This window comes from Telluribacter humicola (genome assembly GCF_017355935.1).
Taxonomy (GTDB): Bacteria; Bacteroidota; Bacteroidia; order Cytophagales; family Spirosomataceae; genus Telluribacter; species Telluribacter humicola.
Genome location: NZ_JAFIQT010000001.1, coordinates 230,686 through 342,751 on the forward strand (window position 1 = coordinate 230,686; position 112,066 = coordinate 342,751).

The 112,066-nt window shown below is 50.8% G+C and carries 121 protein-coding genes and 2 tRNA genes (1 of these 123 cut by a window edge); 24 read left to right on the plus strand and 99 right to left on the minus strand.

All coding sequences use genetic code 11. From position 1 onward, the window contains the following. A protein-coding gene (locus tag JUB14_RS01000; protein ID WP_207503683.1) for a DUF6265 family protein crosses the window boundary here: on the minus strand, window positions 1–380 show its 5' portion. The gene continues 169 nt to the left of window position 1, outside the view; 380 of the gene's 549 nt are visible here — the first part of the coding sequence; its start codon is at window positions 378–380; its stop codon lies beyond the left edge, outside the window. Between the two features lie 284 nt (window positions 381–664). Here JUB14_RS01000 and JUB14_RS01005 point away from each other — a divergent pair, with 284 nt between their 5' ends. The 3 genes from JUB14_RS01005 to JUB14_RS01015 all read left to right on the plus strand — a co-directional run bounded on the left by JUB14_RS01005 (window position 665) and on the right by JUB14_RS01015 (window position 3,917). Beyond that, a complete protein-coding gene (locus JUB14_RS01005; RefSeq protein WP_207503684.1) occupies window positions 665–1,912 on the plus strand; it encodes a Tm-1-like ATP-binding domain-containing protein in 1,248 nt (415 codons plus the stop codon). 41 nt (window positions 1,913–1,953) lie between these two features. Then, window positions 1,954–2,826 (plus strand): phosphoenolpyruvate hydrolase family protein, encoded by an 873-nt coding sequence (locus JUB14_RS01010; protein ID WP_207503685.1) that lies wholly within the window; start codon window positions 1,954–1,956, stop codon window positions 2,824–2,826. 212 nt (window positions 2,827–3,038) lie between these two features. Further along, the gene (locus JUB14_RS01015) at window positions 3,039–3,917 is read left to right on the plus strand and encodes an HNH endonuclease (RefSeq protein WP_207503686.1); all 879 of its coding nucleotides are present in this window, start codon (window positions 3,039–3,041) and stop codon (window positions 3,915–3,917) included. A 77-nt stretch (window positions 3,918–3,994) separates the two neighbouring features. Here the strand turns inward: JUB14_RS01015 and JUB14_RS01020 are convergent. Continuing rightward, window positions 3,995–4,067 (minus strand) — tRNA-Met (locus JUB14_RS01020). Between the two features lie 186 nt (window positions 4,068–4,253). Between JUB14_RS01020 and era the strand changes: the two genes are divergently transcribed. The 3 genes from era to JUB14_RS01035 all read left to right on the plus strand — a co-directional run bounded on the left by era (window position 4,254) and on the right by JUB14_RS01035 (window position 7,565). Next, the gene (gene era, locus JUB14_RS01025) at window positions 4,254–5,180 is read left to right on the plus strand and encodes a GTPase Era (RefSeq protein WP_207503687.1); all 927 of its coding nucleotides are present in this window, start codon (window positions 4,254–4,256) and stop codon (window positions 5,178–5,180) included. A 129-nt stretch (window positions 5,181–5,309) separates the two neighbouring features. After that, window positions 5,310–6,620: a ribosome biogenesis GTPase Der gene (gene der / locus JUB14_RS01030; RefSeq protein ID WP_207503688.1), complete on the plus strand. Its 1,311-nt coding sequence runs from the start codon at window positions 5,310–5,312 to the stop codon at window positions 6,618–6,620. Between the two features lie 12 nt (window positions 6,621–6,632). After that, complete coding sequence (locus JUB14_RS01035) at window positions 6,633–7,565, plus strand: DMT family transporter (protein WP_207503690.1); 933 nt, start codon at window positions 6,633–6,635, stop codon at window positions 7,563–7,565. Window positions 7,566–7,579: 14 nt separating this feature from the next. Here JUB14_RS01035 and JUB14_RS01040 read toward each other — a convergent pair whose 3' ends face one another. The 3 genes from JUB14_RS01040 to JUB14_RS01050 form a co-directional block, all read right to left on the minus strand. Then, window positions 7,580–8,029 (minus strand): (deoxy)nucleoside triphosphate pyrophosphohydrolase, encoded by a 450-nt coding sequence (locus tag JUB14_RS01040; protein WP_229367466.1) that lies wholly within the window; start codon window positions 8,027–8,029, stop codon window positions 7,580–7,582. Between the two features lie 190 nt (window positions 8,030–8,219). Continuing rightward, window positions 8,220–9,245: a Holliday junction branch migration DNA helicase RuvB gene (ruvB, locus tag JUB14_RS01045; protein ID WP_207503692.1), complete on the minus strand. Its 1,026-nt coding sequence runs from the start codon at window positions 9,243–9,245 to the stop codon at window positions 8,220–8,222. A gap of 95 nt (window positions 9,246–9,340) precedes the next feature. Next, the gene (locus JUB14_RS01050; RefSeq protein WP_207503694.1) at window positions 9,341–12,865 is read right to left on the minus strand and encodes a PKD domain-containing protein; all 3,525 of its coding nucleotides are present in this window, start codon (window positions 12,863–12,865) and stop codon (window positions 9,341–9,343) included. A gap of 307 nt (window positions 12,866–13,172) precedes the next feature. Here JUB14_RS01050 and JUB14_RS01055 point away from each other — a divergent pair, with 307 nt between their 5' ends. Together JUB14_RS01055 and JUB14_RS01060 are read left to right on the plus strand one after the other, a co-directional pair. After that, window positions 13,173–14,207, plus strand: coding sequence for a PorP/SprF family type IX secretion system membrane protein (locus JUB14_RS01055; protein WP_207503696.1), 1,035 nt, complete (start codon window positions 13,173–13,175; stop codon window positions 14,205–14,207). Window positions 14,208–14,328: 121 nt separating this feature from the next. After that, window positions 14,329–15,114 carry an NIPSNAP family protein gene (locus tag JUB14_RS01060; RefSeq protein WP_207503698.1) on the plus strand — a complete coding sequence of 262 codons (786 nt, stop codon included), beginning with the start codon at window positions 14,329–14,331 and terminating at the stop codon, window positions 15,112–15,114. A gap of 80 nt (window positions 15,115–15,194) precedes the next feature. Here the strand turns inward: JUB14_RS01060 and JUB14_RS01065 are convergent, their stop codons facing one another. From JUB14_RS01065 to JUB14_RS01125, 13 genes are all read right to left on the minus strand, one after another. Further along, window positions 15,195–16,499: a Gfo/Idh/MocA family oxidoreductase gene (locus JUB14_RS01065; protein ID WP_207503700.1), complete on the minus strand. Its 1,305-nt coding sequence runs from the start codon at window positions 16,497–16,499 to the stop codon at window positions 15,195–15,197. A 154-nt stretch (window positions 16,500–16,653) separates the two neighbouring features. After that, on the minus strand, window positions 16,654–17,469 hold the full coding sequence (locus tag JUB14_RS01070; protein ID WP_207503702.1) for an ion transporter: 816 nt from the start codon (window positions 17,467–17,469) through the stop codon (window positions 16,654–16,656). Window positions 17,470–17,588: 119 nt separating this feature from the next. After that, window positions 17,589–19,517, minus strand: coding sequence for a 1-deoxy-D-xylulose-5-phosphate synthase (dxs, locus tag JUB14_RS01075; RefSeq protein WP_207503704.1), 1,929 nt, complete (start codon window positions 19,515–19,517; stop codon window positions 17,589–17,591). A gap of 98 nt (window positions 19,518–19,615) precedes the next feature. Further along, window positions 19,616–20,530, minus strand: a complete 915-nt coding sequence (locus JUB14_RS01080; RefSeq protein WP_207503706.1) for a rhomboid family intramembrane serine protease — start codon at window positions 20,528–20,530, stop codon at window positions 19,616–19,618. Window positions 20,531–20,533: 3 nt separating this feature from the next. Next, on the minus strand, window positions 20,534–21,319 hold the full coding sequence (locus JUB14_RS01085; RefSeq protein WP_207503708.1) for a rhomboid family intramembrane serine protease: 786 nt from the start codon (window positions 21,317–21,319) through the stop codon (window positions 20,534–20,536). Window positions 21,320–21,381: 62 nt separating this feature from the next. Continuing rightward, complete coding sequence (gene mutL / locus JUB14_RS01090) at window positions 21,382–23,274, minus strand: DNA mismatch repair endonuclease MutL (RefSeq protein ID WP_207503710.1); 1,893 nt, start codon at window positions 23,272–23,274, stop codon at window positions 21,382–21,384. A gap of 493 nt (window positions 23,275–23,767) precedes the next feature. Further along, window positions 23,768–24,064, minus strand: coding sequence for a DUF6787 family protein (locus JUB14_RS01095; RefSeq protein WP_207503712.1), 297 nt, complete (start codon window positions 24,062–24,064; stop codon window positions 23,768–23,770). A 7-nt stretch (window positions 24,065–24,071) separates the two neighbouring features. Continuing rightward, a complete protein-coding gene (locus tag JUB14_RS01100; protein WP_207503714.1) occupies window positions 24,072–24,803 on the minus strand; it encodes an RluA family pseudouridine synthase in 732 nt (243 codons plus the stop codon). A 1-nt stretch (window position 24,804) separates the two neighbouring features. Beyond that, window positions 24,805–25,623, minus strand: coding sequence for a 3-methyl-2-oxobutanoate hydroxymethyltransferase (panB, locus tag JUB14_RS01105; protein ID WP_207503716.1), 819 nt, complete (start codon window positions 25,621–25,623; stop codon window positions 24,805–24,807). Between the two features lie 76 nt (window positions 25,624–25,699). After that, window positions 25,700–27,052, minus strand: a complete 1,353-nt coding sequence (locus JUB14_RS01110) for a murein hydrolase activator EnvC family protein (protein ID WP_207503718.1) — start codon at window positions 27,050–27,052, stop codon at window positions 25,700–25,702. Window positions 27,053–27,151: 99 nt separating this feature from the next. Then, on the minus strand, window positions 27,152–28,012 hold the full coding sequence (gene lolB1 / locus JUB14_RS01115) for a lipoprotein insertase outer membrane protein LolB1 (protein ID WP_207503720.1): 861 nt from the start codon (window positions 28,010–28,012) through the stop codon (window positions 27,152–27,154). Then, window positions 28,002–29,747 carry a tetratricopeptide repeat protein gene (locus JUB14_RS01120; protein WP_207503722.1) on the minus strand — a complete coding sequence of 582 codons (1,746 nt, stop codon included), beginning with the start codon at window positions 29,745–29,747 and terminating at the stop codon, window positions 28,002–28,004. Before JUB14_RS01120 ends, lolB1 begins: the two co-directional genes overlap by 11 nt. Window positions 29,748–30,050: 303 nt before the next feature. Continuing rightward, the gene (locus JUB14_RS01125; protein WP_207503724.1) at window positions 30,051–30,692 is read right to left on the minus strand and encodes an AlbA family DNA-binding domain-containing protein; all 642 of its coding nucleotides are present in this window, start codon (window positions 30,690–30,692) and stop codon (window positions 30,051–30,053) included. 191 nt (window positions 30,693–30,883) lie between these two features. On the opposite strand from JUB14_RS01125, the gene JUB14_RS01130 reads away from it, so the two are divergent. After that, entirely contained in the window at window positions 30,884–31,366 is a 483-nt protein-coding gene (locus JUB14_RS01130; protein ID WP_207503726.1) for a sterol desaturase family protein, read from the plus strand. Window positions 31,367–31,418: 52 nt separating this feature from the next. On the opposite strand, the gene JUB14_RS01135 is transcribed toward JUB14_RS01130, so the two are convergent. After that, window positions 31,419–31,640 carry a DUF2795 domain-containing protein gene (locus JUB14_RS01135; RefSeq protein ID WP_132122348.1) on the minus strand — a complete coding sequence of 74 codons (222 nt, stop codon included), beginning with the start codon at window positions 31,638–31,640 and terminating at the stop codon, window positions 31,419–31,421. Window positions 31,641–31,966: 326 nt separating this feature from the next. Here JUB14_RS01135 and JUB14_RS01140 point away from each other — a divergent pair, with 326 nt between their 5' ends. The 4 genes from JUB14_RS01140 to JUB14_RS01155 all read left to right on the plus strand — a co-directional run bounded on the left by JUB14_RS01140 (window position 31,967) and on the right by JUB14_RS01155 (window position 36,317). Then, window positions 31,967–32,710 (plus strand): copper homeostasis protein CutC, encoded by a 744-nt coding sequence (locus JUB14_RS01140; protein WP_207503728.1) that lies wholly within the window; start codon window positions 31,967–31,969, stop codon window positions 32,708–32,710. Between the two features lie 36 nt (window positions 32,711–32,746). Next, window positions 32,747–35,191 carry a penicillin acylase family protein gene (locus tag JUB14_RS01145; RefSeq protein WP_207503730.1) on the plus strand — a complete coding sequence of 815 codons (2,445 nt, stop codon included), beginning with the start codon at window positions 32,747–32,749 and terminating at the stop codon, window positions 35,189–35,191. A gap of 12 nt (window positions 35,192–35,203) precedes the next feature. Continuing rightward, on the plus strand, window positions 35,204–35,563 hold the full coding sequence (locus JUB14_RS01150; RefSeq protein ID WP_207503732.1) for a hypothetical protein: 360 nt from the start codon (window positions 35,204–35,206) through the stop codon (window positions 35,561–35,563). Window positions 35,564–35,687: 124 nt separating this feature from the next. Then, a complete protein-coding gene (locus JUB14_RS01155; protein ID WP_207503734.1) occupies window positions 35,688–36,317 on the plus strand; it encodes an OmpH/Skp family outer membrane protein in 630 nt (209 codons plus the stop codon). A 133-nt stretch (window positions 36,318–36,450) separates the two neighbouring features. Here the strand turns inward: JUB14_RS01155 and JUB14_RS01160 are convergent, their stop codons facing one another. From JUB14_RS01160 to JUB14_RS01175, 4 genes are all read right to left on the minus strand, one after another. Next, window positions 36,451–37,203, minus strand: coding sequence for a succinate dehydrogenase/fumarate reductase iron-sulfur subunit (locus JUB14_RS01160; protein ID WP_207505902.1), 753 nt, complete (start codon window positions 37,201–37,203; stop codon window positions 36,451–36,453). 7 nt (window positions 37,204–37,210) lie between these two features. Further along, window positions 37,211–38,614, minus strand: a complete 1,404-nt coding sequence (locus JUB14_RS01165; protein WP_207503736.1) for a DUF8728 domain-containing protein — start codon at window positions 38,612–38,614, stop codon at window positions 37,211–37,213. Window positions 38,615–38,949: 335 nt separating this feature from the next. Next, window positions 38,950–40,938, minus strand: a complete 1,989-nt coding sequence (locus JUB14_RS01170) for a fumarate reductase/succinate dehydrogenase flavoprotein subunit (protein WP_207503738.1) — start codon at window positions 40,936–40,938, stop codon at window positions 38,950–38,952. A 39-nt stretch (window positions 40,939–40,977) separates the two neighbouring features. After that, the gene (locus JUB14_RS01175) at window positions 40,978–41,769 is read right to left on the minus strand and encodes a succinate dehydrogenase cytochrome b subunit (RefSeq protein ID WP_207503740.1); all 792 of its coding nucleotides are present in this window, start codon (window positions 41,767–41,769) and stop codon (window positions 40,978–40,980) included. 311 nt (window positions 41,770–42,080) lie between these two features. Here JUB14_RS01175 and JUB14_RS01180 point away from each other — a divergent pair, with 311 nt between their 5' ends. The 5 genes from JUB14_RS01180 (at window position 42,081) to JUB14_RS01200 (ending at window position 47,879) form a co-directional block, all read left to right on the plus strand. Further along, window positions 42,081–44,972: a T9SS type B sorting domain-containing protein gene (locus tag JUB14_RS01180; protein ID WP_207503742.1), complete on the plus strand. Its 2,892-nt coding sequence runs from the start codon at window positions 42,081–42,083 to the stop codon at window positions 44,970–44,972. Beyond that, the gene (locus JUB14_RS01185) at window positions 44,972–45,361 is read left to right on the plus strand and encodes a thiol-disulfide oxidoreductase DCC family protein (protein WP_207503744.1); all 390 of its coding nucleotides are present in this window, start codon (window positions 44,972–44,974) and stop codon (window positions 45,359–45,361) included. Before JUB14_RS01180 ends, JUB14_RS01185 begins: the two co-directional genes overlap by 1 nt. Window positions 45,362–45,464: 103 nt before the next feature. Continuing rightward, a complete protein-coding gene (gene fabD / locus JUB14_RS01190) occupies window positions 45,465–46,343 on the plus strand; it encodes an ACP S-malonyltransferase (protein WP_207503746.1) in 879 nt (292 codons plus the stop codon). Window positions 46,344–46,410: 67 nt separating this feature from the next. After that, window positions 46,411–46,481: transfer RNA gene (locus JUB14_RS01195), tRNA-Gln, on the plus strand. 126 nt (window positions 46,482–46,607) lie between these two features. Next, window positions 46,608–47,879, plus strand: a complete 1,272-nt coding sequence (locus tag JUB14_RS01200) for a tyrosine-type recombinase/integrase (protein ID WP_207503748.1) — start codon at window positions 46,608–46,610, stop codon at window positions 47,877–47,879. A gap of 71 nt (window positions 47,880–47,950) precedes the next feature. Here the strand turns inward: JUB14_RS01200 and JUB14_RS01205 are convergent, their stop codons facing one another. From JUB14_RS01205 to JUB14_RS01220, 5 genes are all read right to left on the minus strand, one after another. Next, a complete protein-coding gene (locus JUB14_RS01205) occupies window positions 47,951–48,268 on the minus strand; it encodes a hypothetical protein (protein WP_207503750.1) in 318 nt (105 codons plus the stop codon). 444 nt (window positions 48,269–48,712) lie between these two features. Beyond that, window positions 48,713–48,835, minus strand: coding sequence for a hypothetical protein (locus JUB14_RS27850; protein ID WP_262897585.1), 123 nt, complete (start codon window positions 48,833–48,835; stop codon window positions 48,713–48,715). Window positions 48,836–48,945: 110 nt separating this feature from the next. Then, the gene (locus tag JUB14_RS01210; protein WP_207503752.1) at window positions 48,946–49,239 is read right to left on the minus strand and encodes a hypothetical protein; all 294 of its coding nucleotides are present in this window, start codon (window positions 49,237–49,239) and stop codon (window positions 48,946–48,948) included. An 85-nt stretch (window positions 49,240–49,324) separates the two neighbouring features. Then, window positions 49,325–49,930 carry a KilA-N domain-containing protein gene (locus tag JUB14_RS01215; RefSeq protein WP_207503754.1) on the minus strand — a complete coding sequence of 202 codons (606 nt, stop codon included), beginning with the start codon at window positions 49,928–49,930 and terminating at the stop codon, window positions 49,325–49,327. A 34-nt stretch (window positions 49,931–49,964) separates the two neighbouring features. Then, the gene (locus JUB14_RS01220; protein ID WP_207503756.1) at window positions 49,965–50,369 is read right to left on the minus strand and encodes a hypothetical protein; all 405 of its coding nucleotides are present in this window, start codon (window positions 50,367–50,369) and stop codon (window positions 49,965–49,967) included. A 120-nt stretch (window positions 50,370–50,489) separates the two neighbouring features. On the opposite strand from JUB14_RS01220, the gene JUB14_RS01225 reads away from it, so the two are divergent. Beyond that, window positions 50,490–50,645, plus strand: a complete 156-nt coding sequence (locus JUB14_RS01225) for a hypothetical protein (RefSeq protein WP_207503758.1) — start codon at window positions 50,490–50,492, stop codon at window positions 50,643–50,645. Window positions 50,646–50,722: 77 nt separating this feature from the next. Here the strand turns inward: JUB14_RS01225 and JUB14_RS01230 are convergent, their stop codons facing one another. From JUB14_RS01230 to JUB14_RS01330, 21 genes are all read right to left on the minus strand, one after another. After that, complete coding sequence (locus JUB14_RS01230) at window positions 50,723–51,127, minus strand: heavy metal-binding domain-containing protein (protein WP_207503760.1); 405 nt, start codon at window positions 51,125–51,127, stop codon at window positions 50,723–50,725. A gap of 354 nt (window positions 51,128–51,481) precedes the next feature. After that, the gene (locus JUB14_RS01235) at window positions 51,482–54,718 is read right to left on the minus strand and encodes a phage tail tape measure protein (protein WP_207503762.1); all 3,237 of its coding nucleotides are present in this window, start codon (window positions 54,716–54,718) and stop codon (window positions 51,482–51,484) included. Window positions 54,719–54,722: 4 nt separating this feature from the next. After that, complete coding sequence (locus JUB14_RS01240; RefSeq protein ID WP_207503763.1) at window positions 54,723–55,229, minus strand: hypothetical protein; 507 nt, start codon at window positions 55,227–55,229, stop codon at window positions 54,723–54,725. A 3-nt stretch (window positions 55,230–55,232) separates the two neighbouring features. After that, window positions 55,233–57,269: a hypothetical protein gene (locus JUB14_RS01245; protein ID WP_207503765.1), complete on the minus strand. Its 2,037-nt coding sequence runs from the start codon at window positions 57,267–57,269 to the stop codon at window positions 55,233–55,235. 49 nt (window positions 57,270–57,318) lie between these two features. Continuing rightward, the gene (locus tag JUB14_RS01250) at window positions 57,319–57,930 is read right to left on the minus strand and encodes a hypothetical protein (protein ID WP_207503767.1); all 612 of its coding nucleotides are present in this window, start codon (window positions 57,928–57,930) and stop codon (window positions 57,319–57,321) included. 122 nt (window positions 57,931–58,052) lie between these two features. Beyond that, on the minus strand, window positions 58,053–61,001 hold the full coding sequence (locus JUB14_RS01255; RefSeq protein ID WP_207503770.1) for an SGNH/GDSL hydrolase family protein: 2,949 nt from the start codon (window positions 60,999–61,001) through the stop codon (window positions 58,053–58,055). After that, complete coding sequence (locus tag JUB14_RS01260) at window positions 60,998–61,330, minus strand: hypothetical protein (protein WP_207503772.1); 333 nt, start codon at window positions 61,328–61,330, stop codon at window positions 60,998–61,000. The genes JUB14_RS01255 and JUB14_RS01260 overlap by 4 nt, the downstream gene beginning before the upstream one ends. 1 nt (window position 61,331) lies before the next feature. Beyond that, on the minus strand, window positions 61,332–61,829 hold the full coding sequence (locus tag JUB14_RS01265) for a M15 family metallopeptidase domain-containing protein (RefSeq protein ID WP_207503774.1): 498 nt from the start codon (window positions 61,827–61,829) through the stop codon (window positions 61,332–61,334). Continuing rightward, on the minus strand, window positions 61,810–62,079 hold the full coding sequence (locus JUB14_RS01270) for a hypothetical protein (protein ID WP_207503776.1): 270 nt from the start codon (window positions 62,077–62,079) through the stop codon (window positions 61,810–61,812). The genes JUB14_RS01265 and JUB14_RS01270 overlap by 20 nt, the downstream gene beginning before the upstream one ends. Beyond that, entirely contained in the window at window positions 62,051–62,377 is a 327-nt protein-coding gene (locus JUB14_RS01275) for a hypothetical protein (protein ID WP_207503778.1), read from the minus strand. Before JUB14_RS01275 ends, JUB14_RS01270 begins: the two co-directional genes overlap by 29 nt. Before the next feature lie 62 nt (window positions 62,378–62,439). Continuing rightward, window positions 62,440–62,934 (minus strand): hypothetical protein, encoded by a 495-nt coding sequence (locus tag JUB14_RS01280; protein ID WP_207503780.1) that lies wholly within the window; start codon window positions 62,932–62,934, stop codon window positions 62,440–62,442. Next, window positions 62,934–66,830, minus strand: a complete 3,897-nt coding sequence (locus tag JUB14_RS01285; protein WP_207503782.1) for a hypothetical protein — start codon at window positions 66,828–66,830, stop codon at window positions 62,934–62,936. Before JUB14_RS01285 ends, JUB14_RS01280 begins: the two co-directional genes overlap by 1 nt. 2 nt (window positions 66,831–66,832) lie before the next feature. Beyond that, complete coding sequence (locus tag JUB14_RS01290; RefSeq protein ID WP_207503784.1) at window positions 66,833–71,635, minus strand: hypothetical protein; 4,803 nt, start codon at window positions 71,633–71,635, stop codon at window positions 66,833–66,835. Between the two features lie 46 nt (window positions 71,636–71,681). Continuing rightward, window positions 71,682–72,224 (minus strand): hypothetical protein, encoded by a 543-nt coding sequence (locus JUB14_RS01295; RefSeq protein ID WP_207503786.1) that lies wholly within the window; start codon window positions 72,222–72,224, stop codon window positions 71,682–71,684. A 14-nt stretch (window positions 72,225–72,238) separates the two neighbouring features. Continuing rightward, the gene (locus JUB14_RS01300) at window positions 72,239–72,571 is read right to left on the minus strand and encodes a LytTR family DNA-binding domain-containing protein (protein ID WP_207503787.1); all 333 of its coding nucleotides are present in this window, start codon (window positions 72,569–72,571) and stop codon (window positions 72,239–72,241) included. Window positions 72,572–72,693: 122 nt separating this feature from the next. Next, the gene (locus JUB14_RS01305) at window positions 72,694–73,053 is read right to left on the minus strand and encodes a hypothetical protein (RefSeq protein ID WP_207503789.1); all 360 of its coding nucleotides are present in this window, start codon (window positions 73,051–73,053) and stop codon (window positions 72,694–72,696) included. A 181-nt stretch (window positions 73,054–73,234) separates the two neighbouring features. Further along, complete coding sequence (locus tag JUB14_RS01310) at window positions 73,235–73,504, minus strand: hypothetical protein (protein WP_207503791.1); 270 nt, start codon at window positions 73,502–73,504, stop codon at window positions 73,235–73,237. Window positions 73,505–73,544: 40 nt separating this feature from the next. Beyond that, window positions 73,545–74,390 carry a hypothetical protein gene (locus tag JUB14_RS01315; protein WP_207503793.1) on the minus strand — a complete coding sequence of 282 codons (846 nt, stop codon included), beginning with the start codon at window positions 74,388–74,390 and terminating at the stop codon, window positions 73,545–73,547. Window position 74,391: 1 nt separating this feature from the next. After that, entirely contained in the window at window positions 74,392–75,342 is a 951-nt protein-coding gene (locus JUB14_RS01320; RefSeq protein WP_207503794.1) for a DUF6712 family protein, read from the minus strand. Further along, window positions 75,342–76,727 carry a hypothetical protein gene (locus tag JUB14_RS01325; RefSeq protein ID WP_207503796.1) on the minus strand — a complete coding sequence of 462 codons (1,386 nt, stop codon included), beginning with the start codon at window positions 76,725–76,727 and terminating at the stop codon, window positions 75,342–75,344. The genes JUB14_RS01320 and JUB14_RS01325 overlap by 1 nt, the downstream gene beginning before the upstream one ends. Next, entirely contained in the window at window positions 76,724–76,996 is a 273-nt protein-coding gene (locus JUB14_RS01330) for a hypothetical protein (RefSeq protein WP_207503798.1), read from the minus strand. Before JUB14_RS01330 ends, JUB14_RS01325 begins: the two co-directional genes overlap by 4 nt. A gap of 127 nt (window positions 76,997–77,123) precedes the next feature. Between JUB14_RS01330 and JUB14_RS01335 the strand changes: the two genes are divergently transcribed. Further along, on the plus strand, window positions 77,124–77,348 hold the full coding sequence (locus JUB14_RS01335) for a hypothetical protein (protein WP_207503800.1): 225 nt from the start codon (window positions 77,124–77,126) through the stop codon (window positions 77,346–77,348). 112 nt (window positions 77,349–77,460) lie between these two features. On the opposite strand, the gene JUB14_RS01340 is transcribed toward JUB14_RS01335, so the two are convergent. The 15 genes from JUB14_RS01340 to JUB14_RS01410 form a co-directional block, all read right to left on the minus strand. Next, on the minus strand, window positions 77,461–77,949 hold the full coding sequence (locus JUB14_RS01340) for a hypothetical protein (RefSeq protein WP_207503802.1): 489 nt from the start codon (window positions 77,947–77,949) through the stop codon (window positions 77,461–77,463). 352 nt (window positions 77,950–78,301) lie between these two features. After that, window positions 78,302–78,781: a hypothetical protein gene (locus JUB14_RS01345; RefSeq protein WP_207503803.1), complete on the minus strand. Its 480-nt coding sequence runs from the start codon at window positions 78,779–78,781 to the stop codon at window positions 78,302–78,304. An 83-nt stretch (window positions 78,782–78,864) separates the two neighbouring features. Continuing rightward, the gene (locus JUB14_RS01350; protein WP_207503804.1) at window positions 78,865–79,782 is read right to left on the minus strand and encodes an ArdC family protein; all 918 of its coding nucleotides are present in this window, start codon (window positions 79,780–79,782) and stop codon (window positions 78,865–78,867) included. Between the two features lie 327 nt (window positions 79,783–80,109). Beyond that, complete coding sequence (locus tag JUB14_RS01355) at window positions 80,110–81,831, minus strand: hypothetical protein (RefSeq protein WP_207503805.1); 1,722 nt, start codon at window positions 81,829–81,831, stop codon at window positions 80,110–80,112. Continuing rightward, window positions 81,824–82,393: a hypothetical protein gene (locus JUB14_RS01360; protein WP_207503806.1), complete on the minus strand. Its 570-nt coding sequence runs from the start codon at window positions 82,391–82,393 to the stop codon at window positions 81,824–81,826. The genes JUB14_RS01355 and JUB14_RS01360 overlap by 8 nt, the downstream gene beginning before the upstream one ends. Beyond that, entirely contained in the window at window positions 82,377–82,685 is a 309-nt protein-coding gene (locus tag JUB14_RS01365) for a hypothetical protein (RefSeq protein WP_207503807.1), read from the minus strand. Before JUB14_RS01365 ends, JUB14_RS01360 begins: the two co-directional genes overlap by 17 nt. Beyond that, on the minus strand, window positions 82,682–83,272 hold the full coding sequence (locus JUB14_RS01370) for a phospholipase D-like domain-containing protein (RefSeq protein ID WP_207503808.1): 591 nt from the start codon (window positions 83,270–83,272) through the stop codon (window positions 82,682–82,684). The genes JUB14_RS01365 and JUB14_RS01370 overlap by 4 nt, the downstream gene beginning before the upstream one ends. Next, window positions 83,259–83,846, minus strand: a complete 588-nt coding sequence (locus JUB14_RS01375; RefSeq protein WP_207503809.1) for a hypothetical protein — start codon at window positions 83,844–83,846, stop codon at window positions 83,259–83,261. Before JUB14_RS01375 ends, JUB14_RS01370 begins: the two co-directional genes overlap by 14 nt. A gap of 4 nt (window positions 83,847–83,850) precedes the next feature. Then, the gene (locus tag JUB14_RS01380; protein ID WP_207503811.1) at window positions 83,851–84,090 is read right to left on the minus strand and encodes a hypothetical protein; all 240 of its coding nucleotides are present in this window, start codon (window positions 84,088–84,090) and stop codon (window positions 83,851–83,853) included. Between the two features lie 142 nt (window positions 84,091–84,232). Then, entirely contained in the window at window positions 84,233–84,424 is a 192-nt protein-coding gene (locus JUB14_RS01385) for a hypothetical protein (RefSeq protein WP_207503812.1), read from the minus strand. A gap of 69 nt (window positions 84,425–84,493) precedes the next feature. Then, entirely contained in the window at window positions 84,494–85,033 is a 540-nt protein-coding gene (locus JUB14_RS01390; RefSeq protein WP_207503814.1) for a hypothetical protein, read from the minus strand. Window positions 85,034–85,078: 45 nt separating this feature from the next. Next, entirely contained in the window at window positions 85,079–85,609 is a 531-nt protein-coding gene (locus JUB14_RS01395; protein WP_207503816.1) for a hypothetical protein, read from the minus strand. An 85-nt stretch (window positions 85,610–85,694) separates the two neighbouring features. Beyond that, window positions 85,695–86,783, minus strand: a complete 1,089-nt coding sequence (locus JUB14_RS01400) for a hypothetical protein (RefSeq protein WP_207503818.1) — start codon at window positions 86,781–86,783, stop codon at window positions 85,695–85,697. 105 nt (window positions 86,784–86,888) lie between these two features. Further along, entirely contained in the window at window positions 86,889–88,196 is a 1,308-nt protein-coding gene (locus JUB14_RS01405) for a S49 family peptidase (protein WP_207503820.1), read from the minus strand. 188 nt (window positions 88,197–88,384) lie between these two features. Beyond that, window positions 88,385–88,735: a hypothetical protein gene (locus JUB14_RS01410; RefSeq protein WP_207503822.1), complete on the minus strand. Its 351-nt coding sequence runs from the start codon at window positions 88,733–88,735 to the stop codon at window positions 88,385–88,387. A 379-nt stretch (window positions 88,736–89,114) separates the two neighbouring features. Between JUB14_RS01410 and JUB14_RS01415 the strand changes: the two genes are divergently transcribed. Beyond that, the gene (locus tag JUB14_RS01415; RefSeq protein ID WP_207503824.1) at window positions 89,115–89,822 is read left to right on the plus strand and encodes a hypothetical protein; all 708 of its coding nucleotides are present in this window, start codon (window positions 89,115–89,117) and stop codon (window positions 89,820–89,822) included. A gap of 38 nt (window positions 89,823–89,860) precedes the next feature. Here JUB14_RS01415 and JUB14_RS01420 read toward each other — a convergent pair whose 3' ends face one another. Together JUB14_RS01420 and JUB14_RS01425 are read right to left on the minus strand one after the other, a co-directional pair. Beyond that, a complete protein-coding gene (locus JUB14_RS01420) occupies window positions 89,861–90,337 on the minus strand; it encodes a hypothetical protein (protein WP_207503827.1) in 477 nt (158 codons plus the stop codon). Between the two features lie 697 nt (window positions 90,338–91,034). Next, complete coding sequence (locus tag JUB14_RS01425; RefSeq protein ID WP_207503829.1) at window positions 91,035–91,316, minus strand: hypothetical protein; 282 nt, start codon at window positions 91,314–91,316, stop codon at window positions 91,035–91,037. 185 nt (window positions 91,317–91,501) lie between these two features. Here JUB14_RS01425 and JUB14_RS01430 point away from each other — a divergent pair, with 185 nt between their 5' ends. Continuing rightward, window positions 91,502–91,813, plus strand: coding sequence for a hypothetical protein (locus JUB14_RS01430; RefSeq protein ID WP_207503831.1), 312 nt, complete (start codon window positions 91,502–91,504; stop codon window positions 91,811–91,813). Between the two features lie 2 nt (window positions 91,814–91,815). Beyond that, window positions 91,816–92,376, plus strand: coding sequence for a recombinase family protein (locus JUB14_RS01435; protein WP_207503833.1), 561 nt, complete (start codon window positions 91,816–91,818; stop codon window positions 92,374–92,376). 369 nt (window positions 92,377–92,745) lie between these two features. On the opposite strand, the gene JUB14_RS01440 is transcribed toward JUB14_RS01435, so the two are convergent. Further along, complete coding sequence (locus JUB14_RS01440) at window positions 92,746–93,117, minus strand: hypothetical protein (RefSeq protein ID WP_207503835.1); 372 nt, start codon at window positions 93,115–93,117, stop codon at window positions 92,746–92,748. Between the two features lie 528 nt (window positions 93,118–93,645). Between JUB14_RS01440 and JUB14_RS01445 the strand changes: the two genes are divergently transcribed. After that, the gene (locus JUB14_RS01445; protein ID WP_207503837.1) at window positions 93,646–94,230 is read left to right on the plus strand and encodes a DUF4468 domain-containing protein; all 585 of its coding nucleotides are present in this window, start codon (window positions 93,646–93,648) and stop codon (window positions 94,228–94,230) included. Window positions 94,231–94,293: 63 nt separating this feature from the next. Here the strand turns inward: JUB14_RS01445 and JUB14_RS01450 are convergent, their stop codons facing one another. The 32 genes from JUB14_RS01450 to JUB14_RS01605 all read right to left on the minus strand — a co-directional run bounded on the left by JUB14_RS01450 (window position 94,294) and on the right by JUB14_RS01605 (window position 111,952). Beyond that, window positions 94,294–94,509, minus strand: coding sequence for a hypothetical protein (locus JUB14_RS01450; RefSeq protein ID WP_207503839.1), 216 nt, complete (start codon window positions 94,507–94,509; stop codon window positions 94,294–94,296). 40 nt (window positions 94,510–94,549) lie between these two features. After that, entirely contained in the window at window positions 94,550–94,969 is a 420-nt protein-coding gene (locus JUB14_RS01455) for a hypothetical protein (RefSeq protein ID WP_207503841.1), read from the minus strand. 136 nt (window positions 94,970–95,105) lie between these two features. Beyond that, window positions 95,106–95,645, minus strand: coding sequence for a hypothetical protein (locus tag JUB14_RS01460; RefSeq protein WP_207503843.1), 540 nt, complete (start codon window positions 95,643–95,645; stop codon window positions 95,106–95,108). A 52-nt stretch (window positions 95,646–95,697) separates the two neighbouring features. After that, on the minus strand, window positions 95,698–96,228 hold the full coding sequence (locus JUB14_RS01465; RefSeq protein ID WP_207503844.1) for a hypothetical protein: 531 nt from the start codon (window positions 96,226–96,228) through the stop codon (window positions 95,698–95,700). Window positions 96,229–96,250: 22 nt separating this feature from the next. Continuing rightward, window positions 96,251–96,565 (minus strand): hypothetical protein, encoded by a 315-nt coding sequence (locus JUB14_RS01470; protein ID WP_207503846.1) that lies wholly within the window; start codon window positions 96,563–96,565, stop codon window positions 96,251–96,253. 54 nt (window positions 96,566–96,619) lie between these two features. Beyond that, the gene (locus tag JUB14_RS01475) at window positions 96,620–96,982 is read right to left on the minus strand and encodes a hypothetical protein (RefSeq protein WP_207503848.1); all 363 of its coding nucleotides are present in this window, start codon (window positions 96,980–96,982) and stop codon (window positions 96,620–96,622) included. A gap of 61 nt (window positions 96,983–97,043) precedes the next feature. Then, on the minus strand, window positions 97,044–97,541 hold the full coding sequence (locus tag JUB14_RS01480; RefSeq protein ID WP_207503850.1) for a pyrophosphohydrolase domain-containing protein: 498 nt from the start codon (window positions 97,539–97,541) through the stop codon (window positions 97,044–97,046). Window positions 97,542–97,880: 339 nt separating this feature from the next. After that, window positions 97,881–98,528: an FAD-dependent thymidylate synthase gene (gene thyX / locus JUB14_RS01485; RefSeq protein ID WP_207503852.1), complete on the minus strand. Its 648-nt coding sequence runs from the start codon at window positions 98,526–98,528 to the stop codon at window positions 97,881–97,883. An 83-nt stretch (window positions 98,529–98,611) separates the two neighbouring features. Next, window positions 98,612–99,187, minus strand: coding sequence for a hypothetical protein (locus tag JUB14_RS01490; protein ID WP_207503855.1), 576 nt, complete (start codon window positions 99,185–99,187; stop codon window positions 98,612–98,614). 10 nt (window positions 99,188–99,197) lie between these two features. Further along, window positions 99,198–100,139, minus strand: a complete 942-nt coding sequence (locus JUB14_RS01495) for a hypothetical protein (protein WP_207503857.1) — start codon at window positions 100,137–100,139, stop codon at window positions 99,198–99,200. Further along, window positions 100,129–100,932 (minus strand): hypothetical protein, encoded by an 804-nt coding sequence (locus JUB14_RS01500; RefSeq protein WP_207503859.1) that lies wholly within the window; start codon window positions 100,930–100,932, stop codon window positions 100,129–100,131. The genes JUB14_RS01495 and JUB14_RS01500 overlap by 11 nt, the downstream gene beginning before the upstream one ends. After that, window positions 100,925–101,239 (minus strand): hypothetical protein, encoded by a 315-nt coding sequence (locus JUB14_RS01505; RefSeq protein WP_207503861.1) that lies wholly within the window; start codon window positions 101,237–101,239, stop codon window positions 100,925–100,927. Before JUB14_RS01505 ends, JUB14_RS01500 begins: the two co-directional genes overlap by 8 nt. Next, window positions 101,236–101,508, minus strand: coding sequence for a hypothetical protein (locus JUB14_RS01510; RefSeq protein ID WP_207503863.1), 273 nt, complete (start codon window positions 101,506–101,508; stop codon window positions 101,236–101,238). The genes JUB14_RS01505 and JUB14_RS01510 overlap by 4 nt, the downstream gene beginning before the upstream one ends. A gap of 24 nt (window positions 101,509–101,532) precedes the next feature. Beyond that, window positions 101,533–102,072, minus strand: a complete 540-nt coding sequence (locus JUB14_RS01515) for a hypothetical protein (RefSeq protein WP_207503865.1) — start codon at window positions 102,070–102,072, stop codon at window positions 101,533–101,535. Continuing rightward, window positions 102,069–102,443 carry a hypothetical protein gene (locus tag JUB14_RS01520; RefSeq protein ID WP_207503867.1) on the minus strand — a complete coding sequence of 125 codons (375 nt, stop codon included), beginning with the start codon at window positions 102,441–102,443 and terminating at the stop codon, window positions 102,069–102,071. Before JUB14_RS01520 ends, JUB14_RS01515 begins: the two co-directional genes overlap by 4 nt. Continuing rightward, window positions 102,440–103,114, minus strand: a complete 675-nt coding sequence (locus JUB14_RS01525) for a hypothetical protein (RefSeq protein ID WP_207503869.1) — start codon at window positions 103,112–103,114, stop codon at window positions 102,440–102,442. The genes JUB14_RS01520 and JUB14_RS01525 overlap by 4 nt, the downstream gene beginning before the upstream one ends. Next, a complete protein-coding gene (locus tag JUB14_RS01530) occupies window positions 103,114–103,287 on the minus strand; it encodes a hypothetical protein (protein ID WP_207503872.1) in 174 nt (57 codons plus the stop codon). Before JUB14_RS01530 ends, JUB14_RS01525 begins: the two co-directional genes overlap by 1 nt. 151 nt (window positions 103,288–103,438) lie before the next feature. Next, window positions 103,439–103,648, minus strand: coding sequence for a hypothetical protein (locus tag JUB14_RS01535; RefSeq protein ID WP_207503873.1), 210 nt, complete (start codon window positions 103,646–103,648; stop codon window positions 103,439–103,441). Between the two features lie 11 nt (window positions 103,649–103,659). Next, the gene (locus JUB14_RS01540) at window positions 103,660–104,067 is read right to left on the minus strand and encodes a hypothetical protein (RefSeq protein ID WP_207503875.1); all 408 of its coding nucleotides are present in this window, start codon (window positions 104,065–104,067) and stop codon (window positions 103,660–103,662) included. A gap of 74 nt (window positions 104,068–104,141) precedes the next feature. Next, a complete protein-coding gene (locus JUB14_RS01545; protein WP_207503878.1) occupies window positions 104,142–104,849 on the minus strand; it encodes a hypothetical protein in 708 nt (235 codons plus the stop codon). A 44-nt stretch (window positions 104,850–104,893) separates the two neighbouring features. Beyond that, window positions 104,894–105,247: a hypothetical protein gene (locus JUB14_RS01550; protein WP_207503880.1), complete on the minus strand. Its 354-nt coding sequence runs from the start codon at window positions 105,245–105,247 to the stop codon at window positions 104,894–104,896. A gap of 38 nt (window positions 105,248–105,285) precedes the next feature. After that, a complete protein-coding gene (locus tag JUB14_RS01555; protein WP_207503882.1) occupies window positions 105,286–105,708 on the minus strand; it encodes a hypothetical protein in 423 nt (140 codons plus the stop codon). A 49-nt stretch (window positions 105,709–105,757) separates the two neighbouring features. Next, window positions 105,758–108,697 (minus strand): primase-helicase family protein, encoded by a 2,940-nt coding sequence (locus JUB14_RS01560; RefSeq protein ID WP_207503884.1) that lies wholly within the window; start codon window positions 108,695–108,697, stop codon window positions 105,758–105,760. Between the two features lie 130 nt (window positions 108,698–108,827). Further along, window positions 108,828–109,283 (minus strand): hypothetical protein, encoded by a 456-nt coding sequence (locus tag JUB14_RS01565; RefSeq protein ID WP_207503886.1) that lies wholly within the window; start codon window positions 109,281–109,283, stop codon window positions 108,828–108,830. Then, window positions 109,273–109,830, minus strand: coding sequence for a hypothetical protein (locus JUB14_RS01570; RefSeq protein ID WP_207503888.1), 558 nt, complete (start codon window positions 109,828–109,830; stop codon window positions 109,273–109,275). Before JUB14_RS01570 ends, JUB14_RS01565 begins: the two co-directional genes overlap by 11 nt. After that, complete coding sequence (locus tag JUB14_RS01575; RefSeq protein ID WP_207503890.1) at window positions 109,820–110,122, minus strand: hypothetical protein; 303 nt, start codon at window positions 110,120–110,122, stop codon at window positions 109,820–109,822. The genes JUB14_RS01570 and JUB14_RS01575 overlap by 11 nt, the downstream gene beginning before the upstream one ends. Window positions 110,123–110,480: 358 nt before the next feature. Continuing rightward, window positions 110,481–110,738: a hypothetical protein gene (locus JUB14_RS01580; RefSeq protein WP_207503892.1), complete on the minus strand. Its 258-nt coding sequence runs from the start codon at window positions 110,736–110,738 to the stop codon at window positions 110,481–110,483. Window positions 110,739–110,743: 5 nt separating this feature from the next. After that, entirely contained in the window at window positions 110,744–110,953 is a 210-nt protein-coding gene (locus JUB14_RS01585; RefSeq protein WP_207503894.1) for a hypothetical protein, read from the minus strand. Then, complete coding sequence (locus JUB14_RS01590) at window positions 110,946–111,116, minus strand: hypothetical protein (RefSeq protein WP_207503896.1); 171 nt, start codon at window positions 111,114–111,116, stop codon at window positions 110,946–110,948. Before JUB14_RS01590 ends, JUB14_RS01585 begins: the two co-directional genes overlap by 8 nt. After that, window positions 111,106–111,252, minus strand: a complete 147-nt coding sequence (locus JUB14_RS01595) for a hypothetical protein (protein ID WP_207503898.1) — start codon at window positions 111,250–111,252, stop codon at window positions 111,106–111,108. Before JUB14_RS01595 ends, JUB14_RS01590 begins: the two co-directional genes overlap by 11 nt. Next, window positions 111,249–111,572, minus strand: coding sequence for a hypothetical protein (locus JUB14_RS01600; protein WP_207503900.1), 324 nt, complete (start codon window positions 111,570–111,572; stop codon window positions 111,249–111,251). Before JUB14_RS01600 ends, JUB14_RS01595 begins: the two co-directional genes overlap by 4 nt. Window positions 111,573–111,586: 14 nt before the next feature. Then, complete coding sequence (locus JUB14_RS01605) at window positions 111,587–111,952, minus strand: hypothetical protein (protein WP_207503902.1); 366 nt, start codon at window positions 111,950–111,952, stop codon at window positions 111,587–111,589. Between the last annotated feature and the right edge of the window lie 114 nt (window positions 111,953–112,066).

Below are 112,066 nucleotides of genomic sequence, written 5' to 3' on the forward strand. Positions count from 1 at the left end.
TCATTGGTAGTGACTCGGGTGGCTTTCCATACATCCGGATCCTCGAACACAATAGTACCCTCTCTCAACACGATTCGGGAATTTACTTTTACTGTAGTATCTCCTCCTTTTATAGCGATACTATAACAGCGTAGCGAGTTGTCATTCTGCTGCCGCCAGGTTTCATAAAAAGGCCCCTGATTAGTCATTCCCTTCCAGGTTCCAATGAGCCAGTGCGTCTTGGGGAGAAAGGTAGAATCAACAAGGGTACCTTGGACAGTTGCCGTCGCTCTAACAGTAGTACCAACCAAAACCTGCGGATTTTCCTGCGCCCGGGCCGAGTTCCAAAGGAGCAGGCAAAGGCATACCAGTGTTGGTAAGAAAAGTAGTTCTTTTTTCATGGCATATCAGAGTAGAAGTATAAAAGCGCAACTGATTGTTAGGTACTTAGCCTTATTAAAGGCTGCTTTTTTTAGTAATACTAATCTAATGCCACAGAAATAGGGGTATGATTATCAGTATGTTAATTGATTATTTGGTGGAAAAATTGTTCTAAAATGAACAGCTGTGTCCGTCGTTGGACAGCTCACTGAGCCTTTGCCTACAACAAGCCTGGTTTTGGATTTAATGACCTGATCCTATTTATTAGAGACTAAAACTTTCATCCATTTAATGAACATAGTAAATGGCTGCCTCTGATCAATCTATCGTAGTACTGGGTTGCTTTGATACCAAAGGCGAGGTTTTTGCCTGGCTGCGGGAATGCCTGCTGGGGCAGGGCGAGCGCGTCTTGACCATCAATACCGGCGTGCTGGGCACTACTGACCGGTTTCTGGTAGATATTGAATCGGAAGCGGTGGCCGAAGCCGCCGGAACCACCCTCACCGACCTACGTACCAGGCGGGATCGCGGACAAGCCGTAGACTGCATGGGAAGGGGAGCCGCTAAGGTACTATCCGGATTAGTAGAAGAAGGAAAAGTAAAAGCGGTTATTGGCATGGGGGGCGGCGGAGGTACCTACATCGCTCTGGCCGCTATGCAGGCCGTACCACTGGGCACTCCCAAACTGTGTCTGAGTACGGTGGCCGCCAAGGATCTGTCCCGGCAGGTCGGCGACAAGGATATTACCCTCATGCCCTCGGTGGTAGACGTTGCCGGACTCAACAGCATCATTGGCCCGCTGGTCCAACAGGCTGCGGCGGCCATCAGTGCCATGGCTGGGGTAGCCCGAAACGCTACGACCGCTTCGGCCGGTAGTATCGCCATCAGCATGTTTGGCAACACCACCGCCTGTGTTGATGCCTGCACCGAACTACTGACCCGACAAGGCTACGAGGTACTGGCTTTTCATGCCACGGGCGTGGGCGGCAAAACCATGGAAGCCCTGATCCGGGAAGGCTGCTTTGACGCCGTTTTGGACTTAACAACTACCGAACTGGCTGATGACCTGTGCGGGGGTATCTGCAGCGCCGGTCCCGAACGACTGACCGCCGCGGCTCGGATGGGTATTCCGCAGGTGGTGGTTCCGGGTTGTCTGGATATGGTTAACTTTGCTCATCCGGATACAGTACCCAAGCCCTACCGGCAGCGGGAAATGTACCGCTGGGCACCGGATGTCACGCTGATGCGGACCAATGCGGAAGAGAACCGGCAACTGGGTGAGCAGTTGGCCCAAAAACTAAATCCATCCGCGGCTCCCGTGGCTGTGCTGTTGCCCCTGAAAGGAATATCACAGATCGATGCCGGAGGAGGCGTATTTTTTCGTCCTGAAACAAATAGGGTTTTATTTGATGCGATACAGACCCATGCCGCGGAACATATAGAAGTGAGAGAGGTAGATGCTCATATCAACGACCAGGCGTTTGCCGAAGTACTGGTACAAACCCTGCTGGACCTGATTCAAAAGGACAAAATAACAAAAACAGGTACTTAGGGTACCCTTTTTATCATTTCAAAAAATTAAGATAGACTATTATGCCAAATCCATGGACCGGTAAGGGGAATCCTTATACCCGACAAGAGGTCAGAGAGCGCCTGCGGGCTACCCTGGATCAGAACAAAGCCATTATTGCGGCCGGAGCGGGGACGGGGATCAGCGCCAAATTCATCGAAAAGGGCGGGGCCGATCTGATCATTATCTACAATTCAGGCCGCTTCCGGATGGCCGGACATGGCTCCACGGCTGGCCTGATGGCCTATGGTGACGCCAATGCCGTGGCCATGGAAATCGGAGAGTTTGAAGTACTGCCCGTGGTGGAAGAAATCCCTGTTATTTGTGGCGTACACGGCTCCGACCCCCGACGCCGGATCTGGCACCATCTGCTGAAGGTAAAAGAAATGGGTTTTTCGGGCATTAATAATTTCCCGACCCACTCCATCGTAGACGGGCAGTTCCGGCAGGTACTGGAAGAGACCGGAATGGGCTTTGACAAGGAAGTAGAGATGGTTCGGATTGCCAGCAAAATGGAGCTTTTCTCCATCGTGTACGTAGCCAAACCGGAGGAAGCCCGGCAGATGGCCGAAGCCGGTGCCGACGCCATTATTGCCCACGTAGGTACTACGGTAGGTGGTTCTATTGGCGTAGTAGAAGCCTCCTGCACCATGGACGACGCCATTGAGCGTACCCAGCAGATCATAGAAGCCGCCCGGGCCGTCAATCCCGACTTGTTCTTCCTGACCCACGGTGGACCGGTCAATACGCCGGAGGATGTACGCCAGGTCCTGGATGCCACCGATGCCCACGGCTTTGTCGGCGCTTCCTCGCTCGAGCGTATGGGCGTAGAGGCTTCCCTGACGGACCTGACCCGACGCTTTAAGGCCCTTACGCTACCGGATCGACAGAAGTAGAAAGAACTGTAACTTGTGCCGATATAAAAATGGAATGAGGCGGTGTTCGAGCGTAAGTAGTAAGTAATGTACCCACTATGTCTGAGAAATCACTGGCCTACTACATTGAAGTACTAACTTCACTTAAACAGGATTCTGCCAGTAAGAAGAAATACGGTTTTGCGGCGCCTCATAAACCTGTACTTGTTCTAAGCCTTATTCAGGCTTTTGAGATGGGTTTGGTTATTGATGAAAATATTTGCCTTACTCCCGAGCTAGTTGGGCTTTTTACTGCTAACTGGTCTACTCTTGTTACAGCAGAGGGATATCAGGCTACTATTGCACAACCTTTCTACCATTTGTCTAATGAAAAGAAGGACTGGTGGCGTCTGGTACCAAACCCAGGTTGTGAGATTTGGATAGAAAATGCAGGTTCTATGCATTCATTCCGTAACCTTACCAGTGCGGTGGATCATGCAGAGATTGATGTAGAGCTAGCGGTTATACTGTCACAGGCTAGAAGTAGAACCATATTAAGGGAAGCTGTTTTGCAAAAGTACTTTCCTGAGCAGGCAAATACTGATCTAAGTAGAGCAGGTGATTATTTCCAGAAGATCAGCAACCAGATTATCAATGAAGATCCGGGTACCTATGCAGCCCGTATTCGTCAGCTCAAAGAGCGTATGTCCGGAGATGTAAAGCAGAGGGAGTTATTTCAACAGGAAATTTATATTCGAGGCGGTGCTTTTAAACGGGATGTACCTAAGTACTACGGCTACACGTGCAGTATCTCAGGGTTGAAAATAGACGCTACATTTAATGTATCCATGATTGATGCCTGTCATATAGTACCATTCAGCAGGAGCTATAATGATACTATAAGCAATGGTATTGCGCTTTGCCCAAATCTTCATCGGGCATTTGACAGAGGAATGATAGCTGTGGATGAAAATCATAGAGTACTTGTTAGTAAGCACTTTACCGAAAGTACCGATGCATCCTATTCAATCAAGAAACTCGGAGGTACTTCTATTCTCCTGCCAGAAGAATCCCGCTTTCACCCACTACCCGAAAACCTTGAGTGGCATAGGAAGCATATTTTTAAAGGTTAGGCTATCTGTAATACCTTTTAAGAAAGTTGTATCAAGCTAAACAAAAAAGCCTCAGATTTCTCTGAGGCTTTTCTTCGTAGCGGGAGCTGGACTCGAACCAGCGACCTTTGGGTTATGAGCCCAACGAGCTACCAACTGCTCCATCCCGCGGTGTTGTTGTTGGATTGGACTGCAAACATACGAGAGAGTTTTCAAAAAATCAACTACCTTTGTAAAAATATTTTTCAGAAGCGTTCTCAGTCCTGTTTCTCTCCTTGTTCCCCAACAACCAGGTGGGTTGTTGAGTTCGTCTGATATACAACTTATTATCTTTATTGGAGTAAAATTTCTTTGGTTATGGAAAATAGTTCAGCCACTGACCAGCCCGCCGACTTTCGCGCCGGGTTTGTGAGTATTATAGGTAAGCCTAACGTGGGGAAGTCAACCCTGATGAACGTATTGGTAGGGGAGCGGCTCTCCATCATTACGTCCAAGGCCCAGACTACCCGCCACCGGATCATGGGTATTCTCAACGGAGAGCACCAGGGGACGCCGTTTCAGCTGATCTACTCCGATACCCCGGGTGTGGTAAAGCCTGCTTATAAGCTGCACGAGTCTATGATGACCTTCGTAAAGGGATCACTCGAAGATGCCGACGTGGTCCTGTTCGTGACGGAGATGGGCGAAAAAGCCGCTGACCACGAAGTACTACCCCTGCTAAAGCGGGCCGATGCACCCATACTGCTGATCCTGAATAAGATTGACCTCTCTAACGAGCAGGAGGTAAAAATGAAAATGGAAGAGTGGCGACAGGTAGTAGATGCAGCCGAGATCATCCCGATATCGGCGCTGCACAGTGCCAATATTCAGTCGCTCTTTCAGGCTGTTGTGACGCGGCTGCCGGTCCACCCGCCTTATTTTGATACCGAAGAACTTACTGACAAGCCCGAACGTTTTTTTGCTTCGGAGATTATTCGCGAGAAGATATTTCTGAATTACCGCCAGGAGATTCCGTACAGCAGTGAGGTAATAATCACGGAGTTTAAGGAGCGCGATGATATCATTGTGATCCGGGCGGAGATCATTGTCGAGCGCGCGACGCAGAAAGGCATCCTGATCGGGGAGAAAGGCTCCATGCTCAAAAAAGTAGGGGTGCAGGCCCGGAAGGATCTGGAAGCTTTCTTTGACAAGAAGGTGTTTCTGGAGCAGTACGTACGGGTAGAGCCTGACTGGCGCAGCAAAGAGAACAAACTGCGGCAGTATGGATACAACAGAAACGACTAAAGAAGTACTTACTCTTTTGGAATAGATAGTAGGTGAGTTACCCCCTCCGATAGTAGGAGGGATATAATTTTAAAAAAACGAGTGCCGTGAGGGGGAATAGGAGTACTCTTCACATTACAATTAATAAAGATGGCAAATATAATTAGTATAGTCGGACGCCCAAACGTGGGCAAGTCGACCCTGTTCAACCGCCTGATCGAAGAACGCAAGGCGATTATGGACAACCAGAGCGGGGTAACCCGCGACCGCCACTACGGCTACGGTGAGTGGATAGGTAAGTATTTTACGGTCATAGATACAGGAGGATATGTAGTAGGCTCGGAGGATATATTCGAAGGAGCCATACGTGAGCAGGTGGAGCTGGCGATTGAAGAGTCGACCGTAGTCTTGTTTGTGGTAGATACCATGGCTGGCCTGACCGAGCTGGATAAAGAGTTCGCCAATGTACTGCGGCGCTACAATAAGCCCGTGTTCCTGGTAGCGAACAAGGTCGAGACGGTGGAGCGTCACCAGTCGGCAGCGGAGTTCTACGAGCTGGGACTGGGCGAAGAGATCTACCCGATATCGGCTCAGAATGGCCACGGTACGGGCGAATTGCTGGATGACGTAGTGAAGCATTTTGCGGATCCGGGCGTGGAAGACCCCGAAGCGGGAATTCCACGGATAGCTATCCTGGGACGTCCTAACGTAGGAAAGTCGTCGTTCCTGAACGTATTAACAGGTACTGACCGCAGCATCGTGACCGACATAGCCGGTACCACCCGCGATGCCATCCATACTCATTACAAGGCTTTCGGACGGGAATTTATCCTGACCGATACGGCCGGTATCCGTCGCAAATCCCGCGTGAAGGAAAATATCGAGTTTTACTCCACGCTGCGCTCGGTAAAAGCTATGGAAGATTCAGATGTATGTATCGTACTGCTTGACGCTACGCTGGGACTGGAAGGTCAGGATATTACCATCATCGCGCAGGCCATCAAGGCTAAGAAGGGCGTGGTGATCATGGTCAATAAGTGGGACCTGGTAGAGAAAGATTCCAAGACTGCCGACATCTTTAAGAAGGATATTTACGAGCGGCTGGCTACAATGAGCTACATACCGATCATCTTTACGTCGGTACTGGAGAAGCAGCGGATATTCCAGGTGATGGAAAAGGCCATGGAGGTATATGAGAACAAGACCAAGAAGATATCTACTTCCAAACTGAACGAGGTGATGCAGGCGGAGATTGCGAAGTACCCACCACCGGCCTACCGGGGCAAGTACATCAATATCAAGTACATGATCCAGCTGCCGACCCCTTCACCTACCTTCGTGTTTTTTAGCAGTAATCCCAAGCACGTTAAGGAGCCCTACATGCGCTACCTGGAAAACCGGATGCGTGAGAACTTTGACTTTTCGGGAGTCCCCATCACGATGTTCTTCCGGGAGAAGTAATAGAGCCCATTTGTGAGTAGAAGTCATGAATATAGTACCGGAGTTGTTCCCCGTTCCTACTACTGGATAGGAGCGGCTCTGGTACTGATAGCTGCCTTCTGCTTTGCCTGCAAAGGGGTACTGGTCAAGCTGGCCTACCAGTACCAGATTGATGCCATCTCGCTGGTGGCGCTGCGTATGCTGTTTTCGCTGCCGTTTTATGTACTGGCGGCTTTGCGGCTGTCACGGCAGCAGACCAACATCCGGCTTACCCTGCCGCAGTGGGGCTACCTGAGCCTGATGGGTATAGTCGGCTACTACTTTGCCAGCTACTTTAACTTTTTGGGGCTGGTGTACATTACAGCCAGTCTGGAGCGGGTGCTCCTGTTTATCTACCCTACCTTCGTGCTATTGATGGGAGCGTTCTTCTTCGGGCGCCGCATCACCCGGTTGCAGTACGGCGCGCTGGCGCTGACGTACCTGGGTATAGTACTGGCTTTCGTGCCTAACGTGGATACCGGTGAGCAGAAGGATCTTTTCTGGGGGGCTTTCTGGGTGATCGTAAGCGGAATTGTGTACGCGGTGTACCTGGTAGGTAGTGACCGCATCATTCCGGTGGTAGGCTCGCAGAAATTTACCTGCTACGCCATGATCGCAGCTACGGTACCAACGGTTGTGCATGCAGTCGTGGAGAATGGTTTTACGTTGTTCAGCTTTCCGGCGCCAGTGTACTACATCAGCCTGATCATGGCACTCTTTGTGACGGTACTTCCCACCTTTATGCTGGCCGAAGGCATCAAACGCGTGGGATCGGGCAATACCTCCATCATTGCCAGCATTGGCCCTATATTCACTATTGTACTGGCTACGGTAGTATTGGGCGAGCAGATAGACCTGCTGCAGATGACAGGTACCTTACTGGTGCTGGCCGGTGTGGTACTGGTTGGGTGGAAGGGAAAGAAATAGCTGAGTGAGCGGGACTACTGATTCTGTTCCTGGCTTTCCAGGTAATCAAGATAACTTTTGATGATGGCGTAGTCGGCCTCCGCCCAGTCGAGGCTATATAGTTCGTCAGGAGCCAGCCAGCGGATTTCTTCGTGGTCAACAAGCTGGATATCAAAGGTCAAAAGCTGACACACAAACGGGACCAGTTGGATTTCGCGCCAGCCGTCGTCGCGTATACTCAGGGGCAGACGGACGCCTATCTCGACCGCCACGTTCAGCTCTTCCAGAATCTCGCGATTAAGGGCTTCTTCTTCGGTTTCGTCCTCTTCCAGCTTTCCGCCCGGAAACTCCCATTTCAGAGGTAATGATAGGGTAGCGCTACGCTGGGCAGCCAATATTTTTCCTTCGTGCTCGATAACAGCACAAGGTACCTTTACAACTAACTTTACCGGCATTTCTGATCCTACCATTCCCTTGATTTTCAAGCCGCAAAAGTACGAGTAATAAATGTTACTCGTGCATTAACTTTTGGTAACACCTGTAAAAATCTGTGCCTTTCAGGTGTTACCTATAAACAGAGAATGGTATTTTTTATTGCATAAGCGGCTGAATGCTAAGGTAAAGCGGGTTGCTTAGGGGCTGTAACTACTATGAGTAGAACCCAATGAGTGCCAACTAAAACAGCTCGCCATTACGGTACTTAGGCACAACTCCCAGGTGCCGGTAGGCCTTTTCGGTAGCTTCGCGTCCCCGTGCGGTACGCTTCAGGTACCCTTCCTGAATCAGAAACGGCTCGTAGACCTCCTCAATCGTTTCGGCTTCTTCGCCGCAGGCCGTAGCAATGGTGGAAAGCCCTACAGGACCTCCCTTGAACTTCTCAATGATCGTGAGCAGGATACGATTATCCATTTCGTCCAGACCGTTCTGATCCACATCCAGCGCTGTAAGGGCCATTTCGGCAATGGCTACCGTAATGTTGCCCTTGCCTTTGACCTGGGCGAAGTCGCGGGTGCGGCGCAGCAGGTTGTTGGCGATACGTGGGGTACCGCGGCTGCGGCGGGCTATTTCATAAGAAGCTTCCTCGTCAATGGGGGTACCCAGTATAGATGCTGAGCGACGTACAATAGAAGCCAACAGCTTGGCATCGTAGTACTCCAGGCGCGCATTGATCCCGAAACGAGCCCGAAGGGGCGAGGTAAGCAAGCCAGCCCGGGTGGTAGCTCCTACCAGCGTAAAAGGATTCAGCCCAATCTGGACGCTGCGGGCGTTGGGGCCGCTATCCAGCAGGATATCTATTTTGTAGTCCTCCATGGCCGAGTAGAGGTACTCTTCTACGATCGGGTTGAGGCGGTGAATCTCATCAATAAACAAGACGTCGTACTGCTGCAGGTTGGTCAGGAGTCCGGCCAGGTCACTGGGCTTGTCCAGTACGGGACCCGACGTGATTTTCAGATTAGCGCCCAACTCGTTGGCTACGATATGCGAGAGGGTGGTCTTGCCCAGGCCCGGAGGGCCGTGCAGCAGTACGTGGTCAAGTGCTTCACCCCGCTGGCGGGCCGCCTGAACGAATATCTTCAGGTTAGCCAGCACCTTATCCTGTCCCGTAAAGTCGTCGAACGAAAGAGGGCGTAAGGCCCGTTCGATTTCTTTTTCGGTATTGGAAAGCTGTTCTTTATCTCCGGTCAAGTAGTCTTTGCGCATGGGGTGTTGGTAACTAAGTACCCTTTCCGGCTTGGGCCGGAAAGGGTATGAATGAGTAGGTCAAAAATAAGGATTTTTAAGCGGAAAACAGCACCCTAGCGTATAACCATAACCGAGCCGCGCATCACCGTAGAGCGGCGGTCGGGGTAGTCTTCACTGCCATAGCTCACTACGTAGGCGTAGCTACCCGGCTGTACTTTGGTACCGCGGTAGGTACCATCCCACTTCTGCTCTATGCTGTCGGTCGCAAAAATAACCTCACCCCAGCGGTTGTAGATCTTAAGGCTGAAGTCCCGGAAGTAAAGACCAAATACATCCAGATAGTCATTGGAGCCGTCGCCGTTGGGCGTGAAGGCGTCAGGAATGTACAGGCGTGGTTCGCAACGGTCTACTACCACGGTTGTTTTCTCAGTTGCACAGCCTTCCGGATTGGTCGCTATTACCAGGTACTGACCGATCCGGCTTACGGTGACACTTGCGGTAGTATCCGACGAATGCGGCCACAGGTACGAAAGGTTGTTGCGGCCGTTGGCCTGCAGCTTTACCACCCCTCCCTCATCCACGCAGAGCGGGAACTCAGGGGCCAGATCTACGGTAGGAGGAGGCGTTGAGCTGATTACAATCTGATCAGTACCTTCACAGCCATTCTCTGCATTACGAACGGTGAGGGTGTAGGTACCATTTTGTTCTACTACGATGCTTGGGGTAGTAGCTCCGGTACTCCACAGGTACTGGTTGCCGGGGAAGTTGACAGACAGCGGGGCTAGCTGTACGGTATCACCAATACACACGCCGCGATCCGGACCCAGACGCGCCAGGTTGTCTTTCTCCAGCCCTACAACAATACCCGTAAGAGTAAAGGTACAACCACCGGCGTCGGAGGTTTCGAGGCTGTAGGTACCGGGTTGCAGGTTAGTAGCCGTGGCATTGCTGCTGACTACCTGCCCGGTACTGCTGAGCCAGCGGTAGGTAGTAGGTTGTCCTCCGGTTATGTTGAGGGCGATAGAGCCTGAATCCGGTTGCGTACAGGCGGCATTATCTACCACCGCGGACATTCGCAAGGGGTTAGCCGCCGATCGGAGGGCAAAGGCCGTATCGGTTGTACAGGCCTGTGGGTTGCCGCTTACGCGTAGCAGGTAAGAACCTTCGCGCAGGCTGTCCACTCTTGGTCCATTACCCAATGGAGTATTGTCCGGTCGCGTCCAGGTGTAGTTGTACGTCCCTCCCGGACTGATAGACCTGACTTGGATGGCTCCGTCGGCAGAGGTACAGGTTGTGGGCGGAAGTAGATCAGCCGCGATGCGGGCCCGGGGGCGGGCTACTACCTGCAGTGTATCCTCATTGTAGCAGTCGTTGCCATTCTTAACCTCTACGAAGTAGATACCAGGCTGACGAACAGTAATGTCACGGCTGTTTTCGCCGGTATTCCACTTAAACTCGCGCCAGGTCTGGCCGGGAGCGGTGATGACAATCGAACTATCATTACACATGGTCGTATCAGGACCCAGTGAGAAAGCGGGTGGACGGCGGATGGTCATTTCCAAGGTATCAGCCTGGAAACATACACCTTGTGGGCCATTGGCTGCGATGGCTATATATTGACCAGTAGCGGTGGCTTTAAGTACCTTCTCCCGGCTGATAGGACGGCCGTTGTACAGCCACACAAACAGCTCAGCATCTACATTAGAGTTAAGCTCAACGCTGTTGCGGCATACATCCTGGTCAGGGCCCAGATCGATTGGATCGGGCGTAGCAAATATCTCTACCTGCTGGGTAAAGGTGGTATCCTTACATCGGTTGATGGCGCGTAGCGTTACGGTATAGATGCCGGGGTTCTGGTAGGTATGCTGTACCTGGGTTTGTTTGCCTGCCACGGGTGCACTGCCGTCTCCAAAGTTCCAGGTGTACATATCCTCAATCGGCTGACAGAGCGGACTGGCCTGGAACATGGTAGGAGCACCCGTACAGAAGCCATCGGCCTGGAAGCCGGGGCCGTCCTGCTGCTCCGTGAAGTTCTGCACCAGGCTCGGCAGACCCAGCTGGCTCTTTTTACCACCCAGGCTGACCCCCTCCGGGTCAAAGTCTACGGCATTGGCCGAGTTCTGATCTGGATTATTGATAACCCCCAGATAGTCGCTACCCTCTATAGCCAGGTAGATCCTACCATCGGGCCCCACCTGCAAGGCTCCGTATTTCTGCGTTTGCGAACTATCTATGGCAATTCGGGACTCGGCTATAAGGGCAGAGTCCCCCAAACTTATATCGTACTGTACCAGCAGCGAGGCCGTATCTTTGCCATTCCCGCTGAACGAGACGTACATTTTTTCTCCATCGGGTGAAAATTCCACCCCGTAGGCTTTGGGCGGAGCCGGCCCCAGATCAATCGTTCGTTCGTATTCAAGTTGCCCCGTAGAGTCTGAGAAGGTAAACAGCTCGACGTAGTTCTTGGGCGGGCCAGGTACTACTACGGCTAGTCTGCGCTTGCCCGAGGTACTATCCACGGGAGAAAACTTCATGTAGCCTTCCCCCTTTTCAGGCGTGTCATGTGCCATACCCAGCGGGTAGGTACCGGTTTCGGTCAGGCCGCCCGTCGTAGCATGGAATACACGGAATGTATTGTTGCCGTAGTCGTGAGTAATAACCCAATAGGTACTGTCAGCATCGTTACGTACTGAAGCAAGGCGCTCCGTAGTGGTCTGCTGTAGTACAGAATTCTGCTCCACAACGGCTCCGTTTCCATTATTACGGCGCATATCTACTACACTGGTCGTAAGCAGCTTGGTAGAGTCATTGATGTCCGTCGTCGTAAATACCGTGTAGAGATAGTCACAGCCCCGACAGGTAGGTTGTGGGACGATCAGAGCCGATTGAGTCGACTGTTTACTTCCTTTCAACGTCTGGCAGCTATCCGCCTGACAGGGCATCTCATTGCCCTCCTTGTCGAAGATTTTTATACCATCTGTATAAAAGAGTAGCTGTCCTTTGGAGTTAGCGATGGACGAGGTACCCTCCGGCGTATTTAGCTTACCATCCGTTATGGCCTGCGGAGCTCCGTTAGAAAAGTCAAGGCCCGCGTTGGAACCGAAGAACCACTTGGCACCCTCCTGCCCCGACTGTTCCAGACATATCTTCACATTAACCCGATCCTGAATTTTACACCCGTTGGGCAGGATTACTTCTACTGAGTAACAACCTGAGCTATCTACTTCCAGGGTTTGAGTAGTGTCGCCCTTGGGGTACCAGATGAACTTGGCTCCGGCGGGGGCACCACCATTAGGGTAAGGATCCAGCGTGATAGTTTGATCAGGACAGATTGTAGTATCCGGTTTCCAGTTCTGGAACATCGGAGGAAGCTCACCAATCTGTATGGGTACACTAAGACTATCCTTGCTGCCATTCTGCAGCGTTCTTACCAGACTTACCTGATAGGTACCCGGCATAGAATAAGAGTGCTGTGGGTTGCGACGTGTAGAAGTGTTGTTATCTCCGCTATTGGAGTCACCAAAGTTCCACTGCCACGCTACCGCCGTTTTCAGCGTATCACTGAACGAGGTCGAGTCGTCGGCGCAATTGGGGTTAGCCATACATTGCCCTTTGACCACAAAAGGGGTCTGGGCCATTGCGAGGTTACCACACAAGAGCAGTCCAAAACATACAATCCAAAAAAAGTTGCTGTAAATATTATGTATCCACTTCATGTTTTCGTTACATACTCAAAACCACCTATCTATGAAACTGCTCTTTACGGGACTTCTGTTAATTTTAACGAAAATAAATTTTTAAAATTTTGTGAGGCGTTTGCACTATTGCTACCCCTTCTGAATCTTTAGTACGTAAAGTCAACCTAATTTGTGAATAATTTTTATAATTTTTGTCTAGATTGAAATTGCGGCAGATTAATTGTGGTGTTTATAGATTTTGAGCTTTATGATAAAGAGATTACTACTTCTAATAATATTGACCCTAAGTGTGCTGGAAGGTTGGAGTCAGGACCCGCAATTTTCTCAGTTTTACGCTAATCCGCTCTATCTGAACCCCGCTATGGCAGGTAGTGCACTGGCTCCGAGAGCTACCGTAAACTACCGGAATCAATGGCCGGCCCTGTCTGCCAACTTCGTAACCAGTTCGTTTGGGGCTGATTTGCATCTGGCCAGTATCAACAGTGGAGTAGGGGTGCTGGTAACCATGGATAGCCAGGGTATGGGTAATCTTAAGTCAACGGATGTAAGTGCTCTGTATTCATATCAGCTCCGGCTCAACGAAGAAACCTACGTACGCATGGGCTTACAAGGTACCTACGCTACCCGTACGCTCGACTACTTTGGGCTCACCTTTGGCGACCAGTATTCCAATCAGGGCTATACCGGTAATCCTACGGGAGAGCCCCTGCTTCAGAATGGTATACCGCAGGTATCCTACGCTGACTTCTCGTCCGGAGCCATTATGTACTCTGACTGGTACTGGGCGGGGCTATCTGTACACCACATGAATCGACCCAATCAGGCCTTTTCGGACCTGGAAATAGCACGACTGCCCATGAAGACCAGCTTTCACGCGGGCCTCCGGATCCCTTTTGCCGGTTATACCTACCTGGGCAATGAAATAGACCGTGAGAAAACCATCTCTCCGGCTATTATGTACAAATCCCAGGGCAAGTTTGACCAGTTTGATGCCGGACTTTACGTTACCTACGCTCCTATGGTATTTGGTGCCTGGTACCGGGGTATTCCGGTCAAGAAGTACGCTGAGAATATCAACAACCACGAATCTTTCATTGTTTTGGCCGGATTCCGGCAGGACAAGTTTTCTATTGGATATAGCTACGATGCTACTATCTCGACGCTGGGATTTGGCAGCGGTGGTGCCCATGAAATTTCACTGTCTTACCTGTTTGATGAATTGACGCCCAAGAGCAAGCGCTTCCGGCGTAAAGACAAGCAGCTATCCTGTCCCAAGTTCTGATGCTAGTCAGGCTGTAACCGGATAGAGTAATTCTGAAAAGTAACCTATTTTTGTATGAGTAAATAGAGGTACTGCGGTGCCTTCTATTTACTCATTTTTATTTATCATTTATCTCATCAATATGTTGAAGTATATTAGTTTATTCGCTGCTATTATTGCACTTTTCCAACTGAGTGCACCCGTCAGCGCTAGTGCTCCGAAGCGTGAGTTTTTTGAGATCCGGATCTATCATGTAACTGGTAAGGCTCAGGAGGAGCGTATGGAGAATTACCTTAAGAACGCTTACCTACCCGCTATGCACCGGGCCGGTATCAAAACCGTTGGAGTGTTCAAGCCTGTCGAGTCAGATACCACTTTCGGTAAGCGTATCTATGTGCTTACGCCCCTGAAGTCCCTGGATCAGCTGGCAAAGCTTCCGCAGACTCTTGATAAAGACAAAGAATACCAGACCGCGGGTAAAGATTACATTGATTCAGAATTTAAAGATCCTGCCTACGCGCGTTACGAAACGATTATTCTGCAAGCTTTCTCAGGTATGCCTCAGCTCCAGAAGCCGGCTCTAAACAGTCCCCGCAGCGAGCGCGTGTACGAACTTCGCAGCTACGAAAGTCCTTCGGAGAAGCGCTACCTCAACAAGGTAAAGATGTTCAATACGGGTGGCGAGATCGGGATCTTCAACAAGCTGGGCTTCAACGCTGTGTTTTACGGCGAAGTACTGTCGGGCCGTCGTATGCCTAACCTGATGTACATGACTACTTTTGCTAACAAAGCTTCTCGTGATGAGCACTGGAAGGCTTTCAGCAATGATCCTGACTGGGGTAAGCTGAAAGATGTAGCGGAGTACAAGGACAATATGAACAAGCTGGAAATGTTCTTCATGCGTCCCACTGAGTACTCAGATATCTAATATTGGGCTTAAGTAGATACCAAAAAGAGCGGGCTCCGGTACTTTACCGGAGCCCGCTCTTTTTGGTATCTACTTTCTGTTTATACTACATCCACCACGTAGGGGGCGCGGTACTTACGGGTAAGCATGGCGTTGGCCTCCTTATCGCCCACGAATTTCTCCGTCTTAGGGTCGAAGGTAAGGGCACGGCCGGTGCGGTAGGCGATGTTGCCCAGGTGAGCCAGACCTGATGACAGGTGAGCCGTTTCGACGGGACCGTTCAGTATAGACGAGTCACGGGCTACTACGGCGTCGATAAAGTTTTTGTAGTGGTCACCACCGGCTTTGCGGGTAGGGCCGGGCTTGCGTTCACGTCCCAGGAAGGTTTCGTAGAAGTCATAGCCTTTCACAACCATGTACCCTTCGCTGCCGTAAAATATATTTCCGATATCCACGCCGTCCTCCTTGTTTGTCATCCATGGACGTACCTCAAACTCGATGATCTTCTTTTCTTTAGGATAAATGTAAGTAGAGGATAGTACCTCAGGCGTTTCCTGACAGTCATCCCAGAGGAACTTACCACCCGCCGAAGTAATCTTCTCTGGGAAGGTATCTACGCCCAGTCCCCACATACACAGGTCCGTTTCGTGAATACCTTGGTTGCCAATATCGCCGTTGCCGTAGTTCCAGTTCCAGTGCCAGTTGTAGTGTACATAGTTGCGGGAGAATGGTTTCATCTCCGCTGGGCCTGTCCACAGGTCGTAGTTCAGGCCTTCGGGTACGGGCTCAGTACCCTTGTTACCGATATCCGGGCGCCACTTGTATACCAGGCCGCGCGCCATGTACACGTTACCAATCAGACCGTCGCGCAGGTGCTTTACGGCTTCTTTCATCGCCTCCGAACTACGTAGCTGCACGCCGTGCTGTACGATACGGTTATACTTCTTGGCGGCATCAATCATCTTGCGGCCTTCAGCAAAGTTATGCGAGCCGGGCTTCTCTACGTACACATCCTTACCGGCCTGGCAAGCCCAGATAGTAGCCAGCGCGTGCCAGTGGTTCGGAGTAGCAATGCTCACCACGTCGATGGATTTATCTTCCATAACCCGACGCAGATCCTGTTCGGTCTTGACCTTCTTACCTGATTTGGACTCAAATTCCTGTGCAGTCTTCTGCAGTACATTGTTATCCGGATCACAGAAAGTAGCCAGTTCTACGTTACTCAGATTAGAGTAGCCACTGATGTGGTTCTTCCCACGGCCATTGAGGCCCAGTACCGCTACCCGTACTTTATCATTGGCTCCAAAGGCACTGGCCGGAATAATGGTAGGAATAGTAAGAGCGGCGGCCGCTCCAGCGGTATTCTTAATGAAATCCCTCCGGGATAATTGGTCAAGCTGTTTCATAAGGCAACGGGGATAGGATAAAATAGTGAAGCTTTGTTCTATTTCTTATAAGACGACAACCCCGTGCTACTTACCTTATTCAGATGAAAAAACTTTAGATAGAATTACCGTCTGACCAACAGATGCTTACGATCGGGTAGCCATTGGATGGGTACTAGATGGAGATATCCTCGCCGCAGTGCGGGCACTTGGTGTGTTTTTCACCTCTTTTTTTGTTCTGGTTTACCTGTTCCATAAAACCTGACGCCAGTATACCCGTAGGCAGGCTGAACAGAGCTATACCCAGAAAGGCAATGAAGCCACCGAATATTTTACCCAACACCGTTATGGGGTACACATCTCCGTAACCAACGGTGGTCATGGTAACTACTCCCCACCAGAGTGAAGCCGGTATACTCGGAAAAGCCTCCGGCTGGGCAGGATGTTCGAGGTAGTAGATGATACTGGAAGCGAGTACCATCGAAAACAGTAGGAAGGTATAGCTAAGTATAAGCTCTTCCTTCGTATACTCCACGGCTTTTTTGATCATGTTCAGAGCCTTGGAGTACTTGCTCATTCGGTACAGCCGTACCAGTCGCATCACCCGCAGCATTCTGATCAATCCAAAATCGGTTATATACAGCGTCAGGTAGAAGGGAAGTATAGCCAGTAAGTCAACCAAAGCCCATAATGAAACCATGTACCTAAGCCGACCCCAGAGGGGGTGGTGGTACTTTTTGTTCTCTACGCAGGACCACACCCTAAGACCATACTCTACCGTAAATACCAGTACTGAGAATGTCTCAAATTCTTTGAAGAAGGCATCCAACTGGGGGTCATCCCTAAGCTCTGGAACCGAGCGCAGCATGATGGCTAAAGAGTTGAGGGCAATCAGGCCGATGATAAAGAGGTTAGCGCTGAAGCGGAGATTGCGATTACCGTGGGCATTTATGGCCAGAGCCTCATATACTTTCTTTCTGAGCGAGTGCATGTATCTGATGAATAGGCTGAATAGGATCTTCAAGGTACCATGTGCAAGGCATAAAGAAAAAGGGGAATCTGCTTTGAAGCAAATTCCCCTCTTATATAGAGAATGACAAAGTACTTGTTCTATACGCTTATACTATGTCCTACCATAGCACGTACGGCGTTAGCGATACCCTCGGGATCAAAGCCACACTCATGGTGCAGCTCTATCTGCTCACCGTGCTCTACAAGACGGTCCGGGATACCCAGTCGCTTGATGCGGGAGGTATAGTCGTGGTCGGTCATAAACTCTACTACCGCACTACCAAAACCACCCTGTAAGCAGCCGTCTTCTACCGTAATAACGCGATCAAACTTATTAAATACCTCGTGAAGCATCGCCTCGTCCAGCGGCTTTACAAAGCGCATATCATAATGAGCTACACTAAATCCTTCTTTGGCGAGCGTATCACATACCTCTACGGCATAGTTACCAATGTGGCCGATGGTCAGGATAGCGATGTCCTCGCCGTCCCGTACCTTACGTCCCTGACCAATCTGAACTTCTTCCAGCGGTGTACGCCACTGCGGCATTACACCCTGGCCTCGTGGATAGCGGATGGTGAAAGCCTGCGTACCTTTCTGTATCTTTTCAAGCTGGGCCGTATACATCAGATTACGTAGTTCCTGCTCGTTCATAGGGGCAGCTACAATCATGTTCGGAATGCAGCGCATATACGCTATATCGTAGGCACCGTGGTGCGTAGCACCGTCAGCTCCCGCAAAACCAGCCCGGTCAAGGCAGAAGATAACGGGCAGCTCCTGGATACATACATCATGGATCACCTGGTCGTAAGCGCGTTGCATGAAGGTCGAGTAGATATTACAGTACACTACCTCGCCACGCGTAGCCATACCCGCCGAGAATGTCACCGCGTGCTGCTCGGCTATACCCACGTCAAAAGCGCGCTCAGGCATGGCTTTCATCATGATATTCATAGATGAGCCAGAGGGCATGGCGGGGGTTACGCCTACTATGCGGGGATTCTGCTCAGCCAGCTCCACCAGGGTATGTCCAAAAACATCCTGGTACTTGGGGGGCTGAGGGGTATCATATATCTTCTTCTGGATTTCGCCGGTTACCTTATCGAATAGTCCCGGTGCGTGCCACTTGGTCTGGTCTTTTTCGGCGGGGCCGTAGCCTTTGCCTTTAACCGTGATACAATGCAGGATTTTAGGTCCGGGTATATCTTTCAGATCATTCAGTACAGCGGTCAGATGGTCAATATCATGGCCGTCAATGGGGCCAAAGTAGCGTAGTCCCAATGACTCAAAGAGGTTGCTTTGGCGGAGCAGAGCGCTTTTCATCGCGGTCTCTACCTTGGATACAATCTCCTGAGCGCTCTTACCGAAGGTACTCATCTTGCCCAGCAGGTTCCATACCTCATCGCGTACCTTATTGTAAGTATGTGAGGTGGTAATATCCGTCAGGTACTCTTTCAGGGCTCCCACGTTGGGGTCAATGGCCATGCAGTTATCGTTCAGGATAATCAGCAGGTTAGAGTCCGTAGAGCCGGCGTGGTTCATCCCCTCAAAGGCGAGCCCGGCGGTCATGGAGCCGTCGCCAATTACGGCTATGTGCTGGCGCTGGTGGTTTTTCTCTAATGAAGAAGCAACGGCCATACCCAACGCGGCTGAAATGGACGTAGACGAATGCCCTACACCAAAGGTATCATAAAGGCTCTCTTTACGCTTAGGGAAGCCCGACAGGCCTCCATAGATACGGTTGGTCTTGAAGTTATCTCTCCGGCCGGTCAGGATCTTGTGTCCGTAGGCCTGGTGCCCCACGTCCCAGACCAGTTGGTCGTCGGGGGTGTTGAAGATATAATGTAGAGCAACGGTGAGTTCAACTACTCCCAGACTGGCGCCAAAGTGCCCACCATAGACTGAAACATTGTCAATGATATATTGTCGAAGTTCATTACAAACCTGGGGTAGTTGGGTACGGTCCAGCTTACGTAAATCTTCGGGGGAGTCAATACCAGCCAGTAATTTTCCAGGCGTAATGAGCATACCTCTTAATAATTGGTTGTCAATTGTGTTGATTTAACTATTGGTTGACAAAAAGTGTTCAAAGTTAAAAAGAAACCAGATGGTGAGGTACCTCTTCGTCACTTTTGTTGACTGGCTCTGAATAATTTCTGCTTCTCTTCCTTGGTCAGACTCTCGTAACCTGACTTGGAAATCTTGTCTAAAATAGTGTCTATTTCGTCCTGATCGGGCATGTCTACCGATGAGGCTGTAGGAGCTGACGAGTAAATAGTAGTACTGCGGTATACCTGCTTCTCCCGGTACGTAACGCGCATCGGAGCTCTCCTTCTGAACAAGCGCTGCCAGGCACCCATCACCGTGTACACCGGCTGCCCCAGGTCAGTACCATTCTGCAGGAGTTTTATAAATGCATAACCCAGCAAAGCGCCCCCCAGGTGCGCCAGATTACCACCCGCGTTGGGACCGATGGACTGCGCCAGGGAAAGTATGATATAGAAAAAGGCAATGTACTTGATACGGATCGGTCCAATAAAAAGCAGGTTAAATGTATAGTTGGGCAGTAGGGTTGAGGCACCTACGGCCACCGAAAAAGCCGCCGCTGAAGCTCCCAGCATACGCGAACCTACTACCTGAGCCTGAAAGTAGGGAAGCAGGTTATAGATAGCCATATAAATAAGGCCACCGGTAATTCCTCCCAGAATATACAGAGCGACCAGCCTACGGGCCCCCAGGTATTCATCTACCAGTCGTCCGAACCAGTAGAGGAAGAGCATATTAAAAAGAATGTGGAAAAAGTCTTCGTGGGTGAAGAAATACGTAATGATGGTCCAGGGCTTATAGATAAACTCGGCGGGCGATGCGGGAAGCCGGAGCATATCGATCAGCCACAGGTATACATTAGAAGACTGCCCCAGCGTAAAGATGACCTTCACCAGCAGCAACGACAAAAAGACTACCCCATTGATAAGGATAATCTTGATCAGGACATTGTCTGATTTGGCAAATTCTCTCCGGAAATCGTCAAAAACACTCATCGCTCAATAAAAGTTTTTACTTCGGGTATTCCAGTACCTCAACAGTATATAAGCGAACACCATACCCCCGATGTGGGCAAAGTGAGCGACATTATCAGATTGAACGTTCTGTATCCCTGCATATAACTCATAAAGTCCATAAAAAGCTACAAAATATTTCGCTTTGACTGGGAACGGGAAAAATAAGAGGAAAATTTCGGTATTTGGGAATAATAATCCAAATGCCATCAAAATTCCGAATATGGCTCCCGAAGCCCCTACCATTGGAATATTGACTTGTGTCTGATAAAGGCTCTGTACAAAGTTGACACTATCCTGAACATAACTCCGGTTATCGGGGCTTTCTTCAAACTTGTTCAAGAAGTCAAGGTTCGCCTGGTAGTAATCCTTGGCGTGCTTGCTCATGAAGTCAACCAGCCCTTCGGGTGTTGGATACTCTACATACGTCTGTACGGCCTCTCTCAGTTGTGACATCTCATAAAATCCAATGACTGAGAAGAGCAAACCGGCTCCTATGCCGGTAAAAAAATAAAAGAAAACAAACCGTTTTGGGCCCCACATTCGCTCCAGCAACGGACCAAACATGAATAACCCGAACATATTCCCGAATAAATGCCCCAATCCACCGTGCAGAAACATATAGGATACAAACTGGTACGGCAGGAACGATGGCGACAGGAATGAGTACAAGGCAAACCCCGGCGTCAGGTTGATAATATAAGAATCTATTATAAAAAATACAATATTCAGTATCAGTAAATTACGGACGACCGGAGTGAGCGATAACATGAATTTTTAAAACAATAGTAAATACTATATTAGTAACTGTTTCTGGTTTGATTTCGTTTAGATTACCCCTTAAACAACGCACTGAGCTTGTCCAGAGTAAGCATAACGATAATTGGGTCACCACCTGGTGTCCGGTTAGGGTCAGAGGAGGCAAAAAGCTGGTCAATAAGGGTGTTGATCTCGAGCAGAGACAGCTTCACCGCGTACCGGGCCGAGAAGCGCCTGGCCAGCGATCGGGACAGGCTATCAGGCTTATCGAGCTTGAGGTCCGAGTAGCTCTGCTTAAGCTGCTCGATGAGTTCTTCAAAGAGGTCCTGCTCGCTTTCGTCCGGCAGGTCAGCCGGAATCCCCCGAACTATTAGTTCATGGGGACCAATTTCGTCAAATTCAAAGCCCAGGCTACGGATTTCGTTCTTAGTCTCGGCTACCAGCTGCATATCTGCGGGGGTTAGCCGTACTGTCTTAGGGAACAGCAGTTGCTGGCAGGCACCATTGCGCTTTGTCAGCATCTGGCGGTACCGCTCGTACAGGATGCGCTCATAGGCCGCTTTCTGATCAATAAGCATAACTCCCTCCTTGACCTGCGAAAGAATGTACCGGTTGTGCAGCTGAAACAGAACGGCATCGCCGTCGGGAGCCGAGATGGTTTCAGAGGCAAGACGGTTGACCTTGCTGGCTACGGTCATGGCCTGCTGCTTGTAGGAAGGTCGGGAGGCTACCGGCGAATCCAGTTCTATGGCCGCCTGCTGCTCTTCCTCCTCCGATGTTTTCAGTCCCTCAAATAACTTGTTCCAGTTGGTCAGGTTGCTGCGCTGCCGCTCCGAACCATTTTCCTTGGGCTGTGCGGCCCAGTCTGGCTGCACAGGACGTGGAGCCGATGTGGGTGCCGGGGAATTCTTGGAAGTTATGCGGGGTACCAGGAAATTGACATTATCCTCGAAGTCGATGGGAGGTGTCATGTTATACACCCCTACTGCTTTCTTAACGGCAGCCATGATGATGGCGTAGACGGAGCGCTCATCGTCAAACTTAATTTCCGTTTTGGTAGGATGAATGTTGATATCTATGTGAGAAGGATCTATCTCGATAAAGAGCACGTAGAAGGGGTGACTCCCTTCGGGTATAGTACCGTCGTAGGCGCTGATGATAGCATGATGCAGGTAGCTATGCTTGATATAGCGCTCGTTGACGAAGAAAAACTGCTCTCCACGGGTCTTACGGGCAAACTCGGGCTTACCGATGTAGCCACGTACACTGATATAAGAGGTTTCTTCCTGACAAAAAGCCAGCTGCTCGCGGTAATTCTTGCCGAACATGTCTACGATGCGGCGTACCAGCTTACCGGGGTAGAGATTAAATATCTCGACGTCGTTGTGATACAGCGAAAAGCCAACTTCCGGGTGGGCCAGTGCTATCCGCTGGAACTCGTCAAGTATGTGCCGCATCTCTACCGAGTTGGATTTTAAGAAATTACGGCGGGCGGGAACGTTAAAAAACAGATTTTTAACCAGGAGATTAGTACCCGGCAGCGTAGCCACTGACTCCTGAAGCTTTACATCCGAGCCTTCAATCCGAATCAAGGTACCTATTTCATCGTCGGCGCGGCGGGTACGGATTTCTACCTGGGCTACCGCCGCGATGGAAGCCAGCGCCTCACCCCTGAAGCCCATAGTCCGGATACGAAACAGGTCGTCAGAAGTCTTTATTTTAGACGTAGCATGGCGTTCAAAACACATGCGGGCGTCGGTTTCGGACATGCCGTCACCGTCGTCGATGATCTGGATGAGGGTCTTGCCTGCATCCCTGATTATAACCTGTATATTATGGGCATGAGCGTCTACGGCGTTCTCCAGTAGTTCTTTAACAACGGAAGCCGGCCGTTGTACTACCTCTCCCGCCGCGATCTGATTGGCAATCGAATCGGGTAGTAACTGTATTATATTAGAGGTAGTCATGATACAGATAATCAAAGAGGATTGGTTAGGTTAACAAATTAACAACAATATTTTGTAAGGTGATAGTATCTTTTTCTGAGTAGGTATCATCAAACGCAAGAAAGATTTGTTATATAAAGAAACAGGTTTTATTTTTGATTAAATGGAGAACGATGTGGACTTCTAGTATAACAATGTGTGAGTGTTTCAGCGTTGATGATTAAAATGTTAATACTATAAACTGCCAGTAGATGAAGACGCCCGGTTCAAAGAAATTTAATTTTTCCATGGCACTGCAGTGGTTTGTTTTTCTGCCGATTATACTGCCGTTATGTGTTGTTTTTGGCGCCGTACAGGGTATCATAAGTACGGTAGAGAAAATGGCACAGCGCATGTGGCTGGACATGGAATTATAGCCCTCCCTCTTCTGGGCAGGGTCTATAGTGGAGTGTGAGAATGAGGAGGAGCTATGCAGAGAGCTTTCCCCGAAGGAAATCAACGGATGAAGTAGACGCTATCGTCTGAATATTCCGGCCATACGGTCCAACATTCTCTTCTCGAATTGCCAGAAAAATTCAAACTTTCCGAATAGCCATCCCCAAGCAAGCAACACCACCTGGTACAGGGGCAGGATCACCAGAATGTTGGCCGTCCAGCGTAGCCAGGTAGCCGCATCAGTAAGGCCTACCCAGTCAAAGAGCGCCCGCTTGATGTACATGATCGAAAAGCCGGTGCAGGCAAATACCAGTAATATGATGGCTACATCCCACCCGCTTTGGACATTCCAACGCTGTTTGAGCTTTTCCCACATAGCGCTACTATTCGTATAGGAAGTCCATGTTGTCGTCCTTGATCTCTTCGTCGTCCAGCGTGAGGAACTCTTCCCAGAAAGGATTTGAGGGAACACCAGCCCGGCAAATAATGGGCTCCTTCTTGACCGGATGAACAAAGTACAGGCGGCGTGCATGCAGGTTAATGCTTCCATCCGTATTAGGTCTGGGATAACCATACTTAAGATCACCCCGGATCGGGCTGTTCATACTCGCTAATTGTACCCTGATCTGGTGCGGACGTCCTGTAATAGGTGTTACCTCCAGCAAATAATATTTATTGATTTCACCCAGTACCCGATACGAAAGCTCGGCGCGTTGAGTACCGGGAGCTTCATAGTCATAGGCCGTGGTTACGTTCTTTGCCTCATCTTTGCTGAGCCAGTGTACCAGCTTGCCCTTCGACTGGGGCGGCCGTTCGCGGACTACTGCCCAATAGATCTTCTGTACATCGCGCTTGCGGAACAGTTCATTCATCCGTTCCAGCGCTTTGGACGTACGGGCAAATACGACCAGTCCACTAACGGGGCGGTCCAGCCGGTGTACTGTACCCAGAAATACTGCTCCGGGTTTGTTATATTTTTCGGCTATGTAATCCTTCACCATGTCCAGCAGGCACTTATCGCCGGTGGCATCGCCCTGCACCAGTATACCCGGCTCTTTATTAACGACGATAAGGTGATTGTCTTCGTATATAACCTGAAAAGGATATTTTGCCATATCAGTAAGATTCTTTTTCGTTGGGGAAAGACCGTCCTTTGACATCTCCCACATAATTCGTAATTGCATCGTGCATGATCGTGCTAAGATCCGCATAGTGACGCAGGAAGCGCGGCTTGAACTCTTTGTTGATACCCAGCATATCGTGCAGTACCAGGATCTGACCATCGGCATGAGGGCCGGCACCAATACCGATGGTAGGAATAGTGAGGCTTTCTGAAACCTGTTTGGTCAGTGTTGAAGGTATTTTTTCCAGCACTACCGAAAAGCAACCGGTCTCTTCGAGCATGAGGGCGTCTTCCAGGAGCTTCTGAGCTTCGGCTTCAGCCTTTGCCCGCACCGAATACGTTCCGAATTTATAAATCGATTGTGGCGTCAGCCCCAGGTGCCCCATGACAGGTACACCGGCGCTCAGGATACGAACTACCGAGTCTTTAATTTCAAGGCCACCTTCCATCTTCACGGCATGGGCTCCCGACTCTTTCATAATCCGAATGGCCGAGCGCAGAGCCTCCTCCGAGTTACCCTGATAGGAACCGAAGGGCAGGTCTACCACCACCAGAGCCCGCTTCACGGCCCGTACTACCGAAGCAGCGTGGTAGATCATCTGATCCAGGGTGATGGGAAGCGTCGTTTCGTGTCCCGCCATTACGTTAGAGGCAGAGTCTCCCACCAGGATCAATTCTACCCCGGCGGCGTCTACAATACTGGCCAGCGAGTAGTCATAAGCGGTCAGACACGATATCTTTTCACCCCGGTTTTTCATTTCCTGGATGATGTGTGTCGTTACGCGCTTTATATCAGGATGATGTACAGACATGAATAGCTGTTTGAAATTTGGTTTAAAGCTAAAAAGCTTTTGAATTTTTATTGCAGGTACTTAGCTAAAAGAACCTTTACCGCCTCAGGAGCCACTGCTCAGGGTTGAGGCGGGTTGTATTTTTCCAGATCTGAAACTGTAGCTCCGAAGTACCATCGCTATCGCTGGCTACGGTACCTATGGGGTCACGGGCTTTCACCTTCTGACCAGTCCGCACGGATACGTTTTGCATCTTGGCGTATACGGTCATGTAGTCTCCGTGCTGTATGGCTACTACGTTACCCATGCCAGGCATATCCGTTACGTCCAGGACCACGCCATCGTAGACCGCTTTTACTGACTCACCATTGCTGGTCTGAATATCTATACCCAGATTATCTACCATCACCCCTTTCAGTACCGGGTGTGCTTTGCGTCCGAAGTGATCCGACACAAAGCCTTTGACCGGCCAGGGCAGGCGTGCCCGCGATGCTGTAAACGAAGACGCCAGTGCTACCTCCTCGTTGGTCATACCTCCGGAGTTAGCAGGTTCGGCGGCTTTTTCGGCGGGCCTCTCTTCGGCTACAACTGCCGGTGTCTCACCATTTTTAGCTGCTCTTTCGCGCTCGGCCTTTTCACGGGCCAGACGTTCCCGTTCGGCCCGCTCACGTGCTTCCCGTTCCCGGCGCTCGCGCTCAGCCCGCTCGCGCATCTCACGCTCCACCAGGCGACGGATCGTCGACTCCAGCTGGTTGGCAGCACGACGGTTGGCGGCCAGTTCGGTACGTAGCTGTGATTCCTTCTGTGATAGTTCCTTTACAACGGCGTCCTGCTGTACCTTTAGGGTTTCAAGCTTTTTGGCTTCGCCGACGCGAGTCGTCAGTACTTTTTGCTGCTGCTGCTTCTTTGAGGTAATTCGTTCACGCTTCTGAGCCAGTTGCTGCTGTAGCTCCTCCATTTGCTTCACCTGCTCCTGTCGGGTATCAGTATACTGCTTCAGGTACTTGTAACGTAGTACAAACTGATTAAATGTAGAAGCCGAAAACAGGAAGACCAACTGGTTGAGGTACGCATTACGCTTTGATGCTTCATAGATCATATGACCGTACTCTTTTTTGAGCTTGGCCAGATCACCATTCAGCTCCTGACGGGCTTTTTCCAGATTACGAAGTTCGCTATCCAGAATCTGCAGGTCGTCCGATAACAGGTCTATCTGTTTCTTTTGGGTATTGATCTGTTGGTTTAGCGCGCGTAGCTGCCCTACACTTACTTTCTTCTGAGAAGATGTTTCCTGCAGAATCCCCTGTATCTCTTTCATCTTATCCTGGTTCTCACGCTTTTCACGCTCGAGTTGCTGCCGGCTTTTCTGGGCATACGCCCCGATGCTGCTGATGGCCGTCAGGAGCAGGACTAAGAGTAAACCACGATGTAAAGTACTTTGAAAACGCATGTTACTATTTTTAAAGGAGCACGCATGACCTCCTTCCTTCCCGCAAAGGTAAGCAGACTTAGGAGTTTAGCCCTAACCCATGCCTGATCAATCCCGTATTTACTGTTTTCTTTTATAGCTGGATGGGATACTAAACGGAAATCCGGGACTCGATTCTGTCAACTCTACCTTGTTATGTTTGATACGAATGACCGTTTGGTAATATTGCTGGTCCTGTGGCGACTTCACATCCAGGGTAATCAGGCTGGTGTACGGAAACAGGTAGTTACTCAGTTCCTGAAAGTCTTCGTAGTCCAGCGTTAGGGAGTTGCGGGAAGGCTGTTCAACAGCCTGAAGGCGCTTGAGTTTGCGGGTTTTCTCACCGATGTAGTTGTCAATCATGATACGGCCTTCCTTCTGGCGAAGCAGCAGGTAGTCTTTCTCACGGCGTATCTTCTGATCCGGCTCGCGCGGGAGTGGCAGGTTACCTATAATAAGTGACTGGATAAGCGGAAAGCTCAGCTCGAAGTTAAACTGCCGGCTGATCTGTGGATAGGTAAATACAAAATATTCCTTGTGGAATTTGTCAATAAATACAATCGAATCGGGGGTAATAAGGCCACGAGCTACCTCAAATCCGGCTCCGGTCACTGACAACCAGATCAGGCTGTCCTTCTTGACCCGGAGGTTGACGTTAGCGTTTTCAATATTCTGGGTGCGACTTTTGAAGGAAAACTTGGAACGAGCCAGCAGGTAGTCAAAGTTGATTTCTTCTACGTTGATAGTAACCTTGCTGCCTTCTTCTTCCGGCTGATTGGCGGCTATTGTGTCAGTACGGATAGAGTCCGCATTTGCTCCTTTGGTTGAGTCTGTTTTAATAAGTACTTCACTTTTTTGAGTGTTTTGGGTACGAGGCTTATGACAGGCCGTAAACAACAGGCAACCCAGTACTCCAAACCACCAGATAATTTTACTGTTCATGCAGTGTTCCGGTTGTGATTTTCTTATCAATCTGATCACTTGCTTCGCCCTTGGCTTTGGCTTTTTTCCAGTTTTCCACTGCTTTATCCCGCTCTCCTAGCTGGAATAGTACATCACCGTAGTGTTCCAAAATCGTACCGCTTACTTTCTCATTGAGCTGAATGGCTTTCTCCAGGTACTGCTTAGCTTTCTTATACTCTTTGCGGGTGTACAGGACCCAGGCATAGGTATCCAGAAAGGTGGCGTTGTTCTGATGGCGCTGTACCAGCCGCTCCGACATCTGTAGAGCCAGATCCAGTTTTTCTTTTCTCAGGGATAAGAAATAGCTGTAATTATTCAGGACGTGATCGTTATTAGGGTCCTCCTTCAGAGCCAAATCATACGAAGAGTCAGATTTGGAATGGTCGCCCAGACCATTGTAGGCATCACCCAACTGGGCATTGATGACAGGGATCATCTGCGGGTTGTTATTAATCAGCTTGCGGCTCTCTTCCAGAGCGGACACTGCTTTCTTAAAATTACGCTTGACCAGATGAGCGGACCCATTGGAATACCAGAACATACCCTGATTAGGGAACATTTCGAGAGCCTGCTCTGAGTGCACCAGCAGACTATCCACCTGGTTCAGTTCACCATCCAGCTGTAGTACCGCTCCCCATACTTCAAATACAGAACCGTCTATGCGGGCAGCGCGGCTGTACATGTTGCGGGCATCGGATTTGAGTCCCTGCTGCACCAGCAAGTCAGCGTACAGTACCAGGGCACGGGCCTCTCCGGAATGCGTCTCTACCAGTTGTTTGGCCAGCTGAAGGGCCTCCTCACGGTCTTTATCAGTTTTGAGCATGGTCAGGTAGCCCGACAAGACTCTTACCTTAGGCTCAGCGTCCAGATTAGGGTTTGAAAATACAATACGTAGCTCCTTGTTACACTTCTCCACATCTCCTTTTCTCCGATAGATGTCTGCTAACAGGACATGAGCCTGGGCTTCGTCCGGGTTGAGGCGCAGAGCTTCTTCGAGTGGAACTACCGCGTCATCTATGCGTTCGTTGGCGATCAATAGCTCCGCCAGTTCGATCCGGTACGACACCTCAGTGGCCTCGGCATTGATCAGCTTGCGGGCTTCTTCAATGGCCTTAGGGAGCTTGTTCTGACGTAGGTACAGCTGTTGTTTTTGATGGATGATCTCTTCTGTAACTCCGATCGACTTTTCCATCTGATCGTACGTAGCTATAGCTTTGTCAAACTGGTCACTGAATACATATACTGCAGCCAGCTCTATACCATATTGAATATTAGCGGGATCTTTCTTAAGTAAGGCTTCATAAATAGCGGCAGCTTCGTTGTACTTGCGCTGCTTGGCATAAATTTCGGCCAGTTGCTGCCCGTAGAACTTGTTGGTATTGTCGAGCTCGTAGGCCTTCTGGGATTGCTGTATGGCATCATTGAGCCGGTCCAGCTTCATAAGGGCTGTGGCGGCCATAAAGTAGCCGGCCGGGTCGCTGGGACTTTGCTTGATGAGTTTTTCGAAGACAGGAAGCGCACGGGCCGGTTCGTCCATCATCATATACTTCATACCTTCGGCCGTCAGGCTTTCTTCTTCCAGGCGGAAGCCTGCTACGCCGCCACTCTTTTCTTTGTCGCGGGCTTTAGAACGACGCTGAGCGAAGGCTTCGTCGGCACCGGATGCTACCAGTACGCCTACCAGCAGGGCTATTTTAAAATAATGTGTTCTCATGTCTGCTAATTATCATACCCGGCTACCCCTTGCTTAGCCTTCTGTACCAAACAAATATATACTCTTTAGGCGGCTTACGTAGAAGAACTACTCGTAGTATTGACTGATTTAACTACAAAAGTACCTTAATATTGTTTAATGGCAGCTACGAAACCGTAACCTCCCGGCTCTGAGTATCAGAACTTATTTATTGTATGAACGTTGGGAGCCCTGTTGTAGTGTATCGGACCGCACGATAGGAGGTGCTAAAAAAAAGGCCCGATAGCTCAGTAACAGAGGCTGTCGGGCGGGGTACTTAGTTCATTATAACATAGCCATTGTGAATCGATCTACCACTTCGTCAGGATGTACCTCCAGGACGTTGGCCAGTACGAGTAGTACCAGAGTCCGGGAGGCCATATTACGGGGTATACCGGCCGTGGAAGCAAAGGAGTCGACGGTCACACTCTTCTGTTTATCCAGGAGCTGCATAAGCATTTGTTCCTTTTCGCCGTACTGAAAGCGCACATCCCGTGCCTGCCGCGCACGACGCATGATTTCCCGCATTTCTTTGCTTGCCTGTACCGACCGGTCGGCTACGCGTACATAGGCGCGGCGCTTACCTTCTTCATCAATGACATAGTGGGGCTTATCGGGACTATGAGGGATATGAAAAATAAGTACTTCGCGTCCGTCAAGGAGCTGAACCCGCTCCATGCGATATCTGATCTCCGGGGTACAGTATTTCTCAATCGCCCGCACCAGTATGTACTCATCCTCATCGGCGTATTTTAACCCTTTGATGGTTTTATCATCCCCAACCCCGATGAGCAGCTTACCTCCTCCGGAGTTGGCAAATGCTACGACTTCACGAACAATACGCTCAGGATGGTTGGACTTCAGCTTGAACTCCAAACGGTCCCCCTCGCCTTGCCTGACTAACTCTTTAAGAGATCGTAAATCCATTGACTGATCGGAATTAAAATGAAGTCTGCGCTTTTTAAAGATAGGCAATTCCTTATTTCCCAAAAAGCGCTCATAGAAATATATTTTATTAACAATATTCGTACATAAATCGTTTTTTAAGGGCTGTTTGTATCCTCTGTACCTTCTATATTTCTTTTATATTAATTACTTATACCCTCTTACAATTCATTATGGAACTACTACTGAATATACTGCTCATGCTGGCCACATTCCTGCTGATGGAAGGCTTTGCTTGGTTTACTCATAAATATATTATGCACGGGGTTATGTGGAGCTGGCACCAGTCGCACCACGCCCCCCACAAGAGCTGGTGGGAGAAGAATGATCTGTTCAGCGTGATTTTTGGCTTTATAGCTACGGCTACCATTATAGTAGGGTCGGAGGTACCATCGCTGCGTCCTTTGCTGTGGATAGGCTTTGGGATTACCCTGTATGGGCTGTCGTATTTTATCTTTCATGACATACTGGTACACCGCCGGATCAGGGTTAGGTATAAGCCCAGGAGCCGGTACATGAAGCGGATCATAAAGGCGCACTACATTCATCATAAAGTACACATTCGTGACGGTGCAGAAGCTTTCGGATTTTTGTACGCGCCCCCGAAGTATGAGCAGCAGAAGCTTCATAAACAAGCAGGCGATGAGGGGGAGTAGACTGCACTACCCCATTAAAAAAAGAGCGGCACCGTCAGGTGCCGCTCTTTTTTTAATATTCATCTTCATTAAAGAAGAAATCTTCCTTAGTTGGATAATCAGGCCAGATTTCCTCGATGCTTTCATAAGGCTGCCCATCGTCTTCCAGTTCCTGTAGGTTTTCTACTACCTCCAATGGTGCTCCGGTACGAATGGCGAAGTCAATTAGCTCATCTTTGGTAGCTGGCCATGGTGCATCCTCAAGATACGATGCTAGTTCAAGTGTCCAGTACATAGTAATGTCTTTTCGATTAAATGATACGAAAAATTTTTGGAGTGCAAAAGTAAAAAAAAATGCTACTCTCGGTAATCTTAAACAAGAATTTATGAAAAAAATTTTTGCTTGTATAAAAAAAATTTCTATACCTCTGTAATTTATTGAAAGCTAAGAAATTACGCAAGGGGGTGAAAGCCTGTATCTCATAATTTTTCTTAGCATTTATATAGAGTTTCCCTGGTCCGGAATAGTATAGTTTGGGTATTTACCTACTAGAAGAGTATCCTGACCAAATTGTTTGCTAATTTTCCAATTTTATTGACGAAACCTTACTAGCCGGAACAATGACAATAGAAGTATGTGCCTATTCGCTGGAATCCTGCCTTAATGCCCAATTGGCCGGAGCCGGACGCGTAGAACTTTGTGGAGGACTGGGCGAAGGAGGAACCACGCCCAGTGCTGGTCTGATAGCCCTGGTGCGGGAGCATCTGAAGATATCCGTATACGTAATGATTCGTCCGCGCGGGGGAGATTTTGTATACGACGAGCAGGAACTGGCAGTGATGCGGCGGGACATAGATATAGCCCGTCGGCTGGGAGCCGATGGAGTAGTACTGGGCGTCCTGAAACCGGACGGGCGTGTTGATGTAGCGACTACCCGTGAGCTGGTATCGTTGGCAGCTCCTATGGGAGTGACCTTCCACCGGGCTTTTGATCTGACGCCTGATCCGCTGGAAGCCCTCGAAATGGTTATAGAAGCAGGAGCAGAGCGTATCCTGACGTCGGGACAGAAGCCAGCCGCTCCTCAGGGCTATAAGCTCCTGGGGGCTTTGGCCGAACAGGCCGATGGACGCATTGAAATCATGGCCGGAGGAGGCGTCAATGCTGAGAATGCTCCGTTGCTGGTATCGGCCGGAGTACATGCCCTGCACCTGACCGGGAAGGCATTTCGTCCGGGACAGCAGACGTATTTCCCGGAGGACATATCTATGGCCGGTGAGGTACCTGATGAGCGGAGTGTAATGTACACCGACCCCTTGCGTATCAAAGCCATTGTAGAAGCCGCCAGACGGATAGAATCTGAATGAAGATAGCTTTATAGTTCTTTTACCTTTAACCCTCTTATGAAAATAATAAAAGCCCTCCTGAGTATACTCATTGCAGCCGGCCTGGTATACGCGCTTAGTCGCTCCTGGGGACCGGTACCCGCTTTGGGGCCCTTCATTAGTCCCTATACCGGTTTCTGGCAGAATGGAGAATCACTACCCTCTGACGATACCACCCTGGTGGAGCTGAGGCTGGATAGTCTGCAGGATGAAGTAAGCATCCGCTACGACGACATCGGTGTTCCCCACATCTTTGCCAAGAATAATTACGATCTCTACTACGCTCAGGGCTATGTAACAGCCCGTGACCGCTTGTGGCAGATGGACCTGCAAACCCGTGCTGCGGCGGGCCGCTTATCGGAGGTACTGGGACCAGCCACGCTTGAGATGGATCGGCGCAACCGCCGCCTGGGACTAGGCTATGGCGCTGAGGCCAATCTGAAGGTTATACTAAGTCATCCCCAGTCGCGGGAGGCAATGCTGGCCTATACGGCGGGTGTTAATGAGTACATTCGCCAGCTGGACCCCAAGGATTACCCCGTAGAGTTCAAACTATTGGGGTACGCACCTGAGCCCTGGGCGCCTATCAAGTGTATGCTGATGCTGGAGCAAATGACCCAGACACTGGCGGGCGGAGCCGATGACCTCCGCATGACCAACATCCTGAAGACCTATGGGCAGTCGGAAGTGGAGGATTTATTCCCTAACTATCCTATGTTCCAGGAGAGCCCTATTATACCCGAAGGTACTCCCTGGGACTTCAAACCACTTCCTTTGCCTGCCGCACCTAAGCCGGACGCCCCCACTGATACAACTATTATTGTAGACAAATCACTTATATCCGAACCACCGGTTGAGGGTCTGGGCAGTAACAACTGGGTCATCGGGGCCGATAAGTCTATTACGGGCTATCCCATCCTGGCCAATGACCCGCACCTGGAGTTGACACTGCCTTCCATCTGGTATCAGGTGCAGCTGACCGGACCGGATGTCAATGTATATGGCGTATCACTACCGGGTATACCCAGCGTGATTATTGGTTTCAATAAAAATGTGGCCTGGGGAGTTACCAACGTAGATGCCGATGTGATGGACCTTTATGAGGTGAAGTTTAAGGATACGACCCGTGCGGCCTACTGGCACGACAACCAATGGAAAACGACCCGGAAGAGGGTGGAGGTAATAGGTGTAAAAGGACAAGCTGATGTACGTGAGGAGGTAGTGTATACCCACCACGGCCCCGTTACTTTCTATAAAGGCGAATACCACAAAGGGCCTACCATGGCCGTGAAGTGGATCGGTCACGAACCCGGTAACAGCTTCCTGACTTTCCATTCCCTCAATCGGGCTGCTAATTACGACGACTACCGGCAGGCGCTCACCCACTACGTAGGGCCTGCTCAGAACTTTGTCTTCGCGGATAACAGTAAAAATATCGCGATAACCGTCAATGGTAAGTTTCCTCTGAAGTGGAAGCAGCAGGGTAAGTTTTTGTTGGATGGCAGTAATCCTGCTCATGACTGGAAAGGCTGGATACCTATGGAGCAGAATCCGTACGTTAAGAATCCGGAAAGAGGATTTGTGAGCTCAGCCAATCAGTCGTCCGTGGATCCATCCTATCCGTACTACATCAACTGGCGTCAGGCCCCTTCGGAGCGTGGCGTTCGGATCAATGAGCGACTACAGGCTATGAACAACGCTACGGCGGATAGTCTGCGGATGCTTCAGAATGACAATCTCAATGTACTGGCTCGTAATATCCTGCCTGCACTCCTGACGCATGTGAAGGCCGTGCCGCTGAGCCCGGCGCAAAAGGCCGCGGTGAAGGTACTGGAGCAGTGGGACTATCAGAATAATCCTACGTCCATCGCGGCTTCTATTTTTGAGGAGTGGCATCCTACACTAGCCGATGCTATCTGGAAAGACGAGTTTACTTCGGATACGTTATTTATGCGCTATCCCAGCCGCGACCGTACCTTATATATGCTCCTGAATCAGCCGGACGCGCGCTGGTTTGACAACGTCAGGACTCCCGCCCACGAGACCATTCAGGACGTGGTAGTAGGGAGTTTTAAAGCTTCTATGGATACGCTTACTGTTCATCACGGACCTATGGGTACCAAGTGGCAGTGGGCGCTGGTAAAGGATACCGAAATACGCCACCTGACCCGCATGCTGAAGCCCTTCAACGCCGAACCCATCCGGAACGGAGGCGGAGGGAGCATCGTCAATGCGACCAGCAAGCACCATGGCCCCTCGTGGAGGATGGTGGTAGAGCTGGGCCCTCAGCCCAAGGCTTACGGTATCTATCCGGGCGGTCAGTCGGGTAACCCTGGTAGCCCTTACTACCTTAACCTGCTCGATACGTGGGAAAAAGGGGAGCTGAAAGAACTGGTGTACCTGCAGTCGCCGGATCAGAGCCACCCGCGTCTTACGTCTAAGGTAGTAATGAAGAAAAACTAAAACAGCAGACTCATGGAATTTCTAATCATACTTGTCGTTGCGGCTGTAGCACAGCTCTTCCTGCCCTGGTGGGTCATTGCCCTGGTACCTTTTCTGGTATGTATGTGGATGTCGAAGAATGGATGGAAAGCCTTCTTTCTGAGCTTTGCGGCCCTGTGTGTTGTGTGGGCGGCCTTTGCCTGGTACCTGCACGATCAAACCAACGGAGCCATGTCAGACCGCATCTCCCAGATCTTCTTTCTACCCAATGGATTAGCGCTGGTCGGAGTAGCCGGATTAGTAGGTGGACTGGTGGCAGGATTCGCGGGCGTCGCGGGCTATCATCTCCGGTCCATGTTCGTTCGGAAGAATGAACTGGTGTATCGCCGGTAGCTTTCAGAACAGCCTGTAAGTATCACAAAACCAAATTAATGCCGCACATATAGCCTGTGATACACAAATCATTATATTTGCGGCTCTTTAAAAGAACCTTTTACCCCAAAACAATTAAAGTATCGTGAACAATAACACTTCTCTCATCTGGAACATTGTGCTAACTGTGGCGTTGGCAGTGTTGTATTTTTTGCATTTTTCCGGAAGTAAGTCAGGATCAGCGGCTAGTGGTTCGCCGGAAGTCGGCGGCCGTCGTATCGTGTACGTACAGGTAGATTCACTTTTGACCAATTATGATTTCTTCAAGGAAACTAAGAAGGAACTGGAAAATAAGCGTTTCCAACTGGAAAACGATCTGACTACCAGAGGTCGTTCTCTCGAAAATGAAATTGCTTTCTTTCAGCAGAGAGCTCAGACCATGACCCTCGACCAGGCGCGTGCTACTGAACAACAGCTGATGAAGAAGCAGCAGGATCTGGTTCAGTACCGTGATCGCTCAGCCCAGCAGCTGGCTCAGCAGGAGGCTGACAAAAACGAGATGCTTTACAAGCAGATACAGGAATACATCAAAAAGTATAACGACGATAACAATTACGAGTACGTACTTGGCTATTCGCAGGGTGGTGGCATTCTTTATGCTGATACTACTCTGAACGTTACTCAAAAAATGATTGAAGGTCTTAATAAGGAGTATAGCGAGATTAGCAAGAAGAGTGGTACTACTGCTAAGAAAGACTCTACCAGCAAGAAGTAACAGAGGTTAGTTCTTCCAAGTCTGTAAATGTAAAAGGGCGGCCCAATGGCCGCCCTTTTACATTTAGGATATATTTCAGCTTTATACTGCTAGGATATATTTCAGCTTTATACTGCTAGGATATATTTCAGCTTTATACTGCGCTGGAAGTCATCTTAGCACCCAGGTACTCGCGGTTGGTACGTGCGATAGTATCCAGAGAAATCTCCTTCGGACACTCTGCCGAGCAGGCACCGGTATTGCTACAGGCACCGAATCCTTCGGAATCCATCTGAGCTACCATCTTCTCAGCTCTGATTTTACGCTCTGTCTGTCCCTGTGGCAGTAAGGCCAGCTGCGAAATCTTCGCTGATACAAATAGCATGGCGGAAGAGTTTTTACAAGCGGCTACACAGGCTCCACATCCAATACAAGACGCTGCCATGAAGGCATCATCAGCATTTTCTTTGCGAACAGGAATACTGTTGGCATCACGCGCATTACCGGTATTTACTGATACAAAACCACCGGAAGCAATGATCCGGTCAAAGGCTGTACGGTCTGTAACCAGGTCTTTAATAACCGGGAAAGCAACGGCACGCCAGGGCTCAATGGCAATGGTATCGCCACTCTTGAACGAGCGCATGTGTAGCTGGCAGGTAGCTACCCCTTTCAGAGGACCGTGAGGACGGCCATTGATATACATTGAGCAACTTCCGCAAATTCCTTCGCGACAATCATGATCAAAGGCAATGGGTTCTTTTCCTTCGTGAACGAGGCGTTCGTTGAGTACATCAAGCATTTCAAGGAACGACATATCCGGTGAAACGTCACTTACTTCATATGTAACAAAACCACCTTCGGTACTATTATTTCTTTGTCTCCATACATTCAGAGTCAGATGCATGTTAGCATTAGCGTCCATAAGCTATTTTTTTACTGTCAGTTTGATTTTTCTTGTATACTAAAAATTGGCTGTCGTATCTAAGGTACCCTCTCCCGTAGATAGGCAGACTTTCGATAGTGGGTTTACGGTCGATTGATCTGACCAGTGTGTAATTATGCGCAAATTGATCTGAATGTTCTTGTTTATTGGTCCTGAGCTCGCCAGGACGTACAATCACCCAATCAGGCTTGATGTGGTTGACTATTTCTATATAGGACTCAGATCCGAGGGTTTTACGTGCGTTAATTATAGTTTTGTTACCCAATCCAGGGTAGTCATACATAGTAAGGCCGGAGTAGTACCCTATATAGCCAAGCGGTTCCAGAAATACGGTTTCGTTAGTACTTTCGGCTTTCTCTTTCAGCCAAAGGCCTATTTCCTTCCGAATACCGTTCTCTATAAGCTGCTGCTGCATCTTCATTTGAGAAAGCCCGCCGGTATATACCCATACCTGCATGATAATAACTAGTCCCACTATAGCTCCTGGTGCCCATTGCCGAACCTGAATACTTGCCGAACTAGCCTTAGCTATCTGTGTGAGCAGGCTACCCAAAGCGATCAGGCTTACAATAGTTACGGCCGGAATATACCAGGGATATATAAAAGGCGAAAATACAATCAGATAAGAAGCTATGCAAAAGGCCGCAAAGGATAGAAAGCGGGCAGTAGCATTAACCTTCGGAACCATCCACAGCAGGACTACCACATACGATAGCCACTTCAGGGCAAGCATAAGTACTTCAGGCCAACCTCCTGTCTGATAATAGGTAGGAGCAAAGATCCAGATAAAAGGACCGTCGCCCGAAACTAATCCGGTAATTATGTACTGAGCGTAATTAAGACCCCGATCCAGAATATTACTAAAGGTTAGGGACCCCTTTGCCAGCACTGTGTTTGGAATGGGGTTTCCGTAGTAAGCCCAGGCAAATAGTATCCAGGGCACGTAGCAGATAACTCCGATTACACCGGCTCTAAAAAACGTAAATAGGTAAGGCAACGACCGGTTTCGGAACAAGAGGTACCCCAGCAGAATGGACCCGATATGTATAAAGGCATCCGGGCGGCTCCACATCAGGAAGGCCCAGATCAGACCAATACGCACCGGATTGAGCTCTTCATCACGGAGTAGCTCACGCACAAAAAGGCTAATTCCAAGTAGCATAAAGGCTGTTTCCATGCCATTGATGCTGAAGTCCATGCTTTTTTCGTCAAAAACAAAAACGATTGTAATCAGAAACGCCAGCCAGATAGGAGCCTTCAGCTTGTCAAAGAACAGGTTGAACAGGATTTTAGCGGTAACACCTATCAGGACAACATTAATAATGCGGAAAAGCCAGATTACAGCCTCATCATTCCAGGTGATATAGTACAACAATGCGGGGATTAAAGTCCCCAGTGGGGAAGTGAAAGAGTGGATTCTTTCACCCAAATTATAAGTAAAGCCGACCCCCTCTGCCAGATTCTTCGAAGCCCTGAATGTAATGTACCAATCTTCCCAGCGATGATCAGTATAAATAGCAAAAAGAAGAGCAGAGGCCATACCGAGGCCTAATGCTATCCAGGAGATAGATCTGTAAATGGACGGCGACATACTTATAAAATTAAAGTTAGAGTTGTACTTTACCTATAAATATGGGGAGTAAGCCTTTTGTTAAAACTGTGGGGCTTACTCCCCGGCTATCGCTGCTAGAAAAAAATGTACCAGCACTACTTGTAGCTACGCTGTGCAATCTTGATGTTTTCGTATTCAAGATCCTCCTTGTGGAGCTCCCACTGGCTTTCGCCCAGGTACTGCCATGCGGCTACATACATGTAATTTTCATCGTCACGGAGGGCTTCTCCGTCTTCAGTCTGGTACTCTTCGCGGAAGTGGCCCCCGCAGGACTCATTGCGGTTGAGCGCGTCAAGACACATCAGCTCGCCCAATTCAATAAAGTCAGCCACACGGCCTGCTCTATCCAACTCGGGGTTTAGCTCATTGGCTGTACCTACCACACGCAGGTCACTCCAGAACTCTTTGCGAAGTGCTCTGATCTCCTGAATAGCCTCCTGCAGACCCTTTGCGTTACGAGCCATACCGCACTTATCCCACATGATCTTACCCAAACGGCGGTGGAAATGCTCGGGGGACGTTTTGCCTTGAATAGAAAGCAGTTTTTCGATACGCTCCCTAACATCCCTTTCCGTTTGGTCAAAAGCTTCGTGGTTTGTAGAGATGTCACCTGAGCGAATCTCATTGGCCAGGTAGGCTCCGATTGTATAAGGAATCACAAAGTAGCCATCGGCAAGTCCCTGCATAAGTGCAGAAGCTCCCAGGCGGTTAGCGCCGTGATCAGAGAAGTTAGCCTCACCCAGAGCATACAGACCAGGTACAGTAGTCATAAGGTTATAATCAACCCAGATACCACCCATGGTATAGTGTACCGCCGGATAGATACGCATAGGTACCTCATAAGGATCTTCACCGGTGATCTGCTTGTACATATCAAACAGGTTACCGTATTTCTCTTTTACAACGGCCTTACCCATCACAGTGATCTGCTCGGGTGTAGCGTTGAAAAGGTTGTTTTTATTAGCTTCGCCTCTACCGTAGCGCTCAATAGCGGATGTGTAGTCCAGGTATACAGCCATCTTGGATGGACCTACTCCATAACCGGCATCACAACGCTCTTTGGCCGCCCGTGAGGCGATATCACGAGGTACCAGGTTACCGAAGGCCGGGTAACGACGCTCCAGGTAGTAGTCGCGCTCGTCTTCGGGTATTGCGCTTGGAATGCGATTGTCATTCTGCTTCTTAGGTACCCAGATACGTCCGTCGTTACGTAGTGACTCTGACATCAGGGTCAGCTTCGACTGGTGCTCACCAGATACCGGAATACAGGTAGGGTGGATCTGAGTGAAGCAAGGGTTACCAAAGAATGCTCCACGCTTGTGAGCTTTCCAGGCAGCCGTTACGTTGCTACCCATCGCGTTGGTAGAAAGGTAGAACACGTTACCGTATCCACCTGAGCAGATCAGTACGGCGTGGCCGGCGTGACGCTCAAGCTCACCAGTAACCATGTTACGGGCGATGATCCCGCGACATTTGCCATCGATCACTACTACATCCAGCATCTCGTGACGGCTGTACATCTTTACTGTACCCATACCTACCTGACGCTCCAGGGCGGAGTAGGCACCTAGTAGCAGCTGCTGACCGGTCTGACCGGCTGCGTAGAAAGTACGCTGTACCTGCACCCCACCGAACGAACGGTTAGACAGCAGTCCGCCGTACTCACGGGCAAAAGGCACACCCTGCGCCACACACTGGTCAATGATACTACCCGACACTTCGGCCAGACGGTATACATTGGATTCGCGTGAGCGGTAGTCACCCCCTTTTACGGTATCATAGAAAAGACGGTAGATGGAGTCACCGTCATTTTGATAGTTTTTAGCGGCATTGATCCCTCCCTGGGCTGCAATAGAGTGCGCCCGACGCGGAGAATCCTGAAAGCAGAAAGCTTTTACTTTATAGCCTAGCTCGGCCAGTGTAGCGGCGGCAGAGGCTCCTGCCAGTCCGGTACCCACTACAATTATTTCAAGTCTGCGCTTATTGGCAGGGTTAACCAGCGGTACAGAAGAACGATACCTGTTCCACTTATCTTCCAGTGGTCCAGCGGGAATCTTGGCATCCAAAAGTGGTGAAGTTGCCATATAGGATCTGTTTAATTAACTAATTGTGAATTAAAGCAATTACATTGCGTTCCGGAAGAATATATACACAGGCATAGCTGCAAATATTACCGGAATAAGGATTCCGAAAATCCAGAGGCCAATGCCCTGGATCAGCGGAGTGTACTTGGGGTGATTAAGACCAACCGTCTGGAAGGCGCTCCAGAAACCATGGGCCATGTGATAAGCCAGTGCTGCTACTCCGAGCAGATAGAAAAGTACTACCAGCGGATTAGAGAAGGTTCTTTCTACCCGGGAAAAGAGATCTTTTACAATGACAGTTTTGGCGGTACCCTCCTCATTCAGACTTTGCTCCATTTTAGTGCTTAGTCGGTAGTCTTCGGGCATTACCTCGGTGTTCAACAGGCGACCTTCGGTCAGATCTACAGTGTATCTCTTGTAGGGAACTTCTCCAAAATTGTAGGAGTACCAGAAATTAGCCATGTGCACCACGATAAACAAAAAGAGAACTGTTCCGAGAATAGCCATGTTACGGCTGGCCCAGCTGCTCTGGTTGTCAAATCTTTTGTAGCCAACGCTACCACGTGCCCGACGATTTACGTAAGCGAGGTACAAGCCATCGATAGCGTGTAGCAGAATCATTGCGTACAGCCCCCATGAAATAGTTTTGATGAATGGGTTAGTAGTCATAAACACGGTGTAGGAATTGAAAGCCAATCCCTCATCCGACTTAAATACCTGCAGGTTTCCGACCAGATGGACGATCAGGAAAGTGCAAAGAAAGAGGCCTGTAAGGGCCATAACGAGTTTCTTTCCAATAGAACTCGACAGCGTTTGTGTTAGCCACGACATAGCAAACAACTAGGGTTTATTTAGTGCGAAAAATGGTACAATTATAACCTTTCAAAGGTACGGGACAAACGTGATCGATACAATAAATCAGCCCCAAATTTGCTCAATTAGTGTTTATTTATAATAGTTTTAAGGATTAGTGGGTCTAACAGTTTGTATAAAATGTTTGTTTGGTTTGTACACAATCAAGAATAGAGGGAGTTAGGAACAGTGCTGTCTTACTTTTAGCTTTTGAAAACACATATATTTTACCTTATTTTTCGTTCAAGGTATATCCATAAAAACCTGTTATAAGCATTAATTCCTAATATATGCGCCAATCACTACAGTGTATATTCCTCTTTCTTTTACTTGCTGCACTTGCCCACGACGCCTCGGCTACCCACGTTCGGGCGGGTGAGATCACGGCCCGACGCATCTCCTCCAACTCCCTTACCTACGAAATCACCCTGACTGCCTACTTTGATATGCAGAATGGTAGACCTGCGGCTGATGCTCAGGTAGACGTAAGCTTCTACGTGGGAGATGTAGGACCCATCGTGGTGCCGCGTAAGCTGCCTATTGTAGATATTGGCAACAACACGACCCGCAACGAATATACTTTTGTTTATACTTTTCCGGCTCCGGGACGATTCGTCATTTCTACTGCTCTACAGAACCGGAACAATAACGTACTGAATATCTCGCCGCCACCTACCCAGGAGATCGACTTCTTTATCCGCTCTACGCTGGTTATCAATGCTGCCCTGGGACTTAACCGTACGCCCGTTCTGCTGAACCCGCCGATTGATCTGGCAGCGGTTGGACAGCGTTACATCCACAACCCCGGCGCTTTTGATGCTGATGGCGATAGTCTGGCTTACCGCCTGGTGACTCCTCAGCGCAGTGCTGCGGCTGGTCGTGGTCGTGATGTACAGTACGTAGACCCCAACAAGGTACAGCCCGAAGGACCTACCGAAAACGGTACCTTTCCTCCGACCTTCAGTATCAATGCCATAACGGGGGACCTGATCTGGGATGCGCCCGCCATACCAGGGTACTACAACGTAGCCTTTATTGTGGAGGAATGGCGCAACGGCGTTAAGATTGGTGAGATTGTACGCGAGATGCAGATCATTGTACTCGAGGTAAATAATGACCGGCCCCGACTGGACTCTATTCCGGACCTGTGCGTTGAAGCAGGTACAAACATCAGACAGACCATCACAGCTACGGATAAAAACGGAGACCGTCTGACGCTGACCTCTATCAGTGGAGTCTATCAGAATGCTCTGGTACCTGCACAGAATGGTAACTTTACCGTAGGTCAGCAGAATGCTCTGGGGCAGGTGACGGGGGTATTTAACTGGCAGACCGGCTGTAACCATATTCGACTGGAACCCTACGATGTACTTTTCAAAGTAGAGGATAATGCCGGACCTAATTTCCCCAACCCGTCGTTATTCAGAAAGCTGGTCGATATCAGAACCTTTAAAATACGGGTATACGGTCCAAAACCGCAGAACGTGCGGGCAGAACCGGCAGTGGATCCGTCCGGCCAGGCTTTCCGCGTCTCCTGGAGTTCGTACGAGTGTCAGATACCGGGGGCTCAGATCGTAGTCTATCGTCGGGAGGGCTGTTCCAACTACGAAGCTGATGCCTGTCAGCCGGGGCTGCCGGTAGGACTGGGGTATCAGGAAGTAGGCCGGGTCGCGGTGGGAGAAACCTCTTTTGTGGATAACAACAACGGCCAGGGACTACGACGGGGTATCAACTACAGTTACCGACTGGTAGTGGAGTTTCCGCGTCCGGGCGCTCTGCCTACCGAGCCTAACCGTCTGAACGGTGGTGGTACCAGCTTGCCTTCGTCGGAGTTTTGTCTGGATCTGCCTCAGATGATGCCGGTCATTACCAATGTGACAGTGGACTCAACCAGTCAGACTCGTGGTGTAGTTACCGTACGCTGGACTCGTCCTCTTGGAGTAGCACCAGGTACCCTCGAAGGTCCTTCACAGTACCGTCTGTTCCGGGCTACCGGTCTGAATGGAACTGACTTTACCCAGATAGCTACCATCAATACTAACCTGCAGCCGGGCGTGGCCGATACCGTATTTGTGGACAGAGGCCTTAATACAACCGCCAATGCCTATCGCTACCGTATCGACTACTACTTTACCAGCAACGGAAGCTTGGTAAAACTGGACGAAGCCGAACCGGCCAGCAGCGTGCGCCTGGAACAGCAAGGGTCGCCTACGCGTCAGGTACAGCTGGCATGGACAGCCAATGTACCCTGGGACAACACCAACCAGCGCCACCGGGTATACCGCGAAAGCCGTACGCAACCGGGCGTATTCAACCAGATCGCCGAGGTGCAGGTGCAGGGGCCGGAAACATTCACCTATACCGATGATGGTACGGATCGTTTCAGTGCCGACGGTACCCAGTCAGTGACTTTGTCTGCCGATTCAACCTACTGTTACCGCGTAGAGACGGTAGGCTCGTACAACAGTGCCCGTATCCGGCCTTCGCTGTTGTACAACTTCTCACAGATTATCTGTGTGAGCCCATTAGATACTACCAAACCGTGCCCGCCGGTATTGATGCTGGATACGCTGGATTGCTCGACGCTGACTCCGGATGCTTTCTGTAGCCAGACTACCTTCACCAATAACCTGTCGTGGACTTATCCGGCTCAGAATGCAGCGGGTGGAGATTGTGATCCTAACATAGTAGAGTACAAGATTTACTACGCGCGTTTTGAGGGAGAGGAGCCTAAGTACCTGGCTTCGGTACTGCCCCCACCAACGCCACCGGCTATGACTTATGCGCATACCAACCTCAGCTCATTTGCTGGCTGCTACTACGTAACAGCGGTGAATCGGTTCGGTAATGAGAGCGCGCCAAGTAACATAGTATGTAAGGACAACTGTCCTCAGTTTGCACTGCCAAACGTATTCACGCCTAACAACGACGGTAAGAACGATGTCTTCAAGCCATTGAACTGTCCCAGCTTTGTCGAGACGGTGGAGTTCAGGGTATTTAACCGCTGGGGCACCAAGGTATTCGAAACAACGGACGTAGGTGTTAACTGGAACGGAAAGAATAGCGCCGGGCAGGATCTGCCAGCGGGTCAGTACTATTACGAGGCAGTGGTACGCTTCGAGTCGGTGCGGCCCAATAGTGAGCCACTAATCCTAAAAGGTTGGGTACAACTACTGCGCTAATGAATATAGTATTCTTTGATGGTGTATGCAATCTGTGCAATGGAGCGGTCAATTTCCTGATCGACCATGACTCGAAGCAGCAGCTGAAATATGCCTCATTACAGTCCAAAGCGGGGCAGGCCGTGTTGCAAAAATACGGTCTGCCTCAGGATGAATATGAGAGTTTTCTGCTGCTAAAAGAAGACAAACTGTATCAGAAGTCTGATGCAGCGCTGGAGGTAGCGCGCTTGCTAGGGGGAGCATGGGCTGGTCTTTATGTATTCAAGCTAATACCTCGCTTTATAAGGGACGCTGTATATAACTGGGTCGCCAGTAACCGCTATCGGTGGTTCGGCAAAAATAGCTCGTGCCGTATACCTACACCTGAACTTCGGGAGCGGTTCGTTTAAGCCTATTTCATACTTTAAAGAGTTATCCTTTATTTTGCAGCCCGGCTCTAAAGAGCCGGGCTATTTTGTTGAAAGCAATCTGTTTAACTATTGATAGAAATTTATGAAAAAGGCGTACGTATTTCCGGGGCAGGGGTCACAGTTTAAAGGTATGGGAGCTGATCTGTACCAGTCATCTGAGAAGGCAAAAGCGTTGTTTGATCAGGCTAACCAGATCCTGGGCTTTGAAATTACCAGACCCATGTTCGAAGGAACAGACGAGGAGCTCAAGCAGACTAACGTAACCCAACCAGCTATATTTCTGCACTCCGTGGCACTGGCTATGGTATCCTCTGATTTTGCACCCGATATGGTAGCAGGTCACTCACTGGGCGAGTTCTCGGCGCTGGTAGCAGCGGGCGGTCTTTCCTTCGAAGATGGACTACGGCTGGTAGCGCAGCGTGCCGACGCTATGCAGAAGGCCTGTGAAGTACGTCCTTCTACAATGGCGGCTATTCTGGGTCTGGATGATAAAACGATTGAAGATATCTGTGCCTCTATTGAAGGAGAGGTAGTGGTGCCTGCCAACTACAACTGCCCAGGCCAGGTAGTAATATCAGGTACGGTAGAAGGAGTAAATCTGGCTTGCGAGAAGCTGAAAGCCGCCGGGGCCAAGCGTGCGCTGCTGCTGCCGGTAGGAGGTGCATTCCACTCGCCACTGATGCAGCCGGCGCGCGAGGAGCTAGCCCAGGCAATCGAAAGTACTACCTTCAGCTCTCCCCGTTGTCCTATTTATCAAAACGTCAATGCTATGCCTTCTACGGATGTAAATGCCATCAAGGCCAGCCTGATAGCTCAGCTGACCGCTCCGGTACGCTGGACCCAGTCGGTGGAGCAGATGGTGGCCGATGGAGCTACTGTATTCGTGGAGTGTGGTCCCGGGAAAGTACTGCAGGGGTTGGTCAAGAAGATCGCCGGTGGAGTAGAAGTAGCAAGTATTTAAATTTTTTTTCGATCAGGGCTTGACAGCTATTATTCCAAGCCGTACTTTTGCATCACAATTTCGGTTCTGGCCGATGGTGTAATGGTAACACAGGACATTTTGGTTGTCTTATTCAGGGTTCGAGTCCTTGTCGGCCAACAGAACAACAAGAAAACCCCGCATATGTAAAAATTTGCGGGGTTTTTTACTTCCCAATCACTTCCCAGAGGGTTCAAAAAGGCGGTTTTCTTCCCAATCTCTTCCCAATTTTTTTGGCATAAAACCATGAAAACATTCGTCGGATTACGCGTCAGAACGGACTATGTGAAGAAGAATGGACGCTCCCAGCTGTACCTGTCCATCGGAATCAATAAGGAATACGATAAACTGGATCTGGAATTAGACTGGCCGGCTGATCACGTCGATAAGGATAACAACCGGTTGTTGCCACTGGTAAAAGGAGATAAGGAGTGCAACGACAACAACCTGATCATCCGCAATGCCATGGGCCGGGTCAATGACATCTTCGTGGAGTATCGGTTGAAAGAAAAAGAACTCACGATGGGGGAGTTCTTCAAAATGTACCACGAGTACGAGAAACGAAAGGACTTCATTCTCTATATGGAGGCTAAGATCAAGGAGCGGTACAGCCGAAAGAAAATTTCAGATGGCACCCGCAAATCCCACGAAAACTCTCTGATCTGGCTCCGCAAGTTCAAAGCTGCCATTGCCTTCAAGGATCTGAACAAGAAATTCATAGAATCACTCGAAGCCTGGTTGCAGAAACAGGAAAATAGACGATCCAACAGTGCAGAAAAGCTTGACAAGAATACCATCGCCAACGTGATGAAGTACATTCGGGCGTACATCAACCTGGCCATAGACGACGATGACGTACCCATTGAGAATCCTTATAAAAAGGCTAAGGTGACCACCCATCAGGACGAAAAGCTCATTGAGCACCTGATGCCCACCGACGTGGCCATCCTGATGGACTACTACGAACAACAGCTGCCGATCGGCGAAAAGCTCACCCTGTGCCGGTTCTTGGTTGCCTGCTTGCTATCGCTCCGGATCTCTGATATTCTGAAACTGGATGCCGAGCGCGTGAATTATTATAAGATAGTAGGGAAGTTGATCTTCCACCCCAAAAAGCAGGTGCGAACGCGCAAGCTCAAAACTGTCTACGTGCACATCGACGAGACAGCCCAGTACTACCTTGATGAACTGGTCGAGCTGCTGTGGCAGGCCCGGAGCCAAGGGCTCAACATTTCAGAAAGCTACGGCCGCAAAACCCTTCGGAAGATTTCTCAGAAAACCGGTGTAAAAGTCTCCGGCTTTCATACCGGACGGCATACCTTCGCTACCAACTACCTGCGCGCCGGCGGTTGGGTGACCAACCTGCAGCACATCATGGGGCACACCAATATTAATACGACCATGAAGTACGTCCACATCGTGGAAGAAGACAACGAAGAGCACATGACCCAACTCTCACGCCTCTACAACAAATTTCGAAAAGGGGCCAATGCGTCAGATCCCAAGTCCAAATCATAATCCTATATATATCCAAAGCAAAGCCCGGCCATCTGACCGGGCTTTGTTAATATCGTTGATGTAGTGATAGCTTACTGAATACCGTGGGTCTGACGTATATGCGCGGGCATATCCAAACTAGAATCATACACCTGGCATTGTTTCTGGTAGGTGCCCAGATTCTTAATTAGTTCGCGTAGTCCCAGGTATGAACCGTACACGCTGTCTGCATAGGGTGGGCTGACCCGATGATCGCCAATCGGACGCATGAAGTGAATCATCATTTCATTGAGGTGCCGTTCCAGCATGACCGGATCGTGGCCTTCGGATAAAAACGCTTCAATGATTTGTTCTGGCGTACGCAGACGGTTGTGTGAGCTGGTTCCTGATACTGTGTTGTTTGTGTTCATAGAACTTTGGGTGGTTAAAAAAGAGGGTGAAACAAACGGAAAAGCTCCTACTGCTCTTCACATGGTTTGGATATCTTCCGGTTGCCCGGAATTGTCTTTCAGTCGGCACTGAGCATTAAGCCCGGTCCTGACCTGGTTAAAATCTGACTTCATGACGCACGAAGTCTGGCCTGATGGAGCGGATCCATCCGGTGCTGCGTCTTACGATTGTAGACCTTCCCGTACAGAAAGTCCCGATTGGTTTAGGGGTAGAAGTGTTCTGTGTATAGTATCTGTGGCGCTGAACAGGGGCGGAATCATACACCGCACATACCTAAATTGGCTAACCGTTACTCTTATACGTGGGGAAAGTACACTACAGTTTTAATTTGCGCAATAGCGGTTACAAGTTTTTTCTGTAAAAAAGACAAAATAGCTTCCAGCACCGAGTGTGATCGGTTTATGTCACGAAAGAAATAAATATTCAACGATTTTATACAGGGCCGCGGCTACTGCAACAAGCCCGATCACCGGGGCCATCAGTCGGGCCGGGCCGTACACGGGGGGAAGGTTATGTTTTCGATTCATCTCACTTACACAAGGCGTTTACCCTTCAAAGCAACAAAGCAAAGCCCGCTACTCATGAGCGGGCTTTTAGATTCTGTGGCAGTGGAATTGATTTACGGGAAGTAGGTAAGCTAGCGAAATGGTGGACGGGCCGTACTGGCATTTTGCTGGTAGGCTTCCATCTGGCACTTGTACATACTGATATCCGCTATAAGGTTACGAAGGCTATAATAGGTACTGTAAAGTTCAGTGGCGTACTCGGGCGAGACCTGGTGCTCACCCATCGGGCGTAGGTAGTGGATCAGCAACTCATTAAGGTTGCGCTCCATCTCTACCGGGTCAAGGCCCTGCTGAATGTGACCTTCTAGAATCTCCTGCGCGGAGCGTAGGCGCTTGCCCTCTGGCATTTGTGCATTTTGTGGCATATCTTTGTGAAGCTTGCTTGTTAGACTACTTTATGTGGTTTAGCATTCGGGGCGGTGTCTCGAACTCACCGCCCTTTTTTTATGGTTACGCTTCTGGTTCTTGAATCGGGGTAAACAGGTCAACCAGGTTGTTGAAGTCATTCATAATGAATTTATGCGCCTGCTTATTCTCGCGTTGTATGGCCTTCAACTCCTGCATCATATCCGACTGGTTAATCTGCTTTTGCAATTCCTTTTCTCTCTGTTTGTTTTTAGCTATCTGTTCAGCGACCCTACGCTTTTCTACTATTTGACCAAATAGTAAAGTTTCAACCATGTTAATCATCCAGAACTCAAACTCAACACTTAGCCACGCTGCAAATTTTATAGCAAGCTTCCTGTGCATATAGGTTCCTTTATACTTGCCCCCATTCACGGTTCGTACAACAAAATCTTCCCCTACTAATTCGACATCTTCGTCATTCTCACTCCGTGTCTGGAACGGAGTGAGATCGGATTTTCGACGTGCATTTTCTTCATTAATGATGAGTTGGATAATAGCTTTTGTTGACTCTTGTCTTAGGAACGCATAAGGTTCTTTCCCTTCAAAAGCCTTTGCCATTTGCGTAGCATTGACCATACCGGCTGCCGTGTGTAGATCAATAGCAATCTCGTTGCCTTCGTACTGTCTGGTAATAATTAGGTTGTTCATATGTATATATAAAAGTTATGGTTTTGGATAATGATTAGTAAAGCCGGTAAAGCGTATCGGTGATGTACTCCATCTTTGTTGTATGCACATACTTCCTGTCAACTTGCAGGTGGCAACTGATCTTGAACTGAGTAAAATCTTCTGCGCTTAGGTTATAGCATTCATTAAATCGAAAGCTCATTACAAACGCCATCAGAAACATAGATGGTAAGCAGGTATAGTAGCGAGGCTTCGGGTCAGTAGGCAGTTGGAATTTGAACTGGCAGACAGCATCCTTGAACATATCCAGCTCGATCAGATCAGAGAGCACCTCAAAACTCTTCGCTCCCATCGCTTCACATATCGGCTCGATCAGCGTATAGGTATCACTTTCGTTGTGGAAGTAGAGATATACTGGAATGTCAGGGATATCGAATGGTGTTTGCTTGATATGGGTCATATAGATTGTATGTTTATATATATATTGTATGCAAATGTATGTTATAAATATGTTTATATACAAGTTATATGTAAAAATATTTTCTATACATTTGCTGATAGCTTATATACCATATATGAAATGAAGAATATACACATCAAAATCAGCGATGAGCTACATTTAAAAGTTAGAAAGTATCAGCTCGAGCAAGAGCTAGCTGGTAAAAAAATGACGATGATGGAAGCCTTCGTTGAACTTATTGAAAAGGGCCTTTCGGTTGAAACATCAGCCAAGTAAGGGTACCCATCCAAAACAAGAAAGCCCGCTACTGCTAGCGGGCTTTCTTGTTTTAAGAGATCTTAACCACGAGGGAGTTATACACGTACCTTGGTAATAGCTTCAAGTTTTTGAGTTAATTCAATCACTTCCAGAATAGAGTTTTTTCGATCCTCATTGATATTCGCCAATTCCTTGACCTTAATGGCCGTACCTGCCATACATACCATGAGCATATTGCTACTACCAGAACCGATTTCACTGAAATCTATATCGGTCGAGATAATGGCATTGCCCCCAAGCCTTACGCATTGAACTCGTAGATCAGCCTTACAGATGCGGGTCGCTGCTTCTACCTTCCGGCTGCTGGTGTTTGATGATGTACCAAAGAAGTCATTAAAGTCCCTCGATAGTTCTGTCAGGAACCCGGTACCCGATGTGGTTTGAGCCGTAATCATGCCAATTACTTCATAGTCCCAATTGGCAGGAGCAGGACTAGTCATAAGAGGGATACTATGAATTATTTTTTGTAGCCTCTGTTCTATCTGATCTTTCTGGTTCTTCAGACTAACAGCAATTTCATTAAGTAAATCATAGGAACAATTGGAACAGTACCCTTCCTTAGTTTGGCCAAGCTGAGAATTAATGTAGTCTGTTTTAGATTGTTCTATCATACTGCCCCCGAAAACTCCGGTTACTGATTTACTGCAGTTAGGACATTTGGTATAGGTCATTTCAAGGATGTAGTTTTAGTTAGAGGACGTTTATTGGGAGTCAATAGCTTTTCTAAACATACAAACCTCCTGCCGGATGATGACCTTGATGTTAAAATTTTTATCCAACGGTCAACCCGCTCCCTACACATTCACATCATTCTGTATCTTATAGATGAAGTCCCGGTGCTTGTCAAAGGTCTTGGTATTAAACACCACCGGCCGGTTGCCCGTCTCCGATACATTGCGGCTCAGGCTATCGATGCCCCCGTAGATCTTCATCAGTAACTGCACCACCTGAGGATCTACTTTCCCACCGCTACCCCCGCTCAGTTGGTCGAGCATCCCGTAGTTCTTGCTCTTCTGTACCGCATCCATGATATTCGCAAAAGCCGCCACGGCCGGGTGCCTGAGCGAGCGGTTGTTCAGGATAAACTCCTGCCCAGCCTCCCCCGCGATGTACTGGCGGTTGGGCATACTGAACAGCGTAGCCCGGTTCACAAAGCCTTCGGCCAGTGAGCGCACATCGGTATACCCCCCTTCGGCCTTCTTGGGCATGAGTTGGTGAATGGCCTGCGACCCAATGGTACCAATGGATATTCCCGCTCTGATCTTGGCGGCCGTAGCCTGGGTAGTAGCAAGGGCCATTCCATAGGGGCCTAGCGCAGCCCCCGCCGCGTAGTAGCCCGCAATCTCACGTTGCAACTTGATGATAATATCTGCAATAGCTAGCGCCTTCTCAGCAACCATCAGCCCTTTGAACAAGACCGAGCTCTCATCAACAAAGGAGCTAAGGACGCTGATACCTGCTGCGTACGCTTCCCGCCGGGCATCCTGCAGGTCCCATTCGGCCAGCTTCATAGCCTCTTTTAGCTCAAACTCACGGGTGTACCGATATTCCAACTGAGCTACAAAATTCTCCTGAATCTCGCGCTCGGTATCTACCGTTTGCTGTCCGTATGTTTTCTGAAGAAGCAGCTTCGCCGTCAGGTACTGTTCTTCGGCCTGCAGGCGCTGCTGATATGCATCCGCATCCGATATTTGACGTATTCCCTTTCCGTCACGGATGGCGTGTTTGGAGTTTATGTTAGTGATATTCTTGTCAAAGTTACTATCCACAACCGCCATGGCACTATCATAGCTACCTTTCAGGTCACCGGCTACTTCCTCGGTCAGGTCTTTGGGCTTGATACTAAAATCCAGCTCCTTTACCCCGGCGTGGTGCTGCCTGCCGTAGTACGACTGGATATGCTCAATTTCTTCGGCCTCCGTCCGGTTGATCTCCGCAAGCAGTTTGGCATTGCCCTTGGCCAGCTCCCGCAGCTTTTCGTACTTATAGTGCGCCGCCTGTATCTCTTTTTCATCTTCCGACAGCAGGCGCAGCGTGTACTGCTGCTTGATCTGGAGTAGCTCGTCCTGTACCCGCTCATACTTATCGGCCAGCTCTTCCGAATCCTTACTGGATGGGCCTTCGTAGCCGCCGGGCGTGGGGGTGATGCCGCCGGGCTTGGTCGTCGATGGAGTAGTGCCATAACCCCGCTGATTTCTACGGAAGGCAATATCTGCAATTCCTTCCAACGCTTTCAGGTCCTGACGACGGGCCGCAATATCCGCCTGTACCTTCGCCAGCTCCGCCCGCATAGCCCTGATTTCATCCGGCAGCAGTTTCTCTTCCACCGTTACAGCACCTCCGGGGCCGGTATGTACTTTGGTCCGGCTCCCTTTGTTTAGTATATTCTGAAGTTGGCTCGCTCTACCCGACAGGCCCATAAATTCATCCTGAAGAAGCTCTCGCCGGGTCTGCCGCATGGCCTCCAGTAACCCCCGTTGTTCAGCTACGTAGTCCCTGACCTTCCAAGTATTTACGCCCAGAGCATTGCCATATTTATCAAATTCCGTTACGGCCTGCGGCACCGCATCGGCCAGTTGCCGGGTAATTTTATCCAGTTCGGTCTGCTCATCGGTCGTCAGCTTTACCCGCGTCCGCAGGTAATCATACCGGGCGATCAGCGGCACGATGTTCTTTTCGGTATTATTAACCAGATCCTGCTTTTCTTTCAGCTCTCCCAGTTGCAGGTCCAGCTTGGAGATCACCCCCATCCACTGCCCAAACTTTATGATTAGTGGATCCAATCCTTTCGAAGCACCCTCCCACCATCCGGTTATCTTTTTGCCAAGCTTATCCAGTATGGCCGCTGTATTAGTATTTTTGACGTTGAATTCATCAATGATCGAAGTACCTTCCGTAAAGGATTTATTGACAATATCCTGCTGCTCCCGGAGTAGTTGGGTGTTCTTGCTGAGTGCGCCCAGTACCTGCGCTCCTTCACTACCCTCAATACCTAGTGATTCCAGTGTCTTAACCAGCCCCTGCAAGCCACCTGAGCTACTTTTAGCCCCTTCCAGTACGCGGATAAATGCCTCATTGGCGTCGGTTTGGATCAGCTTCGTAAAATCAGCTACACTCATCTTGGCGACTTTGGCAAAGTGCGGAATATCCTTACCAATAGCCACGATCATCTTGCCCAGGTTGGTTGATGACAGCTCCGCACTCTGGCCCAGTATATCCATAGTCGCGGCCATACCAATAGTATCCGCAATAGTGATGTTGGCATTGGGGGCAATACCCGCGAAACGCTTAGACCATTCGACCAGATAACCTTCGTTGGCCGCTGAGCTGGCCCCGATGGTATTGATGGCCGATGCCGTCTTCAGGATACTCTGCTCAATGCCGAACTCCTGCTTGATCCCGAATATCTCTACCAGCTTACCCAGGTCGTTCATGGCTTCTTCCACATTGCCGCCCAGGTCTTCGGTCAGTGCCACGCCTACCATATCCGCCGCCTTCACGAACCCCAGTACTTCCTCGCGGGTCTGGTAACCCAGTTTCCCCGCCACGGCAGCCAGCGCTCGAAGTTCTTTCTGAGAGGTACGCGTATCCAGTTTCGCCAGGTCATCATTCAACTGAATCAGCTCATCCCCCGCCAGTCCGGTCTGTTTTCGTACGTCAGCCAGTTGGTCGCTCAGTTCTCCCGCTCCGGTTACCAGCTTGGGAATGATCGAAGCGACATTTTCCAGAGCCGTTGTAAGCAGATTTCCACCTACCACAGCGGTAGTAATAGTGGACATGTGCGCCACATACTTCTCCCAATCCGAGCGAAGATCTTTAATGAGTACTTTCTGCTTATTGTACTCATCACTGATTTTCCTCTTTTCAGCTAATAACTTCTTATGCCTTTCAGGATTATCATGTACAGCAAGTTCACGTAGCTCCTTACTCACTTTGTGCAACGCCTCGCCCAGATCCTTCACGCTCAGTTCAGCTTGGCGTCCGTCGATGATCATTTCTACGACGGATTTCTCCCTTTTTTCTGCGGCCATTGGTTTAGATAGTTATATCAATTTTTGCTCGTAATCCAGCCGCGGTTTTTGACGAAAGCTGTCCGGCAACCGCCTTTGCAAAGATTTCAGACAACTTTTGTCGCTGTCCAGACATAGTTTCTGAATACCAACGCTTAGGCGCTCTTCGACGACTAGACCCCTTACGGCTGCTGGTTGCCGCCACACCGCGAGTCTGCTCCGATAGCGTGACACCTTTTCCTACCCCCATATCCACAAAACGTCCGTAATACCAGAAGGATAAAGTACCTCGTAAATGAGCCTGCTTTTTAAAGACACGGCTCGTCATGCTTTCAGAAAGGTACCCTTCATATCCTATATTCATTTCCCGTATACGACGCTGAAAACGCTCTCCCAGAATATCCATGAAGGCCTTCATGATTTTGGTACCCTCTCCGCTTTCCATAAGCGACTTTAATTCCGTATCAGGAATTTGGCTACTCTTGACTTCCTTGAGACGAGTCTTAACCTGCCAGTTTATCTTTTTTGCCATAGCTTATTGAATCACCCGGTATCCGGCTCCGATTAGTAGAACATAGTCATAGTATTCAACGACTCGCAGAGCGGCATCCTGCGGATTCTGCGGATCCTCATAGGCTTGTTCCTCGCGGATGATTGCCTGCGGTTGCAGCACAAAGCGAACACCGGAGGCTGTAACCGTCAGATCGTTCTGATCGCGGGTCACGCTACCGTTCGGCTGGTACGTATGGGTGTACTGCCGGTAAGCCACAGGGAGGCTCAGAATGTCAACTGGGTTGGTTTTATTGCCTTTTTCATAGAAATAAGCCACCACATCGGCGTAGGTCATCCGGAAGTTGCTACCATCGTCAACGGTTTCGTTTTCGAGCACCAGTTCCACCCACACGGCCTGGTACAGCAACTCCTGCGGAATGGTGGGTTTCAGGCTCACCGGTACCAGTTGCACGGCTTCCAGCTGGGCCAGCACCTTGCTGTTACGGGCGGGTAGCTCGTAGCTGAGCAACTGAGGCAACCACTTCGAAAAGATGCGATTGCGGAGTTGCAGCCCCACCGCCACGTGGGGCAGAAACTGGCTCACCTGGTTGATGGACAGCAGCAGGTCTACCTGCACCTTGCGCGAGCCGGCCAGCATCTCGTAGTAGTGCCGCTGGTATTGGGCAAATACATCGTCGGGTTCGCCGGGCATGAGCGACAGCGTACCCACCGTTTCGTAGTCAAAGTTGTAGCTCACCGAGCTGGCGTAGGGGTACAGGGCACCCGCGCCGTCGGCTTGCATCCCCCGGTAGCTCAGCAGCCGCAACCCGAACTTGTTCTTGGGGTCGGCTCCGCTGGCGTAGGCCGAGTAGTTTTTGGAGGCGTTAAAGATCGGATCGCCCAGGTTACCCGGCTGCTTGCACACCGGGATCATCCAGGAGGCATTGGCGGGAGAGTCGTAGTTAGGGTCGCGGGTCATGAACAGGGTACCTACCTGCAAGTCAATGGGAGCTTCCCCGTCGCCCACGGTATGGTAGAGCTGGAAGGTTTCTACCTCCTTATATAGCTCGTCGGTCTCTTCCACGTAGTTTTTCAGGGTATATCCTCCCTGATCAGGCTGATCATACTGATCGGACTCCGGAATAAACCCATCCGTGAAGTCCTGGTACTGGGAGGAGCTGCGCAGCGTGCGGTAATCCACAAAGCGGACCTGGCGGGCGCGGCCATCAAAGAATACCCCCAGCCCCTTGAACGCCCGGAGGGCTTTCAGGAAATCCCCTACGCTCATATCCGGTACGTGCTGACTCAGCTCGATGTTGGCCCCGGTGGCGTAGTTCAGCCCGGGCACCGTTTGGGTATTGAACAGGATGAAGCGCTCCACCTCCGGATGGTGCAGCCAGCTGCCTACGGCCGTAAAGCCCAGCACGGCGCAAATCTTCCGGATGAGCCAGGTCAGGTACAGCATCGGCACCAGCTCCCGCTCGCCGTACTGGTAGTAGTACGAAAGCTGACTATCGAAGAACAGGGTGCCGTCGTTGGTCTGGTAGCGGTTAAATAGAGTGGGGCGGGTGTAGTTGGCCCGGCCGGTGGTATACTCCGGCTCGATCATCAGGTCGTTGCGGAACGGAGGAAAAACCACCGGATAGGTAGCCGGATCGGCGGTGTGCAGCCGAACGAGGGTAGCTTTGACCTGCTCTTCGCTGCTGCCCAGGCTGAACGGTTCGTTCACCGCCTGCCGCAGGCGCAGCTCCCGGACTTTGGAAGCCACTTCGCCCAGGTGCAGCTTCAGGTAGGCATCGGCGTACCGGCCCATAATCTTGAAGCTCATCAGGCCGCGCTCGACGGGCATCCCGTCCACGGCCAGGGTCACGGGCATCTCGACGTTGGCCAGCTGCTCGGGCGAATAGCCCACCCCCAGAAAACGGATGTTGTGGGGAGACAGCGGAAACCGGAACGGATAGCTGTAACTCCCCCGCAGCACCTCGTCGGTATTCAGGATCGTACTCAGGATCTCGACGGTGATCCGGCTGTCCGGAGGGAGCTGCAAGGTAAGTCCGGCGTGATTGCGTAGTTCAAGCATAGCCCAATATGGCTATGCGGACGCAAAAGCATGTAGACAGTGCCTCCGGCTACGATTTTTCCAACGGCACCTGTAACACCTGGTAGCGGAACCACCGGTACAGCTTCCGGCGCCAGGGGCGGAGCGCGAAGTATAAATTCATGGCATTAAAGGCCGCAATGACCCATAGAGCGGGTGCCAGCCCCCACCAGAACCAGACCGGCCCAAACAGCGCGGCCGACAGGATCATAATGCAGGTCAGCGTCTTGTACCAGGCAATGGGGCGTACTGGCATTGTAGCGGGATAGCCCCTATGCTGGTACCGTTCCCTTTCAATATACTTCCAGCAGTGCCATTCATCCACCAGGTTGAGATAGCCAGTCATCGACTCGCCCATGTACGTGAGTTTGCCTGTAATCCAGAGCCACCCCAGCTTCGAGCTGATCGTCTCGCCCCTGACGCCAAAGTGGTCGGGCCCCTGCTTCACGAACAGGGCATTCAGGAAATGCTGGTGGGTCATGTTGGCGGTGATATCAATGCCCCAGGCCGAGTTCATGAACCAATCCCCCACCGACCGCCACTTGTTATAACGTATACATTCGGCCAGATCCCAGATTAGGCCGAATAGTCCCAGGAAGACCCAGCTGAACAGGGCGACAAAAAAGATGAAGATGCCTTTCATGGATAGAGGGGAGTTAAAGGGGGATCGTTGTCATACTTGAATTTCTGCCACTACCGCTAAATACCCGTCTGGCGGTAGTGGCAGAATAAAGCTGGATTGGTTACGGATTTCGAGCCTTAAGCTTACACCGTCGCGCTTGATCCTTCACACAGTACCCAGCGTCCGTTAGCACCGGCAGTACCACCAAAACGTACTCGTAACGCCCAGGTTCTATTATCAAACTGTGTCGTATCAGGCAGCGTGAAGGTAATCGCTATGGGTTCTCCATTATGGTGAAACCCAGCCGACAGATCAGCATACGCTGTATTCTTATCTGTCCACGTTCCGTCCAGTGCCAAACGCCACTCTGCGTTATTGCTTCCGGCAAACATGAATATCTGCAACGGTGCCGATGAGCTGTTAGTTGGAATATAGCCTACTATTGTATAGGTAAAGCCTGCCTGAGCATTCGTTAAGCCAGCGGCCTCGTGCCAAATCGGGTTAGCCGTGGTAGCCAGAAGTGGCCCACCATATTTTTCATCATAAGCGCCCACAGTTACGGTTCCATTCAGAGCCATAGTTCGGATATCTACTGCCGAACGGTTTTGCAGTCGGTACATACCAAAGAACTTGTCACCTGTCGCCAGCGGCTTATAGATCATTCCACCCTGAATACTGACCTTCTCAACCGTCTTACCATTGATAGTTTCTACATAGGTTTGATTGGGAATAACCTTCTGTGCTGGTAGGTCAGACAGCATGATAAGCTGCGAAGTAAGACTTCTACGAGCGTTGATTGCTCTTCCAGGTATACAGGCAAAGTTCGTACAGGTACAATAGGCCGCATAAAACTTACCACTCATATAGGTAAAGAGGTTGCCGCTTCCACCGTAGGCGGCTACTGTAAAATGAAATGCCTGTGGCCTGTCCGTGTCATTAGATCCAGTTACGACACCTGGTGAGCTTAACGTGACACCCTTTATATCAACGGGAAGAAATATGGTATTGGCAGGATTCTTAACGGCATACCCCCAGCTTCCTGGCCCTACTACAATCGTGAAAGTCATCATACGAGGGTAAGTTGCGCTCGTTGATGTGGGTTCCATGTACTGATTGTAGTTGTTTAACTGACGGTAGGGGCCGTATTCATCAGAGGTTCCCGAGCTGGTTATGTAGTCGTGCAGCACAGCGGCATAATTAATTTCTTCCGCACTATACCACAGGGCTTCATTCCTCTCTGTATACCGGTTTTTGCTCTGCCCCACTACTCTATATGTGCGCGGCATCCCAAAACCGTTGTTAGCAACCCGCTGAAAGCCCACCATGTTAGCCAACTTGGAAGAGTGCATAGCCACTGCATTGGGAGCAAGCGCCGGGGTAGATGTAGCTTCCCCTAATAATTTAAGGTAGGTTTGCCCCTGTCTGCCCTGTGAACTTACACCAGATACTACTGTAAGCATATCCCCCAGTACGGCATAACCTTCACTATTTGGGTGAATAAAATCACCTGTGAAGGTAGCCGCTCCCACGTTCAGCGCCGTAATGGGGTAGTACCGATACGCCAGCTTTTCCAGCACAGCCGCGTCAGTGGTAGCCAAGCCACTCTTAGCGTGCCAATCCAGTACCGTAACGTGCGGTCTATTCCGGTAGGAGAGTAGCTTTTCCCGAATAGCGTTGAATGTGGCATGATTAGAGCTATTAGGCAGGGAGTAATGCCCGCCCATCTCTATAATTATAATCAGCGGCACCCCATTCTCAAACGTCTTTTCTACCAACCTGTCGTAGAGCGGTACAAAGTTGTTGGCAAACTCAGTCATCCCCCGCCCGGCATCGTTTACCGTCCAGGTTACTATGGCTAGATCAGGCTTGAAATGGGTACTGGTATTGTTAAACACCGAGTCCAATCCGGTAAAGCCTACGGGTGCTATGGTAGCTGCCATCTGCCCCGAAGCCGCGCCAGGTGAGTAGAAGTTTCCGATATAAGAGCCGCCCAGCGAAGCGTCCAGGAAGTGAATACCCATCTCATCCTGGCACAAATCCAGCGTTTCGATATAGGCAAATCCGCTGGCCGGAGCTTTCAGCTCTATGGTGCGGTACGCCAGCGACTCCCACGACATGACATACTCCTGCGCGTAGGCTTGTGTACCGTTGCAGTTTACGGTTCCATGCAGCACCCCGTCTACGTGTACCTCAAAGCTGCCGCCATCCGTTTCTTTCGAGTACCGGAGTACGGCCCGCTTGATGTAACCCCCGAAGGAAAGAGGTGTACTGGTACTTTCACCCCGGCTGCGGGTAAACGCAAACCCACCAAACTTCTGCTTTTTCCATCCTAAATGCGTATTAGTGTAGCTGCCTCCCAACATACCTAAGTGGTGTGTTCGGTTCCCACTATCCCCATACTCTTTTGTGAGTGCCCCTACCAATCCCTTCATGGCGGAAATCATAGCGTTAGCGATAGATGTACCGGCTAACAGCACTCTGTTGATCTTTATTCTGCCAAACTGTGTAATAGCTCCGGCACGTCCCAGCGTTTGAGTTTTGGAACCCACCCATTCATCTACGGCAGTGGTCAGGGTTTCGGCAGCGCCTAACACCTGATCCCTATACCCCTCCGTCTCTTCCATCCGCTGGTTGAGCTGCTCAGCACTACCAAAGATATTCAGGGTGTCTTCTTTCGCCTGGGTAGTCGTATTCTTATCCGCCTGCATCTGCTGCCGGGTAGTCTCAATCCACTCGGCCGTTTCATCTACTGCGCGGGTATCATTGGCCACCTGCTCCGCCGCCGCGAACATGGGGGCGAAGTAGGCCGGAATGGTGGCGTTGGTGCCGTCGGTGTAGTTGATGATCAGATCCGCGGCTTCGTTCTGGCTGACGCTGGTGATGCCACGGCCGGCGAAGTTGATGGCCTGAGCCGGATCGGTTACCAGGCCGGCCGCTCCTACGTAGCCCACAGCCGGTTTGTTGCCGTTGGAGCCCGTCCAGTCGGTGAGGTGGAGCAGGGTGCGATTATCCGCGTTTTCGAGCGCAAAAACGGGTGTCCAGCCACTGACACCCTGGGGACCTGGTAATGTGACGACTATGGTTTGAATCATGTGGTAATAAATCGTTGAGTGAGGTGAACCTGTGAAATGAGCACATCGGAGGTGTTGCCGGATTGGGAGGTGTACTCAAAGCCGAGCTGGTACTCGCCCGCTGGTACGTCCAGCTGCTCGGCCGTAAAGCTGAACAGGAGATTGGGATGCGTATAGGTAAGCCCATCCCCCAGCGAGAGGGTGACAAAGGAGCGGTTGTCCAGGACCCGGCGCAACTGGGCCTTGATCGCAAAGCCCGTGAGGTCGATGGGTTGGCCAGCGGGGTCACGCAGCTCCACCTGGAACTGCCAGGCCTTGCGGGTTTCGTGGGAGAGTACGGGCTGTTTCATACTAGATCTGAAAATGAGGTGCGTCGATGAACCGTTCATCGGAGGTTCGCCAGTTCTTGTTCCAGTCGGCGCCCCAGGTGATTTGGGGGAATTTCTTCCGGATGATCCGGGCGGCCTGCTCAAATAGTGCAGGATTCCAGTCCAGCTCCTTTTTGGTACCGGCTTTGACGAAGGCGATATCAAAGGCCTCCGAAGGGGTACGCTCGTGGCGGGAGCTACCGGGCAGGGAGTTGGTGATCCGGCGCTTATTCTCCGTCGGGCCAATGGGCCCCAATCCGGCTTTTCGGCGCAGGTCATTGACCACCAGCAGCGGCTGGCGTCCCTGGGCGTAGTAGGCTTCCTGCATGGCGCGCGGACGGAATACCTGCGTCAGAAAGGGCACCGGGTCGTTGGGGTGCAGCACGGCCCACTGTTCGAGCAGGTAGTGCCACGCCTCCTGCAGGAGTGGATGCGCGAGGGTGATGTCTCGGGTATTCATCTTAGATCCAGCGGCTGACATACGAGTACACGGTAGAGAGCAGGAAAGCCGCGAGTCCCACCCGCAGCATCAGCAGGTCCATGCCGGTGCCATCCGGATGATGGATCTGGGTGAGCTGGAAGAAGGAGCCGATGCAGATCAGCAGCAGGCTTACCTTCTCAACCTGGTTTTCGCGCTTGCCATCGGTAAGCCGAAACAGGGAGAAAAGCATTATGACCAGCAGCGCCAGGCCATTGACGACGTTAGAGAGATGAATCAGGAGGGTTTCCATGGGTATGATCAGAGGAAGTTATTGCTTTGAATTTATCGAACACCTTGTCTACGGCGCTCTCGATGAAGCGCAGGCCCACAAACCCGATCAGGAACGCCACGCTCCGCGCCTCGGTACTATTGATCTGTTCCAGGAAGAAGGATGTGAGGTAGATCGCCGTGAGGTAGTTGGTCAGGACGGTCGCGATCAGCTGCTTTCTCTGCTTCTTATCCCCATTGAGGTAGTGCGCGACGGAGCCCATAAAGGCGCCCTGGCTAATGGCTATGTTAGCAGAAAAGAATATGTCCCAAAGATTCATCACAGCGAGGTTAGATATAGCACTAAGATGGGGCCTTCGGGACACTTTTAGTTGGACATTCGTCAACGACGCCGGGCAAAGGTCCAGGCCAGCAGCAGTACCGCCAGCGCCATCAGCACCAGAAATATCTGAAAGGTCATAATCGCCTTCTCGATCTGGGGGCTGTAATCCCGGTCGGTTTGCTGACTGGATGTCTCGGCCTCCTTGGTTTCGGACTTAGCTGACTCCTTCTCCCCCTTCTGATGGACTGTCTCACGCACCAGGTAGGGCGTAGGTACTTTCAGTATCCCCGTAGGCATAGCCGGCCAGTCTGGTCCGGATGGACTAAAACCATAGCCACTGGTAGGTATGATGCCTGGTCCGCTCCCACTTTCGCCATAGAGGTAGTCGCGAGTGATCTTGGTGTCATAGGTTTCGGAGCTGGTTTCCGTACGGACCGAGGAGCTATCCGCCTCGGATCGGGACTTGTGCACCTCACGGAGCAGGGTACACGAAATGAGATGGAACTGGCCCAACAGGACCAGCCCCACCAGAAGATATGTGTGGTAGTGTTTCATTAGCTGTTAATTGCGTCTGTTAAGAACCATGAATCGTTGATCACTACCGGGGCGGCCTGGTTGTAGTAGTTGGTGCCTACCACCGCCGACCACGGCCCGGAGTTTTGTTCGCCTCCCTCCAGGCGCGACAGCGTGGCGTTCACGTTCTGCGAGGGCAGCGGCTGCGGCACCTTCTCGATCATTTCCTTCCGCAGGTACCACAGCGCCGGAGCCAGATCGTCAATGTTATTATTACTAGACTCTCCGGTGGTTTCCGTATCACCGTGGCTGTAGCTCATGGCGAAGTGAATCAGACCCTTGCCCCCGCAGCGCCGGAAGAAACTTTCGCCGGATACTTTCAAGCGGTTCGGGTCGAGCGGCACGCCGTAGGGGTCGTTATCGCCGTAGCTCAAATCACGCGGGTCGTACTCGATGGCCGGAATAGCGTTCGGGAACGAACCCCTCACAATATCCGCTGCCAGCATTTTCTCGTGGAAGTCCCCGTGCTGACCACCTTCGCTGGAATAGATAATATCCGCCGAACCGTACAGGAGCTTCCAGTTGTAGCTCATATTCCACGCAGCCTGGGGCTTGCCCGTATCGCTTGGGAATACCGCTACCTTGATCTGGTTGTTAGACCCGGCCCGCACGGCGTTACGGAAGTTATCGAAGAAGTTGCGCAGGCCGATGGTCATGTGGCGATACCACAATTTGCCGTACAGCGTGCGGTTCCACAGCGCCCCTCCGGTGTACTGTTCCGAGGGTTTGGGCGGCGACTGGTAGGCTTTGCCCTGTGAGGACAGGTAGGTGCTCCATACGTTCTGGCTGGCTTCGCAGTAGTCGGTGTATTCAAACGGGTTATCCAGGTGCGCCCCGGTGTACTCCTCCCCGTTGGAGTAACCCAGCGAGAAGTACTCGATGTATCCAAGTTCCTGGTAAGGTGCCAGTACACTGGCCAGGTGCTGCATGGCGGTAGCGAACTTCTGCTTGCCCACCTCCGAATGCACACTAGGCATGCAGTCGTGCTCGCCTTCGATGAAGAACTGCCGCCCGTTCTGTCCGGTACAGCGTTCGGAGACAGGCAAGAAGCCGTCATCCCTTCGGCGGGCGGGCCACACGAATAGGGCCAGCTTCATGTTTCGGCTCAGGCACCAGTTCAGCGCCGAAAGTATCTTGTCGTCGTAGTACCAGCCGGGCAACGGTTCATACTGATACCATTTCAGATTCAGGCGGAAAACATCCAGAGCCTGGAACGACTGTCCGTTGTGGCTCAGGTTGTTCCACATATCGGCATTATTGCGCCAGCGTCGGGCAATACCCGTTTCTTCCGCCGGATCAAAGCCGAATTGGGTGGTACACAGCGCAAAGGCCCGGCCCGTGTCGTTATTCAGTCCGGTCTTCGCGTACTGCGATACCGGCGGGGTAATCACCGTCGGCATGGGTCGGGCGGGCGTACCTGACGAAGGCGTACCGGTCAGGGTGAAGGTATACTCCTGCGAGAGAAACAGGGTGTTGTTCAGGCCGAGTTGGGCCACTACCTTGTACTCGTAGGCCATGTGGGGGTAGCCCGGATAGGTGTTGGTACTGTCCCCGCTACCAAACAGCGTCCACTCGCCGTTGCGGGTGTTGCTCACGTTGGTTTGCCGCTCGCCCAGGTACACAAACTGCCCGCCGTCCTTGCGGTAGAACTGCAACCGTTTCCAGGTGTGCTCCACGTTCTGGATCTTCATAATAACCTCCCACTTGTTGGGGGTAGCTACCGAATTACCGGAGGTGATCTTCTGAATCAGGTTGTTGTTCTCCTCGTTCCACAGGTACACGTTCACACCGTCTTCGGGGGTAATCACCGGCGGGTCTACCGGCGGGTTGACCACCACTTGCCCCTGCTCTTCCTCGTAGGGCGTCGGCCAAAACCGGTAGCCCTCACGGATGGTATTGATAAAGTCGTCAGAGATCTTGACATCAATCACCTTGTAGGTACTGTTACTCCCCCAGCTAAACCCGCTGTTGTTCTTGATCGCATCGTACTTATCCCGCACGTTGGCCCAGTAGTTGCGCATAATATCGCGGGTGCTGTAGGTCATGCCCGGTTTGTTGGTCGTAATCTGCTGCTTCTGCGTTTCGGCCCAGCTTCCGTTGTTCTGCTGCACGCCCGGAATGACCTGCTCGACAAAGTACCACATGGGAAACGTCTCGCCGTCTCCCTCCGAATAGTCGTAGAAGGGATAGTTCGGAGCGTTGGGGTTCATGTACTGCGGGTTGGTCTGCGGTCCCCGGAAGGCCCCGATGCTCATACTGATGCCCCGTGCAAACATCTCCCGCAGGTCGTAGGTCATCTCGTTGATGTGCTTAATGCCCTTGTACTTGTCATTGAGGTCGTAGTTGCCGTTGTAGTACATCCAGCTCCCGTCAAATTCGCTGAACGTAATCAGCCCGTACTGGTTGGCGACGCCCTGCAACACGTCATGGTGGAAGCTCTTGTAGTAGCCCCCGCCGGTATTGTGTTTCAGTCCCAGCACGTAGGGCGTGATAAAGCGGTGGAAACCGTAGGTAATGCGGGCGGAGATCTGGTCACAATAGTTGCCCGAATCCATGATGTAGAGTTCGCGCCGGGTCAGCCCGCTGCTGATGTTCTGCTCCACGGAGTACTTCTGCACCTCGTAGTGGAACTTCTCGATGGAGCGGTGCTTGTAGCCGTACCACAATTCGCCCAGCGGTCCCTCGTGCTGGTTGCCGCTGGAGGTCCGGTTGTAGCCCTTATCGGGTGTGACGGTATCGAAGTTCAGGTCCGTGCGACCAATATATTTCTGAAAGGCCGCCAGGTTGTTCTGAAAGCGGGTGCGCAGCTCATTGCGGAAACGGGTAATATTCCCGTCCGAGAAATCGAGAATGGGCGGGTTGGTGGTGTATTCATCTCTGATGGAGGCGTAATGGCTGTTGTTGTGCCAGTGCATGTACTGGTCATAAGACGAGCTGTACCCCATCTCGAAGGCAATGTCATCAATCACGCTGACCCCGATCACCTCTCCGGTATCAATCCACGGCTGTGCCTCGGCGATCACCCGCTTCATCACCTGCTTGCAGTGCTCAATCCAGCGCGGAGCCGAAAAGCTCATGCACACCGCTACGTAGGGGTTGACCGTGTAGCCCGTAATCTCGCCGCTGCCACTCTGGGTAACCTGCACCGGAGGCGGGAGCAGTTCGCCCCCTCCTACGGCCGGGTGTCCACCCCAGTGGCGGGCGGTGTAGGGCGTGCGCTGGCAGTCGGCAACCTGCGGTCCGTCGGCGTAGCTCAGGCCGTCCGTGCGGGAGCTGCCGTCGGGATTCTTGCCGCCATTGGCCAGCAGGTGCCCGAACCAGGGACGGATGTTGACCCACAGCCGCACCTTAGGCCGCTGACTGACGGGGATGCTATTCTCGTTAAACCACGAATAGAAGGCGGTAAGCTGCGTAGCGATCCCCTCGTTGGTGCCCTGCGTGGCGACACAGCTTGTATCTATCCCTACGCCCGTACTGGGGTTGTAGGGTGTCCAGACGGTAGGTTTGTCGTGCTTCCACCACCAGTGCGGATTGATGGTGATGCTGATGGCGTTGAATCCTTTATCATACAGGAACTTGCCGTAGCCCCGCATGTTGGCTACCCTCTCAATGTAGGGGATGCCCACCATCCGCCAGGGGCGGCTCTTGATGTCGATCAGTACCTGATTGTAGGTCGTCTCGGAGTAGTTGTTGCCCGGATTGGCAGGATCTTCTACCCGGCCCTTGACGAGCTGACTGAACTCGACATCGGACAGGTAAAAGGTATGATAGGGCGTGCTGACGGTAGCCTCCTGAATGGTGCTGTTATCCGCCCGCAGGAGCTTGTGCTTGTACTGGTTGGCCGTGATCGAGGTACGGCAGAAGACGGTTCTGGGCATGGTTAGTAGATAGAGAGGTTGGTGTAGCCGACGGAGGGGGTAATTACGACTTCGCCGAAACTAAACGTGCGGGTGACAGTGGCAACGAGACTAGTGTCATTGTATATCTTATAGGTGACCCGGTAGATGCCGGGCTGGAAATTTCCCTGCCCGATGATCCCGGACGAGTAGGTGCCCACGTGGTAGGTGCCAAACAGTTCGTAGGTTCCATTCTGAGTTGCCGAAGGATACGTACTGGCAGTGTGCTGATTGGTGTGCATCTGCTTTTCCCATACGCCCGAACTATTCTGCTTTTCCAGATCCTTCGTCATGTGCGTGTGGGCCATATTCTGTATTACACATCGCACATCCCATTCCTCATTCCACGCAAAAGACGGGTTAGAGAACTCGGGTAGTTCGGAGATAAGCCCGTTGGAGACATCATTCCAGAGCTGAACGGTGGTCTTTGCCACCGGATCGGGGTCGGGCGGCGGATTGTACACACCCTCCTTGCAGATGCTGAACGTATCCAGTTCCACATCCCCCTGTACGGAGGAAGGGCGTACCCGGATGTTGTTCAGCGTACTCACCCACAGGGCGTGGGTCACATCGATCACCACGTCCTGATCGGCTCCCGTGGCGGTGAAGTAGTGGTCAATCTTCTGCTCGTCGTCCAGCACGTTGCGGCTCGACGTAGCGAAGTAGATCACCACCTGGGTCTGCCCGCCGCTGGGGTGAACGGGCCACTTGCCCCGGAACTTAATTTTTTTGTACTCGTTAGCGTTCACGCCTAAGCCCCACTGCGAGCCGACCATCGTACCAATGTTCTCGGCGTAGAATTTCAGGCGGCCTCCTTCGGCCCGAAAGCCGTCGGCGTTGTCCAGCTCCGCCCACCCCTGCGTGCCGCTGTTGAAGTCGTTGAGCAGGATGCAGTTTTCACCCGGCTGGGAGAGAAAGGCAAAGCGGGCTTCCTTAGTGGCAACCACCGTGCCGCTGGCCCCGCCGGAGCGGGCTACCCATACGATGCGGAACTTGGAATCAGGGCGGTGGATGGAGCCGATCTGGGTGGACTTCATGCCCAGAAAGGCTTGCAGGTTCGCCGATGCGGTCGGGCTGCTGAACGTGTAGACCTGTGGGGCACCCGTGTATGTACTCACGTTCACGGGCTGCTCACTGCCTCCCGTCACGTCAAACAGTTGCATGGTCACGTAGTCGAAGCTTTTGCCGTCGGCTCCGGTGAAAAACACCTCCCAGTTGTCGGGCAGCGCCAGGGTTGCCTCCGTCGTGCTCAGCTCGGCCAGGGTGGTGTAGGTCAGATCTGCATTTTCCTTTTTCAGGTAGAGCGGCGTAGGAGTGCCAGGCTGCTCGCCGCCGCCGCCTGGAATGGTGAACTCCCGCCAGGAAACCGCCGAGCGGCAGTTAGCCCCCTCTATTTCCAGCCTGTAGATACCGCCCGGCTGGTAGGGGAACTCAATCTGCATAAAGGCATCCTTGTACAGATCAGGAAGCACTTCCGACCGTGCAATGCTGGCGTACTGTATTTGCCCGTCCCGCAAGATGCGGAAGTGGTGGTCGTTGGCCCCCAGCCCGTCAAAAGCGTAGGTCAGACTGGTGTTGGTGATGTTAGTAATGGGGTTGTTGCCAAACAGGGTGGGACCGCGCTCGCACGTTTTCATTTCCTCCTGAATGGAGAAGCTGACGGTGGTATCCACGATGGTTTCTCCATCCCGTTTCAGGATGAGTTGCTGCGTGTAGCTGCCCGGCGCCAGGGGCTGTCCGTTGACGGTCGTGACCGTGCTGCTGTTGGCCGCCCCGAAGCCGTGCAGCGTGGTTTGGCTCGTCTGGGCCACCGTGCCGGCCAGGCTTACGCGTTCGGTCATGGTTCCTGTATTGTTGTTGCGGGTGATGATTTGCCAGTAGTTGTGCGGGGCGTTGGAGATGATCCAGCGGGTGTCCCAGGGATTGATCCAGGTCAGCACGGCGGATTCGGTGATGTCAGCTAGTTTGCTGCCGGCCGATTCGTTCCAGTATTCAAGCCGCACCACGGGCGGGGTGTTGGTAATGGTCGGTTCGGGCAGGGTGATAATGCGCTGGTTTTCGGCATTTGCTATTTCCCTGACCAGAATGCGCGGCAACTTACCGGTGGCGCTGGGGTAGGTGCCCGTCAGGGTGACGGTCAACCCGTCGTAGGAGGCGTTGCACCAGTTCTCGCGGTCGAGAAAACTCTCGATTTTCAGGTCGGCGGCAGCGTGGTGAGAGGTTATGTACTGCCCCAGGTTCAGGACGATGTTGAAGCCCTCGCCCACGGTCAGAAACGGTTGGGGCAGGCTGCCAAACTTGGGGTGCCGGGCTACGGGGACGGAGGTAGGGAGTGTCAGGTTTTCAGAGCCATCAAACTCCACCGCCTGGGCCTCAGCGTCACCCGTCAGGGAGACGAAGACCGGTGTTGCCAGTTTTAGGGCCTCGCCCCCGTTGTTGATCGGCTGCGTCCCAAAGTAGGGCATCTGCTCAAACTGCCACCGTTCTAGTGTAAAGTCGTAATACAGAGAAAAGCCCTGCACGCCCGGATATTCGGTGGTATTGAGCGGGACGAAATACATCTTTGTACCATCCTCCGAAAACTGCACATAGATCTCCTTCTCGCCGGACTCGTTGAGCCACCGTTGTACCTTTTCACCGTCGGGCCGCTGGAAGGTTTTAAGCCCGGCAATTGTCTGATTAGAGGGTAGATCCACTACCTGATCTATACTACCTAATTCCTCCTTCAACTGCTTCGGCGTAATGGCTTTGCTATTGTCGGTACCAGCCGCGGCCTCTTCGTCGGTAGCCAGTTGCACGATGCCTAATTGGATTTGGGAGGCAATGGGCAGATTCTCTACATTAGGCTCAAACTCATCCAGCCGATCCTTTAATGTTTTGGGCGTAATGGCCACTTCCTCGCTTACGCCCTGCCTCGCCTCGCTCAACGTGGCTAGCCTGAGCTCGCCCCGTTGGAGCGTCGTAGCCGACCGGTGCTCCTGGTTGGACCGGACGAGCGTCTGGATGTTAGCCAGGCTGCCATCGCCCAAGCGGATCTGCTGCGTCGTGCCAACGCTAAACTTGGGCTGGTAGTTGGACAACAGCTCGAACACCCCGCCGGAGGTCACCGGATTGAGACTGGCCGGAATGGGGTAAGGATCCACCTGGCCAGTATAGGGTAGGCCACTATTGCCGACCACAATGGGGCCCGCGCCTTCGATGCCCGGAGGCGGCACGTTCTGGTTGGCTTCAAAGCTGTCTTTTTCCAGATCACCCAGGCTCACTGAGCGGTTCCGGAACAAATAGGTATACTGGAATAGGAGCGCCCGGGCGTTGTCGCCGTCGCGGCTCTCACGAATGCTGTTGGTGGTAATACCGATCGGATAGGCCGCGACGGCGACAACGCGGTACTTGTGGGTGCTCCGGAAGAAGTCGCGAAAGGTCAGGAAGTCCTGCGCCCGGAGGAAACCGGTAGCCGCATCGAAACTTTCCTGTACTTCAATATCCCAGTCGGTATACTGGCCGTGGTGTGACTCGTAGTTGTAGGGTAGTACCTGTTCGGCCTGCTCCCGGAAGTAGGTAAGCTCAGGGCTACCCTTGCCACAGATGGAAAGGGTGTCTATGCCACCCACGCTGTTGACGTAAGCGAAGTACCGGCGGTAGGGCTTGTAGTCATAGAGTACAACGAAGCTGAGCTGCTCGCTGATGGCGGTAGCCCCGTCGAACAACTGAGCCGTATACTGCTGTACGACTTTATCGGTGTTAAGAGCAGCCAGATTGAGCTGGTTGTAGCCCACGGCCCACATCGCCTTCTGGTATTGGTGCAGATTGGTAACGCCCGTATTGTCTACGACCTGGGTGGTCTCGTCCTGAAAATGGACGGTGATCCGCAGGGTAGCGGCCGTCCGTGATTCCTCGCGCAGGTTGATAAAACTCAGGAAAGCCGGTTGGTCCCGGTAGACGTAGCGCGTGGTATTCTGTAAACTCAAAAAGCGGTCCAGCGCAGGCGTAAGGCCCAAAACCGTAGATGCTACGGTAGCTCCGGAGCCCGCCTCGTAGCTGGTCCCGCCGAGCAGAGCGTAGTAGGTATCGGTCTGCAGCAGCTGACCTACCGAAAAGTTCTCGCCACCGGCCGGGGCGTATTTCAGGTAGTAGTCCAGCCGGGAGCCGTGCACATGGCTGCCCATCGGCAGGATCATGGAAGGCATCTCCGGCGTGAGCTCCGCGTGCAGGATCTCATTCAGATCCAGCTCGGCGTTGCTGTCGGTCGTGAGCGCCAGGGGCGCCTGGTAGATACGGTCGAACGACAGATCCACGCCTTTACGTACCCACACTTCGACGTAGACGTGCGGGTTGACGGGTATGGTGCTGTTGACCCCGGAAACGGTATTGCGGCACTCGCCGCCGGCAAAGGTGGTCTTGCTGAAATTGTAGGAAGAACCGGCCTTACGTCCCTGAAAGACCAGGGCGGGAAGTTCGTCAATGGTATTGGTAACGACGACAAAATACTCGTTAAAATAGTAGTTAGCCGCAAACCATTCGACGAGCGATTCGACATAGGCGACTGAGCCGTCGCCGGCCGGAAACTCTGCTCCCAGGGAGCTGGGTGTGGCACTGGCTTTAAGCTTTTGCTCTTCGCCGTTCCAGCGAACTACAATAGTGGTACCGGGCACAACGGCACCGGAAAAAATAATGGCGTTCTCCGCCACCGAGCCAGCCAGATAGCCGGCATTATCGTTCTGAAAACGCCAGACGATGGGATTCCGGGAAAAACCTATTTTTTCGGGAGGGGTAACCTGTATAGCCATACCCGAATTTGGCTATACGGCTCCGAAAAGGCTTCGACAGTCACGTTTAGGCAAAGTCCTCACTGCCCAGCAGGAGGCTGTCGGGGGCTTCCCAGGCAAACTCGTAGGTCCATCCGGTCAATTGCCCGGCTATGGTACCCAGGTACATCCCGGAGAGCGATTCCTTATCGAGTTGGATGTGGTTGGTGATCAGCCGGCCGTTGAAGGGAGCCTGACGCAGGCCGTCGCGCTTCATGAGCATGACCAGCTTGCGCGCCAGGGTCCGGCACTGGTAGCGTACCTTCCGGATATGACGGGCGTTGCCCTGTTCAAAGGGAGCAATGATGGAGATGGCGGCTTCGAGGCGCTGCGCGTGGTGGCCTCCTTTATCGAGCAGGTGGTCTTCGGGCATGTCCAGGATCAGGGCCGGGAGTTTGAGGCCGTTCTGGATGGCCAGCTCAATCTCGGTGGTGGATTCGAGCTGGTTGTTGACGAAGTAGGCAGGTTTGGCTTTGTGGTGGCCCAGGAGCTGCTCCGCGGCCAGCTCAAAGTAGGCTTCCATGAACTCAGCGGCATCGTCGTAGGTGGTATCGTTAAGGATAAAGGCCATGGGGGAAGGGGGGATTAAGATTTACTACGATTAACCTGATCCATGAAGTGGTTCCAGCGGCGACGGGCTACTACAATGGAGGTCCCATCTGTTAATTGCACTGACTTAGTGGATATATCTACATCCAGAAGGTACGCCAGATTGATAATGTGCTGCTTATGAATCCGGCAGAATCCACCAGGTGCCGCAACCAGATAACTCCTCATAGGATAGCTGGTCAGGTACCTTTTACCACCTATGGAGAAGATCTCCGTATAATTACAATCGCCCTTCATCCGAACAATCTCCTGCCAGGGAAAGGGGAGTTGGTGCTGTTTAGCCCTGGAGATTGAAATTATGCAGGTCATAGATTGAAACAGTTAGCTAATATTCAGGTCGATATCGTCGTTAAGTCAATAATCAGTTTATCTGGATACTCTGATTTTTTGGGATATCCCCCGCCGTAAGTTGGTGGGGGATTTTTTTATACCTATGCCGTCACCCACCGCCACAAATCGATATGGAGATGGTACCGGTTGATCAGGATGAACAGTAGAACAAAAAATACGGTCAGCGATCGGGTCCAGCGAAGCCACACCCATCGGACGGGAACCAGCCAAAGGAGGAACAGGAACAGAAAAGGCAACCAGTGGGAGGTGAACAGACCCACCAGTATCCATAGCAGGTAAAAGAAAAGAAGGCCTGCGGATATTTTTTGGGTATCCGTCAGATCATCAAACTTTTTGGTATGGAAGCACTTCGCCTGGTCATGGTATTTTTTGGGGTTTTTCAATACTAAAAGCTCCCGCATAAGGGCAGCGATTGTGAAAATGTAGAATAGGATGCTCATAGAGACTGTTTTAGGATAAGTGATTACTAGGGTTGTATTGGTGGACTTTGGTCGTCTTTTGCCTGGTACGCTCAGGCATCATCGGGAGGTTTGCGGATAAAGCGGTGGTAGAGCAGCAGACCCACCAGGTTAGTCAGGGCCGCTACCACCACGCCCAGCCAGAAACAGGCATGGTAGCTACTCATGCCTGCGGATAGTATTCCCGAAGGAAGGCATTCGGATCAGGGAGCAGAAACCGGAACCGCCCGGCTTGGCGGATCTTCTCACAGAGCAAATGCCAGCGTACCTGGTACACCTTGTACAGGGTACGGTAGCTTACCTGAGCCAGGACGGGTTCTTCGCTGAACAGGTCGCGCTCAAACTGTACACAAAAGCGGAAATAGATCTTCCGGATTCGGCCCCTTTCGCGCTGGATCAGGCGCCGAAAGAAGCGGGGACGCTTGCGTTTCATGATGATTAGGAGGGTATAGTTTATATCAATAGGTGTCGGTTTACTTCTTATTCTGCTCTGCCAGCTCCTTGTTCCGGATCATGGCGTTCTGAAGCACCTTCATCACCATCCATAGCTCCTCCTTTTCGTATTCGTGCAAGAGCGGGATATTTTCCCCCACCAAGGAAAGCGCCACGTCGAGCCAGCCGGCACTGGTGGCAGACCTTACCTTCCTGACTTTGTTTTCGTCATCGTCCGGATCCGACTCAAATACCTCGGGAAAATCCAGCGTGAACTGGTACCGGATGCCGATGTAGTTATGCGCAATGGCTTCGAGCAGGTCTCCGGGTACCCAGCGGAGCCAGCGGGCGTGGCGGGCAATCCGCTCCGGATCAAAGGCCCGTCCCCGGGGCACGTAAAGCGTAGCCGCCAGCATCAGCACCCCCTGTCGGTAACGCTCGGGTTTGAGCGTCTCTTCAAAATGCCGCTCGGCAAACATGAACTGCTGGAAGGTCATCCCCCTGAACTCATCATCGGGGCCTTGAAAGCGCTTCCACAGCACCCACAGGGTTTTGTAGTGCCAGCGCCGGTTGGGAAACCGGTCCCAGATCCACTGTACGGTATCGAGCAGCTGGTGACCGATCAGTACCGTCCGGTCGGAGTCGTCGAGCAGGCTGCCTTCGGCGGTAGGGCTAACCGTTTTGGGCGCAAAGAACAGCTTGGACACCCGCTCCGGCATCCGGTACACCAGGCGCAGCGCCATGAACCGGGTGGTAGGAATATGAAAGCCAATCCGGCTCAGCCGGTACAGCTTGCGGTACAGGCTGGGCTTTTTTAGCTCGTTCCATCCGGATGGGCCGGAGTACTTCCGGCGCCCCCGGGTGAGTACTACTTCAATGGTGCGCATATCAGAGGCCTATGATTTTGAGTCCGGTATTATCAATCAGGCCGCTGCCGGTGGTGGGTTCGCTGGTCAGACTGATCACTGCTTCGGCTAAGCGTTCCAGTCCCGACTGGGCGCGGCTACGGGCAGCCGCCAGGAGGCTCTCGCGGGTAGCGTGGTCGGGTGGCGAGTAGTACTTCACGTTGCCGATCTGGCTGGTGTAGTTGAGTCGAAGGCCTTCGGCATTCAGCTCCACGGCCATATTGAGCTCGATGGCATCGGCTACGGTGCAGTACGCCAGGGCGCGCTGCGCCTGCCGGCGAAGCTTCTTTTTGGCATCTGACAGGTTGCTGTTACCCTGCAATTCGGTATAGAGCGCAGGACCCAGGACAGGAGCAACGCGGTCGTCCTCGTTCTGGACGATCAGGGGCATAAGCCCCCGGTAGGTCAGGTGGCTATCAAAGATCTGGTAGGCCGTCGAGAACTCCCGGGCGTTGGGCAGCAGGCTCTTGGGCCGGGCTTTCAGTACCTCCTGATGATCCGTGTAGTCGGCTACCTTCTTTTCCAGGAAGGTCAGCAGCCGTTCGAGGGCATCCATGCCCATGGTGAGCAGGCTCAGACGCAGACGCAGGATCTGGGCGTTGTCGGCTCCTTTGCGGCTGTCACCTTCGTCGTAGGTCGTGACACCCCGGCCATCGATCTGCACTTCGCCGATGGGAATATAGCGCGTCATGGCAATGGGAGCCAGGGCGGGCTGTATTTCTTTCAGCAGGGCTTCCTGCATCTCATCCAGCTTGGAAAAAGTGGGCGCATTATAGGCTTTATCCAGTTCCTGAATGAGCTTTTCGCCGCAGTACGGTTCCAGAACAGAACGCTGCACGTCCATGATCACGGGACGAATCTTGTCGAAACTGAGTACGGAGTTGATCCCCGGCAGATACTGCGCGAGCTCCTCGGTGGTTTTGAACAGGGCCATTAGCTAAGGACTTTTTTGGTTCCGGCTCCGGTATCGAGCGTAGTCAGGATCACGTCGCGGTGCCGGAATTTCAGGTTAGGATATTTGGTGGTCCAACCGTTGAATTCAGCGGCGTAGTAGTAGGGTTCGAGCAGGGGATCGCGGAACACATTGAGCATGTGCATCAGGATCAGCCAGGCCTCGCGCTTGTCGGAACCTCCGGAGCGGGCGCCCATCTTATCGCCGCCGGCAAAGCCCACGATGGTGGGATCGATACCCAGGGCGTAAAACAGGTTAGCCGCGGCTTCGAGGCCGTCCTGGATATACTTGCCCTCTTTCATGTGGTCGGTAACCGCCACGATTTCGAGGAACTCCTGGTACTGGGCCTTCTCGCCGTTGAGCCATTTTCGCTCGGTCATAATCGACAGCCCGGCTTTGTCGGCGCTGGTGAGCGTATCGGTCATTTCGGTGAGCCATTCCCGCTTTTTGGCCCGCTTTTCGGCCGGACTGTATTTGTCCCAGGCTTCTTTACCGTGCAGGTGCTCCCAGTACTTGACATCCACCTTCAGGTGGTACTTGAGGCTCATTTCATTCTGCATCATGGCCTTTTTGAAGGCCGGTACCATCAGGTGCACATCTAGCCAGCCGCTGGTGCGGATGGAGTCGTGGGTGGGCAGCTGGTAGTAGTCGCGCCCGGGCGTAGGAATGTTGATGGGATAGATAAAGCTACCCTCGCTGAGCTGGCGGGCCCAGTCAATGCGGTCGTACCGGTACGGATCCAGGCAGCGGCGCTTGATGGTGAGCGGATCGTTCTGGACCACGTTGGGCCAGTTGGCGTTGATGTGGACCCATTCGATCTCTCCCCTGTCGTTCATTTTCTGGTACCGGCAGTAGGCCGCTTCCTGGTGGGCGATGTACAGGATCCGCTTGCGGTCGCGCGACATGATCAGCTCCGGAAAGGCATTGTACAGCCACACCAGGTCACTGGTGCCTTCCCGGAGGTACCGCTTGTTGGATACGTTGTTCAGAAAGGTGTTGATCTCGGGATCATTCACCCACTGCACGATTTCAGAGTTATCCGCATTGTAGCCAATCACCTGGAAGGGGATCACGTCATTCATGTTGACCATCGCCGTCTTTTTAGCGAAGGTTTCCGGAATGATCGGATCCTTGGAGTACTGCTCGATGAGCCGCTGCGGATAGTCGTTGGAATCACCCCAGGGCTGCGGAGCGTCTTTTCCGGAAGCGCCGCCCCCCATTTCTTTCTTTCGGGGCATGGCCGGCTTTACCGCCTGAGCCGATGGCTGCGCGCCCTGGCCCGTGCTGGCCATGTGGACGGTCATCTGCGCGGCGGGCAGGTAAGCCACATCCAGATTGTCGGAACTATGAAGCCAGGAAATGCTCATGCGATGGGCTGGTCGTTAAGATAGAGAATGAGGTCAAGGTGTACTTTCACGTAGTCATTGGTGCCCAGCGGCCGTACGTTAATGGTCCGGTTGTGCCGGCTTCCCGATCGCTCCCGGTCCGACAGCACTACTTTTTCGAGGCGCTTTGTATCGCCTCCGGTATTGCGAGCCCGGTCGGCCGTCACGAACACGATACTGAACGGCTTGGGCATCCCATTGGCCGTAGTACGTTTCATAAGGTCGAACGCGTCGGGATTGAGTTTGAGCATGGTCAGGGAGCTGTAAGAATGACCAATACTAGCCAATTGGAGGGGAAATGGGTTCGACAGTGATCGGGTCGAACTGTTTGAAATTTCACACGAAATACGTACCTTAGACTATCTAAATTCGAGCACGATGAATACCGACGAAGCTTTCAAAAAACTACTGGATGATGAGTACCTGTGGGGAAGGACGGGCGAAGCTCCGGACCGGCGACGCTACTTCAAGCACCTGGTCCAGAAAAAGAAGAATCTGACAACGGATAAGAAGATGGAGCTGCTTCAGAAAGCAGGTTTCGTCGTCGTACAGGATATAAAGTGGGGCCTCACCGGAGGCTTTGAGCGGGAGACAAACTCCTGAAAAAAGCGTTATCTTTGAGCTTTCACTGTTTAAGTGGAATTGATTTACTTAATACAGAAAAGCCCCTGCCGAATGGCGGGGGCTTTTTTTGTGTTTTTGGGGGGAGAATAAATTATTTAGTTAAAAGCTCAACTATATCAAGCTTTTTGGCCCCAAAGAACAGAGCTACTAGCCAGTAGATTACTAGGAATATCTTAACTATAACCTTTTCGGGTAAAACACCAAAGTACTTGAAGAGATGCTCGGGTAGCTTTACTAGAAATTCAATCCAGAAAAGTGGGTTTATTGAATCATAGCACCTTTTTCTAAAAACCCCTTTTGCTTCGAAAAATCTCATTCGCATTGGTATGAATACGTTCTCACCGCGATATGTCATGTTTTCAAAACCCGAAACCGTTGCTTCAGCTAATCGACCATATCCTAGTCTTTCTTGGTACTGTACTCCGAAGTCTTTTATTTCTGCTTCCTGGAATAGGGATTTAATCTCACTTTTATACTCAGCAAAGCTTAGAGTGTCATTTTTTATATAATCAATGTATTTTTTGTAGAGTGCCTGAATACGGAAATATTTATACAGGTTGATGATTAGTCTTACTAGCATAATTACTAGGAAGGAATAAAGATAAGGCAAGTAGTTCATAAGAATTATGAGATAGTGGGGTATACATTTCAAATGTAGAGAATTAACATCTATAAATCTACCAGTTCCATTTCTTTACCCTGGGCTGGATCTTAGCTTTATTTCAAAGCTGTGGTACCGCTCAGGGATTTGGTGACACTCGGGGAATAGAACCGAGCGAGGTGTGCTAGTTTGCAGGACTCGCCCGGTTTAATTCCCCAGGCCGCTTCGGGCGCGGGCATTTGCCAGGGAGCGGGTTCTTTGCTTCTTTCTTGACGCAGGGCAAGAAAGAAGCCGCCCAATCGGGCGGCTCTTTCCGTATCACTTCCTCTTATCAGTTAGGGGCTTTATACCGTAGTAGCTCCTGTTCTACTTCGGTAGTCTTATCAGCCAGTACCTGTTGCAGGAACTGAATCAGCGGCTCTATCAGGTTGGCATTGCGGGTCTCAAATCGGTGTCCCTTACTGTCCGTAATGTAGAGCGTTACGGTATTGTTCACTTCCTCCGTAGGCTTAAAATCAAACTGCCCTAGCTCCTCGGAGGTAGTTTTTAACATCTTGTGCGACTTGGTAAGCCGTTCCATCTGCTGAAACTGCTTCATTACCTGTTCAATCTGCGAAGCTACCGGAACAGCGGGTTGGGCTTCGGGTTGCCGCTGGGGTTGGGCTTCCTCCTGGGTAGCCGTTACGGCTTGGCTCTTTTTCTCTGCGCTCGGAGTGGCCGTCAAGGGGCGGATGGTTGACTCAGGGAGTGCAGGGGTAGGCTTCAGGTTGCTTTGTCCGTTGCCGTGGGCGGTTGCATGTTGCTTGTTCATAAGATACTGACTGTTTTAAGTGATGAATTGATTTACAATAAGAATTGATTTACAGAACTAAGTTACACAATTTGTTTGAAATTTCAAACGGTTAAGGGCAAAAAAAAGTGTGGGGTCTGTACCTGCTCGGTTAAGAACTGGTAGCCACGTTTGGCTAATTTGGAGGCTTCCACTATCATAGAAGTATCTTCCCGTAGCCGTTTCACCCATCCTTTAATATAAGCTTCGGCGTTTTCCTGCACAGGGGCAGTATCTATTCCAAAGGCATTGCACAGGAAACAACTACCAATTTCCGCTACCAGCTCTTCAAAACTGTACTTCTCATCCCCGAACTTTTTGGAATCGGTCAGGCTCTCCCGGTTCAGGCGGTCTTTGTGTCCGGTACTGTGGATCAGTTCATGAAATAGGGTAGCATAGTAATGTTCCGTGCTGAAAAACTGCTCTAACAAAGGCATGGTGATAACATCATACGCCTTATTGTAAACGGCATAATCTGACAGCTTGCACTGTATAGTAGGAGCGTTCTCGAGGTGGTCTATGAAATAATCACATTCATAGATAGAGGCTTTTTTATCCCACTGGCGGGTGGATTGCTTCTTGATCTCTATTCCTGTAGTCATAGAGATGTTAAACACATAATCGTATTTCAGGTAGTAACGCTTTTCGTAAGTACTAGGATGCATAGTCTTTACCAGATCTTCCGAAATCTTGTTTCCTTTCAGGTCGTAGTACAGGTATTTGTTAAAAACGATTAACGAGGCCTTACTACCTTTCTTTACCCGTCCACCTGCTTTATTGATCTGGTTCAGGGTCGCAAAGTAGGGCGTTTCGTAATTGTCCATTAGCATCAACAACGAATTAACACCGCTGTAAATGTGGCCTGTAAAGTAGTTCTGTGCGGGTTCTACGAATCCCCAAGGCTGCCGCCAGGGCACAACACCTTTTTCTAATGATGCAACAATACGCTCGGTGATCTGATCAAAAATGACTTCCTTTTTCATGATAACTGACTGTTTAAGTGATACATTAAGTGATTGATTTACAGTACTAATATACCACTTTCGTTTGAATTTTCAAACGATTCTTGGTAAATAATTACACTTTTTTTGATCTTTTTCTTATTGATTTTCAGGCGTTTGAGCAATCGAAGATGCGAAAAAAGCCTATCCCTCGGAGAGTTGACCCCGACACGCGCTGTCCGTGATCGCAATTGCAGGGGGGGACCCGTCGCGATATATGACCCGTGGAACATTGTAATATTGCAATAGTTCCACGGAGCGACAAAAGTCCCTTATAATGCAATCCGAATAAAAAAAGAGTCCCTTATGTTAGGAGGTAAGGATATCCATTGTATCCCCTACTTCCTCCCTTATGTAGCGAGTGAAGCCAACTAAAAGAGTATCCCCTCCGTCAGAGAAGTGGGTTGTTTCACGTTGATCGAGTTCCTTATTCTTTTCGTCTTTCTTGTCCTTAGCAAATCCCTGTTCCTTTTGGGTAGTCCTTGCCATACGCATGGAGGTAAGCAGGTACTCATTGTTTCCCCTGTTGATCAGTACCTCAGGAGTAGACTCATCACCACCACGAAGCGCTTTACCCCACAGCTCGAAACGAACTTCCGGTTTCTCAGTATGACCAATGTATACCATCTCCACATTCCAACCATTGCTTTCAAGAATACGACAGAACTCATCGGCTGGGGATTCATCCAACTGGGAGCTGGTATAGGTAGCCGTATGATCATAGTAGTAATACACCTTCTTGGACTTGTGGTACTTGTAGTAATTGCAGAAAGCCCTGGCGCAATCCGCTAATCGCTCCGGATGCTTTACGTACATACTGTTAATGATCTTCAGATCCTTCTTCCGCCATTGCTGGCCTATGACAATGGGATTAATGGCAGCATTATAGTCTCCACCAATGTGAAGGGGAGCATTAGGATTCAGGTCAGCATCTTTTCTGCAGTCATCAAACTTCACCTTCTCCCAATCCACCGAATCCACATAGGCGTAGTCAACGGCATCATAGAGGTGTCCCTCGCCCAGATCAGGATAGAAAGCACTTTCGGTAAGAAATGGCTCCTTATTCAGGATTGCCGTCATAAAGATGAACGCCGGCAGGATCCGCTTCAGGCGAGCCAGGTTCTTAGCACCAAACCCTTCCAGGTTGTCCAGCGTACTGGCCAGTGAGTAGTACCTGGCATTAGCGCGGAGCTTATCCCATTGAGCACGGCGACGGCTTAGCTCACGAAGTACATTGGCTTTCGTAGTGCCCTGGGCAAACACCAGCTTCTTGGTAAGCCGGAATATTTCCATCTGCACCGACAGGATCAACTCAATCCGATCGATATCCATTTCATGTTTCTTTTCCAGGATCCATTTAGCCTCTTTTGACGTAGGCATATCCGTAGCCAGCAGGATGCTATGCAATTCCGGAACATCCTTCCAGTACCGCTCATCGCCCCGGTTAGCCGGCATCAGCTCATTATCGTACTTCTGCTTATCGAGTAGCTTGGCTTCATCCCCAACGATCCAGTGCAGCGAGGTACCATTCGCGGAGCCAGGCCTGTCCTGGCTGATCAGACTGGCTACTGATCCGTTTCGGTGGTAGATCGTATGCTCTGATGTCAGAGGCCCCACGATAGGCGTGGGGATGTTCAGGCTCTTGGGCGGTTTCTCCCGGATCCAGAAGTCACGACCGCGCTTATAGCCCTGAGCCTCCCAGCCTTTGATCACCGGTGGAATCGTCCGCTCCAGCAATTGCAGATAAGTACGACCGACAAACCCACCCCGGCTGCGTGGCATCACCTCCATATTCCGCATCGAACGAGGAGCAATCCTGCCTTCCGATTTTCCCGTTCCACGCCCCCATACGTCCGTTTCTTCGTTCGCTTCGATCAAAGCAGAGCGTAGCTGGGGCTTATTGTAATGCAAGGTTTTGACCTGCAATTCATCGGGCACTGATTCCATGGGCATCCCCGATAACAAAGACGCTATCTCCGGATTTTCCAGTAGATAGCGCTGCATCTCTTCAATACTATGTACGTCAAGCATTTTCTTCCGTTTTTACATCCTCCCAGTCAATGTCTTCATAACCAGCCTCCTGCTTGGCATCGGCATCCAGCGCGGCATCAATTAGCTTATCCAGATCAGCCTTCGGCAACTCCTTCGCTCCGATCAGTGCCGGATTAAAGTTCAGGACATTAATGGTGAGTGATGGCGGCTCCTGATTGCCCAGGTCTTTATCAAAGCCGAAGATGGAGATCAGGTTTTTTTGCGCGGCCGCCCGGGCTTTGTGGTCGCCTTTCTTACGGGCTGCCTGAATAGTCGCCTTGATATCATGGATCAGCCAGGACTTCTCAAAGTCCCGGTCCACAGGATCCAGAAAGGGGAACAGCCGTTTGGCATCCACTACATCCAACCGGGCCGCTGATACGGTGATCTGGAACTTCTTCGCGATGGATTTACAGATCTGCTGGGTATTCATGTGTTCTACCCCATACAGCAGCTCCCTCGCATGATTCAGCCGTTGGTACCGGGCTTCCAGAGTGGCAGGCAACTCCTGACCTTTACGGAGGCATTCAAATATTTTATCTACATCAGTAAGTTTTCCCATACCGACCCGTATTGATTTCTTCGTGATAATCCTGTTCCTCCATCATTTTCAGAACCAGGTTCTGGGCTGGGCTGCTGCCCTGGATGGCCAGATTTTTAATGGTTTTCCGAACCGAAGCCCGGGCTTTCAGCTTCCCGCGCAGGTAAGCCAGGTTAGCCGATGATTGCTCCGTAGCAATCTCTTCCAGGAGTTGATCCACATCCAGCCCGGTAATGATGGCTATGTCCTGGGGGCTGAAAAACAGCGAAGCCAGCTCCGAAATTTCTTCCAGTTGTGACTCAGTGAGTGTCATGAGCGTTGTGCTTGGTTGATTTCGTCGATGATCCATGACCGATGGAAGGCTGCTATCTCCCGGCTCTCCGTGATCACGCCGCTCTCTATCCTCGGATTGTTGGTATAGTTAGCGGATCCATTGATGGTAATGTGCCAGGCCTCATTCTCGATCACCGTCACCTTAGCGTGGCACACCGCCAGGCCAATCCGGGCAATGTTATGCTGAGCGTAGTAGTACACATCTTCATTCCGGATCTGCACCCGCACGTCAAAGAGGGCCGACAGACTCCGGATCAGCCCCTGCTCCATACCAGCCACCAGCATCTGAACCGGCTCCTGGGTAATCGTCCAGGTCGCCAGCGCCACATCGGCCGGACCAGTCAGTTCCAGAACCCTGAACAGCAGATCGTGCATCGACCACAGGCCCCGTGACAGGTAGTGCAGACTTTTGCCTGGTTGCAGCTGTTGCACGGCTATCTGCAGACTTTCCCGGTTATCCAGCGCCAGTACTTCCATCTGTTCTGATCCGCAGGGCAACATCAGGCCGCGCGGCCGTGAGAGCTCCTGGGGGCTATCGTCCAGTTCTTTCAAATCAAACAATCCCATGCGCCTGCAGCTTTTGTTCTACCTGGAACAGCTCATTCTGGTACTCCTGCAATTTATCCGGACGGGACCTGTATCGGCTCACGTAGGTACGCAGCGTCAGCCGGCGCTTCATCAGCCACTCCACCGAATCCTGGGCAAAATCCGTCTTCTCGGGCAGATGCCCTACCTGCCGGAAGAATCGCTCTTCCGCGTAGATCTCGTCCAGCTGATCATTAATGGCCAGGATTTCAAAGGCCGCGGCTTTCATCTGCTCGGCCGGGGCCTTCTGCCCATCATACACCCGCAGACGCTCTTTCAGCGCCGATCGCTCATCCATCAGCCGCCTGGCTACTTCCAGCTTATTGGTCAGTTCTGTCGGCATGCTGTCCAGTACGGCCTGCTCCTGTACCTGGTACTGGTCCAGTAGCTTGGTCAGCTCCTCGGTGAGCTTCTTCCGGTTGTAGTCGTCTTCCGATGACCGGAACAGCTTTTTCAGAAAGGCGCTGCTCCCGTACGTTTCGTACAATTGCACCCCCGGCCAGTACTGCGGCTTTTCGAGCCAGGCGGTGAGTTCAGTAAGTAAAGTTTTTTGCATAGGGTCAGTTCATAAGGAGTACGGCACCTAGTACCCATAATTCCCTTTCGTCAACAGGGAAGTACTGCGCACCTTCCGGCCATTCTATTTCTTCTATCAGTTCGGCCACGCCACCGGGACAACCAGATATTTTATGTACCTCTTTGGCGGTTTTGTAGTCCTTGGCGCATATTTGAAGCGGATGCCATATAGGCCACGTTTTGCCATCCTCTATTTCAGTACCAAGCATTATCGAGTGTTGCATAGCTAATGAATCATGTGTTAGACGAACGTAGCTGAATTCAGACCAGGTTAGACGAACCTAGACCAGTTTAGACGAACCTAGACCAGGTAGAAAAATAGCCGGAAAGGTCCCGGCTATTTTTAACATGTTAACTAAATCGATCCTATTCACTTTCAGTGAGGTAAGGAAAGGCTTCCGGGAATTGACGCAGATAGGTGAGTTCCTGTTCGGACAGGTTCGCCACATCGTACCTTTCTCCTCTGAACACCACGGGCATCCGGTCCAGCGTTTGTAATCCTTTCACCGCGTAGCGAGTGCCGGTCTCCTGACCATCCTGCCCCGTGGGTGTTACCATGGAAGCCTTTCTTTTTTTTTGCTTAGCCATCATCAATACCGATTAGCCATCATTACTAAGACATCATCATTAAGCCGCTGGCGTGGTCGGTACCACCGCGTCGTAGATCAGCTTATGAGGCATGTAAGCCGACACCTCACACTCGTAGCCTTTCACGCCATCGTTAGTAGACGATTTTTTCGCCATCTTGATCGTGGCAGGGAAGCCCTCCGTCCCAATCTGGTTCAGCAAGCCATCCGCATCCGGGATCAGGAAAATGTACTTGCTCTGACGCACCTTGTTGGCGAAGTAGTTCAGCTTCGTCGTATCACCCGGGATGAAGAGCTTCCCTGTCACCTTAAAGCCGCCGCCATCTTCCGATCCCAGCGGTTCGTAGTCGAGTTCCCCCTTGTTCACCTCCGTATAGATCTGGTGCATCTTCTTCCCCGTCTTCATCACGTGCGGAGTCGCGATCACGTATTCTTCCAGCGGATCTACCGGAGCCGAAGCCGGCTTGGCGATGGTCAGGAAGTCCGGCAGGGAGCCGTACCAGCCAATCTGCTGGGTACCGCCCATATTAAGCGCGTTATCGTCCCAATCGGGTTTCAAGTCTTGATAGGTAGCAGCCATGTGCTAAGTGTATTTTAGAATGAAAAAATAATAACAACCAGGTACCTATTCTACCTCGCGTAGCGCGCCGCTGCCCGAAGCCACCAGTTCCGCCAGAAGCGCCTCGTCTTCAGCCAGTACGTCTTCAGTCACCAGGCGACCGCCGAAGGTCACCGGGAAGGCGAGCGTGTACTTCCGGTCACCAGCCTTCAGTACCTTTTTACCCTTGACGATTTCGGCACCTTTCTGGGATTGTACTTCGGCCACTTTGCCTTTTAGGTCAGCGATTACTTCTGCCGCTACGTCTAGCTCCTGCTTTACAGTGTCCAGTTCGTCTCTTAGCGAAGACACTTCCTTGGTTAGCGCGCTCCTTTGTTCAAGGAGAACCTTGGCTTCGTCTTGAAGCGACTCAATCAAGGCTTGTGTTCCGTCAGGCTGTTTCAGTTGAGCTTCTAAACTGAGCACCAGCTGAGCCTGCTCATCCATCAGCCTGGATAGCTCCGCAATCTGGGCATCCTTTTGGGCCAGCAGTGCCGCCTGGGCCTGCTCGCCGGTCTGTTCCTGAGTACCCTCAGGAGCGGTAGTATTTTTCGCCATGTCAAATGGAAAATTTAATGAAGAGAATGGGTAAAGAGCGAACCCTACCGACCGGCAGGGTTCGCGCGGCAGTAGCTTACCTGGCTTAGTTCTGGTCGTTCACGAACAGTACCGACAGATCCTGCACCTGGAACGCCAGGATCATTTTCAGAATCGTCTTATAGCCGTGCAGTGTCTCCACCATTTTGCCGATCGAGTTGAAGTCGCTCAGCTGGTTGGTACCCATCACCAGGTTATCCTTTATTGTAGCGATGATCAGTTGGCTTTCACCCATCCAAGAGCAGGCCTTGATCACCCCTTTGCCGTTGGAGTCAATGATCTGATTACGCAGTTCCTTCACTTCGGCTTCGGTGTAGTAGGTACCATCGTTCTTCACCTGACGCAGCGCCTTAACACGTTTGTTGAATACCGAGTGAGACACATAGAATGTCACACCGACTTTCTTCACCTTTTCCGGAATCGCATCCCACATCGAGCCGTCGATTACCGTCAGCGCGTTGGTGTTGGTAATAGCACCGGTATTGATCACGTTGCCGGCCAGGTTACCTGCGGTACGCTCCTCTTTAACAATGGTACAGATACCCTTCACTACACAACGAGCGTTCGCATTCTCCCACTTCGCCGGATGAGTAGTCGGACTCTGCGCCGCCGTAGTGGCCGAGATACACTCAAAAAACTCTTCGCCATCCGTAGCACTGCGCGTAAACTTCACGATCTCACCTACTGTATAGGTATCGGCCGCGTCGAACGCCGCGATATCATCCGGATCGAATGAATCACCCACGTTTAGCTCGATCTCTTCGGCCAGGGCTTTACCCTGCTCTTCCCAGAAGTACTGCGAAAATCCCTGTGGGTACTCCTTCGCGTTCGGGTCGAGCTGCTCCGACAGGAAGGTTTGACGCAGTTCCTCAGGGATCACCTTCAGGATCTTCATACCCGTCTTGGGCGTAATGGTCCGGCTCGAAAATTTCCCCTGCTCGCGGGTAGTATCTTCTACCGAAGTATCAATGGGCCGCAAGCCTTTGTTGGCCACATAGCGCCACAGTTTACGCGGAGCCGTCAGGTTCCGGATCACGTACATATCATCAGCCACACTCAGCTGCTCCGTGATCGCACGGATGATGGAGGGCGCATACTGTCCAGAGTAGTTCTGGATAGCGGTGATGTCATTCACAGGTTGTAACATCGCAGATAGTTATTAATATGGGTTTGTTGTACTTCGTTAAAAGCAGGGGACATAGCCCCTGCGGATTGTCAGGTAGGGAGGGCTACGCAGGTATTAATTCAGCTGGGCCTTCTGTTTCAGAGCAGCCAGCTCAATATCCGTTTGGCTCAGGAATGGGTTCTCGCCCTGGCTTCCTTCGATGGTCTCGGCCTTCTTCACCGGTTTGGCGGGCTCCCCATCCGGCTGCTTGCCGTATTTGGCCGCTTCGGCCTGAGCTGCATCGCGCTCCTCGGTCAGCTTCTGGACCTGCGCCTGCAGATCCGTCACCTTAGCCGCTTCAGCCTGGGCATCGTCGCGCTCTTTGGTCAGGCTGTCTACCTGGCCTTTTACCTGGTTCAGCTGGCTTTCCAGCCCTGCCGCTACTTCCAGGTCTGCATTCCGCACCAGCGTCAGCCCCTCGATGCCACGTTCGGCCAGTTGGGCGTTCGCTTCCTCGATCTGCGTATCGGTGATCATCGCGGTCGCTAGGCCCGCGAGGGCCGAGAGTTTTGTGAATTTGTTTCCGAACATGTCTGTTTGGGATTGGTTATTAGAGTGTGAAAAAGGTTGCGTAGTACTACCAGCGGTCGGTTTGACCTTACGACCCGCCGCCAGAGCCTGAGCCCGTTCAAAAGCCACCGATAAGGGGCCGATCTCGTCGATCAGGCCTATCGCCAGGGCATCTTTCGCAAAGAAGCTTTTGCCCTTAAAGGGATCCGCTACTTCCAGATTGATCTTGCTGCCCCTGGCCGCTTTCACCGCGTCGATAAAGGCCGTAGCCAGCACGTCCAGATGGTCTTCCAGCAGTTCCGTCTTGCCGTCCAGTGCTTCCCGGATCTCAATGTTCTTCTCGGTGCTCAACCGGCTGTATATCGACTTCTGCGAGATACCCGCTTTTTCCAGGTACTTCGAGTAGTTCCGGAAGGTCGTGTACACTCCGATGCTGCCAACCTCATTGGTAGCCTGGGCGGCCTGGATGTGCTGCGCGCCTATGATGCCATAGAGCGCCGCGCTCGCGGCCATGTCTTCCACAAAAGCCACCACCGGTTTATGATTCAGCTTCACCAGGTCATACAGGTCTGCAATGCTACGGACCTCGCCACCTGGCGAATCCACTTTCAGCAGCACCGCTTCTACCCGGTCATCGTTATACGCAGTCTCAATGGCCTTGATGTAGTCAAGCGTACCGTACGAGCACAGCCCGCCGTACTTGGTCATCGGCCCGCTGATCCCCACGATGGCCACATTCTCCACAATGTCCATCGGCAGCCAGGGATCTTCGTCCGGCTCATTGTCATCGTCGTCGTCCCAGGCCTTCACGCGCAGCGTCTTCGCCCGGGTCGCCAGCTCGGCCGGCCAGGGCTTACCTTCCAGTAAGTTCACCACCAGGGGAAGATGGCTTTCAGCCCACTCTTCCTGGATGAACCACGGACCCCGCAGGATGGCCGAGACTAAGTGGAAGTTTCTGTTCATTGCTTTTTCATGGGAAAGTGAGGTTATGTCTGGGTCTGTTAGTGGACGGTAAATACGTCACTTCCTGCCACACCCCATTCGACAGTTCTACGCACGCATTACGCGACTATCACCGGCCGCTCTGTCAGCGATCCGCCCAACCGGATCCGGTACCCCCGCTCGCCCGACATCTCCGGACTGATCCCGAAGCTGGCCACCAGATCAAGCCCCTCCGAGCGGGTACCCGCCTGGCGTTTTACCCCCATGGCATCCGTAACCCGCACCACCCACCGGTGCCACTGCATCGCTTTCAGCAGCTGGCGGATCGGCTCCGTATCACCCGGCACAAAAGCCGACGCGTTCACCGCGTACAGCGAGCCGTGCTCCGTCGGCTGTTCATCTTCTTCGTAGCTTTTGGTATTCACTGACCCGTAGATGCGGAGCCAGGGCGAAGCGGTCGTCAGTTCCACCGCCCCCAGTACCAGGCGCGGCACTCCGCCGTGCAGGACCAGCTGCGGACTACATTCCAGCAGCAGCACCCCGGCCGGGTTATTATCTTGAATCCAGGCTATCTCGTTCATAGCCCGAACCTACCGTCCCCCAACAAAAAACCCTTCGACACTACCTGCCGAAGGGTTTCTACATATATATCCACACCATTTAATCTAAATCATTTCAAAGGTAGCTGACTATCCGCTCCACCAGTTGGACAGTCCGCTCTGATCACTACCATTGGTCATATATAAAAAAGACGCTCGAATGGAAGTATCTACACTTTTTATTCATTAATATTCTCCTGTAACTATTAGTTTTAATCATCATAAACTCTTACTGCCTGCCCGATTGATCATGGAGAAAAAAAACCTTGACGATAACAATATGGACCGCTTGGCTTCACTTCTAAAAGGAGGATTAGGAATGGTGCCTTTTGCTGGATCAATGCTTTCTGAATTAGTTGGAAACATCATCCCAAATCAAAGGATTGATAGATTGACTAAATACGCCATAGAGTTGGATGAACGCTTGTCAATGGTACCGATCGAGATTCTAAATAAGCTAAAATCGGATGAAGAGTTTATTGATTTGATCGAAGAAAGCTTCTTTCAGGCATCCCGGGCTATAACGGATGAAAGAAGGAAATATATAGCATCTATTGTTACCAAAGGCTTAACCAACGAAGCGATCCGGTTAGAGGAATCAAAATATTTGTTAAAGCTACTTCAAGAGTTGAATGATATAGAAGTTATCCTCTTGAAGTTACACTATGGAGTAAGGAATGACTCCGACTGGGAGTTTAGAAAATTACATGAGGGTGTACTCTATCCTATCACTACTTTTACTCAGCTTACAGATAGAAATGAGAAACAAAAAAAAACAGCTTTCAAAGAAACCTATGACTTACATCTGGAAAGATTAGGATTAATTTTCCATCGTTACCGAATGGATTCAATGACCAAAACTTCGAAGCAGGATCCTTACAAAGGGAAGCCGAGAATATCAGGCACTGATACAACTCATTTAGGCAAAATGCTTCTGGAACAGATTGGTATAATTTAGTATCGACGTACTACCATGGTTCCCCAACAAATTCCCCCTCACCCCAGGTGATCATACAGCCAGCCATCTACCGGTGCCCGGTACCGCTGGGGGATCATGCCCTTATGGTAGCGCTCGTACCACTGGTACATATTATCCCGGCTGAAGTCCAGGTCACTCAGCCCGTACTTCTCCTGAAAATCAAAAAAGGTATCGTTGTAGTTTTCGCTCTCGTCGAGCAGGTGCATCAGTTCCACCCGCACAAACCACTCCACGTGCTTACAAAACATGTAGCACTCCATCGGGTTCATCAGCTCCACCGACCTCCGGTTCTGGAAGTCCATGAGCTCTACCTGGTAGCGCATCGGGAGCGCCGGCAGCTTGCTCCCATCCAATTCGCGTAAGTTATACTTGGGCGTCTGGGCAATCAGAAATACCCAGTCCCACATCGGGGACCCCTGGGCCAATGGTTTTCCAGACAGCTTCACCTGGAGGTAATTGTGCGTCATCCTGTCGCACATAATTGGAAATAGCATTCACAGACGGGAAAAATGGTTGGACATTTCCGGGTCTGACTGCCTCACAAACGTTTCGCACCGCATTCGACACAAACAATTGCTGTGACCTAAACGTGGAAAAACTTTGTAAGTATGTAAGTATGTAATAATCCCCTGACTGTCAGCAATATAAGCCTTCTTACAAAACTTTCCAATACCCTCATTTTTTCTGTAAGGATTTGTAAGGAGCCAACAGCCTGAGTTTCACCCCCTTTTTCTTACAAACTTTTTGTAAGACTTACTTTATTCTTACAAAAAATAAATGAATTGTAAGATATATAAACTACTGTCTTTCATCCCCTTACACCCCTTTTGCCTAGGTTCCTTACAGTCTTACAAAGTTTTTCTATGATTTTAAAATAAAAAATACAAGAAACGGAGCAGCCACAAAAAAAAGCCGCAAAAGCGGCTCAATCGTTGTACTATTCTTTGTAAGAGGTGTAGATTGTAGATAAGCGGTTACATATTTGTTTTATGCTCCGCCATTTCCACGCCCCGGAGCGAATCAAACCTCACCGGCATATCCCAAACACCATCCACGGCCCACGGGCAGACCGTAGTCCTGCAGATACGCTTTTCGGATCGTTAAAGTGGAGCAGCTGAGATCATAGCGAGGTAAGGATTAAAACACAGATCCCTCACAGGTAAGCAAGGAGCATGAAATAAGTACGTAGGGCTACCTGTCGTGTTTCTTTGGGAAGTTGTGCCTTTTAGTAAAAGGAAACACGAACTCGATCCAGTGCATCGGGTAATTGCCAGTCATTCCACCGCAGTCCATCACGAGCCCATTCTTTTCTGCCCAGGCCTCCACGATGGCGATGGCCTCCTTGCCGCCTTCGTAATATAGCTCGTAGTTTTCGTATACAAAGTCGATCTCATCCTTTTTCTGGCACTCTTCCATCCGGACCTCGAGTTCTGCAATGGCCCGGTTGGCAATATCTATAACCTGCTGCTTCATGTAAAGTCTATATCTACAAAACTAATGCAAGATAACATCAATTAATTCGGGTAAAGAAAACGAGGGTTTTCCTGCCTGCTCTGCCACCGGTACCTTTACCAGGCTAAACCCAGTGAAAGGCAGTAAAGAAACTTGGTAAAGAAAACTACGTCAACTATCTTCAGGTATAAACGACTTTCTTTACTATGAAAACCGTAAAAAATTACCAGATAACAAAATCTGGCGAGTGCTATACCTTTAACTTCCGCATCAAGGGACATGCGCCGCATTCACTCCACACGAAGACACTCATCGTAGCCATCATGCCGGATCCGTCACCGGAAGAAATCTTCTTGGGGAGCTTTACTATCAACAATCCGGAGGATGACACAATTAACATACGGCTGGTTGACAAGGCACCACAAATGTTTCGTTTCATCTTCCTTGAAAGTGGCACCAAAGAACTGTTCAGCCAATGCGATATATTAGTCAATTATGATTCACTTATAGAAGAATAGCCATGCTCATAGGATACGCCCGGGTCTCCACGCAGGACCAGAATCTCAACGCCCAGGAAGACCAGCTGCGTGCTGCCGGCTGCGAACGCATCTACACCGATAAGATCAGCGGTACCGTCTCCGACCGCTCCGGCCTCACCGAACTACGGAAGCAGCTCCGCCGCGGCGATACCCTGGTGGTATGGCGGCTCGACCGCCTGGGCCGCTCCCTCCGTGATCTGATTGAATGGGTCACCTACCTCGATGCCGAAGGCGTAGCCCTCCGCAGCCTGCACGAATCCATCGATACCAGTACAAGTACCGGCAAACTCGTCTTCCACCTCTTCGGCGCCCTGGCTGAGTTCGAACGCAACCTGATCCAGGAGCGGACCAACGCCGGCCTCGCTGCTGCCCGGGCGCGCGGCCGCAAAGGCGGACGTCCGGAGCAGCTCAAACCCGAACTACGGGAGCTGGCCATCCAGACCTACCACTCCAAGAAAAAAACGGTAAAGGAGATATGCGAGATGTTCGGGATCAGCAAGCCTACCCTCTACGCCTATGTTAAAGCGAAAGCAGAAGGATAGGTATAGTGGAGAGCAGATAAGGCCAGCCCACAAGCCATACTCTATGGTAGCTCTTAAAAGTTTGAATAGCTCTGTTAATAACGATAGTGTACCAATCACGTAGTCTCGCTGAGGGTAATTCTTATCTAATCGTTTCCGCTTTCGGATTCCTCTTGCCATGGTTAGTACAGTTTTTGTTAGTAAAATCTAACCAAGACTAATGCTCTGGATTTGTGCTACCAAGCAAGCATACCGATAATTTTGAATTGCGAGACATTTTTGTAAATAGTACGACACTTCCTTAATCTTGATGCGTAGGAGTATCATTTCCACCTCACAAGAAAAGCCCCGACCAATGGCCGGGGCTTTTCTTTATGTCCTCTATCAACTTTACTTAAGCAGTACTACTTGGTTGGTAGCTAACATATCCTTGAATTCTTGATTTGTCATGACAAATTCACAAGCAGGATCATGACCATTGTCATGGGTATACCAAGCATAATCAGTATCAAGTTCATCGCCTTCGCCTGAGCTGTAAATCAGCTGTCGGCTGTCTTTGATAAGGGCTGCACGACAGCTGTGTTTAAGGTAATAGACACGACATATGCTTTCTGCAGCTTTACATTTCGTACATTCATGCATAGGCCAATAATCAGTGGGATACTCCTTTTTTTCGAAGACACCTGTGAAATAGATATACCCTGAGCAAGATGACGTAAAGGGGCACGAGCGATTAAAAGTAGAATAGTAGTTTCTCTTCATAGAGTTTCATTTTTAACAAACCTATACATTTATAAAGGCCCTGTCAAGAGCTAAGCCGTTGATAATCAGATATAGGGCCTACTTTCATTTCGGAAGTGCAAAACACCGCAAAAAACGCAACAAGAAAGCCCCGACCACTGGCCGGGGCTTTCTTGTGATAAGGCTTGGGTCTTTCCATTAACCCGAAGCCTTACGGCTACTCTGACAAAAACTCGATTAAGAATTCTTTGGCTTCATCGTAAAGCCATTGAGCCAGATCGTCAAGAGTTATTTCAGTAATTTTTTTCGTCAGTTTCGTCAATATTCTGTTTCTACCGATCTTCCGCCAGACGCGCCTGAGCAATCTGCGAAGTTTCATTCCCCAAAATTCGGCATTAAGAATGATATATGATTAATAAGATCTGATTAAACCCTGACTTCGATACAACTCCGGATCATGTGAGTCCCCTCCCTACCGTTAAGTAAAATTATTTGTAGTCCAGCTGGGCGTCCGTTAGATTGACCCGCTCAATCCTTTACCACCACCGCATGAAAACTACTATACAAATACTCCTGGGACTACTCCTGATCGTATCCACCAGCTACGCCCAAACGTCTACGCGGATGCTGGCTGAGCTGGAAGGCAGATACCTGTTGGACGACAAGGGGAATGTTATCTTTGAACGTGTCGTCGAAGTACCTAGCTTATCCAAGGATGAAATCTATACCCGAGCGCTGGCCTATTTTATAGCCAAGTATAGTAGTGGTCCATCCCTCATAGTCTCACAGGATAAAGAGGAAGGTACCATCATTGGCAAAGGCAAGTATCCTGGGATAGTCTATATGCTCGATCCTGATCCCGTTCCCTTTGACGTCAACTATATGGTACAGATAGATACCAAAGAAGGCAGATCCCGAATCACAGTATCATTATCAAACTACGAACAGGCAGCTAATTACACTGGTGGCTACTCCCATGCACCAATAAAAGTGTCAAACTCCTATCCTGTCAATCCCAAAGGACGGTCTAAGCCCCGTATGTTACAGGCCTTTTATGATTCATATTTAGAGTCAATGATTATTGTCAATACTCTTGAAAAAGCCATCCGTGGAGCCCAATCCGGAGATTGGTAACCTAAAAACAAAGCCCCGACCATCGGCCGGGGCTTCTATTATCTGTACAGACAATAATACCTGCTACTCTTCTTCCTGCCAGTCCTCCTCCGATAGGTTCATGTCCAGCATCAGATCCGTCAACTCGCCCTCCATCCCGAATATCTTCAGATCCACCTCTTTCATCCAGTCATCCAGCGACAGCTCGCCCCGCTGTACCTTCTGTATCTTCTTTTCCAGCTTCCTATAAAAAGTCAGCTTCGTACGCAGCTGTACCAGTTTCTTCTGATTCTCGTCCATGGTAAGTTCTATGTTAGCCCAGATCGAAACGCATTCAGTATTAATCCTCCGAAGACGTATCCTTCTTACTCTTACGGCCTGGCTTACCCTTACTTGGTGCCGACTCCTTCTTATTTAATGCTTTAATCTCTTCCAGTCTTTTTACCTTATTAATCGCCCACATCGTATCCCGGACATTTTCAAGTCCTTTGATCAGGGTTTCAACTGATTCAATACTGCCAAACTTAAAATACACCACCTCACCTTTCACCTGGTCAATGTGCGTCGGGTACAAAATCTCCTCAGTATCCTCTGATTCCTCTGGATCACTCTTTTCTTTCTCCTTCGGTTTACTGGGATTATAATTAAGTACCAGTACGTCAAAAGGCTCGATCATGGATAAGACATCCACATCTTTGAAACCAAGTGAAACAATGGTACCTGTTTTATCTCCAATTGGCTGATTATGTTGAATAGGCATGGTAGTGGTTTTTTGGTTTTAGTACAGCTCCCAATATCGTAGATATTCCGGATTTATACCAGCAAAGCCCCGACCAATGCCGGGGCTTTCTTGCTACCAGTGCCACCCAAGTGGCACCGGTACCTGGTACAAAGGTTTACATAGTACTATCCGAAAAATACACCACACCCCGCTTATCCATCATCCTGAAAGCCAGCTTCTCTATTTCATTCATATCCTTATCCACCTCGATGAGTGGATGGAAAAAGCATTTGAATCCCTTATCCAGATAGTTGGTGTTTAGTTCTTCCCCGAACATACGAATGGTTTTCAGAGATGCTTCACAAAACAGGTCTTTGTTGGCAACCAGATGTTCGTAGCGTACGCCCGGCAATGTTTCGATTTCATCGTAGATACCCACATGCATCTGTGAACAGAAGCGAGTGTTGTACGCGGAGTTGGTCAGCATGGCATGTCTCATCACCCGAGCTTCTGGCGTTCTTTCTTCCGGATCGTTTCTTTCATTCCAGTCAGCGCTGAACTCCCATTCATCAGGGTTGGTGATATCGACGCTTCTGACTCCTACCACGTGCTGACCGTAGTTGCCCAGTACGTGATAGGTTTCACCAGATACCTTATGACGTACCAATACCGTAGCATCCAATTCGGATAAATCTTTTACATTATTCCATTTCATAGTTAAGTGCTTTTGAAGTTAATAGGATTATGATTTAATGGTACTCTGGTCATCATCTCGCTTGATAGTTCGTTTTTTCTAGAAAGTTCGGATCGTTATTAAGACTGAGAAGTAAGTTTTGACCAGCCTTAAATGCCTTTTCTTCCAGCTCCCGTATGTCTCCAACATGATTTGAAATGAAAATATTGATAGCCCCCACCATCGCTTTCACTGCCTCGTATTGAACTCGAGTTATAACCCCTTCGAAAATATAACTACCAGCTTGGAGACCTATGTACAAGTGTTCTGCGGCTTGCTCGTAGGATCCTCCGGGTATAGCTACAGACTGAAAAATTTTAACAATAGCTTTGTCTAATTCTTCTACCCGGTGCCTGCCGTCTATAGTAAGCCAGTACAAGCAGGTTCTAAACCTCACAAGCACAAATTCATTCTTGTCTAGAATATCCAGAGCGAGTTGCTGCTTTCGACCCAACCTAAGCAGAGTAAAACAATTGAAACATAAACCGTTTTTTGTTGGTCTAGCATCTTCGAGTCCGGGCCTATCACATCCTGGACAAGGGGCTGTACCTCTATACATTTTCATAGATTGACTAGTAGTTGATTAGTTAAAATAATGTATACTGGCCTCTATGATCCGTTGCTTCGAAAATGACCTGAGGGGTAGGGACCTTAATGATAAAGTCGGCAGGCATCGTCTTGCAGCGCCAGCAGCTTGCCTCGGGCAGGTAGCCGTTGAGATAGCTATTATGACTTAGGTTCTCCGTAAACTTTTTGCCATCAAGCAAAAAGTTGTCAAGGTTGACGTAAGTCAAGTAGTAGAGATGCTCTTGCTCAATAAGTAGAATCCTTTTGATAATGCCGGGACGGTGCCAATAATTAGCAAGGATCCAGTCGCCAACTTGCAGGTGAAGTGTCTCCATTATTCAGTCTTTTAGTACCCGCACCACGGTTCACCCGTGGTGCGGGGAGTTTATTTAGCCAGTGATATCGCGCTTAGGCTCATTCACCGGGATCTCCGGAAAGTCATCATCCGGTACGGCCGGTTCGCGAAGAGCTCGATACTGCTGAACGTAGCGATTCAGCTCGTCATAGAATTCCCTCCCGACTTCGGACAACTCTTGCTCCGTAGCCTCGATGGCCTTCCGGTAAATGGCCTGGCTGCTTGCAAGATCCAGTAGGGGATAGCCCTCGATGGTTACCGGTCTGACGCCGGCCAGCTGCTGTTGAAACGTCTTAAGCTTTTTCTCAACGTGATTGAATCGCTGAGCAATGGGGACCACATGATCCAGGAAGGTGACAGGGGTACTAAGCTCCTGCTGTAAAGTTTGATTGTCCATGAATAGGGGATTGATATGAGTTTGAGATAGTGCCACGGATTACCCGTGGCACCGTTAGGTTTTATCCTTCAATCTGCTGTTCGATGACTCCAGTACTGAGCACCCCCACCAGATTCGGGAGCGCGAAGCCCAGTGCCTTCATCACCTTACCGTCACCTGTCCGCTTTACGATATAATAGTCCCCCACCTGCTCATAGTACGCCTCCGTCCCCACATCGCGCAGCGAGGCAATGGTTTGCTCGGCATGCTCCACACTGGTACAGGCTTTCGTCATGTTGGAACGGTGGATAGCTTCCAGAATGGCATCCTTATATGGATGCAACCCGCAGTTAAGAAAGAACCCATCCAGCACGTACTGGATGTCGCCCAACGCATCCGCCAATCCCACTAGGTCACCCTCTTCCACGGCGGTCTGCAGCTCCTTCAACTCTTCTATCATAAAATTCACGCGGAAGGAGACAGTCGCCTGATCAGGCAGGGTAGGAGCAGAAGCCACCGTATGGTTAAATACTTCATGAAACTCCTGTACTAAGCGGATTGAGTTAATAGATTGTGTCATGTCTGAAAAGTCAGTTTTGAAAGTGAGATATTTTATTTGATTCCCCGCACCACGATCACCCGTGGCACGAGAGGGTAAATAGTATTTAATTCGACTGAAACATTTTCCTGGCAGTATCACCATCTATCTTTTCTATCCGGACAGAGTGAATAAGGAAGCCTAGAAAGTAAATGCAGTAGGTGTAATCAACTAGGTACACATGTGCATTACCCTGCACGTACCAACCTCCAGATCCACGATAGACCTTCACCTTAATCAGCCGTGTCTTAGTATAGATGACAATAGGTGGTAACAGTGAACTCTTATTATGAACTTGTCCTTCTGAATTTACCTGCTCGCTCATAGGGCCAGGGCTTTTGCAATGTGGGGGAAGTTCGCCTCAAACACATCCCGGATGGCCAGCGCAATCTGCCGGTGTTCCAGCTGCGTGTGGGCATCACAGCGTATCTGCAGGTAGTGGATCCAGCTCCGGATACTCCCTTTCATATAGATACGGGTCTGCGTCGTGATCGGCAGTACAAACCGGGCGCACTCCTTCGCCACCTGCCGGTCTAGCATCTCGGTGTAGATGGTCTGCGAGAGCGCCATCAGCTCCTGCACACGCCCATCAAAGTACGCCTGGTCTTCCTCCGTCAGTACGTCGGCCGACGACTGGCGGTTCTTCTCCGCCTGGTACCGGAGCTGCATCGGCTCCATGTCATTCACCCGGGCGTACCGTTGCGAAAATTCCTGAAACGAGAAGGACCGATGGCGCAGGATCTGCTGAGCAATGCCCCGGCTCGTCACGATCTCCACCGTCATGTCCACCATCTCGAAAGGCGACCAGTGTTTGTTCTTGACCAGGTAGGCCAGCAGTTTATCAGAGGTTTCGGAGTTCAGCTGGTTGGACGGGTTACTCACCCGGGCGATGTACACAATCAGCTCCTCCGGAGAGAGCCCTTTTTCTTCAACAAATGATTGAGTCAGGGATACAAGTTTTACGTGCATGAATGTTATTATTTAATGGTTAAAGTCTATAAATAATTGGATGATACATAGCCGACTGTAGCTAGCTTTGGCTTATGGCATATCTAGAGCCAAACACCGGCGCTGTCGGGGGCGGTACGGATATCTCCTCCTTCAAAGCCTGCTGCAATCTCTTCGGGAATGTTTCCGTCAAAAGCCTTTCGTAGGTCGCCTACTGTATAGCCAACTACGCCTCCCGACTGTTGAATGAACAGGTCAATAGCAATTCGTATAGTGCAGATAAAATCATCCTTACCTTTTTTGCTCAACCCCCAGCTTTCGTAGTCATACTCGATTAGATCGTCCATGCGGCTACTCATGCTTTGCCTGTAGCAAGTGCGTCCATTTCCCATTTTGTAAGATTCGCCCTCATCCCAATTTTTACAATCCAACATATCATAAGGGTCCCATACTGCTATATCATCGGGGAAAAGATCGTCTAATACCGTTAGTAGACGCTCCCGATAGTCCTTACGCTTGGCTACCACCTTAGTAATCCATGTTTTAGCAAAGGCCTTGATTTCTAATGCTTTTTCTGGAGTCATAAAAGTTATAATTAAGTTTGCCTGCTCAGTCTCTTTGGAAATAATAGGCAGGAATATTGATTCAGTGCCACAGATCACCAGTGGCACAGGTAGCATGTTGATTCGGCTACTTCAGTTGCAGCCGCTGGCAGGCCGTAATGGCCAGGATCTCCGTCTTAGCCAGGTCAATCAGCGTCTTCACCGAATCGTTGATGGCATTCGCCTGACCGATATAGGCCTTATCCTGCTTCACCATCCGGATATTCTCCATCAGGATCTCTTTCAGCTCCGGTACCACCGAAAGCGTCTGCACAGCGGGTACCGAAGCCTCTTCGGTCGGCAGAGCCGGCGTCGTAGGCACTTCCGGCAGGACGATGGCCATGGGAGGCAGAGCCGGTTCGCGCCGCTCGGCCTCCGGGCTAGGTGGGGTCGGCTCCGGAGCAGCAGCTGCTTTCAGCTTCCGGGGAGTGCGGGTGGTTTGCTTGGTCTTTCGGGGCTTGGCGGGAGCCTTCTCTTTCCGAGACGTCGCCCTGGGCGTACGAGCGGCCTGTGCCTGGGTAGTCTTCGGACGGTCTGATTCTCCGAGGTTCATTTTCAAAGGGGGCGCCAGGGCTTCGGCCACGACGGCATCCGGATCTTGATTCGACTTCTTCATAGATTTTGATGGAATTGATTTCATTTTGCCCCGGTGGGCCACTCCCCAATCCAGATTACCTGTATCGGGCGTATCGACGAGCGCTTTCATATGAGTGGGGGTGTAGTGACCAGGTACGTATACCGTTCGGATCGGAGCCTCCTTGCGTCGGTCTGTGATCCCTTTCAGGGGACCTGGAATAGGGGCGCATGGGCCGGTTCCCCCTGGGGGCGGAACCACAAACTGATTCAGCAGCCCCGACGCATCCACCAGATCCACCGCAAACAGACGCTTACTCGTGTACAGCACAAACTGCTGATCTTTTACCAGGTAGCTCTCAATTTTATGGGCGCATCCATCCTGCTGACACAGGTAGCGTCGGCCGACCATAGCCTTGGCTCGGAGTTCCAGGTGCTGGGTTTGATCAGGATTCATCGTGATTAGAGGATTTTAAGAGACGGTTCAGTTTCAATTGTTCACGTTTCAGCTCGATCAGCTCCGGATGTTTCAGCATCTCCGGAATCAGCTCCGGATTCCTCTTGGTCGCCAGGGCATACGCCACGTAGCCATCCGAGTAGTTGAGTGAGCCGCTGTTTTGAATAATGGTGTCACAGCGCGCGCGGTTAAATGCACTTTGCATAATCGATTTGACCTGTTCAGGCGTTCGGATCAGCCCGAGCAAGCTCCGTTTCTTCCATACCGACTTTTTACTGAAAGTCCGCTTGTCGTCCGGAAACAGAGCGTTCAGAAGTTCGGCCAGTTCTACATCCCCTTTTTCGGCATAGTGCGCTTTCACAATGGCTTCCTGCTCGGGTGTCCAGGCAACGGCCGGTTCATTCCGGCGCAGCCCATGACGATAGAGGTGAGCGCGCAGCGTCGATGGTGGAATCTTCAGGGTGCGGGCCAGTTGCTCGTTGGACAGGTGCATATAGTTATTTCGGATGTAGGCCTTATCCTCCTGACTGAATAACGTTCGTACACCCGATCGGCTTTGCTTGGCTGCCGAAGGAGCAGGTCGCGCGCTAATTCCCAGTTTGAAGGCTTTCGTCGAGATACTTTGCACACTCCGACCAAGTACCTGTGACATCTGACGTCGGGATTCGCTCTTGTAGTTGGCCCGCAGGTAGTCCAGTTCCCAGTCTGACCATACTTTGAGCTTGGCAGTTTCATCCTGATTGTCCCTGGGCGAAAACCACCGGATCTGAAACTTTACAGCGCTTTCATCCATCACCTTTCACCTCCTTTCTATACTTAGGTTGTTTCATCGCTTCCCGGAGCCGTTCATGGATCGGACTCGTCGGGAGTATATCTATCTGATCATCGAGTATCCGACAAATTTCTATCGCTACCCGCTCCACCTGTGAGGGAGCGTTCGGATTAGGCGGACAGGAGGGACGGCGTGGTGCAGGAGATGCAGCCCGATCAGGGCGCGTCATCTGCCGGGTAGTCCACAAAACACCAAGGAAGAATCCTACCGCTAACCCTATGGTAACCAGGAACAGGGCTTCTCCGTAGTCAATGTAGCCTGGGCTCACCCTTCACCTCCTTCCCGTCTATGTAGTACCTGCCTGATCTTGCCCGCCTTAACCTGGTCTTTCCATAGTTGGCAGGCTACCGGGTAGGGGAGCAGGCTCCCCCGTTCCAGTACCGAGTAGTGCTCCGGCATAAAGCCCCGGTCGGACGAGGCGTACCCAATCCCCACCACCACAAACTCCCGGCTGCCATCGGCCGACATCCACCAGCTGTTCCGGTGGATCGTCAGATCCTTCACGGTAGCTTTCTCGTCTTGTACTAGCTCTGACATAGCTTTTACGATTAAGGTGAAGAACTAGTACCGGTGAGAAGTCCAGTGGATCAAACGGCCTTGCCAGATTCCAGGCTTGGGTAAGAACCATTGCTCAAATTGATCCAGGTTCTCGAATCCATCGTTTTTCGCAATCTCCTGCACATCCTCCTGGCTCCATATAAAGGGCTTCGTCGGTCCCCCAAATTGAAGCCGGATACGTGTATGCGCTTGCCGTTCCATCAGGACATTCTGCACACCCACGCAATCCATTTCAGAAAACTGCCAGTAGTGCTTCGACCGGTTGAACAGTACGGCGTGGATCGTCATACCTGGTTTCCATCGTCGGGTCTTGTCACCTCGGAATGTGTGTAGTTTAGGACGGGGAGCCTGTAACGTTAAGTCTGGACGGTAGGGGACATCTTTCTCTTTGAGGTCGATCATCCAGGAGAAGCGTGTCCCTTCCCCCCATTTAAGATATTCGTATTTATTACCATACTTTTCATTAGGCAGGCTGGCCATGATCTTCTCCACGAAGTAGTTCGGCTGGCCATCTTTGAAATGCGTACTGAATGGTAGTATCATAGCCCCTCACCTCCTTTCTTGGCTTTAATCTCGCGGGTGTCATAACTAAAATCCTCGTCTTCACTAATCAATTTTAGACTGATACCAGCGGTATATTGGCTGTCTTCAATCGCTGTATAACCTTCGCCAAACTGAGTCTTGATTGTGCCATCAAAGCGTAGGATCTTGACGTAGCCAAAGCCTTCAATAAATCCTTGACCGCTTCCCCCGCGCATAATGGCGTAAGCCAGGCTTTCTGCTATATCCTTTACTGAATCTGCTTTCCAAAATGACTTTGACCAATCCGAAAGAGCCTTTTCGTCCCAAACCGTCTCATCGATTATGATTTCATATTCGTCGGTTCGAATAACACTGACATTGAATGTCTTCATAGCTCCTCACCTCCTTTCTCATACGACTCATGGGCTACTACCCACACCCACTCGTTCCGCTCCCAGCTATCCGGACGTGTCTTCTGCCAGAAGGAGGAGAATGATTTAATTGGGTTGCAGATCACCAGCGGATCCGTATAGTGCAGGTACCCCAATCCACCTTCGGCATCGGCAATGCCTTCCGCCTTAGCATCTTTCTCAGATATATCCTGCACCCGCTGAACGGACAGTCCGGTGATCCGTTGCCAGATCCGGGCCAGCGCCAGCGGCATCGTATGGGCCGGATGCCAGCCGCCGTGCAGGCGGGCCAGGCGCTCGGCTTCCGCTTCAGTAGCGATATCCGCCCGGTACAGCGCCTTCTCCCTGACGTAAGTACCACCCAGCTGCTTCGGGCAAATCCACCGCTCCCGGATCCACAGCAGGTCACCCACTACACCCAGGGGACACTTCACCGTAATCATCCGGCCGCCGTCCCGGTCTTTCATCCAGGCGTACAAACCGTCGCCCGAGGTCGAAGGGTAGATGCCGTGGTTTTCCCAGCGGTCAGGCTCCATGTTTATGTTTTCCAGCTCCGAAAGGCAGCGGGTCTGGCTTTTGCGTCCTTCCCGGAGAGAAGGGATCAGCAGGGTGTCCACCGAAAGCGGACGGGTACGGGCAGTTTCGATCGTCATCAACATACAGGTGAGGGAATTGAGAGTTCTGGTAAATCGTTGTAGTAAATCCGGTTGATCGGGCTGAACGGATCCTTCGAGAGGTCAGCCAGGCGGTTCGCGCTGGCGTTATCCTGGGCATCTTCGTCGTACATCCGTTGGTGGGTAGCGCAGCGGGTCGAGCGACCGAGCACATTCGCGATGGCCGGGCGGTCGCAGTACAGGCATCTATCCCCGTACATCCCGCACCTCCTTTCGGCACAAGGCCATAGTTCTTCTTGTCTTTTTCATCTCTTTAAGTGGTTTGAATTGATTTACAGTCTTACAAATGGGTATTCAAAATTTTCAAAGGGGGGAAAGGGGGCGGTCCGAAATCGGATCCAGATCCGAGTGCCCGCAGTGCTCACAGGTTTTATCCTGCTTTGGGCCTTGCTGATGCGTACAGATCAGGCACTCCCAACCCCGTACCGGATAGGCTTCTACCTCTATGATCTCATCATCGTCATCATCATCGAAGGCCTCCCAGTCATCATCGTCGTAGGTATCTATGCTCATGGTTTCTAAGGTTATTGATCTTTATCCACCATAATCACCTCCTGATCATCGGCCGCCAGGAACAAGTTGCCGGTATTGATCGCTTCCACCGCGTTCAGCGCCAGGTACACCTGTTGCAGATCTTTGCACTCCAATAGCTTCCGGGCGAAGGTGTCGAGCACATTCTTACACGATACCAGTCGGGGGTAATCATCCCCCCAGCGCTGGATGGTATCCTGCCTGAGCTTATTCGTAATAGGTTTCAGCTGCGGGGCCATGGCCGGATCGATCCCGGCCAGCAGGATCACCGCCAGATCTGCCAGCATCAGGTTGGCTCCGTAAGCTTTCATTTTGGTGGCGCTCACCACGACAGGCACCTCCTTCTTCTGGGGAGCAAATGCGTGACTGGCAATTGCAACTTTACGTGGGTTCTTTTTCATTCCGTGATTTCAGTTATAGTTGGAGATTTGGTAGTGGCCAGCCCCAACACCTTCGGGGCTGGCCGGGTAATAGCTTAGAAGGGCAGATCGTCGTTGTCATTCTCCGACCAGGTGAGCGAAGCCGGCAGCGGATCCGCTACGGCTGGACGAGCCTGAGCCTGCGTAGTCGCTACCGGCGGAGCACTCTGTTTGCTCACGAAGTAGTTATCAATAATATCATAGGCAGTATTAGCCAATCCATTATCCACCACCGACAGCGCACCACCAAACCCGAACTTAGGTACGGTATATGGCTTACCTTCGTGCTCACGGGATTCAAACTCACTCACCAGGATCCACTCATCCTGCCAGCGTTTCCCAAATTTCTCAATGGTACCAAAGTTGAGCAGCTGAGCGCCTTTCAGTTTGATATTGATGATGACACCCTTGGTGCTCATCGCATAGATCGAGCGGGTAAACTTACCCCCCGATCCATTCACTACGTTTTTGATCTGGCTGTACAGTCCGGTAGCGATGGGGGAGTTATCGCGAAAGGATACGCGCAGGTTCTCAAAGCGCGTGTCTATCACTTCGTTGGAGTAGATGCCCAGCTTTTTGTCTTCGTTAAAGCCCGTAATACAGGTCATGAATTTCAGGGCCAGGAATTTGAAGGGAAGCTTCATAGGTACCTGTTCCGACGAGTCCTTATCGTAGTAGCAGAAGGCCGCTTTTTCAGAATTCCATTCGAGGTAGTACTGGGCGGGGTTGGCAACAACGCCCATAGTCTCATTGTGACGTGACATAAATAGGATTTTGATATAGTTGGTAAAAAGACTGGGATTTGATTTCAATGGACAGACTCAGGGATGACTTCGGCTTGGAGATACACACAAACCACATAGTGCTTACGGCCCGTAGGTACCGGTATGCCATCTACTAGTTCAGATTGAGGAACATAGCCCAATATGCGTCCTTGTGAATTTTTTAGGTGCTCCGGATTGTAGACATATCCTTTGACAGCACACCATGCCGACAGTTGCTGCATCAAACGTGGGATACTAATAGTCCCTTTGCCAACCAGGCAATAACTCTCCTTCAACTCGATAACGGGGAGTTTCTTATTCAATCGCTCCGGAGTGAAGTACGCTTCGGCCCAATCGACGAAGGTGACGTAAGGTGATGGATGTTCCTGATTCATCATGATTTACTTTAAGTGGTGATAGGATGGATGTACAGCGATCAGTCGAGTGGGTAATCCACTGTTACTAAGTCCCAAAAAGATTTTCGGGTTGTGAAGACAGGTATAGGTATATCCGGGCTGGTTTGGATGTAGGCGCAGATGGCAATAGTTGTTTCAGAGCGATCTTCGACTCTTGCACCACGGTAATAGCTTACATCTGGTATGTCCAAGGTGAAATATCCATCCCGGGTGTTAACTACCTCCTTCGGATTGTAGACATACCCTTTTGATTCAGCCCAACTTTTCAATCTTTCAATGAATGTTTTATAATCGATGGAGCCTTTACCAACCAGCTTATACGCTTCAATCGCATGCTGTATAGGTACGGCACAATTCAGGCGCTTCGCTTCGTGGGTAAAATAGCCTTCGGCCCAATCCTGAACAGAAGTGGGGAAGTCTTTGGGGAGTCTTGGCAATGGCATTGGCATAGGTATCAATGATTAAAGTGTTATAGAATTGATTTACATTCGATCAGAAGGGCAGGTCATCGGAGACCTCTTTCGTAATGGGGATGTTCTCATCCGTCTGGATGTAGATACACACCACACTCTCTTTGGTATTGGTATCGACCCACTCCCCACCCTGGAATTTCTTCTTGGGCAGCCAGTTCACAATCCGCTTATCCCCCGTATTGAGCGCATCGGGTGGGTTCAGGGTGTAGCCCTTGAAGTAGCACCAGTTGCGTAGCTTCTCGTTGAAGCCCTGCGAACTGAGGTTAGCCTGCCCCTCCCGCTTGTACGTCTCCAGCGCCATGTAGTGAGGTACCATGCGGTCCAGCCGCTTATTGGCTTCCGAGAAGTAGGCATCCGCCCAGGCGTGGAAGGTTTCACCCATGGCATTCTTGTACTGGTTCATCATCAGGCTTTCCATCGGCGGCTCCACCTGGCCATGCTGCATCCAGGCACGGCAGCAGTAGGCCGCCGTATTCAGAAACAGGTTCCACTCGGTTTCCGAAAACTCCCGGAACAGCGACTTGCCAAACTCCTGGATAGGCGTCCGCTCTTCGCGGTACTCCCCGTTGGGGTTTTTGTGGTAGTAGTCCGAGAAGGCCGTAAACCATAGCCGGCGGCGGGTCGTCTTATCATTCTTCTTGGGCGGGAAGTTCGAGGTAATGCACAGCTTAGGCGACTTCGAGAACGGGATCGTATACCCCTGGGTACCCTTCGGGTTTACTTTCAGCGGGCCGGTGATGACAGAATAGAAAAAATCGAAATTGAAGTACTTCGAAGCGTCGTCGATAAAGATCAGGTCGGTATGCTCACTGATATTTTCGTACAAGTGCGGGTTCATCGTCAGCTTGTCATTCCGGCCGTCGAAGTACTCGTTTTTCATCAGGTCATACAGCGACTGATAAAACATCGACTTACCGGTACCGCCATTGCTATCCTCCGAGTTCTCGATATTATAGTCCACCGACCACACACAAAGCGGATTGGCCGGGTCTTTGTAGCGGTGCAGCAGGTAGCCGTAGCTGATGAGCTTGCTGATCAGGTGCTGTTTCTGCTCCTGAATCTCTTCGTCCGATAGCAGCGGGCCATCAATGGACCAGCGGTGTTGCTGCAGGTACTCAAGTTTCTGCTGCGGGGAGAGCTGATCCAGTTGATCTTCCAGCTCCTTCCGCCAGAATACCCGGCTGGTATTGATCGCGAAGCGAAGAAACATACAATCGTAGCGGTGGATGGTGATGTCCCACTGGCCCCGGTCATTCCGGAATATCGTAAAAGGCGCCTCCTTCAACTCCACCTGGTGCGGAATGACCTCTTCCTCCCATACGTAGCGGTCACACTGGGCCGGCTTGCTGGTTTCGATCCCATCCTTGGTAATCTTCCAGATTTCGTTCGGGAAGAACATGTACTGATAGTCCCGGTCATGGTCATCGAATGGCAGACGGATCTCCCGGAGGTTGGCCAGCGACTTATCAGAAAAGTGGGGGCTGCGGTGAAAGGCATTTTTCAGATCTATATTGGCGTGGATCTGATCCAGAAAGCCTTTTACAAAACGGTTCACATGCTTGTATTCCAGCTTCTTGACAATATGGGCATCCACCTGAATCAGCACTTCCCCCGATTTTTCCGAGGGCATATCCATCAGACCGAATCCCATCCGGTACAGGAAGTTATAGATCAGCTCATTGTTGGGCTTGTAGTCAAATTGTAGCCGGCCGTATTTTTTAACAACCTTACCTTCCCGGTTACGTTTAATCTCTTCATCCCAGAACTTTAAGGGATAGGCTCTTTTCAGCAGGTTCTCAAAATCCCTGTCGTTGTAGTACCGGAAGTAATCTCGTATGTCCTTGCAGGCCTTTCCACGCAGATCACGACGGCGACGCAGTTCTTCAGGCAGATAAATAGTATGGATATCCAAATACTTAAGAGCGATTTTTAACGCCTCCCGCTTGCCGGTTTCATCGATGTCGGGCAGGTTATACAGCTTTTCAGCATACCCCATCAGGCGGCTAACCTGGTAGCCTTCCAGCGTTGCGGTTTCACCGTTGAGCCACACCACCGGATAGCCCAGAGCCGCCACATTCAGGGCATCCGAGCCACCGGTACAGAGCAATACCTCCGGCAACTTTTCTTCCCGCTTGACGGAAGTACCTTCGCCCTCTTCGTCGTCTTCGTCGTCTTTTTTCTTCTTCTGAAGGTCCTGCCATTTCTCTACCACCTGGCTAATGCCGAACATATAGTTTTCCGGCTTCTTCCCGGACGAGAAAAAACGGAACTGCGGGTCCCGCTCTTTGGGCTTATAGAACTTCTGCCACTGGCCCTCGTTGAACATCAGGATGGGGTAGATGTCCGTTGAGAAAAAAGTATGAACAGTGAGTACACCCGTGTTTTTGTCAGGACTCACGATTGAATAGCATTGAAGGCTATACAGATTATATTCTTTACATAGTTTAAGTGCTGCTTTATAGCCGGTTTCATCAGAGGGTTTCTCTTTTTTGGACGAGTCAGCACCTTTTTTGGAAAGGTAAGTCCATATGTTTTCAGCGAAAATGGACTTAAACTCATCGGTCGTCCAATCTTTTTCAACCCACTTAACTTCGCCTTCGGCTTCGTCTTCGTTCGCCGCGCGTCGCTCGTACCGGGCCTGGGCTTTTTTGAACTTCCGCTCTTCGGTTTCTATCTCAAAATCATCCGCGATGGCACGGAGCGCGTCGGCAAAGTCCAGCCCCCGCTCCTTCATGACAATATCAACGGCGTTCATGGCGCGGTCCCCCCCGCCAAAATCCTTCACCCACCACGTACCGTTATATTCACGAAGAGTACTAGATGGCGTTTTCTCGTCACGTATTGCAAACTTATGGTTCCGACTCCGGGTCGCTGGTTCTGCCTGGGGGTAGTATTTCAGGATGATATCCAGACCGCCGTTAGTCTGGAGGAATATGTCCTGGGGAGTTAGGGAAAACATACTAAGGGGGTCAAAACTGTGAAAAAAGAGGGTGTAATGTGTTTGCCCACATCGCGGGAGGCGCAAACTGCCACCGGTGCCAACGCGGTTGGCACGTCCGGGTCATATCAGTCAGTGATCAGGGAATTACTTAATTGACGGGGTTGCGTAGCTTCCTTCGGATCTGCCGGCAGTGCTCGTAGGCCTGGCGGACTTCCGCCTCCTTCATGCCTTTGCCTACCAGGTGGTGAAACAGCTCCGAAAGTGCCACCTCAAAATCAAAGAGGATCGTCACGATCTGGTCAATGTCCACCACCCGGAGTCCATAATGATGCGTCGAGCAGCACAGCGTGAATTTTGTAGGAGCCTGAGCCAGCAACCCCCTCAGGCATTGCTTCATATCATGCTGGCTCAACTCCGACACTTTCAGACAGGTCTGTTTCAGATCATTGCCGGTGATCATCCGTAGGGTGCCGCTCAGGCAGTCGGCTACCGATTTGATCCGGGCGACGTCGCAGTGGCTGAGTACCACCACACGCATCGCCTCCGGATTCAGGCTGGGCGTTGGCCGGCACTTGGGCCGTACCGGTGTAAACTTAGGCTTCATGCCCCACCTCCTTTCTGATCTGGATCCATCCGGCTTCTATCAATTCTTCTACCGAATAGCCCATGAATGGGACAGCATAGCCCTTTGACTTTAAGTAGTCATATGCTTCAAGAGTATAATAGCTACGGGCGATGAAAATGGCGTGGAATAAGCCTTCCTTATCGATATTTAGTAGTACCGAGTCTTCATTTTTGTAGGTATAGAATAGCTGAGCATACCTCTCCTTCACGAAGTCCTTCTTATACCTTATCTGAAAAGTGTCCCCTTGATGAGCACCATTCAAAATGTTGTATACGATAACAGCATCTTCGAGAGTGATATCTGAGAGTATTTTCAACTGCAATGCTGAGAACTCAATAAGGAATGAGTCTATGGTAGTCTTATTGCCCTCTTTGATGATCATGGAAGCACAATAGCCTCTTAGCATATGGGGAATTGCCGCCAGTTTGAACGGTGCATATCCATTATAGCAGACAATCTCCTGATCTATGCCCATATACTGAGCAAAGAACCGGGCTTTCAGATCCAGGGTTAGTTCAGGCTTCATGCCCCACCTCCTTTCCTATAATACGCGCAAAGCGACGGCGCGAGATCCGGTTGAAGGCTTCATCCCTGGCTTTTTCGATCACCGACTGTTTAGCCAGGTGCGCATCAAGGGAGAAGCCGGTTTCGAGGTATAATTCATGGGTGACGGTCTTCCATCGCCAGCCGTACCAGGCACGTACGCGGTACTGAAGTTGCAGGTAGTACAGGTCTTTGATATTCTGATCAAGACGAACCAACCGGAAGCGGGCCCGGCTGCTGGTCTGGCCAGTGGAGTAGATAAATGGTAAGATCATTGCGCCTCACCTCCTTTCTTAACAATATAGCCACACTTGGACAGTTCCCACGATAACTCCTTAGCGGAGAGCTGCTCTATAATTATGTGCTCCTCAATGGTTCTCCACCTATCACTAAGAAAACTTTGCTTCTTCAGTTTATAAAGCCCTTCTATGATAGGAGTGATTATAAACCGTACAGTTCGGCTTACATTTCCATTAGAATCTATATAAGGTATGATATAATCATAATCAACAGGAAAGTGAAGCTCCGACCAAGGTCGCATTAGATACGCCTTTATATCAAAATCTTTTGGTAGGTAAATGGATTTCCATTCACGTATTGAATTCTTTATGTTCAAATGACTTAACGTATCTTTCATAACCCCTCACCTCCCTTCTCCTGAGGCTCAGGAATCAGCGCATCAATCTGCACCTGAATGCTCAGGCTGATGTTCTGGTACACGTGGCATTCCGCCCCGTACATGTGGCGGACACTTTCGCGCTGTGACTTTTCAAAACCGGCTTTCGCCTTATCGTGGTAGTCATCTACCTTATTCTGGATAGCAGCAAGTGCATCCAGCTCACGCGGGAGGGTGTTCGTTTCCCAGGCGTGTATGATTTCGTGGATATTCATCGGACTTAATCGTTGAAGTGGAGGGTACGGGGACGGGTGACGTGTTTGAGCGACGTGATCTGATCTTCTATGACACCAATGGTAGATTGGGCCATCCATTTATCGAGATCCGACGAGAGTAACAGCTTATCGGTGGTATCGGCACTTTCCAGTGATACCACAATTTCCCCGCTTTCAAGGCGGGATATATCCAGTTTTAAAAGTTGCTCAGGCATGATTGAGGGATTGCAATAGCTTTTCGTACATGAGTTGATCGGCGCGTTGAGCTGCTTGGAGCTCCTGAAGGCTGGAAAGCGAGTTGCTCACCACCAGCTCCTTCATACGTAGCGTGCGGGCCTGCATCCGTTCCCGGATGGATTGCAGCGAGTCAGAATTCATCTCGTTCGGTGCCATCATCGTCCAGGACCAACGGAAATTGAATTTTGTACACGACCCATTTGGCCAGAGCCACAAATCCAACCAGGGCCAACCAGACCAGCAGGTCATCAAACCGGTGCAATGCAGTATCAATCATGCGCGTAGGAGGGGGGTAAGGTGGTATAGATTCAGTAAGTGTAAATCTGCTTGTTCACGAAGGGCAAATAGTTCCTGTACCAGGTTAGCCTCGGTAGGCAAACCGTTAAGGCATATACGCAGCCGGAACTGTCTCCATTCTTCCTTCTCATCAAAGTGCAGCCCGAAGTAGTTTGGGCCGAATAGCTGGCTCAGACGGCCTTCTCCGGAAGTAATGGCGTCAAAAATGCGGGAACGCTGGCGTAGGGTCAGAGAAGACCCGGCTTGCAGCTCCGTCAGCCAGTCATGGCTCACCGGAACCGGTGTAGGGTTAGTTTTCATTGTTCAAGTGTTTTTTATGAAATTGATTTACGATGAGATTTGCCTTTCAATTTTTGGATCCGCTCTTCCTTCTTCTGCTTAATAGCTTGTTGCCGACTAGATGCATCTTTTAGTATACTCTTAGCCGATGGTACCTTAGGCGATGCAGGTTTGACTTTTAGCTTTTTCTTTACCTCCCGGAGTTTTAGCACTACGAATGCCGTACGTTCCAGAGAAGCTTGCTTGTCAGCCACTGCATTCATTTTATTAATGCCCTCGGTATTATTAAAATCCTCCGGAAAGGTTTCTGCCAGCAACTGGCGCCAGAACTTGCCTAAGCGCTTTCGTTCCTTGTTGAATTCATCCTGCCAGTATTCCTTTCGTAATTCTTTTAATTCCATCTGTCTAATAAGTTGCTTCGAGAAGGGGCAAATCCGTAAATTGTAAGGCTTAAATATTACGGAATAAAAATAATTACTATTGTTATCACTAGCAACACAATAGTGATTAAAGTG

Bases quoted from the DNA above. Each gene is read 5' to 3' on its own strand.
- JUB14_RS01545 (WP_207503878.1), bottom strand. From the start codon at position 104,849: ATGTCACGTCACAATGAGACTATGGGCGTTGTTGCCAACCCCGCCCAG.
- JUB14_RS01460 (WP_207503843.1), bottom strand. From the start codon at position 95,645: ATGAAATGGAATAATGTAAAAGATTTATCCGAATTGGATGCTACGGTA.
- JUB14_RS01360 (WP_207503806.1), bottom strand. From the start codon at position 82,393: ATGGGAAAACTTACTGATGTAGATAAAATATTTGAATGCCTCCGTAAA.
- JUB14_RS01495 (WP_207503857.1), bottom strand. From the start codon at position 100,139: ATGAATCCTGATCAAACCCAGCACCTGGAACTCCGAGCCAAGGCTATG.
- JUB14_RS01245 (WP_207503765.1), bottom strand. From the start codon at position 57,269: ATGCTTGAACTACGCAATCACGCCGGACTTACCTTGCAGCTCCCTCCG.
- JUB14_RS01480 (WP_207503850.1), bottom strand. From the start codon at position 97,541: ATGACACAATCTATTAACTCAATCCGCTTAGTACAGGAGTTTCATGAA.
- JUB14_RS01315 (WP_207503793.1), bottom strand. From the start codon at position 74,390: ATGCGCACCATTGAAGTAGTACTCACCCGGGGGCGCCGGAAGTACTCC.
- JUB14_RS01565 (WP_207503886.1), bottom strand. From the start codon at position 109,283: ATGAAGCCTAAGTTTACACCGGTACGGCCCAAGTGCCGGCCAACGCCC.
- JUB14_RS01290 (WP_207503784.1), bottom strand. From the start codon at position 71,635: ATGGCTATACAGGTTACCCCTCCCGAAAAAATAGGTTTTTCCCGGAAT.
- JUB14_RS01455 (WP_207503841.1), bottom strand. From the start codon at position 94,969: ATGCCTATTCAACATAATCAGCCAATTGGAGATAAAACAGGTACCATT.
- der (WP_207503688.1), top strand. From the start codon at position 5,310: ATGGCAAATATAATTAGTATAGTCGGACGCCCAAACGTGGGCAAGTCG.
- JUB14_RS01605 (WP_207503902.1), bottom strand. From the start codon at position 111,952: ATGGAATTAAAAGAATTACGAAAGGAATACTGGCAGGATGAATTCAAC.
- JUB14_RS01355 (WP_207503805.1), bottom strand. From the start codon at position 81,831: ATGCTTGACGTACATAGTATTGAAGAGATGCAGCGCTATCTACTGGAA.
- JUB14_RS01380 (WP_207503811.1), bottom strand. From the start codon at position 84,090: ATGCAACACTCGATAATGCTTGGTACTGAAATAGAGGATGGCAAAACG.
- JUB14_RS01440 (WP_207503835.1), bottom strand. From the start codon at position 93,117: ATGAAGAGAAACTACTATTCTACTTTTAATCGCTCGTGCCCCTTTACG.
- JUB14_RS01065 (WP_207503700.1), bottom strand. From the start codon at position 16,499: ATGAAACAGCTTGACCAATTATCCCGGAGGGATTTCATTAAGAATACC.
- JUB14_RS01465 (WP_207503844.1), bottom strand. From the start codon at position 96,228: ATGAAAATGTATAGAGGTACAGCCCCTTGTCCAGGATGTGATAGGCCC.
- fabD (WP_207503746.1), top strand. From the start codon at position 45,465: ATGAAAAAGGCGTACGTATTTCCGGGGCAGGGGTCACAGTTTAAAGGT.
- JUB14_RS01320 (WP_207503794.1), bottom strand. From the start codon at position 75,342: ATGGCCCTGTTCAAAACCACCGAGGAGCTCGCGCAGTATCTGCCGGGG.
- JUB14_RS01555 (WP_207503882.1), bottom strand. From the start codon at position 105,708: ATGCCATTGCCAAGACTCCCCAAAGACTTCCCCACTTCTGTTCAGGAT.
- JUB14_RS01060 (WP_207503698.1), top strand. From the start codon at position 14,329: ATGTTGAAGTATATTAGTTTATTCGCTGCTATTATTGCACTTTTCCAA.
- JUB14_RS01270 (WP_207503776.1), bottom strand. From the start codon at position 62,079: ATGGAAACCCTCCTGATTCATCTCTCTAACGTCGTCAATGGCCTGGCG.
- JUB14_RS01280 (WP_207503780.1), bottom strand. From the start codon at position 62,934: ATGAAACACTACCACACATATCTTCTGGTGGGGCTGGTCCTGTTGGGC.
- JUB14_RS01215 (WP_207503754.1), bottom strand. From the start codon at position 49,930: ATGAACAACCTAATTATTACCAGACAGTACGAAGGCAACGAGATTGCT.
- JUB14_RS01285 (WP_207503782.1), bottom strand. From the start codon at position 66,830: ATGCCCAGAACCGTCTTCTGCCGTACCTCGATCACGGCCAACCAGTAC.
- JUB14_RS01370 (WP_207503808.1), bottom strand. From the start codon at position 83,272: ATGGGATTGTTTGATTTGAAAGAACTGGACGATAGCCCCCAGGAGCTC.
- JUB14_RS01450 (WP_207503839.1), bottom strand. From the start codon at position 94,509: ATGGACGAGAATCAGAAGAAACTGGTACAGCTGCGTACGAAGCTGACT.
- JUB14_RS01085 (WP_207503708.1), bottom strand. From the start codon at position 21,319: ATGTTATCGCTCACTCCGGTCGTCCGTAATTTACTGATACTGAATATT.
- JUB14_RS01305 (WP_207503789.1), bottom strand. From the start codon at position 73,053: ATGAGCATCCTATTCTACATTTTCACAATCGCTGCCCTTATGCGGGAG.
- JUB14_RS01470 (WP_207503846.1), bottom strand. From the start codon at position 96,565: ATGGAGACACTTCACCTGCAAGTTGGCGACTGGATCCTTGCTAATTAT.
- JUB14_RS01325 (WP_207503796.1), bottom strand. From the start codon at position 76,727: ATGAGCATTTCCTGGCTTCATAGTTCCGACAATCTGGATGTGGCTTAC.
- JUB14_RS01425 (WP_207503829.1), bottom strand. From the start codon at position 91,316: ATGAAGCAGCAGGTTATAGATATTGCCAACCGGGCCATTGCAGAACTC.
- JUB14_RS01525 (WP_207503869.1), bottom strand. From the start codon at position 103,114: ATGACGATCGAAACTGCCCGTACCCGTCCGCTTTCGGTGGACACCCTG.
- JUB14_RS01350 (WP_207503804.1), bottom strand. From the start codon at position 79,782: ATGAAAAAGGAAGTCATTTTTGATCAGATCACCGAGCGTATTGTTGCA.
- JUB14_RS01080 (WP_207503706.1), bottom strand. From the start codon at position 20,530: ATGAGTGTTTTTGACGATTTCCGGAGAGAATTTGCCAAATCAGACAAT.
- JUB14_RS01150 (WP_207503732.1), top strand. From the start codon at position 35,204: ATGGAATTTCTAATCATACTTGTCGTTGCGGCTGTAGCACAGCTCTTC.
- JUB14_RS01265 (WP_207503774.1), bottom strand. From the start codon at position 61,829: ATGTCAGCCGCTGGATCTAAGATGAATACCCGAGACATCACCCTCGCG.
- JUB14_RS01050 (WP_207503694.1), bottom strand. From the start codon at position 12,865: ATGGCCCAGACCCCTTTTGTGGTCAAAGGGCAATGTATGGCTAACCCC.
- JUB14_RS01205 (WP_207503750.1), bottom strand. From the start codon at position 48,268: ATGAACACAAACAACACAGTATCAGGAACCAGCTCACACAACCGTCTG.
- JUB14_RS01005 (WP_207503684.1), top strand. From the start codon at position 665: ATGGCTGCCTCTGATCAATCTATCGTAGTACTGGGTTGCTTTGATACC.
- lolB1 (WP_207503720.1), bottom strand. From the start codon at position 28,012: ATGAACAGTAAAATTATCTGGTGGTTTGGAGTACTGGGTTGCCTGTTG.
- JUB14_RS01250 (WP_207503767.1), bottom strand. From the start codon at position 57,930: ATGAAAGGCATCTTCATCTTTTTTGTCGCCCTGTTCAGCTGGGTCTTC.
- JUB14_RS01560 (WP_207503884.1), bottom strand. From the start codon at position 108,697: ATGTTTTCCCTAACTCCCCAGGACATATTCCTCCAGACTAACGGCGGT.
- JUB14_RS01550 (WP_207503880.1), bottom strand. From the start codon at position 105,247: ATGATGAATCAGGAACATCCATCACCTTACGTCACCTTCGTCGATTGG.
- JUB14_RS01415 (WP_207503824.1), top strand. From the start codon at position 89,115: ATGGAGAAAAAAAACCTTGACGATAACAATATGGACCGCTTGGCTTCA.
- JUB14_RS01335 (WP_207503800.1), top strand. From the start codon at position 77,124: ATGAATACCGACGAAGCTTTCAAAAAACTACTGGATGATGAGTACCTG.
- JUB14_RS01070 (WP_207503702.1), bottom strand. From the start codon at position 17,469: ATGCACTCGCTCAGAAAGAAAGTATATGAGGCTCTGGCCATAAATGCC.
- thyX (WP_207503852.1), bottom strand. From the start codon at position 98,528: ATGCACGTAAAACTTGTATCCCTGACTCAATCATTTGTTGAAGAAAAA.
- JUB14_RS01490 (WP_207503855.1), bottom strand. From the start codon at position 99,187: ATGCTACCTGTGCCACTGGTGATCTGTGGCACTGAATCAATATTCCTG.
- JUB14_RS01255 (WP_207503770.1), bottom strand. From the start codon at position 61,001: ATGATTCAAACCATAGTCGTCACATTACCAGGTCCCCAGGGTGTCAGT.
- JUB14_RS27850 (WP_262897585.1), bottom strand. From the start codon at position 48,835: ATGAATCGAAAACATAACCTTCCCCCCGTGTACGGCCCGGCCCGACTG.
- JUB14_RS01340 (WP_207503802.1), bottom strand. From the start codon at position 77,949: ATGCTAGTAAGACTAATCATCAACCTGTATAAATATTTCCGTATTCAG.
- JUB14_RS01125 (WP_207503724.1), bottom strand. From the start codon at position 30,692: ATGGATTTACGATCTCTTAAAGAGTTAGTCAGGCAAGGCGAGGGGGAC.
- JUB14_RS01145 (WP_207503730.1), top strand. From the start codon at position 32,747: ATGAAAATAATAAAAGCCCTCCTGAGTATACTCATTGCAGCCGGCCTG.
- JUB14_RS01170 (WP_207503738.1), bottom strand. From the start codon at position 40,938: ATGGCAACTTCACCACTTTTGGATGCCAAGATTCCCGCTGGACCACTG.
- JUB14_RS01100 (WP_207503714.1), bottom strand. From the start codon at position 24,803: ATGGCAAAATATCCTTTTCAGGTTATATACGAAGACAATCACCTTATC.
- JUB14_RS01330 (WP_207503798.1), bottom strand. From the start codon at position 76,996: ATGCTCAAACTCAATCCCGACGCGTTCGACCTTATGAAACGTACTACG.
- JUB14_RS01095 (WP_207503712.1), bottom strand. From the start codon at position 24,064: ATGTGGGAAAAGCTCAAACAGCGTTGGAATGTCCAAAGCGGGTGGGAT.
- JUB14_RS01390 (WP_207503814.1), bottom strand. From the start codon at position 85,033: ATGGCTGCTACCTATCAAGACTTGAAACCCGATTGGGACGATAACGCG.
- JUB14_RS01010 (WP_207503685.1), top strand. From the start codon at position 1,954: ATGCCAAATCCATGGACCGGTAAGGGGAATCCTTATACCCGACAAGAG.
- era (WP_207503687.1), top strand. From the start codon at position 4,254: ATGGAAAATAGTTCAGCCACTGACCAGCCCGCCGACTTTCGCGCCGGG.
- JUB14_RS01590 (WP_207503896.1), bottom strand. From the start codon at position 111,116: ATGAATTCTGACTCGCTGCAATCCATCCGGGAACGGATGCAGGCCCGC.
- JUB14_RS01310 (WP_207503791.1), bottom strand. From the start codon at position 73,504: ATGAAACGCAAGCGTCCCCGCTTCTTTCGGCGCCTGATCCAGCGCGAA.
- JUB14_RS01110 (WP_207503718.1), bottom strand. From the start codon at position 27,052: ATGCGTTTTCAAAGTACTTTACATCGTGGTTTACTCTTAGTCCTGCTC.
- JUB14_RS01055 (WP_207503696.1), top strand. From the start codon at position 13,173: ATGATAAAGAGATTACTACTTCTAATAATATTGACCCTAAGTGTGCTG.
- JUB14_RS01365 (WP_207503807.1), bottom strand. From the start codon at position 82,685: ATGACACTCACTGAGTCACAACTGGAAGAAATTTCGGAGCTGGCTTCG.
- JUB14_RS01435 (WP_207503833.1), top strand. From the start codon at position 91,816: ATGCTCATAGGATACGCCCGGGTCTCCACGCAGGACCAGAATCTCAAC.
- JUB14_RS01220 (WP_207503756.1), bottom strand. From the start codon at position 50,369: ATGACCCATATCAAGCAAACACCATTCGATATCCCTGACATTCCAGTA.
- JUB14_RS01575 (WP_207503890.1), bottom strand. From the start codon at position 110,122: ATGATCTTACCATTTATCTACTCCACTGGCCAGACCAGCAGCCGGGCC.
- JUB14_RS01520 (WP_207503867.1), bottom strand. From the start codon at position 102,443: ATGAAGACATTCAATGTCAGTGTTATTCGAACCGACGAATATGAAATC.
- JUB14_RS01230 (WP_207503760.1), bottom strand. From the start codon at position 51,127: ATGACTAGTCCTGCTCCTGCCAATTGGGACTATGAAGTAATTGGCATG.
- JUB14_RS01210 (WP_207503752.1), bottom strand. From the start codon at position 49,239: ATGCCACAAAATGCACAAATGCCAGAGGGCAAGCGCCTACGCTCCGCG.
- JUB14_RS01345 (WP_207503803.1), bottom strand. From the start codon at position 78,781: ATGAACAAGCAACATGCAACCGCCCACGGCAACGGACAAAGCAACCTG.
- JUB14_RS01015 (WP_207503686.1), top strand. From the start codon at position 3,039: ATGGGTTTGGTTATTGATGAAAATATTTGCCTTACTCCCGAGCTAGTT.
- JUB14_RS01240 (WP_207503763.1), bottom strand. From the start codon at position 55,229: ATGGCAAAAAAGATAAACTGGCAGGTTAAGACTCGTCTCAAGGAAGTC.
- dxs (WP_207503704.1), bottom strand. From the start codon at position 19,517: ATGCTCATTACGCCTGGAAAATTACTGGCTGGTATTGACTCCCCCGAA.
- JUB14_RS01580 (WP_207503892.1), bottom strand. From the start codon at position 110,738: ATGAATATCCACGAAATCATACACGCCTGGGAAACGAACACCCTCCCG.
- JUB14_RS01260 (WP_207503772.1), bottom strand. From the start codon at position 61,330: ATGAAACAGCCCGTACTCTCCCACGAAACCCGCAAGGCCTGGCAGTTC.
- JUB14_RS01500 (WP_207503859.1), bottom strand. From the start codon at position 100,932: ATGGATGAAAGCGCTGTAAAGTTTCAGATCCGGTGGTTTTCGCCCAGG.
- JUB14_RS01445 (WP_207503837.1), top strand. From the start codon at position 93,646: ATGAAAACTACTATACAAATACTCCTGGGACTACTCCTGATCGTATCC.
- JUB14_RS01540 (WP_207503875.1), bottom strand. From the start codon at position 104,067: ATGAAAAAGAACCCACGTAAAGTTGCAATTGCCAGTCACGCATTTGCT.
- JUB14_RS01585 (WP_207503894.1), bottom strand. From the start codon at position 110,953: ATGCCTGAGCAACTTTTAAAACTGGATATATCCCGCCTTGAAAGCGGG.
- JUB14_RS01395 (WP_207503816.1), bottom strand. From the start codon at position 85,609: ATGGCGAAAAATACTACCGCTCCTGAGGGTACTCAGGAACAGACCGGC.
- JUB14_RS01275 (WP_207503778.1), bottom strand. From the start codon at position 62,377: ATGAATCTTTGGGACATATTCTTTTCTGCTAACATAGCCATTAGCCAG.
- panB (WP_207503716.1), bottom strand. From the start codon at position 25,623: ATGTCTGTACATCATCCTGATATAAAGCGCGTAACGACACACATCATC.
- JUB14_RS01300 (WP_207503787.1), bottom strand. From the start codon at position 72,571: ATGACCTGCATAATTTCAATCTCCAGGGCTAAACAGCACCAACTCCCC.
- JUB14_RS01475 (WP_207503848.1), bottom strand. From the start codon at position 96,982: ATGGACAATCAAACTTTACAGCAGGAGCTTAGTACCCCTGTCACCTTC.
- JUB14_RS01200 (WP_207503748.1), top strand. From the start codon at position 46,608: ATGAAAACATTCGTCGGATTACGCGTCAGAACGGACTATGTGAAGAAG.
- JUB14_RS01515 (WP_207503865.1), bottom strand. From the start codon at position 102,072: ATGATACTACCATTCAGTACGCATTTCAAAGATGGCCAGCCGAACTAC.
- JUB14_RS01140 (WP_207503728.1), top strand. From the start codon at position 31,967: ATGACAATAGAAGTATGTGCCTATTCGCTGGAATCCTGCCTTAATGCC.
- JUB14_RS01160 (WP_207505902.1), bottom strand. From the start codon at position 37,203: ATGCATCTGACTCTGAATGTATGGAGACAAAGAAATAATAGTACCGAA.
- JUB14_RS01180 (WP_207503742.1), top strand. From the start codon at position 42,081: ATGCGCCAATCACTACAGTGTATATTCCTCTTTCTTTTACTTGCTGCA.
- JUB14_RS01510 (WP_207503863.1), bottom strand. From the start codon at position 101,508: ATGTCAGAGCTAGTACAAGACGAGAAAGCTACCGTGAAGGATCTGACG.
- mutL (WP_207503710.1), bottom strand. From the start codon at position 23,274: ATGACTACCTCTAATATAATACAGTTACTACCCGATTCGATTGCCAAT.
- JUB14_RS01235 (WP_207503762.1), bottom strand. From the start codon at position 54,718: ATGGCCGCAGAAAAAAGGGAGAAATCCGTCGTAGAAATGATCATCGAC.
- JUB14_RS01375 (WP_207503809.1), bottom strand. From the start codon at position 83,846: ATGCAAAAAACTTTACTTACTGAACTCACCGCCTGGCTCGAAAAGCCG.
- JUB14_RS01135 (WP_132122348.1), bottom strand. From the start codon at position 31,640: ATGTACTGGACACTTGAACTAGCATCGTATCTTGAGGATGCACCATGG.
- JUB14_RS01595 (WP_207503898.1), bottom strand. From the start codon at position 111,252: ATGATTGATACTGCATTGCACCGGTTTGATGACCTGCTGGTCTGGTTG.
- JUB14_RS01420 (WP_207503827.1), bottom strand. From the start codon at position 90,337: ATGCTATTTCCAATTATGTGCGACAGGATGACGCACAATTACCTCCAG.
- JUB14_RS01385 (WP_207503812.1), bottom strand. From the start codon at position 84,424: ATGGTAACACCCACGGGGCAGGATGGTCAGGAGACCGGCACTCGCTAC.
- JUB14_RS01430 (WP_207503831.1), top strand. From the start codon at position 91,502: ATGAAAACCGTAAAAAATTACCAGATAACAAAATCTGGCGAGTGCTAT.
- JUB14_RS01225 (WP_207503758.1), top strand. From the start codon at position 50,490: ATGAAGAATATACACATCAAAATCAGCGATGAGCTACATTTAAAAGTT.
- JUB14_RS01185 (WP_207503744.1), top strand. From the start codon at position 44,972: ATGAATATAGTATTCTTTGATGGTGTATGCAATCTGTGCAATGGAGCG.
- JUB14_RS01130 (WP_207503726.1), top strand. From the start codon at position 30,884: ATGGAACTACTACTGAATATACTGCTCATGCTGGCCACATTCCTGCTG.
- JUB14_RS01120 (WP_207503722.1), bottom strand. From the start codon at position 29,747: ATGAGAACACATTATTTTAAAATAGCCCTGCTGGTAGGCGTACTGGTA.
- JUB14_RS01600 (WP_207503900.1), bottom strand. From the start codon at position 111,572: ATGAAAACTAACCCTACACCGGTTCCGGTGAGCCATGACTGGCTGACG.
- JUB14_RS01175 (WP_207503740.1), bottom strand. From the start codon at position 41,769: ATGTCGTGGCTAACACAAACGCTGTCGAGTTCTATTGGAAAGAAACTC.
- JUB14_RS01295 (WP_207503786.1), bottom strand. From the start codon at position 72,224: ATGGCCTTTATCCTTAACGATACCACCTACGACGATGCCGCTGAGTTC.
- JUB14_RS01535 (WP_207503873.1), bottom strand. From the start codon at position 103,648: ATGAGCATAGATACCTACGACGATGATGACTGGGAGGCCTTCGATGAT.
- JUB14_RS01570 (WP_207503888.1), bottom strand. From the start codon at position 109,830: ATGAAGCCTGAACTAACCCTGGATCTGAAAGCCCGGTTCTTTGCTCAG.
- ruvB (WP_207503692.1), bottom strand. From the start codon at position 9,245: ATGCGCAAAGACTACTTGACCGGAGATAAAGAACAGCTTTCCAATACC.